Source organism: Sorangiineae bacterium MSr11367 (assembly GCA_037157805.1).
Classification (GTDB): domain Bacteria; phylum Myxococcota_A; class Polyangia; order Polyangiales; family Polyangiaceae; genus Pendulispora; species Pendulispora rubella.
In genome coordinates this window covers 7350172-7465514 of sequence record CP089983.1, presented here as the reverse complement: position 1 = coordinate 7465514, position 115343 = coordinate 7350172, and the positions used below count along the sequence as shown (strand labels likewise).

The 115343-nt window shown below is 64.7% G+C and carries 88 protein-coding genes and 1 pseudogene (2 of these 89 only partly in view); 39 read left to right on the top strand and 50 right to left on the bottom strand.

Features of this window, described 5'->3' with window-relative positions:
- A protein-coding gene (locus tag LVJ94_28895; GenBank protein ID WXB00927.1) for an aminotransferase class III-fold pyridoxal phosphate-dependent enzyme crosses the window boundary here: on the bottom strand, positions 1 to 1136 show its 5' portion. Its footprint begins 202 nt before the window's first position; 1136 of the gene's 1338 nt are visible here — the first part of the coding sequence; its start codon is at positions 1134 to 1136; its stop codon lies beyond the left edge, outside the window.
- 34 nt (positions 1137 to 1170) lie between these two features.
- Between LVJ94_28895 and gcvA the strand changes: the two genes are divergently transcribed.
- Together gcvA and LVJ94_28885 are read left to right on the top strand one after the other, a co-directional pair.
- Positions 1171 to 2163 (top strand): transcriptional regulator GcvA, encoded by a 993-nt coding sequence (gcvA, locus tag LVJ94_28890; protein WXB00926.1) that lies wholly within the window; start codon positions 1171 to 1173, stop codon positions 2161 to 2163.
- Between the two features lie 5 nt (positions 2164 to 2168).
- Positions 2169 to 3161, top strand: a complete 993-nt coding sequence (locus tag LVJ94_28885; protein ID WXB00925.1) for a cyclase family protein — start codon at positions 2169 to 2171, stop codon at positions 3159 to 3161.
- A 1-nt stretch (position 3162) separates the two neighbouring features.
- On the opposite strand, the gene LVJ94_28880 is transcribed toward LVJ94_28885, so the two are convergent.
- The gene (locus LVJ94_28880) at positions 3163 to 4008 is read right to left on the bottom strand and encodes a hypothetical protein (protein WXB00924.1); all 846 of its coding nucleotides are present in this window, start codon (positions 4006 to 4008) and stop codon (positions 3163 to 3165) included.
- Between the two features lie 558 nt (positions 4009 to 4566).
- A pseudogene (locus LVJ94_28875) lies at positions 4567 to 4659 on the bottom strand (TetR family transcriptional regulator).
- Positions 4660 to 4883: 224 nt separating this feature from the next.
- On the opposite strand from LVJ94_28875, the gene LVJ94_28870 reads away from it, so the two are divergent.
- A complete protein-coding gene (locus tag LVJ94_28870; GenBank protein WXB00923.1) occupies positions 4884 to 6071 on the top strand; it encodes an outer membrane protein assembly factor in 1188 nt (395 codons plus the stop codon).
- Positions 6072 to 6199: 128 nt separating this feature from the next.
- Positions 6200 to 6562 (top strand): YciI family protein, encoded by a 363-nt coding sequence (locus LVJ94_28865; GenBank protein WXB00922.1) that lies wholly within the window; start codon positions 6200 to 6202, stop codon positions 6560 to 6562.
- On the opposite strand, the gene LVJ94_28860 is transcribed toward LVJ94_28865, so the two are convergent.
- Complete coding sequence (locus tag LVJ94_28860) at positions 6559 to 9657, bottom strand: DPP IV N-terminal domain-containing protein (protein ID WXB00921.1); 3099 nt, start codon at positions 9655 to 9657, stop codon at positions 6559 to 6561. The two genes, LVJ94_28865 and LVJ94_28860, sit on opposite strands and share 4 nt — an antisense overlap.
- 49 nt (positions 9658 to 9706) lie before the next feature.
- Positions 9707 to 10414, bottom strand: a complete 708-nt coding sequence (locus tag LVJ94_28855; protein ID WXB00920.1) for a TetR family transcriptional regulator — start codon at positions 10412 to 10414, stop codon at positions 9707 to 9709.
- Between the two features lie 104 nt (positions 10415 to 10518).
- Here LVJ94_28855 and LVJ94_28850 point away from each other — a divergent pair, with 104 nt between their 5' ends.
- Both LVJ94_28850 and LVJ94_28845 read left to right on the top strand, forming a co-directional pair.
- The gene (locus LVJ94_28850; GenBank protein ID WXB00919.1) at positions 10519 to 11349 is read left to right on the top strand and encodes a metal-dependent hydrolase; all 831 of its coding nucleotides are present in this window, start codon (positions 10519 to 10521) and stop codon (positions 11347 to 11349) included.
- 234 nt (positions 11350 to 11583) lie between these two features.
- The gene (locus LVJ94_28845) at positions 11584 to 12900 is read left to right on the top strand and encodes an MFS transporter (GenBank protein WXB00918.1); all 1317 of its coding nucleotides are present in this window, start codon (positions 11584 to 11586) and stop codon (positions 12898 to 12900) included.
- Here the strand turns inward: LVJ94_28845 and LVJ94_28840 are convergent, their stop codons facing one another.
- The 3 genes from LVJ94_28840 to LVJ94_28830 form a co-directional block, all read right to left on the bottom strand.
- Positions 12901 to 14361: a sigma-54-dependent Fis family transcriptional regulator gene (locus LVJ94_28840; GenBank protein WXB00917.1), complete on the bottom strand. Its 1461-nt coding sequence runs from the start codon at positions 14359 to 14361 to the stop codon at positions 12901 to 12903.
- Positions 14362 to 14385: 24 nt separating this feature from the next.
- The gene (locus tag LVJ94_28835; GenBank protein ID WXB00916.1) at positions 14386 to 15219 is read right to left on the bottom strand and encodes an MBL fold metallo-hydrolase; all 834 of its coding nucleotides are present in this window, start codon (positions 15217 to 15219) and stop codon (positions 14386 to 14388) included.
- Between the two features lie 123 nt (positions 15220 to 15342).
- Positions 15343 to 16134 carry a hypothetical protein gene (locus LVJ94_28830; protein WXB00915.1) on the bottom strand — a complete coding sequence of 264 codons (792 nt, stop codon included), beginning with the start codon at positions 16132 to 16134 and terminating at the stop codon, positions 15343 to 15345.
- Between the two features lie 232 nt (positions 16135 to 16366).
- On the opposite strand from LVJ94_28830, the gene LVJ94_28825 reads away from it, so the two are divergent.
- Both LVJ94_28825 and LVJ94_28820 read left to right on the top strand, forming a co-directional pair.
- Positions 16367 to 17716, top strand: a complete 1350-nt coding sequence (locus tag LVJ94_28825; protein ID WXB00914.1) for a serine/threonine protein kinase — start codon at positions 16367 to 16369, stop codon at positions 17714 to 17716.
- 70 nt (positions 17717 to 17786) lie between these two features.
- Positions 17787 to 18344, top strand: coding sequence for an OmpA family protein (locus LVJ94_28820; GenBank protein ID WXB00913.1), 558 nt, complete (start codon positions 17787 to 17789; stop codon positions 18342 to 18344).
- 63 nt (positions 18345 to 18407) lie between these two features.
- Here LVJ94_28820 and LVJ94_28815 read toward each other — a convergent pair whose 3' ends face one another.
- The 6 genes from LVJ94_28815 to LVJ94_28790 all read right to left on the bottom strand — a co-directional run bounded on the left by LVJ94_28815 (position 18408) and on the right by LVJ94_28790 (position 22194).
- Positions 18408 to 18878, bottom strand: a complete 471-nt coding sequence (locus LVJ94_28815; protein ID WXB00912.1) for a hypothetical protein — start codon at positions 18876 to 18878, stop codon at positions 18408 to 18410.
- 2 nt (positions 18879 to 18880) lie between these two features.
- A complete protein-coding gene (locus LVJ94_28810; GenBank protein ID WXB00911.1) occupies positions 18881 to 19150 on the bottom strand; it encodes a hypothetical protein in 270 nt (89 codons plus the stop codon).
- Between the two features lie 248 nt (positions 19151 to 19398).
- Positions 19399 to 20220, bottom strand: a complete 822-nt coding sequence (locus tag LVJ94_28805; GenBank protein ID WXB00910.1) for a hypothetical protein — start codon at positions 20218 to 20220, stop codon at positions 19399 to 19401.
- Positions 20186 to 21130 (bottom strand): PAS domain S-box protein, encoded by a 945-nt coding sequence (locus LVJ94_28800; protein WXB00909.1) that lies wholly within the window; start codon positions 21128 to 21130, stop codon positions 20186 to 20188. The genes LVJ94_28805 and LVJ94_28800 overlap by 35 nt, the downstream gene beginning before the upstream one ends.
- Positions 21131 to 21472 carry a hypothetical protein gene (locus LVJ94_28795; GenBank protein ID WXB00908.1) on the bottom strand — a complete coding sequence of 114 codons (342 nt, stop codon included), beginning with the start codon at positions 21470 to 21472 and terminating at the stop codon, positions 21131 to 21133.
- 110 nt (positions 21473 to 21582) lie between these two features.
- On the bottom strand, positions 21583 to 22194 hold the full coding sequence (locus tag LVJ94_28790; protein WXB00907.1) for a dihydrofolate reductase family protein: 612 nt from the start codon (positions 22192 to 22194) through the stop codon (positions 21583 to 21585).
- 169 nt (positions 22195 to 22363) lie between these two features.
- Here LVJ94_28790 and LVJ94_28785 point away from each other — a divergent pair, with 169 nt between their 5' ends.
- Positions 22364 to 22942 (top strand): hypothetical protein, encoded by a 579-nt coding sequence (locus LVJ94_28785; GenBank protein ID WXB00906.1) that lies wholly within the window; start codon positions 22364 to 22366, stop codon positions 22940 to 22942.
- Here the strand turns inward: LVJ94_28785 and LVJ94_28780 are convergent.
- Both LVJ94_28780 and LVJ94_28775 read right to left on the bottom strand, forming a co-directional pair.
- Complete coding sequence (locus LVJ94_28780; GenBank protein WXB00905.1) at positions 22939 to 24168, bottom strand: thioredoxin family protein; 1230 nt, start codon at positions 24166 to 24168, stop codon at positions 22939 to 22941. The two genes, LVJ94_28785 and LVJ94_28780, sit on opposite strands and share 4 nt — an antisense overlap.
- Before the next feature lie 1100 nt (positions 24169 to 25268).
- The gene (locus LVJ94_28775; protein ID WXB00904.1) at positions 25269 to 26063 is read right to left on the bottom strand and encodes an alpha/beta hydrolase; all 795 of its coding nucleotides are present in this window, start codon (positions 26061 to 26063) and stop codon (positions 25269 to 25271) included.
- Between the two features lie 76 nt (positions 26064 to 26139).
- On the opposite strand from LVJ94_28775, the gene LVJ94_28770 reads away from it, so the two are divergent.
- Positions 26140 to 26961 (top strand): fumarylacetoacetate hydrolase family protein, encoded by an 822-nt coding sequence (locus tag LVJ94_28770; GenBank protein ID WXB00903.1) that lies wholly within the window; start codon positions 26140 to 26142, stop codon positions 26959 to 26961.
- 18 nt (positions 26962 to 26979) lie between these two features.
- The gene (locus LVJ94_28765) at positions 26980 to 28029 is read left to right on the top strand and encodes a leucine dehydrogenase (protein WXB00902.1); all 1050 of its coding nucleotides are present in this window, start codon (positions 26980 to 26982) and stop codon (positions 28027 to 28029) included.
- Positions 28030 to 28032: 3 nt separating this feature from the next.
- On the opposite strand, the gene LVJ94_28760 is transcribed toward LVJ94_28765, so the two are convergent.
- The 3 genes from LVJ94_28760 to LVJ94_28750 all read right to left on the bottom strand — a co-directional run bounded on the left by LVJ94_28760 (position 28033) and on the right by LVJ94_28750 (position 32963).
- Complete coding sequence (locus tag LVJ94_28760) at positions 28033 to 30093, bottom strand: sodium-translocating pyrophosphatase (GenBank protein ID WXB00901.1); 2061 nt, start codon at positions 30091 to 30093, stop codon at positions 28033 to 28035.
- A 185-nt stretch (positions 30094 to 30278) separates the two neighbouring features.
- Positions 30279 to 31550: a CmlA/FloR family chloramphenicol efflux MFS transporter gene (gene cml, locus LVJ94_28755; protein ID WXB00900.1), complete on the bottom strand. Its 1272-nt coding sequence runs from the start codon at positions 31548 to 31550 to the stop codon at positions 30279 to 30281.
- Positions 31551 to 31727: 177 nt separating this feature from the next.
- Positions 31728 to 32963, bottom strand: a complete 1236-nt coding sequence (locus LVJ94_28750) for a hypothetical protein (GenBank protein ID WXB00899.1) — start codon at positions 32961 to 32963, stop codon at positions 31728 to 31730.
- 94 nt (positions 32964 to 33057) lie between these two features.
- Between LVJ94_28750 and LVJ94_28745 the strand changes: the two genes are divergently transcribed.
- The 5 genes from LVJ94_28745 to LVJ94_28725 are packed head-to-tail and all read left to right on the top strand — an operon-like array spanning position 33058 to position 36954.
- On the top strand, positions 33058 to 33525 hold the full coding sequence (locus LVJ94_28745) for a DMT family transporter (protein WXB00898.1): 468 nt from the start codon (positions 33058 to 33060) through the stop codon (positions 33523 to 33525).
- Positions 33526 to 33531: 6 nt separating this feature from the next.
- Entirely contained in the window at positions 33532 to 33963 is a 432-nt protein-coding gene (locus LVJ94_28740; GenBank protein WXB00897.1) for a DMT family transporter, read from the top strand.
- A gap of 2 nt (positions 33964 to 33965) precedes the next feature.
- Positions 33966 to 34544 (top strand): HD domain-containing protein, encoded by a 579-nt coding sequence (locus tag LVJ94_28735; protein ID WXB00896.1) that lies wholly within the window; start codon positions 33966 to 33968, stop codon positions 34542 to 34544.
- Positions 34545 to 34599: 55 nt separating this feature from the next.
- Positions 34600 to 35676 carry a DUF5009 domain-containing protein gene (locus LVJ94_28730; protein WXB00895.1) on the top strand — a complete coding sequence of 359 codons (1077 nt, stop codon included), beginning with the start codon at positions 34600 to 34602 and terminating at the stop codon, positions 35674 to 35676.
- A gap of 12 nt (positions 35677 to 35688) precedes the next feature.
- Positions 35689 to 36954 carry a hypothetical protein gene (locus LVJ94_28725; GenBank protein WXB00894.1) on the top strand — a complete coding sequence of 422 codons (1266 nt, stop codon included), beginning with the start codon at positions 35689 to 35691 and terminating at the stop codon, positions 36952 to 36954.
- A gap of 10 nt (positions 36955 to 36964) precedes the next feature.
- Here the strand turns inward: LVJ94_28725 and LVJ94_28720 are convergent, their stop codons facing one another.
- On the bottom strand, positions 36965 to 37870 hold the full coding sequence (locus LVJ94_28720) for a hypothetical protein (protein ID WXB00893.1): 906 nt from the start codon (positions 37868 to 37870) through the stop codon (positions 36965 to 36967).
- On the opposite strand from LVJ94_28720, the gene LVJ94_28715 reads away from it, so the two are divergent.
- From LVJ94_28715 to LVJ94_28705, 3 genes are all read left to right on the top strand, one after another.
- Complete coding sequence (locus LVJ94_28715; GenBank protein WXB00892.1) at positions 37869 to 38711, top strand: hypothetical protein; 843 nt, start codon at positions 37869 to 37871, stop codon at positions 38709 to 38711. The two genes, LVJ94_28720 and LVJ94_28715, sit on opposite strands and share 2 nt — an antisense overlap.
- Positions 38712 to 38726: 15 nt before the next feature.
- Positions 38727 to 39617, top strand: a complete 891-nt coding sequence (locus LVJ94_28710; protein ID WXB00891.1) for a CPBP family intramembrane metalloprotease — start codon at positions 38727 to 38729, stop codon at positions 39615 to 39617.
- A gap of 125 nt (positions 39618 to 39742) precedes the next feature.
- On the top strand, positions 39743 to 41014 hold the full coding sequence (locus tag LVJ94_28705) for a class I SAM-dependent methyltransferase (GenBank protein ID WXB00890.1): 1272 nt from the start codon (positions 39743 to 39745) through the stop codon (positions 41012 to 41014).
- Positions 41015 to 41240: 226 nt separating this feature from the next.
- Here the strand turns inward: LVJ94_28705 and LVJ94_28700 are convergent, their stop codons facing one another.
- Complete coding sequence (locus LVJ94_28700; GenBank protein WXB00889.1) at positions 41241 to 42911, bottom strand: isovaleryl-CoA dehydrogenase; 1671 nt, start codon at positions 42909 to 42911, stop codon at positions 41241 to 41243.
- Positions 42908 to 46945, bottom strand: coding sequence for an AAA family ATPase (locus tag LVJ94_28695; GenBank protein WXB00888.1), 4038 nt, complete (start codon positions 46943 to 46945; stop codon positions 42908 to 42910). The genes LVJ94_28700 and LVJ94_28695 overlap by 4 nt, the downstream gene beginning before the upstream one ends.
- Before the next feature lie 212 nt (positions 46946 to 47157).
- On the opposite strand from LVJ94_28695, the gene LVJ94_28690 reads away from it, so the two are divergent.
- Complete coding sequence (locus LVJ94_28690; protein ID WXB00887.1) at positions 47158 to 47496, top strand: metalloregulator ArsR/SmtB family transcription factor; 339 nt, start codon at positions 47158 to 47160, stop codon at positions 47494 to 47496.
- The gene (locus LVJ94_28685; GenBank protein ID WXB00886.1) at positions 47493 to 47957 is read left to right on the top strand and encodes an SRPBCC family protein; all 465 of its coding nucleotides are present in this window, start codon (positions 47493 to 47495) and stop codon (positions 47955 to 47957) included. The genes LVJ94_28690 and LVJ94_28685 overlap by 4 nt, the downstream gene beginning before the upstream one ends.
- Here the strand turns inward: LVJ94_28685 and LVJ94_28680 are convergent.
- The 11 genes from LVJ94_28680 to LVJ94_28630 form a co-directional block, all read right to left on the bottom strand.
- Positions 47950 to 48186: a hypothetical protein gene (locus tag LVJ94_28680; GenBank protein ID WXB00885.1), complete on the bottom strand. Its 237-nt coding sequence runs from the start codon at positions 48184 to 48186 to the stop codon at positions 47950 to 47952. The genes LVJ94_28685 and LVJ94_28680 overlap by 8 nt on opposite strands.
- Positions 48183 to 48695 (bottom strand): Rieske 2Fe-2S domain-containing protein, encoded by a 513-nt coding sequence (locus LVJ94_28675; GenBank protein WXB00884.1) that lies wholly within the window; start codon positions 48693 to 48695, stop codon positions 48183 to 48185. Before LVJ94_28675 ends, LVJ94_28680 begins: the two co-directional genes overlap by 4 nt.
- Positions 48692 to 49327, bottom strand: a complete 636-nt coding sequence (locus LVJ94_28670; protein ID WXB00883.1) for a 4Fe-4S dicluster domain-containing protein — start codon at positions 49325 to 49327, stop codon at positions 48692 to 48694. Before LVJ94_28670 ends, LVJ94_28675 begins: the two co-directional genes overlap by 4 nt.
- Complete coding sequence (locus LVJ94_28665; protein WXB00882.1) at positions 49324 to 51546, bottom strand: molybdopterin-dependent oxidoreductase; 2223 nt, start codon at positions 51544 to 51546, stop codon at positions 49324 to 49326. The genes LVJ94_28670 and LVJ94_28665 overlap by 4 nt, the downstream gene beginning before the upstream one ends.
- A 3-nt stretch (positions 51547 to 51549) precedes the next feature.
- A complete protein-coding gene (locus tag LVJ94_28660; GenBank protein ID WXB00881.1) occupies positions 51550 to 52590 on the bottom strand; it encodes a hypothetical protein in 1041 nt (346 codons plus the stop codon).
- A 241-nt stretch (positions 52591 to 52831) separates the two neighbouring features.
- Positions 52832 to 53953 (bottom strand): LpqB family beta-propeller domain-containing protein, encoded by a 1122-nt coding sequence (locus tag LVJ94_28655; GenBank protein ID WXB00880.1) that lies wholly within the window; start codon positions 53951 to 53953, stop codon positions 52832 to 52834.
- Positions 53934 to 55508 (bottom strand): N-acetylmuramoyl-L-alanine amidase, encoded by a 1575-nt coding sequence (locus tag LVJ94_28650; protein WXB00879.1) that lies wholly within the window; start codon positions 55506 to 55508, stop codon positions 53934 to 53936. The genes LVJ94_28655 and LVJ94_28650 overlap by 20 nt, the downstream gene beginning before the upstream one ends.
- Before the next feature lie 45 nt (positions 55509 to 55553).
- Positions 55554 to 56942: a hypothetical protein gene (locus tag LVJ94_28645; GenBank protein WXB00878.1), complete on the bottom strand. Its 1389-nt coding sequence runs from the start codon at positions 56940 to 56942 to the stop codon at positions 55554 to 55556.
- Positions 56943 to 57215: 273 nt separating this feature from the next.
- The gene (locus tag LVJ94_28640) at positions 57216 to 61142 is read right to left on the bottom strand and encodes a protein kinase (protein WXB00877.1); all 3927 of its coding nucleotides are present in this window, start codon (positions 61140 to 61142) and stop codon (positions 57216 to 57218) included.
- 36 nt (positions 61143 to 61178) lie between these two features.
- Positions 61179 to 65078, bottom strand: a complete 3900-nt coding sequence (locus LVJ94_28635; GenBank protein ID WXB00876.1) for a protein kinase — start codon at positions 65076 to 65078, stop codon at positions 61179 to 61181.
- Between the two features lie 2 nt (positions 65079 to 65080).
- Complete coding sequence (locus LVJ94_28630; protein ID WXB00875.1) at positions 65081 to 69019, bottom strand: protein kinase; 3939 nt, start codon at positions 69017 to 69019, stop codon at positions 65081 to 65083.
- Positions 69020 to 69447: 428 nt separating this feature from the next.
- Between LVJ94_28630 and LVJ94_28625 the strand changes: the two genes are divergently transcribed.
- Positions 69448 to 71640, top strand: coding sequence for an anthranilate synthase component I (locus LVJ94_28625; GenBank protein WXB00874.1), 2193 nt, complete (start codon positions 69448 to 69450; stop codon positions 71638 to 71640).
- Positions 71641 to 71691: 51 nt separating this feature from the next.
- Entirely contained in the window at positions 71692 to 73707 is a 2016-nt protein-coding gene (locus LVJ94_28620; GenBank protein ID WXB00873.1) for a metallophosphoesterase, read from the top strand.
- Here the strand turns inward: LVJ94_28620 and LVJ94_28615 are convergent.
- The 6 genes from LVJ94_28615 to LVJ94_28590 all read right to left on the bottom strand — a co-directional run bounded on the left by LVJ94_28615 (position 73686) and on the right by LVJ94_28590 (position 77911).
- Positions 73686 to 74624: a HupE/UreJ family protein gene (locus LVJ94_28615; protein WXB00872.1), complete on the bottom strand. Its 939-nt coding sequence runs from the start codon at positions 74622 to 74624 to the stop codon at positions 73686 to 73688. The genes LVJ94_28620 and LVJ94_28615 overlap by 22 nt on opposite strands.
- Complete coding sequence (locus LVJ94_28610; GenBank protein WXB00871.1) at positions 74621 to 75475, bottom strand: peptidyl-prolyl cis-trans isomerase; 855 nt, start codon at positions 75473 to 75475, stop codon at positions 74621 to 74623. The genes LVJ94_28615 and LVJ94_28610 overlap by 4 nt, the downstream gene beginning before the upstream one ends.
- Before the next feature lie 84 nt (positions 75476 to 75559).
- Entirely contained in the window at positions 75560 to 76309 is a 750-nt protein-coding gene (locus LVJ94_28605; protein WXB00870.1) for a fibronectin type III domain-containing protein, read from the bottom strand.
- 5 nt (positions 76310 to 76314) lie between these two features.
- Positions 76315 to 76986 (bottom strand): hypothetical protein, encoded by a 672-nt coding sequence (locus tag LVJ94_28600; GenBank protein WXB00869.1) that lies wholly within the window; start codon positions 76984 to 76986, stop codon positions 76315 to 76317.
- Between the two features lie 104 nt (positions 76987 to 77090).
- Positions 77091 to 77318 (bottom strand): hypothetical protein, encoded by a 228-nt coding sequence (locus LVJ94_28595; protein ID WXB00868.1) that lies wholly within the window; start codon positions 77316 to 77318, stop codon positions 77091 to 77093.
- A gap of 89 nt (positions 77319 to 77407) precedes the next feature.
- Entirely contained in the window at positions 77408 to 77911 is a 504-nt protein-coding gene (locus LVJ94_28590; protein ID WXB00867.1) for a MarR family transcriptional regulator, read from the bottom strand.
- A 111-nt stretch (positions 77912 to 78022) separates the two neighbouring features.
- Between LVJ94_28590 and LVJ94_28585 the strand changes: the two genes are divergently transcribed.
- Together LVJ94_28585 and LVJ94_28580 are read left to right on the top strand one after the other, a co-directional pair.
- On the top strand, positions 78023 to 79102 hold the full coding sequence (locus tag LVJ94_28585; GenBank protein WXB00866.1) for an amidohydrolase: 1080 nt from the start codon (positions 78023 to 78025) through the stop codon (positions 79100 to 79102).
- 11 nt (positions 79103 to 79113) lie between these two features.
- On the top strand, positions 79114 to 80508 hold the full coding sequence (locus tag LVJ94_28580) for an alpha/beta hydrolase (GenBank protein WXB00865.1): 1395 nt from the start codon (positions 79114 to 79116) through the stop codon (positions 80506 to 80508).
- On the opposite strand, the gene LVJ94_28575 is transcribed toward LVJ94_28580, so the two are convergent.
- The 3 genes from LVJ94_28575 to LVJ94_28565 form a co-directional block, all read right to left on the bottom strand.
- The gene (locus LVJ94_28575; protein ID WXB00864.1) at positions 80509 to 81477 is read right to left on the bottom strand and encodes a zinc-dependent alcohol dehydrogenase family protein; all 969 of its coding nucleotides are present in this window, start codon (positions 81475 to 81477) and stop codon (positions 80509 to 80511) included.
- An 84-nt stretch (positions 81478 to 81561) separates the two neighbouring features.
- Positions 81562 to 82860: an ATP-binding protein gene (locus tag LVJ94_28570; protein ID WXB10758.1), complete on the bottom strand. Its 1299-nt coding sequence runs from the start codon at positions 82858 to 82860 to the stop codon at positions 81562 to 81564.
- Positions 82861 to 82865: 5 nt separating this feature from the next.
- On the bottom strand, positions 82866 to 83540 hold the full coding sequence (locus LVJ94_28565) for a response regulator transcription factor (protein WXB00863.1): 675 nt from the start codon (positions 83538 to 83540) through the stop codon (positions 82866 to 82868).
- Positions 83541 to 83676: 136 nt separating this feature from the next.
- Between LVJ94_28565 and LVJ94_28560 the strand changes: the two genes are divergently transcribed.
- From LVJ94_28560 to LVJ94_28540, 5 genes are all read left to right on the top strand, one after another.
- Positions 83677 to 84180 (top strand): hypothetical protein, encoded by a 504-nt coding sequence (locus LVJ94_28560; GenBank protein WXB00862.1) that lies wholly within the window; start codon positions 83677 to 83679, stop codon positions 84178 to 84180.
- 72 nt (positions 84181 to 84252) lie between these two features.
- The gene (locus LVJ94_28555) at positions 84253 to 85080 is read left to right on the top strand and encodes a DUF3050 domain-containing protein (GenBank protein WXB00861.1); all 828 of its coding nucleotides are present in this window, start codon (positions 84253 to 84255) and stop codon (positions 85078 to 85080) included.
- A gap of 226 nt (positions 85081 to 85306) precedes the next feature.
- The gene (locus LVJ94_28550) at positions 85307 to 85612 is read left to right on the top strand and encodes a hypothetical protein (protein WXB00860.1); all 306 of its coding nucleotides are present in this window, start codon (positions 85307 to 85309) and stop codon (positions 85610 to 85612) included.
- Between the two features lie 564 nt (positions 85613 to 86176).
- Entirely contained in the window at positions 86177 to 93493 is a 7317-nt protein-coding gene (locus tag LVJ94_28545; GenBank protein WXB00859.1) for a hypothetical protein, read from the top strand.
- 344 nt (positions 93494 to 93837) lie between these two features.
- A complete protein-coding gene (locus LVJ94_28540; protein ID WXB00858.1) occupies positions 93838 to 94764 on the top strand; it encodes a hypothetical protein in 927 nt (308 codons plus the stop codon).
- A gap of 5 nt (positions 94765 to 94769) precedes the next feature.
- Here the strand turns inward: LVJ94_28540 and LVJ94_28535 are convergent, their stop codons facing one another.
- Positions 94770 to 95651, bottom strand: coding sequence for a glutamate ABC transporter substrate-binding protein (locus tag LVJ94_28535; protein WXB00857.1), 882 nt, complete (start codon positions 95649 to 95651; stop codon positions 94770 to 94772).
- 158 nt (positions 95652 to 95809) lie between these two features.
- On the opposite strand from LVJ94_28535, the gene LVJ94_28530 reads away from it, so the two are divergent.
- On the top strand, positions 95810 to 96463 hold the full coding sequence (locus tag LVJ94_28530) for an FMN-binding negative transcriptional regulator (GenBank protein ID WXB00856.1): 654 nt from the start codon (positions 95810 to 95812) through the stop codon (positions 96461 to 96463).
- Here the strand turns inward: LVJ94_28530 and LVJ94_28525 are convergent.
- Together LVJ94_28525 and LVJ94_28520 are read right to left on the bottom strand one after the other, a co-directional pair.
- Positions 96417 to 97817, bottom strand: coding sequence for an amidase (locus tag LVJ94_28525; GenBank protein WXB00855.1), 1401 nt, complete (start codon positions 97815 to 97817; stop codon positions 96417 to 96419). The two genes, LVJ94_28530 and LVJ94_28525, sit on opposite strands and share 47 nt — an antisense overlap.
- Complete coding sequence (locus LVJ94_28520) at positions 97742 to 99154, bottom strand: MFS transporter (GenBank protein ID WXB00854.1); 1413 nt, start codon at positions 99152 to 99154, stop codon at positions 97742 to 97744. The genes LVJ94_28525 and LVJ94_28520 overlap by 76 nt, the downstream gene beginning before the upstream one ends.
- Positions 99155 to 99225: 71 nt before the next feature.
- On the opposite strand from LVJ94_28520, the gene LVJ94_28515 reads away from it, so the two are divergent.
- Complete coding sequence (locus LVJ94_28515) at positions 99226 to 100194, top strand: helix-turn-helix domain-containing protein (GenBank protein ID WXB00853.1); 969 nt, start codon at positions 99226 to 99228, stop codon at positions 100192 to 100194.
- On the opposite strand, the gene LVJ94_28510 is transcribed toward LVJ94_28515, so the two are convergent.
- Entirely contained in the window at positions 100186 to 102093 is a 1908-nt protein-coding gene (locus tag LVJ94_28510; GenBank protein WXB00852.1) for a beta-propeller domain-containing protein, read from the bottom strand. The genes LVJ94_28515 and LVJ94_28510 overlap by 9 nt on opposite strands.
- A 293-nt stretch (positions 102094 to 102386) precedes the next feature.
- Here LVJ94_28510 and LVJ94_28505 point away from each other — a divergent pair, with 293 nt between their 5' ends.
- The 5 genes from LVJ94_28505 (at position 102387) to LVJ94_28485 (ending at position 109521) form a co-directional block, all read left to right on the top strand.
- Positions 102387 to 104087, top strand: coding sequence for a protein kinase (locus LVJ94_28505; GenBank protein ID WXB00851.1), 1701 nt, complete (start codon positions 102387 to 102389; stop codon positions 104085 to 104087).
- Positions 104088 to 104257: 170 nt separating this feature from the next.
- Complete coding sequence (locus LVJ94_28500) at positions 104258 to 106618, top strand: TonB-dependent receptor plug domain-containing protein (GenBank protein WXB00850.1); 2361 nt, start codon at positions 104258 to 104260, stop codon at positions 106616 to 106618.
- Positions 106619 to 106626: 8 nt separating this feature from the next.
- Positions 106627 to 108159, top strand: coding sequence for a hypothetical protein (locus tag LVJ94_28495; protein ID WXB00849.1), 1533 nt, complete (start codon positions 106627 to 106629; stop codon positions 108157 to 108159).
- Between the two features lie 109 nt (positions 108160 to 108268).
- Entirely contained in the window at positions 108269 to 109048 is a 780-nt protein-coding gene (locus LVJ94_28490) for a hypothetical protein (GenBank protein WXB00848.1), read from the top strand.
- On the top strand, positions 109045 to 109521 hold the full coding sequence (locus LVJ94_28485) for a hypothetical protein (GenBank protein WXB00847.1): 477 nt from the start codon (positions 109045 to 109047) through the stop codon (positions 109519 to 109521). Before LVJ94_28490 ends, LVJ94_28485 begins: the two co-directional genes overlap by 4 nt.
- Here LVJ94_28485 and LVJ94_28480 read toward each other — a convergent pair.
- The 3 genes from LVJ94_28480 to LVJ94_28470 all read right to left on the bottom strand — a co-directional run bounded on the left by LVJ94_28480 (position 109506) and on the right by LVJ94_28470 (position 112810).
- On the bottom strand, positions 109506 to 110975 hold the full coding sequence (locus LVJ94_28480; GenBank protein ID WXB00846.1) for an alpha/beta hydrolase: 1470 nt from the start codon (positions 110973 to 110975) through the stop codon (positions 109506 to 109508). The two genes, LVJ94_28485 and LVJ94_28480, sit on opposite strands and share 16 nt — an antisense overlap.
- Positions 110976 to 111537: 562 nt before the next feature.
- Entirely contained in the window at positions 111538 to 112206 is a 669-nt protein-coding gene (locus LVJ94_28475) for an MBL fold metallo-hydrolase (GenBank protein WXB00845.1), read from the bottom strand.
- Positions 112207 to 112228: 22 nt separating this feature from the next.
- The gene (locus LVJ94_28470; protein WXB10757.1) at positions 112229 to 112810 is read right to left on the bottom strand and encodes a metallophosphatase family protein; all 582 of its coding nucleotides are present in this window, start codon (positions 112808 to 112810) and stop codon (positions 112229 to 112231) included.
- A 158-nt stretch (positions 112811 to 112968) separates the two neighbouring features.
- On the opposite strand from LVJ94_28470, the gene LVJ94_28465 reads away from it, so the two are divergent.
- Positions 112969 to 113775 carry a ferredoxin--NADP reductase gene (locus LVJ94_28465; protein WXB00844.1) on the top strand — a complete coding sequence of 269 codons (807 nt, stop codon included), beginning with the start codon at positions 112969 to 112971 and terminating at the stop codon, positions 113773 to 113775.
- 7 nt (positions 113776 to 113782) lie between these two features.
- Here the strand turns inward: LVJ94_28465 and LVJ94_28460 are convergent, their stop codons facing one another.
- Positions 113783 to 114634 (bottom strand): glycoside hydrolase family 16 protein, encoded by an 852-nt coding sequence (locus LVJ94_28460; GenBank protein ID WXB00843.1) that lies wholly within the window; start codon positions 114632 to 114634, stop codon positions 113783 to 113785.
- A 459-nt stretch (positions 114635 to 115093) separates the two neighbouring features.
- On the opposite strand from LVJ94_28460, the gene LVJ94_28455 reads away from it, so the two are divergent.
- Positions 115094 to 115343 carry the 5' portion of a discoidin domain-containing protein gene (locus LVJ94_28455; GenBank protein WXB00842.1) on the top strand. Its footprint extends 1949 nt past the window's final position, so 250 of the gene's 2199 nt are visible here — the first part of the coding sequence; the start codon lies at positions 115094 to 115096; the stop codon falls past the right edge of the window.

Sequence of the window (115343 nt, the reverse complement as noted above, 5' to 3'; positions counted from 1 at the left end):
GCAACCAGCGGCGTTTTTCCTGCGCCGTCGCGAACCAATTCCATGCCAAAGAGGGCGCCGAGGCCACGGACGTCGCCCACGAGGTTCGGGTGGCGGCCTTGCAGTTCCGTCAGGTCCTGCCGTAGCCAATTTTCGAGAAGGATGGCCCTCTCGAAGAGGCCCTCTTCTTCGTAGACCTCGAGCGTGGCCAGGCCCGTGGCGACCGCCAGAACGTGGCCGGCGTGGGTATGCCCCACATCGAAGTATTCGCGGTCGAAAAACCTTGCCACGCCTTCTCGCACCAGGATTCCGCCGAGCGGTACGTACGAGGAGCTCGCGCCCTTGGCGAAGGAGAACAGATCCGGCGTGACCCCCAGCCGCACCGACGCAAACGACTTGCCGACCCGGCCGAAGCCGGTCATCACCTCGTCGAAGGCCAGCAAGATGCCGTGTTCGTCGCAAAGCCGCCGCAACCCTGCGAGGTATCCCTTTGGATAGACCACGAGTCCACTCGAGCCCGTGACCGGCTCCACAAGGATGGCCGCCACATTGGCGGCGCCCTCGTGCGATAGCACCGTCTCGAGGTGCGCGAGCGCCCGCTCGGTCTCGAGCTCCGGCGTGTCCGCGTAAAACGGCGACCGGTACGGATACGGTGCGAGGAAGCGAACCACGCCTCCTGGTCCACAAGGACCGGAAAAGCGATCCCGCCAGCGATCCACGCCGGAGAGCGCGGCGCTGCCCAGATTGTTGCCATGGTAGGCGCGGTAGGCGCACAGCACTTTGGGCCGCCCCGTGACCATGCGCGCCACCTTGACCAGGTCGTCGTTGGCCTCGGCGCCGCCCGTGGTGAAGTGCACCCGCGCCCCCTCCGCCCATGGCGAAATGCGACTCAACGCCTCGGCGTAGCGGCTGCGCAGGTCGTTGAAAAAGCCCGACGGTGTCCAGCAGAGTCGATCGGCCTGCCGCCGGATGGCCTCCACGACCTTGGGGTGCCCATGCCCGAGGGGCACGCATACCGACCCGCTGGTCCAATCGAGGTAGCGCTTGCCGTCGGCATCGAAGAAGAAGCTGCCCTGGGCACGAACGACCGTGGGCGGATTCAAGCCCGCCTGGACGGACCATGGAACGAGAACGTGCGATCCAATCGAATGAGGCATTCGGGACCTCCTGCGCTATTCATTGAGCAGGAAAATGGCTTTGACAAATCGAGAGACGCGCGCCAAAGCCTCCGAAAAAGTGAGCCTTGCGTCGTCGCGTCGCTTGCCGCCGCTCAATGCGGTGCGTGCATTCGAAGCGGCGGCGCGCCAGGGTGGCTTTCAAGCCGCGGGCGCCGAGTTGCACGTTTCGGCCAACGCCGTCGGGCGCCTGGTGAAAATCCTGGAGGATTGGCTCGGCGTGCCGCTCTTTCGGCGCTTGGCCCGTGGCGTGGCGCTCACCGATGCGGGCCGCGATTACCTCGACCGGGTCACACCGCTCTTGGATCAATTGGCCGAGGCCACCGCCGATCTGCAGCGCGCGGAAAGCTCCAAGGTTCTCACGGTGAGCGCCGTGCCGTCCTTCGCAGCGCGGTGGCTCATGCCCCGCTTCGGCCGATTCACGGCGCGTTACCCCGAGTTGGACGTGCGCGTGCTCGCCTCCGTCCCGCCCACCGACTTTGCACGCGAAGGCGTCGACGTCGCCATCCGTCTCGGCCCGGGCACCTACGAGGGGTTGCGCAGCGATCTCTTGCTGCACGAGGACTTCTTCCCCGTGTGCAGCCCCCGCCTCGCCGCGGGCAAGCCGCGCCTGCGCAAGCCAAAGGATCTCGCCAAGCACGTGCTCTTGCACGAAGAATGGGAGTGGCGCATCCCCCTTCAAATCGACTGGCCCCGATGGCTCGGGGCCATGGGCATCTCCGGCGTCGATGCGCGCCGCGGCCCACGTTTTTCGTATTCGCACATGACCTTGCAGGCGGCCGAGGAAGGTCAGGGCGTTGCCCTTGCGAGCTCCGCGCTGGTCGGCGATGCCCTAGCCTCCCGACGCCTCGTTCGGCCTTTTGGCGATCGCTTCGTGCGCGGGCCCTATGGCTTCTTCATCGTCTCCCCCCTTGGCAGCGCCGCGCGGGACAAAGTCGTTGCGTTCCGCGATTGGGCCCTCGAGGAAGCGACGAGCACCTTCGTCGGGCGTAAGCTCGCCCCTACATGACGCCCATGAAGACCGCCTTTGTCGCCGCCGCCACCAGCGCTTCGCTGGCTCTGCTCGTCGCTTGCCAGAAAAGCCCGCCTCCGCCCGATCCGGTCGCGACACCCGCTCCGCCGCCGAAGCCGGCCGCCCCGCCGACGCTCTGGGAGGCGTACCAGAGCACCTTCAAGCAAGCGAAGTACATCGACCTCACGCACGCGTTCAATCCGAGCATCCCGGTGTGGCCCGGCTTTGGCCCGGCCAAGTTCAAGCCGAGCGTCGCTGGCCATGACGTTCCCGATCTCGTGAAGAAGGGGGCCGAGTTCAAGTACAAGCCGCAAGGCTTCATCGCCACGGCCTACGAGTTCACCACCGATCAATATGGCACCCAGCTCGACCCGCCCGCGCACTGGGACGAATACGGCGCCACCATCAGCGATCTCCCGCCGACCTTCTCCGTGCGCCCGCTGGTGGTCATCGATATCCACGAGCAGGCTGCGCGCGATCCGAATTACCACTGCACGGTGGCCGATATCCAATCGTGGGAGACGCGGCATGGCACCATTCCGGAGGGCTCCGTCGTCATGATTCGCTCCGATTGGTACAAGAAGTGGAACGAGCCGCAGCGCTTTGCCAATGCGCCCTTTCCGGGCATCAAGCTCGACGCGCTCAAGTTTCTTCACCTGGAGCGCAAAATCCTCTTTCACGGCCACGAGGCGCTGGATACGGACACCACGCCTTCCCTCGAGGGGGAGTCCTGGCTGATGCACAATCACTTTGCGCAGGCCGAGGGCGTGGCCAATCTCGATCAAGTTCCCGAGGCTGGTGCCCTCATCTCCATCGGCTTCGCCAAACCGGAGGGCGGCACCGGCGGGTACGCGCGCTACGTGGCCATTGCCCCGCCGGATTGGCCCCACGGCGTCACCATCGCCGAGGCGCCCGGTGCGCCGTTGCCGAAGCAACCATTCCCGCTCAAGCGTGACAAGGATGGTGTGCTCCGGCCGACGAAAGAAACGAAATAGCTCAGCGGCCCAGGATGTCGCGCAGCACGCCGGGGTAGTTCGTGATGATCCCGTCGACGCCCAGCCCGATGTACTGGCGCATCAATTGTCCCGTGTTGGGCGTGTAAACGCTGATGGTCATCCCGAGCTCGTGCACCCGTTGGATGAGGGCCTGGTCGGTCACCGTGTAGCTCGGATTGATCTGCCGGGCCCACGTGCTGGCCTCCACCAGGACCTCCTCGGTCGGGCGCGCGCTGTACAGAATGCCGAGTGGCACCTCGGGCGCGATCTGATGGTAGATGCGCAACGAATCGACGTTGAACGATTGGACCACGAGCTTGCCGAGGCGCAGCGCGACAGGCAAATATCCGGGAATGCTCTGCAGCTCCTTGTGAATCTCCGCCTCGATGCCCGGGTAAAGTTCCGGCGCCTTGACCTCGAGCAGGAGGCCGGCCCGTCCGCGCAGGGCTTCGACGATCTCGCGAAGGGTGGGAACGCGCTCGCCGGCGAAGTCCGGGGAGAACCAGGTGCCCGCATCGAGCTGGCGAATGTCGGCGAAGGTGAAGTCGCGAATGTTCCACGGCGCGCGCGTGGGGAAGACCTCCTTGGCGTTCGTGGTGCGCGCCAAGTTGGTATCGTGCATGACGACCAATTTTCCATCGGCCGAGCGCTGCACGTCGATCTCGACGAACGAGGCGCGATGATCCACGGCGAACTTGATGGCGCCCACGGTGTTCTCGGGAGCCGATCCGGAAGAGCCCCGGTGGGCGATGTCGACGACGTCACGCCTGCCACGGGCGTGCGCGGGGATCACGAAGGCAACCATGAGACAGAGCACGGCGAAGCATGCGGCGAGGCGTTTCGGCATGAGCAAGGTATTGCCAAATGCGCTTCACCTTGTCGACGATGGGCTCGATCTTTCGAGGAGCTAGCCTAGCGCGCCACGCAAAGGGTCGGCTCAGCGACGTCCGCGGCGAGGTTCCTCGTCCTCGTCGGGAAGGATCGTGCGCGCCATCTGAAGGACGAAGGCCTTGCGCACGTCGGCCTGTTCCATGTGAAGCTCTCCCGTGCGCTCGAAGAAGCGGGGGAGGAGCGCCGCGAAGAGCATCACCGACCAAACCTGGGTGATGGAGACGCGAAGCTGCTGTTCACTGCGCGAGGCCTTCTTCGCGCGGATGCGCTCCACGAGGCCATCGACGAAGTCGTGCAGGCGCGACATGGCGCGGCCGTCGTAGCGCTGTTCGTTGATCGCTTCGTGCATGTGCGCGTAGGCGATGCGTGGGTATTGCAACGTATGCTGGATTAATTCATCGAAGATCAGTTCGAGGATGCGACGCGGGCCATGTCCTTCTTGGGCGAACTTGTCGAAGTCTTCGAGCACGTCGGAGAAGGCTTGGTCCAACGTGCCTTCCAAGGTGATGGCGAGCAGGTTGTCTTTGCTGCCGAAGTAGTAGTTGATGGCCGCCCCATTGACCCCGGCCTCCTGCGCGATGTCCCGCACGCCGGTGGCCTCGATGCCATTGCGCTCGATGCAATCGATGGTCGCCTTGATGATGCGCTCACGAATGTCGTCACGTTTGCCGGGGGCTCCGGCAGCTGGTTTCGCCGGTTTTTCCGAGGAGGCGCTCGCCATACCAACATCATGCGTCGCCGGCGCTCACTTGACAAGCATCTGTTTGAGTCTATTGATTCAAACATACGTTTGAAACGACTGTGGCGACGCCGTGAAGGGAACCCGACCTCGTGAGATCCGTAACCTCTTGGTGTGCAACCTTTGCCTTCCTCCTTGCCGCGCCCGCTGTCTTCGGCCAGGAGTCCGCCCCGCCCAAGGCCGAAACGTCCCCGCCCGACGAGCCCGCCCAGGTGCCCGTGAAAGAAGAGAAGGAACAGACGGATCCCGTACCGTTGAAGACGGAGGGGGTGCCCGTCCAAGGCGAGTTCGCCGTGGTTCCGTTCGGGTTCCCGACCTACTCGCCGGAGACGAGCGTCATGGTTGGCGGTGCGGCCATGTTCGTTTACCGCTTCCCAGAGGGGTCCGGCCGGCGCGACTCGCAGGTGCTCACCGCGCTCGCGGCGTCCGTGAAAGGGCAGGTCACCTTTTTGGTGCAGCCGGACATCTACCTGTGGAACGACAACATCCAAATTGGCGCAACGCTCGCCGCCTCGCGTTTTCCGAATAGCTTTTACGGCATCGGCAATTCGCCCGACGGAAAGAAAGAGGAGAAGTACACGCCGGTCACCTTCGAGGCGGCTCTGAGCCCCAAACTGCGCCTCGTCGAAGGATTGTACCTGGGACCGGAAGTGCGCTTTCAGTACGCGAACATCACCGACAAAGAATCGGGCGGCCTTCTGCAATCGGGGGCCGTCCGTGGATCCGACGGCGGCAACATCGTGCAACTCGGTGCGTCTGGGTTTTACGACGCCCGCGACAATACGATTTACCCGCACCGGGGCCACATCGTTCGTGTGAACGCGCGCACGGCCCTCACGGGGTTGGGCTCCGATTTTTCGTACCGCTCGTTGACCGTGGATGCGCGCAAGTACTTCCCCATGCCGTGGGAGAAGCACGTGCTCGCCATGCAAGCCCTCTTCGAAGTGCGCGACGGTGAACCGCCCTTCTACGACCTGGGCCAGCTTGGCGGTGATGCCACGATGCGCGGGTATTTTCAGGGCAAATTCCGCGATCGCAATTACGTGACCGCGCAGGTCGAATACCGCATGCCGCTGTTCTGGCGCCTGGGGGCGGTGGGATTCGTGTCGGCAGGGCAGGTGGCACGCACCCTCGACGACATGCGGTTTTCCGACATCAAGGTTGGCGCCGGAGGTGGTTTGCGCCTTGCCCCGTTCAAGGACGTGCCGGTGAACATTCGAGTCGATATCGCATACGGCGATGAACCGAATTTTTACGTGAACATCGGCGAGGCGTTCTGACACTTTTTTGAGGGGGCCTGGGCAACCTAGCTCAGCCCGAGGAAAAAAAGTTGTCGCCATGTCGATTCGGCGCGGCCTCGATCGACGTAACCCAGGAGGAGACTTCGACCATGCGCTTTACGGTGACCATGAAACGCGACAATCGCGATAACCGCGTCGCCCCGGATCCGAAACTCATGCTCGAGGTGGGTAAGTTCTCGCAAGAGATGATCCGTGCCGGCGTCGTGGTCGCGACCGGAGGGATCGCGTCCAAGGGCACGATCATCAAGGCCATGAACGGCGATCTCTCGACGACCGACGGCCCCTACGCCGAGGCCAAGGAGGTCATCGCCGGCTGGGTCGTGCTGGAGGTGAAATCAAGGGCGGAGGCCGTGGCCATCGCGGCGCGCTTCATGAAGATCCACCAAGACGTGCTCGGCGCCGGCTGGGAAGGCGAGGCGGAGATCCTCCAGGTTTTTGGCCCGGAGGATTTCGGCCCATCCCTCAATTAGAGATGATCCCGTAGAAAGTGCGCTTTGCGGGTCCACGTTGGTCCGGCGATGTCGGCGGCGTCGAGCATGTGGGCCACGCCGACGAGGGGAACGAACTCCACGGGCCTGCCCGCCTTGCCCATCGTGGCGGCGAGTTTCAGCGCATTGGAGAAGTGCACGTTGTCGTCGACGGTACCGTGCACCAGCAAGAAAGGGCGGGCAGGGGAGGCCGGTGAAGGTGGCTGCGCGGCCCATGTGAGCAGCGATGCTGCCTCGTAGGCGGGGCTCGGCGGCATGCCGAGGTAGCGTTCCGTGTAGCACGTGTCGTAATCGGCCCAGTCGACGGCGGGGCTCGCGGCCACAGCGACTTTGTACACGTCGGGCCTGCGAAGGATCGCCAACGCCGACAGATACCCTCCGTACGAACGCCCGTAGATACCCACGCGCGCAGCATCCATTTCCGGGTGCAGCTGGCAGAGCGCGCGCAGGGCGGTCACGTGCCCTTCGAGCGGCGCTTCGCCCACGCGTCCGCGCAGCTTGCGTTCCCAGTCGCGACCGCGCCACATGGTTCCGTGTGCGTCGATGGCAATCACGATGGCCCCCGTGGTGTCCGCGATCCATTGATGCCGCACATACGCCGTCGCATCTGCGGTGACGACGTTGGTGTAAGGGCCGCCGTACACGGCGTCGAGGACGGGGTATCGACGCCGCGGATCGAAATCGCGCGGGCGAACGATGGCCACGTGAAAGCCTTCCTCGCCCACCGTGGTGTACTCCACCTGCGGTGCGCAAGGCAGATTCTCCGCCACCGACGGGATGGTCACGTGCACCGTGCCATCCACGGTGCGTGCACCGAAGCTCCGCTCCGCACGCGCGGTGAACTCGGAATAGGCATACGCCCGCGCGTGGCCGTCGAACTGCGCGTGCACCACGCCGTTCGCGCACGACGCGATGGGATAGGCGGCGCCCTGCAGGGGCACGGCCCAGATCTCCGCACGGATCGGATCCGTGCACGCGTTGACGTACGCGATGCGCCGCGCCGAATCGAGCGCGAGCACCTCCCGGTAGCCAAAGCCCGCCGGAGCCACGATCGCCTGCAGCGTGCCGCTCGCATCGCGGTGCTCGAGCTCCCAGGCACCACGCCGCTCCGTGGACCAGAGAAAGCCGCTGCCATCGGCGAGCCAGCGCGGCACGGAGTGCTCCACGTTGAGCCACGCCGCGTCTTCTTCGGCGACGAGCGTGCGCGTCGTTCCCGTGTGCCGCTCGAAGGCGAGCAGCAGCCCTTGCCGTTGCGAGCGGTCCAGCACGTACATCGTCGGCGGCGCATGTTCCGACCAAGTGACGGTGGCCAAATAGGGATATCGCTCGGTGTCCCAGGCGACGTTGCGCGGAGGGGCGTCGCCCGAGACCGTCGCGATGGCGAGGCGCACGATGGCGTTCGGCGTGCCTGCGCGCGGGTACGCCCGAAGCTCGGGCGCCTTCTCCGGGTGCGTGGGGTCCGAGAGGGTGAGACGTTGCACCGGCGAGAGGTCGGCCTCCTCGTACAGAATTTCGCGCCCGTCGGGTGACCACCAGAAGCCGCGCGAACGCCGGAGCTCCTCCTGCGCGATGAACTCTGCCAGACCGTGCGTGCACGTTTCCGTTCCGCCGAAGGTGACGCGGCGTTCTTCGCCGCCTGCGAGCGGCAGCACGTGTACGTCGTGGTCGCGCACGTACGCGACGAGCGTTCCGTCCGGTGACAGCTGCGGATCGAGCGCGATGCCCTCGCCCGTCTCGAGCTCGCGCACCGCGCCCGTGCCGCGGTCGAAGGCGTAGATGCGGCCCGCCAGTGGAAGCACCACGCACTGCCCGTCGCGCGTCACCTGAAACGAGGTGATCCCCGCGGCTGTGATGCGTTGCCGTTCGCGCCGCGCGCGCTCCTCGTTCGACAGGGTGGCCGGGCCGGCATGCAGTGCCTCCGGCCGCAAAAGCTCGCGCGTCTCGCCCGTGGCGAGATCCATCTCCCAGAGCGATTGGCTCGCATCCCGCGGGCGCGCCCGCAAAAAGAGGAGGCTCTGCCCATCATCCGAGAAAACGAGGTGCTTCGGCAGACCCAAGGTGTAGCCATGCGTCTCCGTCAGCGCCCACGGAGGCCCCTGGGGACGCGGCGTCGCCTTTGGCGCTTTCGGCGAACTCGGTGACTGAGCGGCGACCAAGGTCGGTGAGTCCCCTGGGTGCAGCTGGAAAGGCGCACCCAGTGCGATCTCGAACGCCTCGAGCAACGCATCGCGCATCGCACCGGCATCGGCCCATCGATCCGCCGGATCGAATGCAAGCGCCTTGTCGACGAGCCGTACGATGGATCGGGCGAGCTCCGGTGCGACCTGCGCCAACGAGCGGGCTGGCCGCGTGGCGGTGGCCACGAGTTGGGCACCCGCATGGTCGGAAACGTGCACCATCTCGCCCGACAAGAGCGAAAAGATCGTGGCCCCTGCCGCCCAGCAATCGCTCGGCGGGCCAATGGCGTCGCGGTTGCCGAGGGCCTGCTCGGGCGGCATGAACGCCGGTGTGCCGACCATCGCGCCGGTGAGGGTCGCGGTTCCCTCGGTGTCGGTCCGCCGCGCGATGCCGAAGTCGAGCACGCGCACGTTCCCTTGCGTCGTGATGAAGAGGTTCTCCGGCTTGATGTCGCGGTGGACGATGCCCTTGGTGTGCGCACGGGCCAGCACGTCGAGCACCTCCGCCATGATCAGGCCGACCTCGGCGATGGGCAGGCGCTTGCCCGCGCGCTCCCAACGCGCGCGCAGCGTCTCGCCTTCGAGCAGGGGCATCACGAGAAATGCGCACCCCATGTCGTCGATGCCATCGTCCACCACGGGCACGGCGCCCGGGTGTCCAACCTCGTTGGCCAGGTACGCTTCGCGCTCGAACAGCGCACGGACGTCCGGCTCGTTGTCGAAGTGCTCGTGCAGGAACTTGATGGCCACGCCACTGCCCAGGCGATCCTTGGCCGCGTACACCGCACCCATGCCGCCAACGCCGAGGATCCGATCGATGCGGTACTTCGCCGCCACGGTGGTGCCGATGCGCGCCAGGATGCGCCCGGAGGCCTGCTTGCGCGCGAGGGATTCCGTCATCGGGAGGTCCGAATGATGAGCGGCTCCGCCCGCTGCGTCAATTCTCGATCTACGGCGAAAACTTCGAGCCGACGGCCTGGATGGCGCGGTAGTCCCTCGACGCGATGGCGCCGAAGAAGAGCACCAGGATGAACCGTTCGGCCTGGAGGCGGAGCGCTTCGCGGCGTTCGGGGTGCTCGACGTACTCGAGTGCGAGAAAGCTCATTTGCCGAATGACGATGTGCGAAAGCTCGTGCACCGTTTCCGCATCGAGCAGGTTCTCGGGCAGCAGGTTCAAAATGTCCTCGGCCATCTCCACGGCGAGGGCGTCCATCACTTCCCGCAGGGCGCTGCGCAGCACCGGCGAGCCGCCGTGCAATTCGCGAATGGCCACCACGTAGGCCGCGCCGTATTCGGAGACAAAGTCCAGCACGAGCCCCACCGACGCGTGGACGATCTCCTGCGCCCGCTGCGCCGACACCGACGATGCGCGGCGCCCTCCGACGAGCGTCTGCCGGCGTGCACGAAGCCCCGCCCGCAGCTCGGTGCTGATCTGCTGGATGAGCGCCAGCCCGAGCTCGTCGAAATCCTTGAAGTGCCGGTAGAACGTATTGGGATTCACCCCGGCATGCCGCGCCACCTCGCGCAAACCCACCGAGGCCCAACTGCGCGTGGTGGCCGCAATCTGCAACGCCGCCGCGAGCAACTTGCTCCGACCTCCCAAAACGGGATCGCCGCGTTTGAGTTTTGGCGCGCTTTTTCTGGCCGTGGTCGTCATGGGTTGACAGGGAGGTAGACGTTCGTAGACTTCAAGTAGACGATCGTACACCAAGCTTACGACAAGGCCTACAACGAGATAGAGTCGAGCCCAAGGAGCCGTTCATGAATGCCGTGATGCCCGTGCGCCGCGATGTGAAATTCCACCTGCCCGCCGAACACGTGGGCACCTGGCTGCAGGGCAGCCCGCACGTCGCGCACCTCGCCAACACGTTCTCGCTGTTCTTGCCGACCGGTGAGCGCTTCTTCATCGAGGCGGTGCGCACGTACCGCGATCGCGTCGACGACCCCGAACTGAAGACTGCCGTGAACGCGTTCATCGGGCAAGAAGCCATGCACGGGCGCGAACACCGCGCGCTCAACCAAGTGCTCGTCGAGGCGGTTCCCGCGGCGGCGGGCATCGAGCGCTTCGTCGGGGGGCTGCTCGCGCGTCTGCAAAAATGGCTTCCTCGCTCGTATCGCCTGTCGGCCACCATTGCGCTGGAGCACTTTACCGCGATTCTCGCCGACGGCGTACTGAGCGATCCTCGACTGCTCGCCGATGCGGAGCCTCGGTTCGCCGCGATGTGGCGTTGGCACGCCCTCGAGGAAACGGAACACAAGGCAGTAGCCTTCGACGTATGGACCGCGGTGATGGGGCGCGGTCCGCGTGCGTACGTCATGCGCTGCGGCGGTCTCTTGATCGCCACGGTCATCTTTTGGGGCATTGCGATTCCCTCGTACCTTCGCATCTTGAACGCGGAAGGCCGCCTCTTCGACCGCGCCGGTTGGCGGATGGCCAAGCGGCATTGGTGGACGGAAACGCGTTTTCTGCCCAATCTATGGAAGCCGTGGGCGGCCTATTTTCGCCCCAATTTTCACCCGTGGGATCATGACAATCGCGAGGTGCTGCACCAAATGGACGGCCTCATGGCCGACGCCCAGGCGTGGAGCTGAGGCAGAACAATGCGTTCTATTCGAGTTATAACGTTCGAATACAGTCTGCGCGTGCGTTGCGTCGACCCGCTCGTAGCTTGACGCCAGCTTTCTCTAGCGCGAGCGGACGCTGCGGTCCGTCCAAAGACGACGCGCACGTCTGCGCACCTTAACTCGATGCCATTCGTTCGCGCCGGGGTTTTCTTTGGTGCGGCATTTCCGCAAGTTCGTGGTGCTGCGGATAGAATGCACACCATGAACTCCGACGTCACGACGACCGCCGTACCTTCCGCACCCGCGCGCAAGTTGGGCCGCGCGGACGCGAACACTTTGATGCTGTCGGCGCTCGGAGGCGCCCTCGAGTATTACGACTTCGTCATCTTCGTGTTCTTCACGAAGACCCTGGGGCAATTGTTTTTCCCCAAGGATATGCCCACCTGGCTCGCGCAACTGCAGGTGTACGGCATCTTCGCCGCGGGTTACATGATTCGCCCCTTGGGCGGCATCATCATGGCCCATTATGGCGATCGCAGCGGGCGCAAAGGCATGTTCACCTTGAGCGTGTTCATGATGGCGGTGCCCACCCTCTGCGTTGGCTTTCTGCCGGTGTACGCGCAAATCGGAGCGCTGGCTCCGATCCTCTTGCTGCTCCTGCGCGTCGTGCAGGGCGTGGCCATCGGCGGTGAGGTGCCCGGCGCGTGGACGTTCGTGGCCGAGCATGCGCCGGTGGGGCGCGTCGGCTTCGCCTGTGCGAGCCTCTCCTCGGGGCTCACCTCGGGCATCCTGCTTGGCTCGTTGATGGCCGCCTGGATCAATCGGCACTTTCCCTTGCCGGAAGTGCTCGATTACGCGTGGCGCATTCCGTTCCTGGTCGGCGGCGTGTTCGGGTTTTTCGCGGTGTTCCTGCGCCGCTGGTTGCGTGAGACGCCGGTGTTCACGGCCATGCGCGAGAGCAAGCAGCTCGTGCAAGAGCTCCCCTTGAAGCGCGTCCTCAAGCATCACATGCCCGGGGTGGTGCTCTCCATGATGGTCACCTGGATGCTCACCGGCGCCATCGTGGTGGTGATCCTGATGACGCCGACCTTGGTGCAAGGGAGCTTCCACATCGAGGCGTCCCGCGCCTTCGTCGGCAGCAGCCTCGCCGCGCTCTCGCTCACCTTCGCCGCGCTGGGCGGCGGCATCTTGGTGGACGCCATCGGCCGCGGTCGCGCGTTGCTCATTGGATCGGTGGGGCTCTTTTTGAGCATCTATGCGCTCTATGCCGATCTCCACGCCGGCGGGGAGAACTTCCTCCTCCTATACACCCTTTGCGGGGCCTTCGTCGGCGTGGCCGGCATCATTCCGTCGGTCATGGTCGCGGCCTTTCCTCCGGCGGTGCGCTTCTCGGGATTGTCGTTTTCGTACAATGTTTCGTATGCCATCTTCGGCGGGCTAACGCCGCCGTTCATCGCCTACCTGGCCGCGCGCCTGGGCGGGATGTCGCCCGGCTATTACGTGATGTTCACGGCCCTGATTGGCGTGGCGTGCTCGCTGTACCTCATCACGACCAAGCGCACGTTCCACGAGCGCTGATCATTTGAGAAGCCGCGCGAGGGTATTTCGGCCAACGCCGAGCCTGCGCGCGGCCTCCGCTTTGTTGTTCTCGCACGCATCCAGGGTGGCCACGACGTAGCGACGGCCGGCTTCGTCCAGCGAAAGGCCGAGGGGCACGCTCACGGTGTCCTCGCCTCGTTCGCCCTGTTCGACGGCCCGCGGAGCCGCCGGCCCGAGCGCCTTGGAGAGCACGCCCGACGGCGAAAGGACCACCGCGCTTTCGATCCAATGTTCGAGCTCGCGCACGTTGCCCGGCCACGCATGCTCGCGCAGCCGCGCCAGCGTCGCCGCATCGATCACCGGAGCGGGCCGGCCGTAGCGGGCCGCATACGTATCGGCGAAGTGCAGGGCGAGTGCCTCGATTTCCTCGCCACCGCGCGCGCGAAGCGGCGGTAATTCGATTTCCACGACGCGGATGCGGTAATACAAATCTTCGCGAAAGCGGCCCTCACGCACGGCCTTCTCGAGATCGCGGTGCGTGGCGCACACGACGCGCACGTCCGCCGAGAGCGTCTGCCGCCCGCCGACCCGCTCGAACGAGCGCTCCTGCAGAAAGCGCAGGAACTTGCCCTGGATGTCCAGCGGCAGGTCGCCGATCTCGTCGAGAAAGAGCGTGCCGCCCTCCGCCGTTTCCACCTTGCCGGGCATCCGCCGATCGGCACCGGTGAATGCGCCGCGCTCGTGGCCGAATAGCTCGCTTTCCACCAATTGCGACGGCAACGTCGTGCAATCCACCGTGACGAACGGCCCCGCCTGGCGCTTGCCGTTGACGTGAATGGCCCGCGCAAAGAGCCCTTTCCCGGTTCCCGTCTCGCCGCGAAAGAGCACCGTCGCATCGGTCTCCGCGGCGAGCTGCACGCGCTCGTAGACATCGGCCAGCACTCGGCTGCGGCCCACGATGCGGTTGAACGGCCCGCGCAACGTCACGCCGGGGCGCGATGCATCCGCCGCGCGCAACGTGGTGAGCGACAGCGCGCGCGCCAGCTGCGTGGCCAGCGCGGCGAGGTAGCGCTCGTCCTCCTCGTCGAAGACGCCCTCGTGCCGGTTGAGCACCTGCACCACCCCGCGAATGGGCTCGCCGGCGACCTCGCGCACGGGCACCACGAGCATCGAGCGCGTGTGGTACCCGGTAGTGCGGTCCGCCGTCGGATCGAAGAGCGGATCCTTGGACGCGTCCTCGAGACGCACACTCGTACCGGTGCGCGCCACGTGCCCGGCGATGCCGCGATCGAGCGGCTGCCGCAACGAAGGAAGCTCGGGCAGCAGGGCCACGCGCGTCACCAGGGCGCGCGCCTCGGCGTCGACCAGCCATATCGTGGCCCGATCGGCGTTCAGCGCACGCGCGAGGCGCTCGCACGCGGTGCCGAGCAAGACGTCGAAGTCGACCTCGCGCGTGAGCAGCGAGGCAAGATCCACCAGGAGCGAGAGACGAGAGGACACGCTTTCATCGATGGTATCCACCCGCTACGCCCGGTCGAGCGCGATTTCCATTCCTTCGCGCGCCGCCCGCGAACCCTCGAAGAGCTCGCACGCCCGCGCCTCCAGCTCGAGGACCTGTTCGTCGCTCCGCCTCGGATCGTGATGAAAAAGGATGTACTGTGCAACCCCCGCCGCCTTGGCCAGCTCGGAGCCTGCGACGTAGGTCGAGTGGCCCCATCCCATGCGGGACGTGCGGTATTCGTTCTCGGTGTACTGCGAATCGTAAATGAGAACGTCGGCCCCGCGGGCGAGATCGAGCAGCTGTGGATCGGTGCCGGCGAAGTGCTCGGTGTCGGTAGCATACACCACAGAGCGCCCACCGCACTCGATGCGGTAGGCGAGCACCCCGTTGGGATGGTTCCCTCTGGCCGCACGCACCGTGGCATCGCCCACGCGAAAAGCGTCGCCCGCCTGGACCTCCTCGATGGAGATCGAGGCGCGCAGCTCGTCGTGTCGGACGGGAAACACCGGGTCGGTCATCTGACGCGCCAGCGTTTCCCGCAGTCCGAGTTTGCCATTCTTGCCGCCGACGATGCGGAGCTTCATGTCCGGCGAGTACGCCGGCCCGAAAAAGGGCAAACCCTGAATATGGTCCCAGTGCACGTGCGAAAGAAGCAAGGTGGCCTCCATCGCCGGCGCCCGGTCGTTCGATTGCGCGAGCATGGCATCCCCGAGCCCCCGCAGGCCCGTGCCCGCGTCGAGGATGAATCGCTCGTTTTCACACGACACCTCGACGCAACTCGTATTGCCGCCCACCCCCGCCGTCTCCGGCCCCGGTGAAGCGATGCTTCCGCGAACGCCCCAAAATCGGATTCTCATGCACACTTGGCATAGCGAACGCGATGCCAGGCCGATTTCGGGGCGAAAATAGCTGCAGGCGAGGGCGGCTGCACCAATTTGGAGCACCTGGGTGCTCCGGATCGGAGCGTGTGGGGCACGTCGTCAGTTGTATTTGTTCCAGAGGTTTTTCACATTGGTACGCATACTGGGGTTGGCGCAGTAAAATGCGTACTTGGCGTGGCCTTGGAGACCATTTTTGCAAACGGAATAGTCGAGGACCTGGCGATCGAGCATGGCCTTCATCGGCACGCCCGCGTACACGGCGTGGATGTGGTGCACCTCGTTCGAAGGCCAGCCGTCGTGGCCCGGATCGCGGTACCACGCGGCGAAGCCCACCTTGCCGAGGTAGAAGAGGACGTTCTTCACCGCCTTGGCCGCCATCTGCGGACCACCGGGCTTGGTGCGGGTCGAAATGTCGACGGCCGCGCAGTAGACCTTCGTCTTGCCGTCGAGATCTTTGAAGCTTCCGTCCTTGGCGTGCGAGCCTTTCGAGGCGGGGGCGTTTCCGCACGTCTGCATGATGCGCCAGGCCGGGAGCTTGATGTTGCGCAGGGCCGTCGACGCCCGACGGTGGAGTCCTGATTTGAGCAGCGGTGTGACCGCGGCCGCGGCCTGGACGTCCACGCCGTTGGTCTCGAGGTCGTCGCCGTCTTCGATGCCCACGGCGGGATCGTCCTCCGTCGTCTCGAGCCACGTGAGGAAGTCCTCGTCCTCCTTGGCCACGTAGCTGCCGGTGTCTCCCTCGTCGAGGGAGACGCCGTGGTCTTGCTCGTCCGCGGCGAGCTCTTGATCCGTCTCCACGTTCTCCGCGGCCGATTCGCCCACGTTCCCGTCCGACGATGCGCAACCGACCATGACGAGAGCGGCAGCAATGGATATCGCAATCTGTTTCATCGTAAGTGCCTCCTTTAGGCTTCGCGGGAGGACATTGCAGTGCGTGTGCCGTGGAGGCTCGTGAAGGTGAGACCGCGATTCTCGGGTGAAATGTGCATGCGAAAGCTCGAACGTGGCATGGCCCGTCGGCTCGCCCGCGCGAACATGCGATCCAGAGTGATCTCGCAGCGCATTCCACGACGATCCTGCGCAGCGTGGTAGAATGCTCGGTCCTGCGACGTAATGGATACCGATGCCTGCCCAATTTGATCTCGTCGTAAGCCGGAGACTCGATCGCTACGAGCTTCTGTACGAGGTGGGGCGCGGAGGCATGGGCTCGGTATGGGCCGCCATGCTGCGCGGGAAACACGGCTTCGAGAAGCTCGTGGCCATCAAGACGATCTTGCCCGAGTTCGCCGCCGAGCCGCGCTTTCGGGCCCTGCTGCTCAACGAGGCCCAGCTCACCGCCCGGATCGAGCACCCGAACGTGGTGCAGACGTTCGAGCTCGGCGAGCACAACGGATCCCTGTACGTCGTCATGGAATGGGTCGAGGGGGAATCGCTCTACGTGCTCTGGCGCGACGTGGAACGCTCAGGCCATACCGTCATCCCCATCGGGGTGACGTTGCGCGTGGTGGCCGACGTCTGCGGCGGGCTGCACGCAGCCCACGAGATGCGCGACGCGAACGGCGCGCCTGCCTGCATCGTGCACAACGATATTTCGCCGCACAACATTCTGGTGACGTCGCGAGGGATCTCCAAGCTGGCCGACTTCGGCGTCGCGAAAATCGCGAACCGCGCGGCGGGCGCGGCGAGTGTCGCGGAAATGGCCTCGCTCCGCGGCAAGGTGCGGTACATCGCGCCCGAGCGGCTTTCGGGGTACGAGGATCGCCGCTCCGACATTTGGAGCCTCGGCGTGGTGTTGCGGGAGCTTCTCCCCATGGAGATGCCCGGCCCATGCCAGCGCGTCGTCGATCGTGCCGTGGCATCGGATCGCGAGCGCCGGTTCGGGACGGCGTACGAGCTCGGGCGGGCCATCGAGTCGGTGATGGACGAGTGCCAACTGTCGACGACCTCGGCCGACGTGGCATCGTTCTTCGAGTCCGCCCTTCGCGAACGTTCGGCCATGCGCAGGCGGCGGGTCGATGCGACCTTGGGGATGGGGGAGACGTTGGACGTCGTGCGCGATCTCCGACCGCCGCCCGCGCCGTCGCCGCCGCCCGCGAGCATTGGTGGCGAGACGGTGCCTCTGAGCCGTACGCTCGCCGTCCGAAGCCAGCTCGCCGTGATCGCACCCGAAAAGCCGGCGCGACGCTTCGCCCGTGCGTGGCTCGTCGTGGCCATCGCCGCGTGCGCGGTGGTGCTCGTCGCGGGGCTGGTCCTTTTCGTGATGACCCGCCGGTCACCTGCGCCGACTCCAGAGTCACTTCCCTCCGCTTCGGTGGCGCCCGCAATCCAGCCACCTCCGCCTCCGTCCAGCGCGCCGCCACCGGGTGCCGCGCCCGCGGGGGCCGCTTCGTCCGCGCCGCCTCCTCCTGCCGTGCGAAGGCCGCGGCCACCCGCGTCCAAGGCGTCGCACGATCCCTACGAGGGCCGCTTGTAGATTACGGCGAGTTATGGAGCCTCGGGGAATGCGTGCGCGCGTCCGCCGCTTCCTTTCTACGGAGGCTCACATGAATACTCGTTTCGTTTTGCCGGTGGTTGGGCTCTCTCTCTTCTCGTTGGTTGCATTGGCCGCCGTCGGTTGCGCGCACGAGCCCGTCGCGCCTGCCGTGGCCGCACCCGCTGCGCGTCCTCCTGCGCCCGTCGCGAGCGCGCCGCCGCCGCCGGCCGCACCGTACCATGGGGCGGCGGTCGCCATTTCGGGTGACCTGCTCGCCGCGTGCAACATCGTGCTGGGTAAGGTCGATGCGGCGCCCAAATTCGATTTCGACGACAGCGCCCTTCCCGATCAGGACCGCGGCGTTCTCGATCAGGTTGCCAAATGCGTAACCACCGGGCCGCTTCGCGGTCGGTCGCTTGCCCTCGTCGGTCGCGCCGATCCGCGCGGCGAGGTCGAATACAACTTCGTCCTCGGCGAGCACCGCGCCGACAGTGTGGCCAATTACCTGGGCCAGCTCGGTGTGGCCAAGGACAAGCTGCGCGAAACGTCGCGCGGCAAGCTCGATGCGATCGGCACCGACGACGAGAGCTGGGCCCGCGATCGCCGCGTCGACATCGCGCTGCTCTGAATGGGATCCCAGCGCGCAGCTTCGCGCGCCGGTTCCCGGCGTGTTCCGTCCGCCCCCGATTGGCTAGGACGTTTGGACGTGCTTCAGCGCGGCCTGGGCGAAGGCCCACGCGTCCTTCATGAGATCGCCGGTGACAGCCGGCCCCTCACCGAGGTTCGTATGCGTCCGATTCGTCCACGTGCCCAACAACGTCGCGGGTTCGGGCCCGCCGGCGAAGTCGAGAGCCATTTCCCACGTGAAGTATTGGTAATACGCCGGGCTGTCGGTCTTTCCGACGACGAGCCCCATGTAGGCCTCCGCGATGTCGCGAGGCTCGGGAAAGGTCAGCACGCCCAGTCGGTGAACGCCATAGGTGGTGTGGAAGAAGCGCGGGCGGTAGTGGAACCCGCATTTCGTCCACAGGAACGCGAAGAGCTCCGCGTCGTTGACTTCGATGGCGTCCAGCAAGCGCTTGGGCCCAAGCGACTGCAACAGGGCCGGGAGGGCCATGTGCGCGGCCACGTAGCGCGGAGAGGGAGTGGGCGAAGGCGACACGATCACACTTTCTTGCGAGACACGTGCAGCGGGACGCGCACCCAACGGCGCAGAGCCGAATGCGCATCGGGGCGGTGAAGCGAAGGACGCCGGCGGGTCGTTTGTTTGTCCTGGACGCTGAGCGGACCGCCCGAAGGCTCCGTGGTGGCCACGATCACCGGCAGCTCGGCAACCATGGAAAACGTGACGAAAACCTTCTCTTTCATAAATTCCATTTGTCCCCTTCCCATCGAGGTCGCGTATGCACTCATCAACCCGCGTGCCAGGGTCACGGTGCCGAGAGTCCCGTGGAGTTGCGGCCGTAAATGAACAGAACGGACTAGGCGAGTGGGATCGACCTGGAACCACTGTATCAAAGTTAGGATTCGCGCGCGGTACGGATTAATGGCTTCGATACGGTCGCCGGTACACCTGGCAACCCGCGCGCGCGGCTGGTCGCGCCAGTTACCACTGTTGCTTGCGAAGCAACGGGGAGCGCAGCTGGATGATGACTTTCGTTTTCTCGGTCGCGTCAGTCGCGTCAGTCGCGAAGGGTGCCCAATGGATCGTCGACTTCGACTTTGGGCGCGTATTCGGTAACGAGCTTGGCAAAAATCGTGGGGTGCGGCACCTGGTCGAGGCGAATGTTTCGCCATGGAAACACGGTCTGCCGGCGAAATAACGCGACGCGTCCCGGTAGATATCGAACCAAGCGGAGCTCGCTCCACGTAATTGCCCACGATGTGGTTCGTAGTCCGATTCGATCCAGCGCGACGTTTCCAAATGTGAGTGTCCCGCCATCTCGAACCGTTCGCGACGCATCGGCGCGAAGCGGATGGGAGCAAGCGCGGAGGATCTCTTTGGCGATGGTGAAGCCACCCCTCACATGAAGCGGCACGAGGTGGCTCGATTCATCGTGTTTCACGAGACGGAGTGCGTCCATCAAAGCCACCGTGCCCAACCACGATCGCATCGACTCGAGGATGAACCAGACTTCGTCGACGTCATCAAAAAGGATGACATCCTCCGTGTCCGACTTGTGCGGTGTGCTCACCACCACACCGTGTGCGTGAAGAGTGATACGCAGATGGCGCATCCGAATTGGCGCCCAGGCGAACAAGAAGAAGGCGGCCGCGGCCACGGGAATGGTGACCGCGAAGAGAGTGCCGATCTGACCCTGCTTGGCGAAGAGAAATCCGTTTACGAAGACGATGATGACGACCGACATCGCCACCGGAAGCACGGCGCGCCAAAGGGGAAGCGGCGCATGGGTCGATCGCACCGGCCCGAGTGCGTCGCGCTCGGTGCCGGGCTCGCGTGGCGATGTCTCAGCGCCTCTCTCGCCGCCGGTCGTCGAGCGCATAGGGAATGGCTTGTTGAAAGGCACCGAAGATGACGATGCCGCTCAGATCGGCATCGAGCTGGACCATCGTTTGCGCAACCCGCGGCTGAATACCCGTTATAACCACATCGGCGCCAATGAGTCGTACGGCCCCGATGGCGCGCAAGAGGCCATGGACCGACGCTTGATCGAAGGCGCGCAAACCCGTGAAGTCGACGATGACCACGCGGGCCGCGCGGGAAATCACGCCCTGCAAAAGCGTCTCCGTCATGCGCACGGTGCGATCTTCGTCGAGGGAGCCGATGAGGGGAAGCGCCAACACGTCGTCCGCGATCGGAATGAGCGGCGTGGAAAGCTCCTCCATGAGCGCGGCCTGAAGCTTCATCGCACCGCGCAGCCGCAGTCGTTCCTCTTCGGCGCGTTTGACCTCGGTCAGATCGCGTGCGACGCACACGATGCCCTGCACCTCACCGCGGTCGAGCATGATGGAGGCGGTGACCGACACCGGTGTGGGCTCGCTGTGTTTCGAGGCGAAATAGGTGTCCGGGTGCGTGGCGCGCCCGCTGGCGATGACGTCGTCGGTGTTCAGCTCGGGAAGGAGGGCGATGAAATGTTGCCCAAGCAACTCTTCCCTCGTGAAGCCGGACATGGTGCAGGTGGCCTGATTCACCATGCGAAGGACGCCGCCGCGGTCGGTGACCACGACGGGATCGATCATCGAATGGAGAATGTGTGTGACGTAGCCTTTGGAAACCGTGGAGGCGGCAAGTTCCTCGCCCAGCATGTTGAGACCGACGGCCATGCTGTCGATGGTGTCTCCGTGAGGGCTCACCTGCGCTTTCTTCGAGTAGTTGAACGATGCGAGGGCCACGATGACTTCTTCCAGGTCGCGCAGCCGATCGCCAACGTCGCCGACGTGGTTGGAGCTCATCTATTCGGAAAACCCCTGCAGCCAATCGATGGCTTCGCGCTCCGAGTTGAATAGCTTCGTCGGGACGAGCTCCTTTTCGTGAACGGCGGCGAAAATTTTCGTCATCATGGCGCTGACGGGCGAGTCCATCAGGAACGCGAACGCACTGAACGACTTGATGCGGGCGAAGAAGGCGCGCGCCTCCTGATCGATGGTGACGGGCAGCCGCACGTCGATCAAGATGGGCAGCCGTTTGCCGCCCGACGCGCGTTCTTCCACGGCGAGAATCCGTTTGGCACCCTCGAGGTCGCACACGCCGCCTGCGAAATAGGCGAAACGCACGATGCCGTTCTCGTCATCCAACCAAGCTTCCCCAAGCTCCGTTCGGAATCTTTCCCCTGCCATGTCGTCCACAAGACATACACGACCGGCGGCTGGATGTAGCTTGGGAAGATGGTGAAATATCCGTTCCCTTATCGACGCTGGTAGACGTTGGCGACGCTCCCGGAGGGAAATGCTGTTGTGCTGACCAGCTTCACGTCGAAGGAGGCGGCCCGAGAAAATATCGGTAGGCCGCGTCCTAGGACCACGGGATGAACGAGAAGGCGGTATTCGTCGACCAGGTCATGCTCCACGAGGCTCTGTACGAAGCCGGCCCCGCCGTGTGCCAGAATGATTTTGCCGTCTTGCTGTTTCAATCGGGCAATCTCCTCCACGAGGTCGCGGGCAATCACGGCCTCGGTCCACGTGTTGGCGCTGGGGGAGAGCGGTGCAGGAACGTCGCCCCGCGCGTCGCGGATGCGCGATGCGTCGCGCAATGCCGTGGTCGTCGTCGCCGTGCTGGAGGAAAGGCCCTTTCGCGAAAAGACCACCTTGGGAATTTCGTTCATGGGTGCGGCGAACGGCTCGGTGGACGTTGGCCAGTACGCCGCCATGTCGTGGTACGTGCGGCTGCCCATGATGTGGACGCCCGCTTGCCGGAGTGTGTCCACCACCCAGATGGCCGCGCGGTCGTCCATGTTTCTGATGAGCCAGTCGACTTCGCCGTTCGGTCCGCCGACGAACCCATCGATGGAAACGGACATTTTGAGCACCAATTTTCTCATTTGGCCCAGAGGACGAACGAGCCGGTGCCGCTCCGACAGAGAGGGGCGAAAGGGTGTCTTTTTATTTCGTTAAGGTGAACCGCTGGAGGTCAGGCGGTATAGTCGCATATCATGGCCGACGTCTGGCTCTGCGCAGTGTAGGTGGGGGATGCGGGAGAATCGCTGCAAGGGGACCAACATTCACAACCTGCTGCGCGTGCTGAGGCAGGAGGGCGGGAAGGCTCGCGAGGAAGAGTGCGTCGGCCGTTTGCCGGACGAGTTTCGCACGGCGGTTCAGTATGGCGCGATCGTTCGCGGCGGGTGGTACCCCATTCATTGGTATCGAACTCTTCACGCCACCGCGCAGGCCGTGGGCATGGGCCCCGGCTTCCCCCGCACCTGCGGGAAAATTTCGGCAATGGAGGATCTTTCGGGCGGCATCTACTCCGTCTTTCTGCGGGTGGTGTCGCCGGCGTTCATCATCTCGGGCGCGGCGCGCCTGTTCAATCGCTATTACGAACTCGGCACGATGGACATCGCGGAGTCGCGCTCGGGCTACGTGCAGGCGAGGTTCCACGAATGCTACGGCTTCGACCACAACATTTGGCAGGACATGCTCGGTGGCAGTGAGGGCGCCCTCGTGGCCGCTCGCGCCTTCGACGTGCGCGTGCGCATCGTCGATGGCGGTGCCGACGGGGACGATCACGCGACGTTCGAGGCCTATTACCGCGAAGGCCGTCGCGATTAGCGCGCTTCGATGCCGTCGTCCTGGATGCCGGTATAAGCGTTGGGCGGGACGAGGCCGAGCCACGGATCCGAGGCGGGGGTGTAGAACAATGTACTGTACACGCGTTTGTCGAGCTCGTTCAGATCGTACGGCGCTTCGGCAAACCAGCGGTGCAAGGTCGCATGAAGCGAGAACTCGTTCTTGGCGGTGTCCTCGGCCATGTTGGCTTCGAACTCGGCGATGAGGCCGGCGACGCCACGCGCATCGAGCGGGGCACCTGGCCTCTGGGCATCGGCCCAGTTGCGCGGGCGCTTGGCGCGAAGGAGCTCGACGCTCGAGGCGTCGAGCTGCGCATCCTCGGCGAAGGCCCGGCCGATGTGCCGCCACGGCACGGGATCGCGCGGCGGTGTCCCCCGCTCGATTGCGCGGAGCGGCGGTGTTTCGACGGCGGCTTTGCTGGGGGCGACCGGCATGGCCATGTAGGCCGGCGGCAGCACTTGGTCGTTGCCGACGAGCGCCCCCGAGGCCGAGGCATCACCGGGAAACGGCATCTCCGGCAGGCTCGCCCGTCGAAGTGTGGGGGCCCAATCGCTCACGAGGGCCTGGAGCGCGGCCCGGTGATGCGTCTCCATGGCCTGCCGCCACGCGGACTCCTCGAAGGAGCCTACGCGACGGGCCAGGCTCTCCGCGTTCTCGAGGCCGCGGCGGAAGGCTCCAGGACCGTAAAGGCCGGGAAGGGCATCGACGGGGCGGCCCTGCACGTCGAGCACGTAGTGAATGCTGTTGCCCGTGATGGTGCGCACCACCTTGCGCCCGTCGCGGAAGTCGATGGTGATGACGGGCGCGGGGCGCTCGCTCTGCCAGACGAGGACGAAGTGCTCGCGCAGGTACGCAGAGAGTTCACGGTTCGCGTACAACGCGGTTCGGAAGAAGCGGCTGTTGGCGCAACTCAGCTCTTCATCGAGGTTGCCCAGCATGCGCAGCGCGAGGATGGGACGCCCTTGGCGTCGGGCCGCGCCCATGGCCTCGTTCAAGTCGGTGTACCAATAAAGGCGTGACACGTGCGCGTCGCGCTGTTTGGCCACCGCATCGATCGCGCGCTGCAGGTTGGTGCGTGCGAGAACCTCCGACGCGGGTGTGGCATCGTAGCGCGCCAGCAAGGCGCGCAGGCCGTCCGGCCCTCCGCCGCGAAGCTCGGCATGGACGCGTGGATCACCCTCCGCCGCCCGTTGCGCGAGAGACGCCATGGTTGCGGGAGCCTTGACGTTCGCATCGCGAATGCACCCCGTGCTTGCCGTCAGGAAGACCGCGAGAAGACCGACCGAAAGAAAGCCTCCAGCACCCATCCGGGGATGGACGTGGCGTGGGTCGATTCGGTCCAAATCTTTTTGTCGCTCTCATGCGAAAAGGGATTCCTCGTTTCGAAGAGGGATGAGCAATGCGTCGAAGTTCGAAATCGCACATCGGCCGGCGGCAGGTCCTGAATGGCGCAGCTGGCGCAATTGGGGGCAGCGCTCGGATGTCCGAACCCGTCGCACATGGCCAGCGCCGGATGGTGTCGTCATTTTTGGTGTAGACTGCAAGTGGTTGCTCTTCGCGTTGGTCCGTGACGCTGGCACCTCGGGTGTGACGTCCAAGTGGAAGTCCCTTGGCGGAGGGGGCCGTTCGTCACGGTGCAACTACAAGACGGAGGGGGGAGGGGGAGGGGGAGGGGGAGGGGGAGGGGGACAAACGCGTGCGTGATCGCGCGTTCCGCGCAATCTCAGACGGCCTTCTTCTGGCCTTTCTCTGCCAGATGAAAATGAGGGTAAAAGAAAATCCGGTGGATGCGAGCAGTTGTTGCAGCTTCCCCAACTAGGAATTCCGCCACCGGTCGGCGCCCGCTGCACCTCCCGTCACCGCCCCACGTGTTGTTCCCCCTAGCTGGACGCCGTTGGGCGTTGGTTCCCTGCCTTCGGGGGCACGCGGAGGGCTGTTGCCTCCCACTCGAACCTTGCGGCAACCCATCATCTTGATCTTCGACCTTGCGGGCGCGGGGTCCGGAGCTCCGCGCACGAAAGTCTGACCCGACGCATTGCCAAATGGAGGCCAAGCTCTCATTCGGCAAAATGCGACGAATCCCCGCGCCGCCCCCTGTCCGGGACGCTTCGGGCCTGTCCTAGGACACTTCGTCGCGCGCGCGTGCGTGACGATGGCGCGCCCCAGTACGCGTCACCGCCCCACCTCCCGCGGCGACGAGCTTGACGTTGAAGGTGTTCCCCTCGTGCTGCGACCGAGGACGCGCCTTCGTGAGGACCCGCGTGCGTGACGATGGCGCGCCGCTCTCGAGAAGCGCCTAACCCGCGGATCACCCCGCGCCGAAAGCGAAGACCGCCCGGACGAATTGATCGGTATCGCGGTCGATGGCCAAATGGCCCTGGCCGTGGAGCGGAAGCACGTCGGCTTGGGGGATCTCGTTGGCGATGGCCAATGCGGCGGGACGGAAATACGGAGGGCTCTCCGTTCCGAGCAGGAGCCGAACCGGGATGCGGATGGCCGACAGGCGCGACGAGATATCGAAGTGCTCGACCTGCTCGAGCTCGCGCACGATGGTGAGGGCCGCGGCCAGGCGCGCTTGCCACATGGGCGTGGGCACCATTTCGGCGATGTCCTCCGGCGTGGAGTGGATGACCTCGCGGTAAAACGTCTCCAGCACCAACTGGCGATCGCCGCGTGCGGCGGCGGCGCGCAGTCGCTCGAGGGTGGCGGCGGGCGTCACGGCATGGCCCGGCGTGGCGGCGGGCGGCTCGTAGATGAGCAATCGGCCGATGGCATCGGTGCTCAAAGCCGCTTCGAGCGAGCACAGCGCGCCGTACGAATGCCCCACCAAATAGACATCGCGCCCGGCGGCCTCGACGACGGCGGCCACGTCCTCACCTTCACGTGCGATGTCGTACGGCGCCTTCTCCTTGTCGCTCAAGGCTCGGCCGCGTCGATCGACGATGTGCAGCGTGAACCGCTCGGCGAGCTGCGGAACGGCGGGCAGCCAGCGCCGTCGATCGGCGGTGCCGCCGTGAACGAGGACCATCGCAGGTCCCTGACCGAGCTTCTCGTAACCGATGATGCTGCCGTCGCGCGACACGACCGAATGAAAGTCGGACATACCTTTGGCTATAGCCCGACCTCGGTCGGCCAACAAAGAGGACAGCGCGTCGGCGCGAAGTGCTAACAAATGAGCGATGCCGAACACCGATCCGGGCGCGCTCGCGCGCGAGCTTTTGGCGGCGTACGAAACAGGCGCCGTGGTTCCATCGACACCTTCGGCGCGCGACGACGCGTTCGATCTGCGCGCAGGTTACGCGGTCGAGGCCGAGCTCCTGCGCGCGCGCCAATCGGCCGGGCGAAAAAGCACCGGCCTCAAGGTCGGATATGCCAACAAGGCCGTGTGGCGTGCATTGAAGCTCGACACATTGGTCTGGGCACATATGTACGACGACACGGTTCATTTCACCGACGCCGCCAGCACGTCGTTGACGTTGCCGTATTATCGCTCGCCCAAAATCGAGCCCGAGATTGTCATCAAATTGCGCGAGCCCGTGCCTGCGGGCCTCGAGGCCGCTGCGGACGTACTCCCTCGCGTGGAATGGGTGGCACTGGGGTTCGAAATCATCGATTGCCCATTTCCAGATTGGACCTTCAAGCCGGCCGACTTCGTCGCCGCCTTTGGTTTGCATCTGGCACTGGTCGTCGGCCCGCCCCTTCGCGTAGAGGCCGGCGCCATCCCCGCATTGGTCGAGTCCCTGGCGTCGTTCAAATTGACGTTGTCCAAAGGCGATCAGCTCGTCGAGAAAGGCGCGGGCAAAAATTCCCTTCGTAGCCCCGCGCTCTGCGTCGCCGAACTCGCGTCTGCACTCTCGCGCGCGGGGAGCACCCCGCTCGCCGCGGGAGAGCTCATCAGCACCGGCACGTTGACCACGGGCCAGTCCGTCGCCAAGGGGGAGACGTGGCGGGCCGAGGTCGAAGGGCTCGACCTGCCCAGTTTGAGCTTGCGGTTCGAGTAGAATCGGTCCGAGATTCCAATGGATCGCTACACACAGTCGCTGTGCGCCTGGGCTGGGGAGTTCGTGGCGTCGTGCCATGACAAGGAGACGGGGGCCTCCATGTTCATCTGCGTGCACTCCACCGCACGCGGGCCGGCCGCGGGAGGGCTGCGCATCAAGGCCTACGACGCCCCCCTCTCCGCCATGGAGGATGGCCTACGCCTCTCGAGCGCCATGACCCTGAAGATGGCCATTTGCGATGCGCCGCTCGGCGGTGGCAAGTCGGTCATCTTCGTCGACCCCGCCGTGCTCGCGGCGCAGCGGCCCAAGATCCTCGCGCGCTTCGCCATGCTGCTCGAGTCGTTGCACGGCACGTATTACGGCGCGCCGGACATGAACACCGGCCCCGACGACATGGACTTCATTTACGAGCGAAGCCGCTACGTCTTCTGCCGCACCGCGGAGCGAGGTGGCTCGGGAAGCACGACGCACCACACCGCCCTGGGCACGTTCCACGCAATCCTGGCCAGCGCCGAGTTTGCGCTCGGCCGTCGCGACCTCACGGGACGATCCATCGTGGTGCAGGGCGTCGGTGGCGTCGGCGGTGCCTTGGTCGAGATGCTCGTGCGCGCCGGCGCGCGCGTCACCGTGAGCGACGTCGACGCGTCGCGCGTCGCGAGCCTCGTATCGCGCTTTGGTGTCGCCACCGTCGCCCCCGACGACGCCGTCACGACCGCGTGCGACATTCTCGCGCCCTGCGCCACGGGCGGCATCCTCAATGCGCGCACCATCCCGGAGCTACGCTGCGCGGCCATCGCCGGCGCGGCGAACAACCAGCTCGAGACCCCGGAGGACGACGCGCGCTTGCAGGAGCGGGGCATCCTCTACGCGCCGGACTTCGTGGCCAGCGCCGGCGGCGTCCTTCATGGCGTAGGCTTCGAGCTCTGGAAGTGGAGCGAAGCCCAGGTCGACCAGGCCGTCGAGCGCCTCGGCGGCATTTTGCTCGACGTCTTCGCGGCCGCAAAGGCCGACAAAACAGGAACGCGCGAGGCCGCCGAGCGGCTCGCGCGTTCCAAGTTGCTCAAGTGACGATCAGGCGATGAGCGGGGCGATGAGCAGCGAGACGACGCCCATGACCTTGATGAGGATCGAGATGCCCGGGCCCGAGGTGTCCTTGAATGGATCGCCCACGGTGTCGCCGACGACGGCGGCTTTGTGCGCATCCGAACCCTTGGCGTGACCGTCGAGGCCACCCTTTTCGATGTGCTTCTTCGCGTTGTCCCAAGCGCCGCCGCCGTTCGCCATGAGCAGCGATAGAACGGCGCCGACGGCGAGGGCGCCCGCCAGCATGCCGGCGAGAACCTCGGGACCGGCGATGAAGCCGACGATGACCGGTGCGAGCACCGCGATGGCGCCGGGGGCGATCATCTCGCGGATGGCGGCCGTCGTCGCGATGTCGACGATGACCTTCGGCTGTGGGTCGACACCGGCCTTGCCCTCGAGCAAGCCCGGGATCTCGCGGAACTGGCGGCGAATCTCCTCGACGATGGCGCCGGCGGCGCGACCGACGGCGGTCATGGTCATCGCGCCGACGAGGCACGGGAGCATGGATCCGAAGAGGATGCCCATGAGGACCTTCGCGTCGGTGAGGAACAGCACGAGATCCGCACCGCCCTTGGCCCGACGAACCGCGTTGACCTCCATGTTGAAGGCCGCGAAGAGAGCGACGACCGTGAGCACCGCCGAACCGATGGCGAAGCCCTTGCCGACGGCCGCCGTGGTGTTGCCCACCGCGTCGAGTTCGTCGGTGATGGCGCGCACGTCTTTGCCGAGGCCCGCCATCTCGGAGATGCCGCCGCCGTTGTCGGCGATGGGGCCGTAGGCGTCGACGGTCATGACGATGGCCGTGCCGGCGAGCATGCCGACGGCCGCGAGCGCGATGCCGTAGAGACCGAGCTGCGCGTTCGAGATCCAGCCCACCGCGCAGAGCGTAACGAGCGGGATGGCGCAGCTTTCGAGACCGACCGCGAGGCCGCGGATGACGTTGGTGCCCGGGCCGGTGAGGGAGCTCTGGGCAACCTTGTGAATCGGGCCCATCGACGTGTAGTAGTCGGTGACCAAGCCCACGATGGCCCCGCCGGCGGCGCCCGCCGCGAGCGTGATGACCGCGCCGGCGCTGAAACCCGCCTGGGGAAGAAGGATGGCCGCCACCGCGACGACGAGGAAGGGCGGAAGAATGAGCGCGAGACGCAGAACGCGTGCCGGGGGCAGGTTCTTCAGCATGCGCGTGATGAAGATGCCCACGACCGACATGCCGAGGCCGATGGTCGCAAGCAACAGGGGAAGCGACACCGCCATGGCGCGGAGCGCCTTCTCGTCCGTCACCTGCGGCGCGAGTTTGGACAAGGTGTCGATGGGCAACGTGAGGCCGAGGGCCACCGCGGCGACGACGGCTGCGACGTAGCTCTCGTAGATGTCGGCGCCCATGCCGGCGATGTCACCGACGTTGTCGCCCACGTTGTCGGCGATGACGCCCGGGTTACGGGGGTCGTCCTCGGGGATGTTCGCTTCGACCTTGCCCACGATGTCGGCGCCGACGTCGGCGGCCTTCGTGTAGATGCCGCCGCCGATGCGGGCGAACAACGCGATCGAGCTGGCGCCCGCCGCGAAGGAGTGGACGATCGTGGCCAGGTGGGAGTCATCCCGGAAGAACGCGTAGATGCCGCCCAGGCCGAGGAGGCCGAGGCCAGCGACGCAGAGGCCCATGACCGCGCCGCCATCGAGGGCGGTCACCAGAGCGGTCGGCTTGCCGTGCGCGCGGGCGGCTTCCGCCGTGCGAACGTTGGCGTAGGTCGCTGCCTTCATGCCGAAGAAGCCGGCCACCAAGGACAGAAACGCACCGGTGATGAAGGCGCCGCCCGCCAGAAGACCCAGCGTGCCCGAAAGGAGCGCGAAGACGACCGCGGCGTAGATCGCGAGCACCTTGTATTCGCGCGCCAGGAAGGCCATGGCGCCTTCACGGACGTAACGCGCAATGCGCGCCATCGCCTCGTTGCCTTCGGGCGCCTTCTTAACCTTAACGTAGAACGCGCGAGCGACGATGAGCGCGACGGCGCCCGTTCCTATCGACTGATACGACAAAGCATCCAACACGTTTGAACGTCCTCTCGAAGGCCCCCCAGCCAGCTGAAAGCGGCGTGTCTGTCGCATCGATTCGACCAAAAATCAAGGATGACGGGTGACTTGACACGCTGTTGAAAACGTGTCGCCGGTATGGCGAGCACCCGTCATCGATGCTTGTTCGCGCAATCCTTGCGCGCTTCGCGTCGATCGTCACGTCAACGTGACGTCGTTGGCTCTCGTACGTCCCCGATCGTCTTCGATCGTTCCGGTAGGCGTGCCCGTTCATGCTTGCTCAGGCTGCCTTGAAAAATCAGCGTGAGCACCGACAATAAGGAGGCGTAGGCCACGAGCGGCCAGGCAGTGTCGCCGGGCAAGAGCACGACGGACGCCGTGCCGGCGAGCCCCACGATCAGACTCTCCACACAATAGTACAGGGCCGTCGCCGTCCCCGCGGCGTGCCCGAAGGCCTGGAGGGCGCCGTTGGCGGTCACTGAGCATGCGAGCACGATCCCGACGGCGATGACCCACATCGGTGGGACGAAGGTCCAGAACGAGCCAAACGAGCCAAACCAGCCAGGTGCCACCCGTTGGCCGGCGGTGAGAAGCGCCGCCCCGATGAGGAGCATCGCCATGCCGCGCCGGAGACTGCCCGCGTGCCCCCACCGGGTCACGAAGCCCTTCGCGAAGCGCGTGGTCGCGATCAGCACGAGTGCCACGCTGGCGAAGGCGAGGCTGAAGGCGAGTTGCGAGAAGCCGGCCTTGTCGATCAAGACGCGCGGTGCGGTGGAGAAGAACACGAAGAACGCGCCCATGGCCGCACTGAAGCCGAGGCTGTACGTCCAGAAATGCCGATCGCGAAGGATGGCTCCGAAGGCCAGGTGCGGTCGCGACGTCGGCGCAGGCCGCGTCTCGTGCCACTTGGCCAGCGCCTGCAGCGTCGCGGCGGTGGCGAGGGCTCCGAGCAAGACGAAGATGCTGCGCCAGCCGAAATGCTCCGCCAAGAGCGCACCCGCGATCGGTCCGAGCGCCGGCACGAAGGAGAGCATCGCGCCGAAGAGCGCATAGATGACCGCGCCCTCGGGCCGATCCGCGTAGACATCGCGCACGGTGGCAAAGGTGGCCACGAGCGCCGCGGCCGCCCCCGTGGCTTGAAGAACACGGAGCGCGACGAACGCCGCGGCCGATGCCGCGCCGGCGAGGAGAAACGACGCCACCGCGAACGTGACCGCACCGCCGAGCAGCACCGGCCTGCGACCGATGGCGTCCGACATGGGCCCGAACAGGAGCTGCCCCGCGCCGAGGATGACCATGTACAGGCTCAACGTGAGCTGCACGACCGATGGCGTCGTGCCGAGGATGCGGGGCATCTCCGGCACGACGGGCAGATAGACGTCCATCCCCATCGACGCCAAAAGGTCGAACGGGGACATGAGCAACAACGCCGCAAACAGCGAACGATGGACTACCGAAGATGGAGAACGAGACATGACACGACCTGCGCGCAAATGGAGGAGTGACCATTCGGCGGCGCTCAGCCGTCTCGTCGTGGACGCACGAAGAGTGAACGGAGAGGCCGCAACAACGACTTTTCAGTGGTTGCTGCGGCTCAGCGATCTGCGGATTTCGACGTCTCCATGCCTGTGCCTCGCGAGCTTTGTAGCACGCTAGTGCGGAAGGTCGAGGGAGAGGATGCGGACGTCCTCCGTGGGCTTGCCCTTCAATTCGTGGCTGTGAGGAAGGTAGTTCGCCACGTAGTGGAATTGGTCGCCGTCGAGAACGCCGGTCGTGGGGGCGGCGGTCGCCGGGCGCTGGAAGTCGGGGTTGCCCGATTCGAGGACGTCGACGTGGGTGACATGTTGGCCCGTGGCATCCAAGGTGAGACGCAGGACCCGGCCTCGGCCGGTGCCATTTTGCACGGCGACGAGCCCACCGCGGTAAACATAGAGTCCGTCGACGCCGGCGATGGAGAGCGGCGTGTCGTTTCGAAGCTCGGTGACGGCGCCGGTGGCGACGTCCACCACGGCGATGCCCACGTCGAAGGCGACGAAGAGCTTCTTCTCGTCGGCGGAGAGGGCGACGCCATTGGGGTAGGCGAAGGTCCCTGCGGCGACGAAGGGCTCCAGGGTGCGGCGGCCGGAAAGGCGGTAGACGCCGCCGCCCACGCTGTCGGTCATGAAGACGTCCTCGTTCGAAGCGATGACGACGTCGTTGAAGAGGTGCGGCTTGCCATCGCGCGCCTCGAAGCGCTTCAAAAGCTCGCCGGTGTCCACGTTGAAGAGGAGCAATTCGCTGCGCCCCTTTTCGGGCCCGTGGCCGAGCTCCGAGGCCGCCCAGAGCGTGCGCCGCTCGGCGTCGACCTTCATGCCGACCACCGAGAGCAAGGGAGGCTGGATGTTCCCCGCGGTGAAGTCCTGCAGTTGCCCGCCGCTCCGGCGCACGATCTTCCGCAGGCGGATGCTGCCGATGAAGAACGAGCCCGACTTCGGATCGAAGGCGACGTTCTCGGTCACCAGCTCGCCCGGCGCCGTGAAGGCCAGCCGGCTCCGACTCACCCGCAGCACGCGCTCGTCCGACCGCCGCAGGAGCGGCTCGAACTCGGGCCGTTGGCTGCTCTTTCCAAAGTCCCGTGGGACAATCGACACCGGCCACCCGCGTTTGTCGAGTACCTCGAGGCACGCGAGCGCCTCGTTCACCTTGCCGGCATCGTCGTACGCCGAACAGAGGCAATACCGGATCCCCGCATCCTCCGGTGCCGCCGCAAGCCGCTGCTCCAGCCGCTGGGCATACGCCTCCTCCTTCGACGGCGCCGCCTTCGCGGGCGTCCGCACCGAGGATGTGCACGAAAGCAGCGATGCCAACACGGCGCCTGCCAGCGCCATCTTTCCAACCGAAACCATCATGCCGCGAGCATGCGACGCCGGCCGCACCCGCCGCTATCAAAACCTTGCTCGAGAAAGCCATGTCCGCGGGCGCCCGTGCTAAAACGCCGGCAGGATGAAAGGGCGTTCGACGGATTGGATCTTGGCGGTGGCGGGTGGGGCGCTGCTGGCCGTGATGATCCACTACAACAGCGTTCTGGCCAGGCATAGTACGCCGGCGGTGGCGTCGTGGATGGCGCACGGGATTGGCACGTTGGGCGCGCTCGTTCTCGTCGTGGCGGGGACGCAGCTCTTTCGGTCTTCTCGTTCCCACCCCGAGAAGCGCGGGAAGGTGCCGGGGTGGGCCTACCTTGGCGGCATCCCTGGTGCGTTCACCGTGTGGCTGGCGGCGGTGACGGTGAACAGCAAGCTCGGACTCTCGGGGACTCTGGCCCTCATGTTGGTGGGGCAGGTGACCTTTGGCATTCTCTCCGATCGATTTGGATTCTTCGGGGTACCCAAACGGCGATTTGCCCTTACGGACTTCTTCGTCGTGTTGGCCGTTCTCTCGGGCAGTGCCATTTTGATCTTCTTTCGGTCGTAGGGCGCCATGCTCGGGTACATCCTCCTTGGGGTCTTCAACGGCGCGGTCATCGCGGCGAGTCGCGCCATCAGTGGGCGGTTGGCCATCGACCTCGGTGCCTTCAAAGCGTCGTTTTGGAATCATATCGTCGGATTCGTGTTTCTCAGCGTCGTCATGCTCACCATCGCCAGCATGAAGTTCGAGATTCCGATGAATGCACCGGCGCTCGCCTACATGGGGGGCATTTTCGGCGCGCTCTTCGTGGCGCTCAACAGCTACGTGTTGCCCCGCATCGGCGTCACCAAGACGATGCTCTTCGTCATCGGCGGACAAATGATTGCGGGAGTCCTCCTCGACGTGCGCAACAGCAAAAGCGCGGGCGCGGCCGTGGCCCAGTTCGTCGGTGTGGGGCTGATCTTGCTCGGTGTCTACGTGGCCAGGACATCGAAGAAGGAATGACGATGCAGTCGATCGTGAATTTCGTTTTGGAGCTCGACAAGCTCAAAACGGTGACGCGGAAGACGCGTCCCCTCGGGCTCGATCGCTACGAGAACTCCGCGGAGCATAGTTGGCAGATTGCCATGCTGGCCGCATCCCTCGCGCCCTATGCCGAGACGCCGCTGAACATCGATCGCGTGATCCGCATGCTGCTCGTGCACGACATCGGCGAGATCGATACCGGCGACACCCTCGTTTATGCCGAGGGCGGTTGGGAGGAGCGCAAAGCTGCCGAGCTAGCTGGGGCAAAACGCATCTTTGGTCTGCTGCCCGGACCCCAGGGTGAGGCATTTTTGGAGCTGTGGCAGGAATTCGAGCGCGGCGAGACCCCCGAGGCACGCTTCGCCCACGCTGCCGACCGCGCGATGCCGGTTTTGTTGAACCTGGCGAACGAAGGCCAGAGCTGGCGCGAAAACGGCATAAGCCACGCGCGTGTCGTTGGCCGCATCGCAACTCCGATCCGCGAGGGATGCCCTGCACTCTGGGAATACCTCGAGATCCGCCTCGAGGAGGCGCGCCAAAAGGGTCTCTTCGGCGGCTGAACGCACCCACGTTCGTGGTGAACCTAACATCGAGCAACGCATCGTCGCCCTCGACGTGTTTCGCGGTTTGGCGACCGCGGCCATGTTGCTCGTCACCAACCCCGGCGACAGCGAGCACGTCTATGCCCCGCTGAAACACGCGGGGTGGCAAGGTTGGACGCCGACCGATCTCATCTTTCCATCGTTCCTCTTCATCGTCGGCGCGTCGATGGTCCTCTCGTTCCGCAAACGGCGCGAACTCGGCGACGGCCCCGCCGCGTTGCTCGTGCACGTGATCAAGCGGTGCGTGTTCCTCTATGCGATCAGCCTTTTGATCGTGTGCATTCCGAGCTTGATCGACGGTCAACGACCGCCGTTCGAGACGATTCGCATCCTTGGCGTGCTGCCGCGCATCGCGCTCTGTTACCTCGTCGCCGCACCGGTGGTGATGTTCACGCGGCCGCGCACGTGGGCCGTCGTGACGGGCGCCTTGCTCCTTGGCTATTGGGTCGTGATGACCCGCGTGCCCGTTCCCCATCACGGTGCAGGCCTCCTCGATTCCAAAGAATGGAACCTTGCGGCGTACCTCGATCGAATGATGCTCGGGCAACATCTTGGTGAGGGCGGTGCCAAGGCGTGGGACCCCGAGGGCATCTTGAGCACCGTGCCGGCCATTGGCACCACGCTCCTGGGGGCCTTCACGGGCCACTACCTCCACGCGTGGCGGCCCGCCGTCGAAAAGACGGCAGGCATGTTCGTCGCCGGTGCGGCGCTGATGGTTCTGGGCCTTTGGTGGAACCACCTTTTCCCGATTAACAAGAGCCTATGGAGCAGCTCCTACGTGCTGTTCTGCGCGGGGTTTGCGCTCGAGACCCTGGCCTTCGTGCACTTCGTGATCGACGTGCGGGGGCACCGCGGCTGGGCGCGGCCCTTCGTCATTCTTGGGGCCCGCCCGCTCACGGCGCTCATTCTGTCGGCGGTGGGTGGGGCGTTGCTTCAGGAGTTGCACTTGCACGAACCGATTTATCGGTCACTGTTCGCATCGTGGGCGAGCCCCAACGTTGCGTCGCTCGCCTTTGCCATGGGCATCGTGCTTCTTTGGTTCGCCGTCGTGGCGATTCTACATCGTAAACGTCTCTTCCTTCGTCTGTAACAGGAGGAATTCATGTACTTGGGAATCACGCGCATCGCGCGCACTTGGATCGCATTGTTCGGCGTTACGGCATTTGGGTGCGCCGCCAATGCCCCTGCCAACGAAGGCAACGCGACCAACGAGAATGAGAACGCCGCCGCCCATGACACCGTAGCTTCCGCGGCCTCGCCGGAGGACGACGCATTGTGCGGGTCGAACCCGCCGCCCGATGGCAGCGTCGTGTGGAAGCGCGAACTGGGCCTCGTGGCCGAGGATCTCGGACCGGCAAGCGTCGCGCTCGATCGCTCCGGCCATGTCTTCCAAGCAAGGGCCGACGTGGGGACGGCGAAGCTCGATGCGCAGGGGAATGTCGTGTGGCAAAAGCCCGGCGGTACGGCGATCGCCGTGGACAGTGCCGGCAATCCGTACCTGGCCGACCAGGGCAACGTGTCGAAGCTCGACGAGAACGGGAACGCCATTTGGTCGCACGAGCTCGGAAGCGGCGGGGCGCAGAGCCTCGTCATCGCGCCCGACGGCGCCGTGCTGGTCTCGGGCGCGAAGCTCGGCACCGTGCGGCTCGATGCCGACGGCCACGTCGCGTGGAGCAAGCCGTTCGGCGGCCACGTGGCCTTCGGTGCCGACGGTGCCGTCCTCGTGACGGGGTACTTTCACGAAACCGTGGACTTCGGCGCCGGCCCGGTAACGAGCCGAGGGCGCGCCGACGCGTTCATCGTGAGCCTGACGGCCACCGGTGCGCACCAATGGAGCACCATCGTGGGCGACGCGGACCTGCCCATTGCGCGTCCCAGCGGCGGCTTCGTGACCGACGCCTCGGACCAAGTCGGTGAGGCCATCGCGGCCGCACCGAATGGCGACGTTCTCGTGGCCGGTCTCGCCGTCGATAGCGTGAAGCTCTTTGGCGAGGATACCGCCACGCCCTTCTCGGAGGACGCCGGCGTGCTGCCCCTGGCCTTCGTCGCGAGGCTCGACAAGACGGGCAAACTGCTCTGGGCGAAGCGCGAAGATGCGGTGCGCGACGTGCGCGGCATCGCCTCCGATGCGCGGGGCAACGCGATCCTCAGCGGGGGCCTCGTCGGAAACGCACCGCCCAAGGCCCGCACCTGGATCGAAAAGCTCGATCCGGCCGGCGCGGTCATCTGGCGGCACGAGGAGTCCTTCGGCGTGGGCTTCGGTGACGCCGTCACGACGGACCGCTGCGGAAACATCGTGTTCTCCGTGACCGCCGCCGAGGAGGCGGGCGGCAAGGTTCACTCGGTGCTCTTCAAGCTGCGCCGCTGATCGCGAAGGGTCACGGGGCCGGCTTGGACCTCGCGGTGCAAATCCAATTGGGATCGTTCTTGTCCACGGCTTTGGCCGCGCCGGCACGGGCAGGTGGGCAGTCGTAGCGCCCGAGCACCATCGTCGATTTGTGATCCTCCTTGCCCGGAGCCCACGATTCTTCAGTGAAGGTGCGGCCATCGTCCGAAATGGTGATGGAGCCAACCTGGCCAATTTTGCCATTCGTCTTCATCGTGTACGCGAGTTTGCGCTCGGAGATCCGGCGCACGGAAAGGGTGGTGCCCGGGGGGGCGGTGGCGCCCACCACGGGCAAGTCGGAGCCGTCGAAGCGGCCGGTGATGGTCTGATTGTCCGTGGGAATCGTCCACGTCACCACGCCGGAGGCGTCTTCCTCGAGGACGTAACCGTCGGCCATGTCGTTGGTGTTCATCTCGACGTTGCGCCACGCGCCGGCCAACCCGGTGCCGTCGCCTTCGCGCACGTAATGCTTGTCGTGCCGGTACGGCATCCCATTGGGCAAGGTGCCATTGGCGACGACGTTCATGCTTTTGCCATCGGGCGACGACGTCCATCGCGCCGTTTCGATGACCTTGCCGTCGAACGTGAGCGTCGATTGCCATTGGCCCGGTGCGAGGAGCGTCCACGCGATGGTGCGCTTCTCCCCGCTCCGGTATTCCCTGCCGTCGACCGCGAACTCGTAGCTCGAGGCTCCGGCTGCGGAAAAGCGCATCCGGCCGCCGCCCAGGTCCTCGTAGCGGAGTGGCTCCGTGTGCTGGTGGCTCTTCGCGGGATCGACCTTCCACACGCCCACGAACGGGCTCTTGGGGGCTTGGGCGGCGGTAGGCTGGCATGCCGTGAGCAACACGGCCAGAACGAGGGACCCAATGCGGAGCATGCCGCGGAGTCTATCTTTCATGCGGGATCGACGGGGGCTGTTGTTGCTTTTGTTCGGCTGCAACGGCGTCCTCGGTTGCAACGGCGGGCGCTCGCAAACTCCCGCGCCCGTGGCCGACGCAGCGGTGGCTGCCGTGGTTGCAGAGGAGGCGCGCGAGCGTGAGCTGCCCGAGTCGCCCGAGCCGGGGCTTGCGCCGCTCGCGGCGGAGGGACCCTATGCCGATCTCGAGGTGGAGGGCTTCGGCCCTGCGGTGGTGTCCCTGCCACTCGGCGCCACGGAACCCCGGCCCATCGTGCTCGCGACGCACGGGAACTACGATCGCCCCGAATGGCAATGCGAAGTATGGCACGCCATCGTGGGCGAGTCGGCCTTCGTGCTCTGCCCGCGGGGGATTGCGCGGCGCGATTCGCCGTCGGCCAGGGACGTTCGCTTCACGTATTCCAATGGCAAGGTGCTGGGGCGCGAGATCGCCGCGGGGCTGGCCGCTCTGCGTGCACGTTTTGGCCCTTACGTCGCCGATGCCCCCATCGTCTACACGGGTTTCAGCCTTGGCGCCATCCTCGGCGCATCCTTCGCCATGGCCCCGAAAAACGCGACCCCGTACCAACGCCTCGTGCTCACCGAGGGCGGCCACGACGCGTGGACGCCGGAGACCGCGAAGCGCTACGCCGGCGCAGGCGGGAAAAAGGTGCTCTTCGCCTGCGGCCAGGCCGGCTCCTTTCCCTCGGCGAAAAAGGCCGCCGGCCACCTCGAAGCCGCCGGGGTGCAGACGCGCATCGTCGGCGTGAAGGCCGCCGGGCACACCTACGATGGCCCCGTCGCAAAAGCGGTCCGCGAATCCTGGAAATGGCTCCTCGATTGAGCCTATGTATCTCGTATGGATGGCAAAGCACGGATCAGGGGAAACATCGCCACCTACCTTGGCCTCACCGTCGTCTTTTGCCTGATGCCCTATTATTGGTGCATCCACACGGGGACTCTGGCGGGCGGCTACAGTCCTGCCGGCTTTAGCCTCATGCTGATGTGGGGTCCCGCCTTGGCGGCATTCACCACATGCCGCATCCGAAAGATCCCGCTCGACGAGCTTGGGTGGAATTGGCGGCCCACGAAGTACCAATGGCTCGCGTACGGCGTGCCCATTCTCTACAGCGCCGGGGCCTACATCGTCATTTGGTCGACCGGGCGTGGAGGCTTCTACAAAGAGGAATTCGTCGCGAAGGTGGCCAAAGGATTCGGCTGGTCTTTGCCCGACGGCGTCGTCATCGTGCTGTTTACGCTGTTGGCCGGTACGTTTGGCATGGCCCGGTCCATGTCATCGGCCTTGGGCGAAGAGATTGGCTGGCGCGGATTTCTTACGCCCCAATTGGCGAAACTCCACTCGTACACCGCAACGTCGTTGTGGATGGGGCTCGTCTGGTCGCTTTATCATTATCCGATCTTGCTTTTTTCGAATTACAACCTGGGTGGCTCCAAGTGGTTTGCCATGGCGTGTTTCACCGTGATGGTGTTCGCCATGTGCTTCGTCCTCACCTGGCTGCGCATCAAGTCGGGTAGCTTGTGGACCGGAGCGGTCTTGCATGCGAGCCACAATCTGTTCATTCAAAGCATCTTCACCCCGTTGACCGTCGATACGGGGAGTACCAACTATTACATCGACGAATTCGGTGTCGGCGTGCCCCTCGCCACCGTCATCGTGGCCATCTATTTTTGGCGAAGACGCCACGAGCTCCCCGAGGGGAAGATCCCGGCGCCGACGGCGGTGGTCTGACTGCGGATGACCTTGCCACGTGGGGTCGACGGGCATTTCTTTTCGCGTTTTTTTTCTTACACACAGAGCAAGCCGGAGGGCGTCGCCGGCTGGTATGGTCCCGCCCGTCGAAGGGAGGAGGTCTCATGAATCTGCGCGATACGTTCGAAACGCTCACGACCCCCAGAGTGAACGGCTGGAATCGTTCCGGCGTTCGGGCCGCGGAGTCGAGCATCCTCGATGTGCTTCAACTTCGGCACGACGAGCTCGTGCGGCGGGCGCCGGGCGAGTTCACTCCGTTCGCGGTCCGGTTCCCGAACGGGGAGGGGCGCACCTACGGGTCGGGGGCGGCCACTTCGTCCATCGACGTGGTCAACGACGCAGGCCGCGCCGCCCTGGCCACCCTCGACGATCTGGCGATCACCGAGGCGTACATGAACGGCGATGTCGATTTCGGCGGCGATCTGCTGGAGCTGCTCAAGTACCGGCCGCTCCTGCGCGACCGCCGCGTTCTGCGTTACCTCTGGGCGACGTACCTTCGTGCGGCCGTTCTCGGCCAGGTGCGCGCGGACATCAAGGGAATCGGCAGCCACTACGATATCGATGCGGAGTTTTTCGAGCTCTGGCTCGACAAAGACATCCGCAGCTATTCGCACGGGTTTTTCGAACGCGACGACGAGGCCATCGAGAAGGGCATGGTGCGCAAGTTCCAATATGCCATCGACGCCTGCGGTCTAAAGCCAGGCGACCGCGTATTGGACATCGGCGGCGGGTGGGGCTCTTTTTTGCAATACGCCGGTGAGCAGGGCCTGCACGTCACCTCGGTGACGATTTCCGATTCGTCCCATCGCTACATGACGAACCTGATCGCCCAGAAGGGACTGCATCATTGCAGTGCCCACAAGGTGCATCTCTTCGAATTCGATACCCAGGATCGGTTCGACGGCATCGTGAACCTCGGGGTCACCGAGCACCTTCCCAATTACCGCGCAACCTTGCGCCAATACGCCAATCTGTTGAAGCCCGGCCGCCGCGTCTACCTCGACGCCTATTCGGGCGACCGTTTCGCCATGGGTTCCGTGGTGACCAAGTGGGTTTTCGAAGGCAACACCTCTCCCCTTCATTTGCCCACCTACCTCAAAGAGGTCGCCCACACCGACTTCGAAGTCGCTCTTCTGCAAGACGACACGCACAACTACTATTTGACCTGCAAAAAGTGGGCAGAGAACCTCGACGCCGTTTCCGAAGAAATCGGGCGAAGATGGAGCCCCGCGCTCCACCGGCGATTTCGCTTGTACCTTTATGGTTGTGCGCGGGCCTTTCTCGACGGCCTGCTAGGTGCCCACCGCATGATCTTGCAGCACCGTCCCAGTCTGCGCACGAGCCGCACCCGGTGGGGCTGGCGGTTATCGGTTTAGGGCCTCTGCCTAAAACCTCAAACTCGCACTCGCACTCGCACTCGCACTCGCACTCGCACTCGCACTCGCACTCGCGAGTGTGCGCGTTGGTCAGTATGGCGCTACTCAAAGCGAGGCTTTCTCGTTCGTCCTAAGTGCGAGTGCGGGTGCGGGTGCGAGGCTGAGTTGGAGATCGAGGCTGAGTTAGAGGTTTGAGATCGAGATCGAGATCGAGATCGAGATCGAGTCAGAGGTACGGTGCGGCGCGTTGCACGATCGCTCGCACGTCGACCCCCGCCGGCAATGTGCCAAATGCGCCCGTCCACTTGCCGGCGAGCCGTGAGCCGCAAAACGCGTCTGCCACCGCCCGCGGCGCGAAGCGCACGAGCAACGACCCTGCAAGCGCGAGCACGATCTGCTCGACCAAGGTTCTACCCTGCGCCTCGGCCATGTCGGCGTCGCGCAGCTTGGGTTCGAGCTCGGCGATGGCCCGGTCGAGTCGCGCATCGCTACCGCGGGCCAAACGCAGCTCGGTGACAAGGGCCGTCGCGCTTTCGGGGGAGCGGGCGAGGGCGCGGCGGACGTCGAGGCACATCACATTGCCCGAGCCCTCCCAGATCGAGTTGAGCGGCGCCTCCCGATAAAGGCGCGGCATGATGCATTCTTCGATGTAGCCCACGCCCCCGAACGACTCGAGGGCCTCCGTCACGATGGCCGGGCAGCGCTTCGTCGTCCAATACTTGATCGCGGGCGTGATCAGCCTTCGCAGTGTCGTCTCGTGCTCGTCGTTTTGCCGATCGAATGCGCGCGCTAGGCGTAGAACCAGCGCCGTCGCGACCTCCGACTCGATGGCCAGATCGGCCAGCACCTGCGCCATGAGCGGCTGCTCCACCAGCGCGCGCTGGAACACCTGCCGGTGCGAGGCATAGTGAATCGCTTGCGCGACCGCCTGCCGGATCTGCGCCGCGCTTCCCACCGCGCAATCGAGCCGCGTGTAGTTCACCATCTCCATGATGGTCACCACCCCGCGCCCCTCCTCGCCCACGAGGCGCGCCCAGGCGTCCTGAAACTCCACCTCGCTCGATGCGTTGGCCCGGTTGCCCAGCTTGTCCTTGAGCCGCTGCAGCCGCAGACCATTCACCGCGCCGTCCGGCGTCCAGCGCGGCATCAGGAAGCACGAAAGACCGCCCGGTGCCTGCGCGGTCACCAGGAACGCGTCGCACATCGGAATGGAGAAAAACCACTTGTGCCCGACGATGCGGTACTCGCCGCCGGGCCCTCCGCCGCCGATGGGAACCGCACGCGACGCATTCGTGCGCAGATCCGTGCCGCCCTGCTTTTCCGTCATGCCCATGCTCACGAGCACGCCGGTCTTCTCCTTCGCCGGCCGAAAGCGCGGATCGTAGCGCCGCGGCAGAATCATGGGCTCCCACTCCGCAGCCAGCTCCGGCTGCCGCCGCAGCGCCGGCACCGCCGCGTACGTCGTCGTCGTGGGGCACATCACGCCGGCCTCCACCTGCACCAGCATGAACAACCCCGCCGCCCGCGCCACGTGCGCACCGTCCTTGGGGTCCGACCACGGGCTTGCGTGAAGCCCTTGGCCCACGCTGATGCTCATCAACTCGTGCCACGATGGGTGGTACTCCACCTCGTCGCGCCGCCGGCCGAAGCGATCGTGCGTGTGCAAAATCGGCAGATTCCGGTTCGCGAGAAACCCGAGCTCGATGCTCTCCGCGCGTCCCAGCTTCTCGCCGAAGGCCGTGAGATCGGCCGTCGCCCACCCCGCACCCTCACGCGCCGTCGTCTCGGACAGCACACGATCCGTGGTGAACAGGTTGTAGTCGACGAGCGCCGGCGGCACGTTGGCCACCTCGTGGGTCTGAAAGCGCTCTTGCCCGGAATCCATTTTACGAGTCATCGCATATCCTCGAGATCGTCCACCTTGGCGGTGGCGCCCCACCGTTTGTAAGCACGCCGCGCCTGGTCGAGGGCGCGCGCCGCCTCCGTCCGCCGTCCCTGCGCGAGATGGAACTTGGCCAAGAGCTCGCCGGCCATCGCCTCGTGGTGCACGAAGCCCGCATCTTGCGCCGCAACGATGGCCCGCTCGTAGAGCCTTCGCGCATCCTCGTCGCGCCCCTGGATGCGCGTCATCTCGGCCGCCACCATGAGGTGCTTGTGCCGGAAATTCTCCGGGCACTCCTCGGCATAGAGCTTCAACTTCGCGCCGATCGGCCCGAGCATCGTGCGCTGAAGCTCCCGTTCGTCGTCCGCCGCGGCATCGTGCAGGGCGGTGCACGTCAGCCCGAGGTAGAACGGGAGCTCTGTCGCGAAGTACACACCGCCGGTCCCGATGCGTTTCTGCGCCTCGAGCCCCACGGCGAACGCACCCGCGTAGTCGCCGTGCAGATACAGCAGCTGCAGCTTCACCACGTAGTACCAGCTCGCGGCGAACCCGAGCCCCGAGGCGAGCAGCCGCTCCACGTAGCCGGCCTCTTCGAAGCCCGCATCGCTCAAGGTGTAGCGGCCCTTGGTGAGACCCCGCAGGTTCTTCACCATCTGCAGCATGATCTTCTGCAGCTCGATGGACAGCGTGTGCTTCGTGCGGTGCATCAGCTCGAGGTATTTATCGATCTCCTCGTGCACCATCGCAAGCTCGTCGCCGGCGCCGAGGCGGATGAAGAGCATCTGGTCGCACGCGTACGACAGGTAAACGAAGTCACCCGTTTGCATGCCCGCCGCATAGGCGCGCGACAGCGGCTGATGCCCCGTTCGCAGCGGCATGCCGAAGAAGTTCATGAACGCCGTGAAGAGCACGTTGACCTTGCACGTGAGTTCGGCGTTGGCGAACTTGTCGTTCAGCGCCAACCCGAGCACTCCGAACTGGTACGCTTCGCGGTGGCGTCCGAGTACGCCGGTCAGGAACATCCCATACGCGACGTAGCCGTACGCGGACACGTTGGTGTGCCCGTGGCGCAATGCCAGGTTTACCTGCTTCGCGCCCAGCAACCCGAACAGCGTTGGATTCACGAAGTACGCCGCCGGCGTCACGGTGGACATCAGCGACCCAATCGTCTGCATCCGCGGATCGGTCAGCGCCGGGGCGTCGATCAAGTCCGCGATGGGGCGCCCGTCGAGCGTCGCATCCACCTGGGCCAGCTCCGCATCGAGCGTGGCGCGCAGTTCGTCGGGGTCTTCGGGCAGGTCGATGCCGAACAGCTTCAGCCCCGCACGGCCCGCCGCCACCGCCTCGGCGTACTTGCCCAGGGTGAGGCACAGCACCATGCGCAGATTCTGAACCTGCGCCCGCTCGCGATCCGTCTTCACCCGCGACGAGATGACGTCGAAGAGCCGCTCCGCTTGCCCGAAGCGCCCGGTCAAATGCTCGCATTCGGCGCGTGCCAGGTGCAGTCCGAAGGCCAGCTCGTAGTCGGTGTTCCATCCCCCCGCCTCGGGGGGGGACGTTGGAGAATGTGAGCACGTGGGGGGGGAGCCGTTCGAGGTAGAGGACTTCTCCAGAAGCCACATCCCCGTGCGCAAATAATCCGCCGCGGCATCGTACGCGGTGGCCGCCTTGGCCTTGCGTCCTGCCAGCAAATTGAGGCGCGCCAGGCGAAGGCGCTCGTCGCGGCCGTCGATGCACGAGGCGCCCACGTTCAAGTGGTTCACCACGTCGAACAGTTCCTCGTCGCGCGGAATGCCGCCCGTGGTGCACTTGGCCAGGAGAAGCCGCCCGATGCGCAGGTGCACCTCCTGCTTCTGCGCATCCTCGATGAGCGAGTAGGCCGCCTGCTGCACCCGGTCGTGCAAAAACTTGTACCCTACATGAAATGCCGATCCCGTCGACACCGCGGGATCCGCGTGGCCGCTGTCCGGCGCATGCAGAAAGCGGTAATCCGCGCTGAGGGGCAGCACGAAGCCCTCGCGCAGCGCCTCCCACAGAGCATCCGCCGTATCGCCAATCGATGCCTCGCGGATCACGGACAGGGTGCGCACGTCGAACTGGTGACCGATGCACGCAGCCAACCGCAGAATGGCCTGCGTCTCGGGCGCGAGCTGCCGCAGACGCGCCGCCATGAACTCGACCACGTTGTCGGTGACGCGCGCGCGCTCGATGCCCTCGAGGTCCCACGTCCAGCGGCCGGTCGAGGCATCGCGCGTGAGCAGCTTTTCCTTGCGCAGGCTCCGCAAAAATTGATTCACGAAGAACGGATTCCCGTGCGTCTTCGCAAAAAGATACGCCGCGAGGTTCGCCGTCTCCTTCGAGTCGCTGCTGAGCGCATCGAAGACGAGCTTGCTCACGTTGGCGCGATCGAGCGGCCCGAGGCTCACCTCGGAGACCGCCGCGCCGTGATGCCGCACCTCGCCGATGGCCAGGGCCAGCGGGTGCGTCGGCGGCACCTCGTTGTCGCGGTAGGCCCCGATCAGCAGCAAGTGCCCGCTGCGGGGATCGGTCAGCAGCAGCTGCAAAAGCTTGAGCGACGCCGGATCGACCCACTGCAGGTCGTCCAGAAAGATCACCAGCGGGTGCTTCGCCGCCGCAAAGACGCGGATGAAGTTCTGAAAGACGAGGGTGAAGCGATTCTGCGCCTCGGCTGCGCCCAGCTCCTGCATTGGAGGCTGCGGCCCGATCACCAGGGTCAGCTCGGGGATGAGGTCGGTCAGCACCCCGCCGTTGCCGGCCATCGCGCCTTCGAGTGTCTCTTTCCAGAGCGCCAGCGAGTCGGGATCCTCGGAGAGGATCTGGCGCACCAGCTCGCGCACCGCCTGCGCGACCGGGGCAAACGGCGTGTTTCGCGTGAGCTGGTCGAACTTGCCCGAGATGAAGTGCCCGCGCCGGCGGGTCAGCTCCTTGTGCACCTCGTTCACCAGCGCCGACTTGCCCACGCCCGCTGTGCCGGACACCAGGAGAAGCTGCGCTTTCCCCTCCGAGGCGCGCTCGAACGCCTCGACCAGGGTTCGGATCTCCACTTCGCGCCCGTAGAGCTTCTGCGGGAGCTGCAGCGTATCGGGGTGATCCTTCGTGCCGGGGACGAAGTCGTCGGCGATGCGCCCGCGTTCGCGCAGCTGCCGCCCGCACTCGGCGATGTCCGCGCCCAGACCGACCGCGCTCTGGTAGCGGTCCTCGGGGTTCTTCGCGAGCAGCTTGTCGACGACGATGGAGAGCGCCCGCGGTACGCCGGGGTCGAGTTCGTGCAGCGGCACCGGTGCCGTGGCGATGTGCGCGTGCACGAGCTCCAACGCATCGCGCTGCCGGAAGGGCCGATGGCCGGCGAGCAGCTCGTAAAACGTGATGCCCAGCGAATAGAGATCGGCGCGCTGGTCGATGCCCCGGTTCATGCGGCCCGTCTGTTCCGGGGCCATGTACGGGAGCGTCCCCTCCAGCTCGCGCGCGCTCGTGGGCACGGCGGCGCCCGCGTGCCCTTGGGGGATCACCTCGTTCGACAGAATGGATGCGATGGAGAAGTCGGCGATCTTCACCACCCCCGCGGGGTTGATGAGCATATTGTCCGGCTTCAAATCCTTGTGAATGATGCCGTGCTGGTGGATCTCGACCAGCGCCGTGCAGAGCTGACCGGCAATGTCGAGAAAGACCTCGGGCAACAGCTTGCCGTCCCGATCGAGGTACTCCCGCAGGGAGATGCCGCCGAAGTCCTCGAGCACCAGGGCAACGCGCCCGCTCCATTGCTCCAGCCCGAGCGCGCGCACGATGCCATCGCTCGCCACGCGGTTGGCGACGGCCCGCTCGTGGCGCAATACGGCGAAGGGACGGCAGTCCGGATCGGCGTCGGTCACGATCTTGAGGACCACGCGGCAGTCATCCCGCGCGCGCCGGGCGCGTGCGACGGTGCACTTCGACCCGCGGTGCACCACCTCGTCCAAGGTATAGCCCGGGAACGCCCCGGGTTTGCTTAGGAGCTCGTCCAAAGACCGCGTCAACCCCGCCTCGACCACCAGGTTCTCTCCCTCCCGCCTGTTGCGCGTCCGCTTCCGCTGTCTCTGAAAGGAGACCGGCTTTGGGGCCCGAAGTCAACGAATCCGGGACAGCACAACCGGTGGCTATGGATGTTCCAATTACACCGTACCAGCCGATCAACTGTGCGACTTGACACGGCCGACCCGCGCCCTATTTTCCTTGTGAGCTAATTAGCCAATGAGGAAAATAAATGGACCCGCTTAGCCTCACGTTTGCCGCACTGGCCGATCCTACGCGGCGCGCCATCTTGGCGCGGCTGGCACAGGGGGAGGCCACGGTGAACGAACTCGCGGAGCCATTCGACTTACGGCTCCCCACCATCTCGAAGCACCTCAAGGTTCTGCAGCGCGCGGGACTCGTCGCGCAGACGCGCAAGGCGCAATGGCGCCCGTGTCGCTTGGAGGCTGCGCCGCTCAAAGAGGTGGCCACGTGGGTATGGAACTACCGCGAGCACTGGGAAGAGAGCTTCGATCGGCTCGACGCATTTTTGAGTGACATGAATTCCGCGAACGAGGAGAAACCAAAATGAGCAAGACGATCTTCATCGCCGAACCGGGCAAGCAAGAGATCTCCATGGCGCGCACGTTCGACGCCCCACGCGCCCGCGTGTTTGCGGCGTACATCAATCCGGAAGCGGTTCCGCGGTGGTGGGGGCCGCGGAGCCTCACCACGGTGGTCGACAAGCTGGAGGCCAAGAAAGGTGGCATCTGGCGGTTCGTTCAGCGCGATGGTGCCGGGCACGAATTCGCCTTCAACGGCGTGTACCACGAGGCCCTCTCACCCGAGCGGCTCGTCTACACCTTCGAGTTCGAGGGCATGCCCGGCCACGTGCTCCTCGAAACGGTGCTCTTCGAGGAGATCGAGGGCAAAACGCGCATCACGTCCAAATCGATTTTCCAGTCGCTCGAAGCGCGCGACGGAATGATGCAAAGCGGCGCCGAAGCCGGCGCGGTGGAGACCTGGGACCGGCTCGCCGAGCTTCTCAGCTAGCTTGAGTCGTGTGCCGATCCACCCGGTGCACGAAGGCCAGCAGGCCGGCGTGAACCCCGAAGAGAATCAGCGAGGCGGCGGCCGCCGGGAGCAGGAGATCTCTCTTGCCATCCAATGCGGCCTCCAGCGAGGCGCCGAGCAGCCATAATTGCAATACGACGCCCATGCCCACGAGGCACGCGACGAAGGTGAATACGTGGAGCGCTTGCTTCCTCGATTCGGAACTCATGAGACCACTCCTGTCGCAAAAACGTCGCCCTGACGCACGTCCAAGGTGATGCGCGGGAGGGGACGTTCGGGCGGTCCCTCCAGCGGCTCTGCGCCGGCCGTTCCTTCGTGGCAGGCGAAAACGCCCTCGTGGCAAGGGCAGAACAGACGATCGTCCGCTGGGCGATACACCACGGCGCACGACAAATGCGTGCAAACCTGGGAGAACGCGACCAGGGCGCCCGTCTTCGTGCGCACGAGGATGCACGGATCTTGGGCCGTGGGGTAGCGGAACAAAAGCGATTCCCCCGGCCCGAGCGCGTCCGCCGCGCAAAGGCGTTGCGGAGGATACGCCATGGACGTTCTCGTGCGCCCGGCGGCGACCATGGCGAGGTTCGCACCCACGAGAATGGCAGAGCCCAACGTGAGAAACTTCGCCAGCTGGCGGCGGGTGACGTAATGGTCCTCATCCCAACGAATGGGGAAATCACGACGCCAGAGGGGCAAATGCCGTTTTGCATCCTCGCTCATGGCAAATCCTCCAAAAGAGCGGCGACGTCGTCCTTGGCGACGGGGCGGATGTGCGGGCCATTCTTTCCCGCACGAAGCGCACCGAGGCCGACGTCGACCCGGGTGGTGGCGGGCGGGACGAGAACGAAGACTTTGGTGCGCACCACCTCGTCCCCGAACCGCCACTCGTTGATGGGCCGCCCGCGCCGCGTTCGTTCGATTTCTTCGCGCGTGGTGAAGGTCAGCGCTTGCGACGGGCAGACGGTCGCACACATGGGCTTTTTGCCGACGCTGGTGCGATCGAAGCAATAGTCGCACTTCATCATTTGGTCGATGTGTGCTTCGTATTTGGGTACGCCGAAGGGGCAGGCCATCACGCAATTCGCGCAACCGATGCAGCGCGGCTTGAGCGACGATTGCGTCACCCCCTCGGGGGTCTGTTTGATGGCGTCGGCCGGGCATACGCGTGCACACACGGGATCTTCGCAGTGCATGCACATTTGCGGTGCCGTCTGCACGGTATCGCGCCGCTCGATGGTTTCCAGATGGATCATCGACTGGCCGCGGTGCGTGTCGCACTCTTCGCACGCTTGAACGCAGGCACGGCACCCGATGCACCGGGAATAGTCGATGAAAAAGGCCAACTCGCTCATCGTAGACCTCCCGCTTCGGGGGCGAGCTTCACATGATCGTCCTCGGGCGCCGCCGACTTGGCGACGCGCACGGCGCATATTTTGAATTCGGGAATCTTCGACACCGGGTCGATGGCGCGGATGGTGCAGTTGTTGACCGAGCGCTCCAGCGGCCAATGGTACGGAACGAAGACGTGGTCGGGGCGGATGGTCTTGACGATCAAGGCACGCAGGGTCGTCGAACCACGGCGGCTTTCGATGCGGACGAAATCGCCTTCCGTCACGGAGAGCTTCTCCGCGAGACGCGGGTGCATTTCGCAGTACGGTTGCGGCGTCTGTTTGACCAGCGCCCCGATGCGGCGTGTCTGGTTGCCCGAAAGGTAGTGGGCCACCACGCGCCCGGAGGTCAACGTAATGGGATATTCCTCGTCCGGCTCCTCCGCGGCGGGGCGCCACTCCACGGGTTGGAAATGCGCTTTGCCATCGGGGTGTGCGAAGCGACCGCCCTCGTAGAGGCGAGGCGTCCCTGGATGATCGAGCTCTGGGCAAGGCCAGAATACCCCATTCTGCTCGTCGATCTTCTCCCAGGTGATGCCGTAATAGTCGGAGGCGCCGCCCCGCGAGGCTTGGCGCAGCTCGTCGAAGATCTCCTTGGGGGAGGAGAACGCGAATTTGTCTTTGGGGCCGACCCGTGCGGCGAGATCGCAAATGATCTTCCAATCTTGCCGCGCCTCGCCGGGCGGGTCGACGACCTGGCGATGGTGGATGACGCGCCCCTCCGCACTGGTGGTGGTGCCCTCGTCTTCCTCCATGAGCGAGCCCGGAAACACGATGTCGGCGAAGCGCGCCGTTTCGGACAGGAAGAAGTCGATGACCGCGAAAAACTCGAGCCGTTCGATCGCTTCGCGGATGAAGCGCTGATCCGGCAGCGAAACCATGGGGTTGAACGACAGGAGAACCATGCCGCGGATTTTGCGCGCGTGCGCCGCTTCGAAGAGCTCCAGGGCGCTCAGCCCTTTGCGCGGAATGGATGACTCCAGCACACCCCACACGTTGGCCATGTGCTCGCGATGTTCGGGATTCTCGATGTCGCGATGACCGGGGAGCTGATCGCACTTCTGCCCTTGCTCGCGCGCGCCCTGGCCATTGCCCTGACCCGTGATCATCGCGTAACCGGAGCCTTCGCGGCCGATGCGGCCGGTGGCCACCACCAGGTTGATGGCGGCCATGCAATTCTCGACACCCTTGGTGTGGTGCTCGATGCCGCGCGAGTGAAGGAGGAAACTCGACTCCGCCGGTCCCCACATCTCGGCGGCGCGCACAATCATGGAGGCCGGAACGCCCGCGATCTTGGAAGCATACTCAGGCGTATACTTTTTGACGGTTCGTTCGACCTCTTCGAAGCCGGTGGTGTGCTTGGCGATGAAGTCGCGGTCGATCCAACCGCGTTCGATCATCACGTGAAGCATGCCATTGAAGATGCCGATATCTCCGCCCGAACGAACGGGAATGTACAAATCGACGGTGCGCGCGATGGGGGTCATGCGCGGGTCGAGCACGATGATTTTCGCGCCGGCTTCTCGGGCGGACCAGAGATATTCCGTGGTGATCGGTGCGCACTCGGCGATGTTGGCGCCGGCGACGAGGATGCACTTGGATTTGCGGATATCGCTCCACGGATTGGCCGCGCGGTCGTAGCCGAGGATCTTCTTGGATGCGGCCGCCGCGGAGACCATGCAGAGCCGCCCGTTGTAATCGATGTTCGCCGTGCGCAGGGCGACACGGGCGAACTTGCCCATGAGGTAGGCTTTCTCGTTGGTCAGCGAGGCGCCGGTGAGCACGGCGAAGGCGTCGTGCCCGTGCTCCTTCTGGATGCGGCGAATGGCCTCCGCCGTGCGGTCGAGCGCCGTATTCCAATCGGTGCGGCGAAACCCTTCGCCTTCGACCCGTTCGAGCGGTGTGAGCAAGCGATCCGGGTGGTCGCCTTGCAAATAGCGCTTAACGCCTTTGGGGCAGAGCTTTCCCAAGTTGAAGGGAAAATCTTGCCAAGGTTCGAATCCGACGACTTTGTTGTCTTTGACTTTGAGCTGGATACCGCATTGCTGGCCGCAAAAGCAACAATGGGTTTTGACGGTTCTGTCGGGAACTTCGGCGGAGGTCCAACCGCCGGGGGGAACGGTATGCGTGTGCGGGCCGAACCGGTCGATGAGTAATGGGACCGATGTTGGGAGTTTGGCCATGAATCATTGCCTCCAGAGCGAATCTTGGGCGAGGGCCAGCATTTTTCGGCGACACGCCGGGCAGACGTCTTGGTAGTGCCCGTCGGCCGTGTCGTAGCGAATGCCGAGTGTTGCCTCGACGCTCTTGAGGTCGTCCACGTGCAGTTGGCTCGTGTACGCGCCATTGCAGCGCACACAATGTGCATCACCGCCACGTGCGCCAGCCTCTTTGTAGAACTTGATCGAGAGCTGTGCTGGTCTTTGGAAAATATGAAAGAATTTGCCGAACGGCAGATAGAGCAGGGTGAAGATCACCGTAATGGCGTGAACTTCGGACAAGAAGGCATAGTGCACGCCGCGCAAAAGATGCGTCGATAATGTGAGGAAGAGCCCCGTGAGGGATACTGCGAAAAGTAGTACCAGCGGTAATAGGTCGTTGACCGGCTGCTGGAGCGCGAGGGCCCCGCGATCGCCGGTGCGCCGCCACAAGGCGATGGCGACGCCCGCGAGGACCATGACCGCGGCGATGTCGAGCACGTTGAAAACGAGGGGCGCCAGAGGCCCGTTGCTGTCGAAACGCAACACTTTGATCCCGAAGACCAATGCGTCGTACGTGAGTTGTGCCGACGGTTCGCTTTCGAAACGCACCCAGCCGAAGGTGAGCGGTAGTGTTACCGCCGCGGCAAGCATGCATCCCCAAGCGATGAGCATGTGCGCGAGCCATCGTTTGCGCGAGCGCCTCGCGATGAAGCGCTGTGCGATGATGTCGTTCCATACGATGGTCGCGAGCTTTATCGTATTGGCGGGCAGACGGCGCAGGAAGATCTGCCAGCCTCGCCTCCAATAGAGGTTGGTCGGGGGACGGCGGATCCACATGCTATAGCGATAACCGATGCCGAATGCGGCAAACACGGTAGCGCCCGCGTAGGGCACCAGCGCCGCGTCGAAATCGCGAAGGCGCCGGCTACCGACGTAAATCGCAGCGGTGAGTACGCTTGCAGCGGCCAGCCCCCAAAAGGTCGCATGCCGGCCATCCGAGATGTGTGCCACCGGCTTGGTTGCCATCGCCGGTGGAGCATAGAATTAAAATTCCGTATATCAATGACTTAATCGGACGAACTCGGCAATCTCAGCGTCGTTCATGGGCGTACATACTATTAATAGTCGAGCATGATGATTGGATGTCGAAGCAGCATCGATATGACGTGAACCGAAAGCGGGAATATCGTTGCTTGGGTAATGTATTTGATATCTTAACGCGATGTAAGATTGTGCCGCGAGATTTGAAATCCGCGGTTGGATCGCATCACCGTGTCGATGCCGCGACCCAACGGGGAGACCAGTCCGCGCCTTTGGAGTGCGTGAGGCGCGTTTGCCCCGTTCCGTCTTTTCGCATCACATAGAGATCGACGTCGTTTTGGCGCTCCGAGACGAAGACGATGTGCTTTCCATCCGGGCTCCACGCGGGGGCGTCGTCGCGAAAGGCTCCATCGGTGAGGGCGACGGGGCCATCGCCTTCGACGGGCGCGACCCAGATGCGGCTCTTCCCGTCGGCGGCGCGGCTCACGTAGGCGACGTGCTTGCCGTCAGGGGCGAAGGCGAGCTCGCGCTCGTCGCCCGCGAATGCGGAGCCCGAGGCTGGGTGCACGTTCGACCCGTCGGGGCGAACGACGTAGACGCGGTCGCGGTTTTCGCGATTGCTCAGAAAGGCGAGCCACGCTCCGTCGGGGCTCCACTTCGGCGACCAGTCTTCGCGATGAAAGGCGGTGATGCGCCGCTCGTTCGTGCCGTCGGCGTCCATCACGTAGATCTCGGGATCGCCCTCCTTGCTCGAGACGAAGGCGATGTGCTTTCCGTCGGGCGAGACCTCCGGCTCGAAGCAGCCCTCGCGCGCGGCGGTGAGGCGCTCCTCGCGGTGCGATTGCGTGTCCGTGCGGACCAAGTCGCTGAAGCCCAATTCGTCCGATTCGGCCACGAACCAGCGGCCATCGGGCGAGAAGCTCGGATGCCGTGCCCTGCCGCGCAGCGCGGTCAGCGGCTGTCCGGGGGAAGGGGCACTGTCTTTCGGCGGGGTCGCTGGGTTCGTCGGATGCAGGCGGAGCTCTTCGCGTCGCGCACCGTTTTCCATGCGCCACGAGACAACGAGCAGACCCAGGCCATCGGGGGTCGGCGCGGCGGGGAACTCGTCCTCGGGGCCCTGGGTGACCCGGCCTTCCTGGCCCCGGCCATCGATCCACCACACGTCCTTTTGGCCCGCGCGCTCGGAGACGAAGTAGATGCGCCCCGGCATCGCGGCACGCTCTTTGGTGCCGATTTCCCCCGAGCCGGATGCACCACCACACGAGGAGGTGGTGCATCCCGTCAGGAGAAGGAGCCCCAAAAGGGGCACCCCACGCAGCGCGTGGGCGCTAGCGAATGCGAACCGCATCGGCGATGACCACGCTTCCCTCGGCGGCCGAGCGCCGGAGTTCGATTTTGTTCCATCCCGCCGGGAACGACCACGACCCCAGCGTGTTCCACTTACCGCCATTGGCTTGCTGATTGGCATTTACCGTCGCGACCGTGTTGCCATTGGCGTCAATCGCCACGAAGGGGGCGGTGGTCGTCCGGTTCGTGCCGGCGACCCACCAGGCATCGACGGTCTTGGTGGCGGCGGCGGGCAGGTAGAACGAGAACGTGGCCTTGTCGGCGGTGTCCGTCGTGGAGGCATAGAGGTAGCCGCTGCCGTAGTAACCACTGGTCGCGGAGCCCGTAGCCCACTCGCTGGACACTTCGATTTTGCCCTTGGTCGTGTCGTTGTTGGCATTGTCGCTGTCGACGATGATTTCGCCGCCGGCGCTTCCGCAAAAGGCGTTGATCTTGCTGATGTAGCTGGTCCACGGCCAGTTCGGCCCCGGATCGACTCGGTTTTCTGGCTGCAATTGGCCGTGGGCGATGATGTGGAAGCGATCGCGCGGGATGGCTTGGTCGCGTGAGATGTCGCACGACAATTTCGCCGAGGCGTCGATCTGGCCGGCCGGGAACGAGGACTGGCTCGCGAAGCCGCCGTGCTCGATGCCCACCGAGAAGTGATTCACGGAATAGCCATTGCGCCAGCATTCCACGCTGCTGTTGAGCGAGCATTTGTAGGTGGCGGCGACGTGCCAGGCGCGGTTCGATTCGCGAACCAACTGGGATACCTCGCTGCCGCTTTCGTTGACCACGTAGTGCGCGCTCACCTGCGATTCCGAGTTGGTGAGCCAACTCCAGCAGCCGGAATAGCCTCCTTCGCAGGTGTGGATGACGATCATCCCCGGGTCGCCGATGTCGCCCGAGGGGCGGGAGCCGTAGTTGGGGGACGGGCGCCAGATCGAAGCGGGATAGTCGGGCCCTGCGGCCTCCACGGCGCTGCGAATCTCGGCAAACTGCGGACGCACGCCCTCGGTGGGGGCGATGCCCGCCGCCGGCTCCCCGCGGCGGATTAGCTCGTAGACCTCGCGATGGATGTAATGCGATTGCGCCTCCGCGTTGGTGATGTCCCCGAGCTTCACCGCCAAGGGAGCCCACGCGCCCACGTCGGCGCGATCGGCGAGGCCCGCTTCGTCGGCGAGCGAGGCCAGTACTGCGGCGCCGGCGCGGATGTTCGCGCGCGGATCCGACTGCGCTTTTTCCGGGGTGACACCGGCGAGCTTCGCGCCGCGCGCAAGGTTGTCGCCGCGCAGGGCCATGACGCCGAACGCGGGGGGGCGACCCTCGAATTCCTGTTCGCCGCGCACCATTTCCATGCGCGTCTCCGTGTAAGCGATGGCCTTGAGCAGGTTCGCGGGAACGTTGAATTCGCGGGCCGCATCCTCGAACATCGCATCGAAGGATTTGCGGCTATCTTGGAGCGCCTGCGGCGTGACCTCGCCCGTATTCGCGTCCTCCGGGGCGGTACAAGCCGTGGCACAGGCCGAGGCAACGAGCAGCGTGACCAATAGGAACGACCGTGACGACATCCGCATGGGAATCCTCCTCCTGGTGCCCAAATGAAGTTGTATGAGGAAATATCAACGGCGAACCAATTTGACCGCGTCGGCGATGACGTAGCCGGTGGTGGTCGTCCAGCGGCTCACGCCGACGACGTCGTGGTCACCGGCTGCGATGGGGAAGACACCCAGGCTGACCCACTGGCCGCCGCCCTGGCGCTGATCGACTTTGACGGTGCGCACGCCGTCGGTGGCCTGCACCAGGAAGGGCGTTTGGGAATTGTAGCCCGGGTCGGCAGGGTAGTAGACGAAGGCCTCGTAATTGCCGGCTGCGGGAACATCGACGGCGAACCACGCAGGATCGCTCACCGCCTCGGGCGTCGCAAAGCGATAGCCGGTGCCGTATCGCTGGGAAGAATACGTGGATGTGCCCCAGTTGGCGCTGGCGTGGAATCGTCCCGCGGTGGCATCGTCCACGATGGCCTCCCAGGTCGAGCCGCCGCCGCTCGTCCAGTTGTAGGTGACGTCGACCCAATCGTTGTCGGACATGCCGAGGGAGTCCCAAAAGGTGCCATCCGCGAGGTCGATCCCGGCGGGATTGGCCACCGTTCGTCCGAATTGGTCTTTGCCGCCATTGTAGCCATTTTGGTAGGCGGCCTGCGATTCGGGCTTGCCCTGCGGGAGGTCGCGCCACATCTCGCGCGTCGCCGAAGGATTCCAATAATCGTCCTTGGTATTCCACGGCCCGACGTCCCATACGGGCTCGGTGACCGTGTGGCCATTGTATCGGAGCGTCACCGTGTATTCTCTTCCGCCGTTGCTGGCGAGCGCGCGCCGCGTGGGGAGGGCTACGAAGTGATCGCGCGATTTGATGACGTGCCCATTGGCCGTGGTTCCGCCGACCAAGCCTTCGCGCGTCGCGTAAACGCGATACGTCAACGGGGCCAGCGGGGCCTCGCTCATCGGTGCGGATGCGGCGGAAGGGCTGGCGCGGAGAGATAGCGTGCGAAGAACCGGCGATTGCTTATTTGGATTCGCCGTGAGCACGGCTCGAACCTGAACCTCGGAGCCGGCCGCCGGAAATACCGCGGGTTCCTGGGAAGTCGCGACTCGCCACTCCGACCAACCGCCGCCGACGGAGCGATTGCGCACTTCAATGGCCATTTCGGATTGGTCCGGGATGTCGCCCGAAGCCGTAGCCCATACGCGATCGACGGGTTGAGCCAATCGGCGCGTGGCGAAGGTAAATAAGCCGCGCTCGGAAAGCGTACGCCATCCGCCATTTTCGGCCTGAATACCCACGACATCGCCGCCCACCGAGTCGAGGTTTTCCTTCCATTGCAGCTCGCTGCCGCCATTTTGCGTCAACGCAGCATGGCTCGAATCACTATCTTCGATATCCGAAGCGCACCCTTGAAGCGCGGATAGCGATAGCAGCAGAAACAACCCGACGGGTAGGGAACGTCGCATGTTGACCTCCTGTTGTGCTCAGAGATTCCGCTTGGAACTCGCCGCGGCTCGCCGATATGGAGCTCGCGGATCGATGGCACTACTTAACGGGGGCGAACATAGTAGGTCCTCCACCAGACGCCACAGTGAATGATCGCCGTCTTCGGAAAATGAGTTTCCGAACTGCAATCATGAATGCATGTTGGAATATCCAACTTTAATATGGCGCCAATGGCGTTAAATGACATTTGGTCGGCCGCTGGGTTGCGAACCTTGCACCCGAGCCGGGGCGCGCTAGCCCTTCCCCCCTCGTCGAGCAAAATGCAGCGCCGAAGGAGGGAGGAGCTTTTCTGCCTCGTCGAGCACGCGCCTGTTCATCGCGTTTTTCGTGAGGAAGCCCATTCGGAAGTCCGCACCTGAAATGTGCTCGGCGCGAACGCGTATCCGTTCGACGGCCCTCTCGAGCGCCGCTGTGGCGGCAGCAGGCGTCTTTGCGGCGGCGCGCGCTTCGAAGGTGACCCACCAGAGTCGTACCTCCATGAACCCACAGCAATCTCCGGAGTGCGAACGGATCGCGGCGTCGATGTGGTTGCGTGCTTCGAGCCGTCGCCCGCTGCACTCCAGGATTCTCGTCAGCACGATGCTGGCGTAAACCCTGTAGATGGCAAACTGGTTGCTCATGCCGAGGCCGAGTCGAGCATGTTTCTCCGCGGCTGCGAGCTCTCCGCGCGCGGCGAGAATCTCGGCAAGAACCAAGTTCGAGACCCCCTGGAGGGATGGATCACCACGCTCGTCCAAGAAGGAGCGAAGAAGTCGTTCGGCTTCGTCGAGAGAGGCATCGTCCCCTTTGTCGAGGAGCAGCATGGCCAGATAGGGCGTCGCCGTGGAGATGAGCCATGCTTCCCGAGAACGGTGGGCTTCGGCCAAGGCGGCTCGCAATTTTTGCTCGCCTGCATCGATGTTGCCCAGGTGAGCGAGCGAAATGCCTCGGTAGATTCGCGCGAGTGCGACCATGCGGTGGCTGCCGCATGCTTCGAACATCGCTTCCGCGTCCGCCGCGGCCGTCGACGTTTCCCAGAGCTCCGGCTGGGCGTACCACGTGTAATGCGCACGGGCGAGCTTCCACAGGCCCCTTGCAAAGACACTGGTCATGGGCGCGATGCATTCGTCCATCTTGGCGAGATGCCGTTCGGCCTGCGCTCGCTGGCCGGAACGCGAACAGTAACCCACCGTGAGGAACGCGGCCTCCATCCGCATCACGGCGCCTTTCGGCTCGCACGAGGCCGCCCAAAGCGCGTCCGCCCAAGATGACATTTCGTCCGGGCGGGAGACCATTCCCGCGGCGACAATCATCATCCCCACGGCCATGTACCATGCCCTACCGCCACGGCGCAGCAGGGGCAGCGCCCGAGCGAAGAGCGGATACGCTTCCTCCCACTCGCAATCCAGAACGTGAACCCGGCCGCGCACCGCCAGCAAGGTCCCGAGCAGGTGGCCTTCGGCTCCGCACGCGATGGCCCGTTGGGTCAGGGGAGCGATGGCACGGATATCGCTATGATCGAAGGCATCGATCGCCGCTCTCGTGTAATGTCCCGCGGCGAGCGACATCATGTTCCCGAGCGCGAAGTGCTCCGCGAGAACACGTGGATCGCGCTCGCCCATCGATTCGAGAAAAGCCGCAGCGGCGCGATGTCCGGCGACGCGATCCGAGTCGGTCAGCATGCCGTGCGTCGCCTCGCGTAGGAGCTCGTGGCGGAACGAGTACTGGACATCGCCGAGGAAACGGCACCCATCGTCGCGCGAGACGAGCTCCTGGTTGACGAGCATGCGGAGCCAATCGTCCACGCGCTCCGATGATTCGCGTTCTCCGAGGAGCGCCAGGATGCCACCGCGCCAGAAGGTGCCGCCGAAAACACTGGCCGCCCGCAGCACGCGCCGCAAGTCGGGTTCCAGGCGCTTGAGTCGCGCTTGCAGCATCGCGAGCACCGTGGCGGGCATGGCCGCAGACTCGCCCTCGGCCACGAAGCGAATCAATTCTTCCAAGAAGAGAGCATTGCCCGCAGCCTGATCGACGATGCGAGCCACGACGTCCGGTGCGACTCGCTCACCAAGGACCTGTGCCGCGAGCTGTGTGCTCGCTTTTTTCGTAAGACCATCGAGGCGAAAATCCTGGCGTGTTCGCTCCGACCAAAGCCTTGGAAAGAGCTCATCGACCTCGGGTCGGGCCAATGCAAGCACCATGATCGGTTTGTCGCTGCACTCGCGGAGCAGCGTGTCGACCGCACGCACGGTGAGAACGTCACCCCATTGCAGATCTTCCACGACCAGCAGAACGGGGTGCACGTCGCTTTCGGCGCGGAAGAACGAGACCAGGGCGGAACTCACCTGACTGAACATCGATTGGGGCTCGTTCCGCGCGTCGCGAAGTCGCGGACTCGTCTCCGATGGAAACGGAATTCCGCATAGTTCACCGAGCAACTCGCTGACGAACTGCGCTTCGTTCTCGGGCATGTGACGCCGGACGCGCTCGCGAAGCTTGTCTTGCTGGACCGACAGTTCTTCCCCATCGCGAACGTTCACCAGATTGCGAAAGGCATCCCAGAGAAGGCTATACGGAGCTCCGGCCCGTGTCGGATCGCTCTGTCCGATCAACGTTTCGGTCGTCATCGTCTGGTCGCTGGCAACTTGCCGCAGGAACTCGCGACGGAGTCTGGTCTTGCCAATTCCTGGCGGGGCGATGACCACCGCGAGCCGGGCCACCGATTCGTCGTTGCACTCCGCGAGCAGCATGCGAAGCAGGGAGAGCTCGCGCTCGCGGCCGACGCAGCGTGTGGGTTTGCCGAGCAGCGGCCGCGCCTCGTCGGCGTGGAGCTCCGCTTCCACGATGGAGACCCCGGTGGGAGTGCGCACCACTTGAAAGCGTGCGTCGAGGAGCTGCGCCGTCACGTCATCGACCCACACGCCACTCGGCGCCCACGTCGACTCCAAGCTCGAGAATGCACGAAGGAGCGCGCTGGCACGGTCGATGGCTTCCCCGCTCGGCAGACGCGCACCGACGACGCCTCGGCCGGTCGTCACCGCGACCCGGAACGAGGGCTCGACCTCGCGGATGAAGAGCGCGCACCGGGCCGCCTGCACCGCTTGCTCGGTCGCCGTCATCCGCTCTGTTTGGGCAAGAATCGCAATCATCGATCCGTCCACGAGAAGCTCGACTTGAGCACCGAAACGCCCTCGCACGGCGTGGGCAAGCGTTGCCCGGGGCGCTGCCATGACGCACGGGCGCGTGTTCTCGTCGACGGACACGATAACGCTCACCAGCTGTTGCTCTTCGATGAGCGGCCGAACGGGCGCGGGAAGGCCATGCGCCTTCGGAACGTCGGGGGCAGGTACGTCCGAAAATGGCCCCAGGGTGAGGAGCTCGCTCAGCAGGGCACCCGCGTCTCGAGGGCGACACGTTGGATCCTTGGCGAGCATTCGCGCGAGCAGGTCCTCCACCGCTTCCGGCATGGCCGGTTGCACGGTTCGGAGCCGCGGGGCCTCTTGAAAAAGGATGTTCGCCATGATGAGTGACGCGTGGCCTCCCGAAAAGGGCAATTGCCCCGTCAGGCACTCGAACATCACGCATCCGAGGGTGAACACGTCGGCGGTCGGACCGACATGCCGCTCGCCGCGTGCTTGTTCCGGCGCCATGTACGAAGGGGTTCCGACGGCCAGCCCCGTTGCGGTGAGCTCGGATGAAATCAGCCGCGCTACGCCGAAATCGAGCAGCGACACCTTGTCCAGGCGGCCACCGATCAAGAAGATGTTCTCGGGCTTGAGGTCGCGGTGCACGATCCCCGCCCGATGCGCGACCGAAAGCGCGTCCGCGATCTGGCGGAACAAGGTCATGGTTTCAGGGAGCGAGAGATTTTGGCGGGCCAAGCGTTGCTCGAGGTCTTCGCCGTCGAGCCACTCCATGACGAGGTAGGCCTCGCCTTGCGGTGTGATCCCGTGGTCGACGTACGAAACGATGCCAGGATGACTCAGCTTCGACAGGACCTCGGCCTCGCGCGTGAATCGCTCGCGAAAATGATGGAGATACGCGGCGGAATTCAGCACCTTGAGCGCCACCGTCGCCCCGTTGCGCTGCTGATCGCGCGCGCGATAAACCACGCCCATGGCGCCGGAACCCGCCAGCTCTTCGACGATGAACCGCTCCGCAAAGACGGTCTTGAGGGCCATCTGCTTTTCTCCCCCGCTCAGGTTCGTCAGGTCTCGTCAGTATCCCGTGAAACCAACGCGATCGGCAAACGACGCGAGGAGCGAAGCGGGCAGCAATCTTCGCGCTTCCTCGAGCACGCGCCGATTGGTCGGATCCCGCGAGAGAAAGCGATCGCGAAGGCGCGGATCGGGGATCCCTTCGGCGCGAAGGCGGATCTGCTCGAGGGCACCCTCCAGAACGTGTGCGGCAGCCGGGCTGCCTGCCGCAGCGTGCGCCTCGAACGCGGCAAGTCGAAGTCGCACCTCGAAGACACCACACCCGCCGACCGATTCGACCCACGCGAGCGTCGCGTCGGCGTGCGCGCAGGCCTCGGCAGGACGACCGGCCTGCCGCAGGACATTCGTCAGCACGGTGTCGGCGAACGGCCGGAACAGCGCGTATTCCGAGATCATGCCAATCGCGCGTCGAGCGAGTGGTTCCGCGGGCTCGAGCTCGCCGTACCGGAGGTGAATATCGGCCAAGATGGCGTGCCCAACTCCTTGCAGGCTGCGATCGCCCACACCTTCCAGGAGTTCACGAAGGATGCACCGCGCTTCGTCCATCGAGGCGGCATCCCCTTTGTCGACCAGGCTAATCGCAAGAAACGGCGTCGAGGCGGAGAGGAGATAGGGATCGCGCTTGCGGCGCGCCGTCTCCAAGGCGGCACGCAACTTCGGCTCGCCCGCGTCGATACTCCCGAGGTGTACGAGCGCACAACCTCGAAAGACCCTTGTGAGCGCGAGCAGGTGCAAATACTCGGATTGCTCGAGCACGGCCTCGGCGCGAGAGGCGGCCATCGAGGCGCCCCATGGATCCGGCTTGGACCACAAGGACTCGGTCAAGTGGGCCAACTCCCACCATACCCTTCCACGAGCCTCATCGAGGGAGCCGACCAAGTCATCCAGCCGCGCGAGATAAGGCGCAGTCTGCGCGCGCCGCCCCCCCCAAATCAGCTTCATGACCAAGTAGCACAGGGCGCGCATGCGCAGTGGGGCGGCCCCGGGATCGCACGAAGCGGTCAGCATTTTTCCCCCGAGCTCCAGGATTTCGCCCCAGCGAAGGAGGCCCGCCATCACCAGGACGAGTGTGCCCGCCGCGAGCCACCAGTGATCGCTCCCGGGGCGGAGCACCGACAGCGCTTCTTGAAGGGTCGAGTACGCGTTCGCGTGGTCGTAGCGAAAGAAGCTCACGCGTCCGCGCGTGGTCAGGAGTGCGGCGAGGGTGTTGCCTTTCGGCGCACATGCGATGCCTCGCTCGGCGAGTGTCCCAGCAATCACGAGCTCGTTGTGGTAATCGATCGCCTCGGTCGCTGCCCGCGCGTAGTACTCCGCCGCTCGCTCCTCGTCGCCGCCGAGGACCAAATGCTCTGCGAGAACGCCGGAATCGTGTTCCCCCTTTGATTCCAGAAACGCCGCAGCCGCGCGATGGCCCTGCAAGCGATCCGTGTCCGTCAGCGTGCTGTGGGCCGCCTCCCGTACGAGCACGTGCCGAAACGAATACTGCGCGTCTCCGAGAAAGCGGCTCGTGCCATTTCGCACGACGAGCTCCTGGTCGAGCAGCGCTTCGAGCCGCTGGTCGAGGGTCGCGACCGAGTCGCGCTCTCCGAGCAGCGCCATCAACCCGCCTCGCCAAAACGTCGCACCGTAAACGCTGGCCGCACGAAGCACGCGGCGCAGGTCGGGCTCGAGGCGTTGCAACCGTGCTTGCAACATCGCAATCACGGTATCCGGCATCGCATCCGACGCATTTTGGGCGACGAAGCGAATCAGCTCCTCCAAGAAGAGCGCGTTGCCTGCTGCCTGGTCGGCGATGCGCTCGACGACGTCGGATGCGACCTGTGTGCCGAGTACTTGCGTGACAAGCTCCGAGCTGGCCTTCTTCGTCAGTCCGCCGAGCCGCAGATCCTCGCGTTTGCGCTCGGCCCACAGCTTCGGATAAAGCGTCTCCACGTCGGGCCGGGCGAGAGCCATGACCATGATGGGGCGGTTGCTGCAATCGCGCAGCATGTCGTCGACGAGACGCACCGTGAGACCGTCGCCCCAATGCAGATCCTCGAGCACGATCAGCACCGGGTGCGCGCCTGATTCGGCGCGCACGAAGGCGGTAAAGGCCACACTCACCTGGTCGACCAGGTTGCCTAACGCCAGGCGCGCGCTCCGCAGTTTCGGGCTCGTCTCCGATGGAAAGGGGATTTTGCAAATCTCGCCCATGAATTCCGTGACGAATTGCACTTCGCTCTCGGGCACATGGCGCCGCACCCGCTCGCGGAGCCTGCTTTGCTGCGCCGAGATCTCCTCGCCATCGTGAAGGCCGATGAGCCTTTGCAAGGCATCCCAGAGCAGGCCATAGGGTGCTCCCGCGCGCGTCGGGTCGCTGCGTCCGAGCCATACCTCGACGCTCCTGGTCGCATCATGCTGCACTTGTCGAACGAACTCGCGGCGCAGGTGCGACTTGCCGATCCCGGGCGGTGCGATCACCAGGGAGAGGCGAGCAATCGAGTCCTCGCAGCACTCCGCGAGCAGCATCTGCAGCTGCGCGAGCTCCCGACGGCGTCCGACGCATGGTGTCGGTTTGCCGAGCAGAAGTCGGGGTTCCTCCGTGTCGACTTCCGCCGTCAAAATGCAGAGCCCCGATTCCGTTCGACTCATTCGAAAGCGTGCATCGAGCAGTTGTGCCGTCACGTCGTCGACCCAGATGCCCGGCGTCTGCGAAGTCTGCGAAGCGTGCACCAACTTGCCCGCGCGATCCATGACCTCGCCGCCCGGCAGACGCTCGCCGACGACACCGCGCCCCATCGTGAGCACGATGCGCTGCACGGGGGACTCTTCGAGAAGGAAGAGCGCACACCGCGCTGCCTGCACGGCTTGGTCGGTCGCGGTCATGCTTTCCGTCTGCGCGAGCGTCGCGATCATCGAGCCATCCGCGAGGTGCTCGACGCGCGCACCGAAGCGGCTGCGCAGCGTATCGGCAAGGGGCAAGCGAACCGCCACGGGCGTTGGCACGACGGCCAAGATGACGCTCACGAGCTGTTGCTCGTCGGACAGCGGGACGGTACGCGCCATGGCATGCTCGGGCGCGGGTTCGTCCGAAAGCACCGCGAGCTGGTTCAGTGCGTCGAGGAGCGCGTCCGCGTCCCTGGGACGATGCTGCGGATTCTTCTCGAGCATCCGTGCAAGCAGCGTCTCCAGGGGCTTTGGCATCGAGGGTCGCAACGCCCGCAACGCCGGGGCCTCGTGGAGCAAAATGCCCGCCATGATGACCGTGGGGTGGCTCCCATCGAAGAGCACACGCCCGGTCAGGCACCGGAACATCACGCATCCCAGCGAGAACACGTCGGCACTTGGGCCGATCGTCTCTCCGCGTGCCTGCTCGGGCGCCATGTAGATTGGAGTCCCGAGCGCCAGACCGGTCGACGTGAGCTCGGACGAGATCAGCCGCGCCACGCCGAAGTCGAGCAGCGACACACGATCCGGTCTGCCCTCCCGGAGGAAGATGTTTTCGGGCTTCAGATCGCGGTGCACGATTCCGCGGCGGTGCGCGACCGAAAGGGCATCGACGATGCCCCGGAACAAGGTCACCGTTTCGACGAGGGAAAGTCCATCCCGGTCCAGACGTTTGCCGAGGCTTTCCCCTTCGAGCCATTCCATAACGAGAAATGCGTCGCCTTGCGGTGTGATCCCGTGATCGATGTACGACACGATTCCGGGGTGCTGCAATTGGGCCAAGACAGACGCCTCGCGCGCGAATCTCTCGTGAACGTGGGGCACGTCCCCGAGCCGGCGAAGCACCTTGAGCGCCACCGGTGCGTTGCCACGCTTTTGGTCGCGCGCGCGGTAAACAATGGCCATCCCGCCCGTGCCCGCCACGGCTTCGAGCAGGAATCGCCCGGCGAAAATCGAGTTGAGCTCGAGATCCATCGCTACATCACCCTCCCTGTCGCAAAGTTCGGATGCGTTTCCGCCTCTTCGAGAACGCGCCGGTTCACAGCGTTCTTCGTGAGGTAGCGCATCCGGACATCCGCGTCCGAAATGTGCTCGGCGCGATCGCGTACCCGTTTCACGGCGCCCTCCAGAGCGCGCATGGCCGCGAGATTCTTTGCTGCCGCGTAGGCGTCGAAGGCCTCGAGCCAGAGGCGCACCTCCATGAAACCGCAACCCTCGTCCGCACACGCCTCGAGCGCAGCGTCGATGTGTTTGCACGCCTCGACCAGGCGATGGCTATGCTGCAGGACTTTCGTCAGAACCGCGTTGGCGTGCGCCCTGTAGATGACGAACGCCGTGATCATACCGACGCCGAGTCGAGCATGTTTTTCCGCAGATGCGAGGTCTCCGCGCAAGAGAAGGATCTCCGCGAGAACGGCGTTCGCCAGGCCGCGGTAGCTCTTTTCGCCGGGCTGGTCCAAGAACGCGCGAAGGAGCCGTTCGGCTTCGTCGACGGACGCGGCGTTCCCTTTCTCGAGGAGAACCATGGCCAGATAGGGCGTTGCATTGGAGATGAGCCACAGCTCCCGTGAGCGGCGCGCCTCGGCCAAGGCGGCCCGTAATTTTTGCTCGCCCGCATCGATGTTGCCCAGGTGAGCCAGCGAGATGCCGCGATAGATTTGCGCAAACGCCATGAGCCGGTGATGTCCTCCCGCCTCGAACAGCCCCTCGGCCTCCGCAGCCGCCATCGACGCGGTCCAGGGCTCCGGGCGCAGATACCAAGCGTATTCTGCACGGGCGAGCTTCCATAGCCCCTTGCCAAAGAGGCTCGTGATGGATGCGGCGTGTTCATCCATCTTCGCGAGGTGGCGTTCGGCCTGGGATCGCGCTCCGGCGCGCGCCGAGTACCCCACCGCAAGCCAGCCGGCCTCCAACCGCGCCACCGCGCTCTTCGACTCGCAAGGGGCGGCCCAAAGCTCCTCTCCCCAGCGCGACACCTCGTCCGGGTGAACGAGGACTCCCGCTCCGAGGAGCATCATCCCCGCGGCCATGTACCACGCCCGACTTCCGCGGCTCAGGAGAGGAAGAGCCCGAGCGAGGAGCGGAGGTGCCTCGTCCCACTCGCAATCCAGAGCGTGAGCTCGCCCGCGGACCGCGAGGGATATCCCCAGGAGCTCGCCCTCGGCTCCGCATGCGATGGCGCTTTCGGTCAGAGGAATGACGGCGCGGATATCTCCGTGATCGAAGGCATCGATTGCCGCCTTCGTGTAGCACTTCGAGGCCCGAGCCATCATGTCGCCGAGAGCGAAGTGCTCGGCGAGAACACGCGGATTGCGTTCGCCCATCGATTCGAGAAAGCGCGCAGCTGCGCGATGGCCGGCGACGCGATCGGCGTCGGTGAGCATGCTGTGCGCGGCCTCGCGTACCAGCTCATGGCGAAACGAGTACTGAATGTCGCCGAGGAAGCGGCCGCTCGAATCGAGCACGATGAGTTCCTGATCGACGAGGGCGCGAAGCCATCCGTCCATACTTCCGGGTGAGTCGTCTCCACCAAGAAGTGCGACGATGCCGCCGCGCCAGAACCTGCCTCCGAAGATACTTGCCGCCCGCAGCACGCGCCGCAGATCGGGGTCGAGGCGTTTGAGGCGCGCTTGCAGCATGGCGAGCACCGTGGCGGGCATGGCCGCAGCCCCGCCGCTGGCCACGAAGCGAATCAATTCTTCCAAGAAGAGAGCATTGCCCGCAGCCTGATCGACGATTCGCGGCACGGCCGCCGGCTCGACGTCTTCGCCGAGTACGGTGGCCACGAGCTGCGTGCTCGCCTTTTTCGTGAGGCCATCGAGGCGAAAGTCCTGACGTTTGCGCTCCGACCAGAGCTTTGGAAAGAGCTCGTCCACCTCGGGCCGAGCCAAGGCCAGAACCATGATGGGTTCGTCGCCGCAGTCGCGGAGCAGCATGTCGATCGCACGCACCGTGAGAACGTCACTCCATTGCAGATCTTCGAGGACCAGCACAACGGGGTGTGCATGGCTTTCGGCACGGAAGAACGTGATCAAGGCCTCGCTCACATGACTGAACATCGAGTGGGGCTGGCTCCGCGCATCCTGAAGGCGCGGACTGGCCTCCGATGGAAAGTGAATCCCACAAAGCTCACCGATGAATTCACTGGCGAATTGCACTTTGCCCGCGGGCACGTGACGGCCAACACGCTCGCGAAGTTTGTTTTGCTGCAGCGAAACGTCTTCACCGTCGCGCACGCCGATGAGCCTGCGGAATGCGTCCCACAAAATGCCGTACGGCGCCCCGGCGCGCGTCGGATCGCTGTGCCCGACCAAGGTCTCGACCTTCATGCGATCATCGGAATGGACTTGGCGCAGAAACTCGCGCCGCAACCTGGACTTGCCGATTCCGGCGGCGGCGGTGACCACGGCCAGCCGCGCCACCGGCTCTTCGCAACACTCCGAGAGCAGCATGCGTAGCAGGGCGAGCTCCCGATCGCGCCCCACGCAGGGTGTCGGTTTGCCGAGCAGGGGCCGTGCTTCGTCGGTGAGGATCTCCTCCTCCACGACACGGAAGCCAGAGGCGGCTCGCCCTGTTTGGAAGCGCGCATCGAGGAGCTGCGCCGTGACGTCGTCGATCCACACGCCGCTCGGCGCCGTTTCGATCCGCGCGACCGTTCGAAGGAACGTGCGCGCTCGGTCGAGGGCCTCCCCGCTTGGCATGTGCGCGCGCACGACCGCTCGCCCGGTGGTCACCGCAACCTGAAACGAGGACTCGATTTCGCGAACGAAGAGTGCGCACCGCGCGGCCTGCACGGCTTGCTCGGTCGCGGTCATCCGCTCGGTTTTGGCGAGAATGGCCGTCATCGTTCCGTCGAGGAGCAGGTCGACGCGGGCACCGAAACGCCCACGCACGGCGTCGGCAAGCGTTGCCCGGGGAGACGGCGATGTCAGCTCTTCGTCTCCCACCCTGAAGGGACGGCGGCGCGCGTTCGGATTGACGGACATGACGACGCTCACGAGCTGCTGCTCCTCGAGCAGCGGGCGCGACGCCGGTGCGGCGAGCGTGGTGGGAGGAGGCTCCGCACTCCCGAGGGCGTCGGGCACGTCCGGGATCGGCCCGAGCGCGAGGAGATCGCACAGGAGCGCGCATGCATCCTTCGGACGCTGCGTTGGATCCTTCGAGAGCATCCGTGCGAGCAGGTCCTCCACGTCTTTCGGCATCGCCGGTCGCAGCGTTCGCAGGCGCGGAGCTTCTCGACGCATGATGTTCGCCATGACGAGCGGCGTATTCTCTCCCGAGAAAGGTGATCTCCCGGTCAAGCACTCGAACATCACGGATCCCAGGGTGAACACGTCGGCGCTTGGACCGACATTGCGGTCGCCACGCGCTTGTTCCGGCGCCATGTACAATGGAGTGCCCACGGCCAGACCGTGTGCCGTGAGTTCGGACGACACCAGCCGCGCCACGCCGAAGTCGAGCAGCGATACCTGGTCCAAGTTGCCGCCGACCAGGAAGATGTTTCTCGGCTTGAGATCGCGGTGCACGATCCCATGTCGATGCGCCGCCGAGAGAGCATCCGCGATCTGCCGGAACAAATTCACGGTCTCCGGCAGCGAGAGATCTCGTCGGGCCAAGCGTTGGTCCAAGTCTTCACCTTCGAGCCACTCCATGACGAGGTAGGCCTCGCCGTGCGGCGTGGTTCCATGGTCGACGTACGAGACGATCCCCGGATGGTGCAGCTGCGCGAGGACGTTGGCCTCGCGCGTGAATCGCTCATGAAGATGGCGCTCGTACGCAGAAGAAGCGAGCACCTTGAGCGCTACCGTGGCTCCGTCGCGCTGCCGATCGCGCGCTCGGTACACCACACCCATGCCGCCGGTGCCCGCGAGCTCTTCGATGACGAACCGCCCTGCGAAGACGGGCTCGAGTTCCATTGGCTTTCTCCCGACTCAGGGCAGCTGCCGCCGTAAACCTCGACGGAGTATTCCCCGAAACCGATCGAATCTGCAAACGACCCCAAGACGGAAGCCGATGCGCAAGATGCATGTGGCCTGCATCGAGCTCCTCTACGAGAGGTTAGGCTCGGTGAAGCGGGAAGGGGCGATGCGTCATCGGAGACAAATCCCCGCGGGTTTGTGCCAGGCGGAGCGGTTTCGCAAAAATGTTACGGACGAAGCGAAAAAGTTTGCTATCCCAGGGACGTGAGCTCGTTGTCGAACCTTTCTCGCTGGTGGTGGACCGCTTAATCCGGGCGGCCCAGCAGCGCGTTGACATAGGCCGTCTCGGAATCGAGGCGGCCTTCGTTGTTTCAAGGGCACGCCAACCGACTCCGAGACCGGCATCCTTACGAGGAGCAGGTCTCATGTACCATGACGATTATCGAACCAAAGGCGGGATCACCGTTCACCGTGAACGGGAAGACATCTCGTACCCCAATGACATCCAGCTGCTCGCGGCCCGCCTCGACAAGCGCCGCGGCGTGCTCCTCTCCTCGAGCTTCGAGTTTCCCGGCCGCTACGCGCGATGGGATACGGGGTTTGCCGATCCGCCGCTGGTCGTCACCGCGCGCGGTCGCAGCTTCACCATCGAGGCCCTGAACGCCCGCGGCGCCGTGCTGCTGCCCACCATCGCGGTGGCCCTGTACGAGCTCGATGTCTTTACGACGCTGCACGCGAACCAGGAGCGCATCCAGGGCGAGGTCCACGCGCCCAGCAAGCCCTTCCCGGAGGAAATGCGCAGCCGCCAGCCCAGCATCTTCACCGTGCTGCGCACCCTGACCGAGCTCTTTCAATCGAACGAGGACCACCTACTCGGGCTCTACGGGGCTTTCGGCTACGATCTCGTTTTCCAGTTCGAGCCCATGCCTTTGCGCCTCACGCGCCCGGCCGAGCAGCGCGATCTCGTGTTGTACCTGCCCGACGAGGTCCTCGTGGTGGACCACATGCAGCGTTCGGCCTCGGTCGTGCGCTACGACTTCGTCGTGTCGGGCCGCTCCACCCTCGGCGTTGCGCGGCGCACGACCGATGCGCCGTACCACCGCGACCCCATGGGGCCCGTCCCGCCCGAGAGCGATCACGCGCCCGGCGAATACGCCGCCGGCGTCGAGCGCGCGCGCGAGGCCTTCGCGCGCGGCGACTTGTTCGAGGCCGTGCTCGCGCAGACCCTCACCGCCACCTGCGCCGAGGCACCGAGCGAGATTTTCCACCGGCTGCGGGCCAAGAACCCGGCGCCCTACGGCGCCATGATGAACCTCGGCGGCGGCGAGTTCCTCGTATGCGCGTCGCCCGAGATGTTCGTCCGCGTCGAAGGAAAGCGCATCGAAACGTGCCCCATCGCCGGCACCATCCAGCGTGGCGTCGACGCCCTCGAGGACGCCGACCGCATCCGCGAATTGCTCAACTCGAGCAAAGACGAAGCGGAGCTCACCATGTGCACCGACGTCGACCGAAACGACAAATCGCGCGTCTGCGAGGCCGGCAGCGTGCGGGTCATCGGGCGGCGGCAGATCGAGCAGTATTCGCGCTTGATCCACACCGTGGACCATGTCGAGGGCATGCTCCGTCCCGAGTTCGACGCCTTCGACGGCTTTTTGAGCCACGCCTGGGCGGTGACGGTGACCGGCGCGCCGAAGCGTTGGGCCATCCGCTTCATCGAGCAGGAAGAGAAGAGCCCGCGCCGTTGGTACGGAGGCGCCATCGGACGCGTCACGTTCGACGGCAACATGAACACCGGCTTGACCTTGCGCACGATCCGCATGAAAGACGGCATCGCCGAGGTGCGCGTGGGCGCCACCTTGCTGCACGACAGCGAGCCCGCCGCCGAGGAAGCCGAAACGCGCCTCAAGGCCTCCGCGATGTTCGCGGCCATCCGCGCCGACGGCATTCCCCGCTCCAGTGCACCCGTGCGCGCCGCAAGCGCCACCGGTGCCCACGTGTTGCTCATCGACCACGAAGACAGCTTCGTGCACACGCTTGCCAGCTACTTCCGCGTCGCGGGCGCCGAGGTCACCACCATGCGCCCGGAGCTTGCCCGCGAAGAGCTGCGCGCGGGCCGCGATCCCGATCTCGTGGTGCTTTCGCCGGGCCCGGGGCGCCCGAGCGACTTCGACATGAATGCGACCTTGGCGCTGGCCCTCGAACGGCGCCTGCCGATCTTCGGCGTTTGCCTGGGCTTACAAGGCATGGTCGAGCACTTCGGCGGCACCCTCGCCATGCTCAATTTGCCCATGCATGGCAAATGCTCCGACGTGCGCATCCTCGGCGGTCGCGTGCTCGCGGATTTGCCGAAGCACTTCGTCGTCGGTCGTTACCATTCGATCCATGCGAGCCGCATCCTCGTGCCGCCGGAGCTGGTGGTGACCGCCGAAACCTCCGATGGCGTGGTGATGGCCATCGAACACGCGACGCTGCCTTTGGCTGCGGTGCAATTTCACCCCGAATCGGTCATGACCTCACCCGATATTGGACATCGACTCATCGACCGCGCCATCAATGTGCTTTTGGCCGAGCGTCGTGCGTCGACCGATAGTTCGATGACAGCTTCCGTATCGCTTTAGGCAGAGGATTGTCACATCACGGTTGGGCACGCTCGGGTAGCGTGCCCGCCCATGGGGAAATACCGATTTGGCCAATGGGTCATTCTCTCGGCGTGTTCGCTGTCGCTCGTTGCGTGCAGCGCGGATGGCGATGAGGGGCCGGGGGCGGCCCCTTCGAACGACGACCACCGCGTCACCGACAAAGTACCGGCGACGCCGCCCGCGGTCCCGGCCGTGGCTTGCCCCACGGGCCGGGTAGCGATCGATGCGACGTCGCTCGCCTTCGACGGCGAGGGCGGATATGTGACCATGGGGAATGCGGCGAGCCTGGCGCTCGAGCAATTCACCCTCGAGGCATGGGTGCGCCGCGATGGATTCGGCATGCCGCACGCGGCAGGGGAGGGCGGGCCCGATCTCGTGCCGATTGCCGGGCGGGGCGGGGGAAACTACGTGCTCGGTTTCGCCGAGGACGGAGAGCTTGCGGCCGACCTCGAAAACGAAGAAGGCGTGCACCATACGGTGCGCGGAAAGAGCGATATTTCGCTGGGACAGTGGCATCACCTGGCAGCTTCGTACGACGGTACGACGTGGCGCCTCTTCGTCGACGGGCGGCTCGATGCCGAGCTGGTCGCGAAGACCACGCCGCGCACGTCGGGCCATCCGTCGTTCGCCGTTGGCAGCATGCTCGACGAGAGCGGAAAGCCGGCTGGCTTTCTGAAGGGCGCAGTCGACGAGGTCCGCCTCTGGAATCACGCCCGGAGCGCGTCGGAGATCGCGGACTCGATGTTCCGGCGGGCAACCCAGGGGACCGGGTTGGTGGGGCGCTGGGCTTTCGACGAAAAGGACAGCGGTGCTCCGGATAGCGTCGGCACGAGCCACGGTACGTTGAGCAAAGGAGCGGCGTTCGTGCGTGACGGCGCCATCTTGGATGTGGGGCTCCCGCCTGCGCTGCGCGGGAACCCGTCGGTGGACGGACGCAACGTAACGTTGGACGTCAAGGTGGACGATCCGGACAGCGCGGCCTTCAGCGCATCGTTTTACCTGCGCGAGGTGACCGCGGGCGAAGATTTCACCATCGTGGTCCTTCCCGATACGCAATATTATTCGCGGTATCCGGAATATTCGAAATACTACTACGACCAAACCAAGTGGATCATGGACAATGCGGCGGCGTACAACATCGTCGGCGTCATCCACAATGGCGACGTGGTCGACCAGGTGAACGTGGAAGCCCAGTGGGTGGTCGCCGACAAGGCGATGAAGACATTGGAGACGAAGTCTGCGCGTTTCCCCGAGGGAATGCCCTACGGCGTCGGCGCGGGCAATCACGATCAAGATCCGTTCGGCACCGCGGGCGGCACGGTGAAATACAATCAGTACTTCGGCACCAGCCGATTTCAGGGACGGTCCTATTTCGGTGGCACCTACTCGGCGAACAAGACGGACGAAAACTGGGTGACCTTCTCGGGCGGGGGATTGGACTTCGTGCTCGTCGATCTCCAATATAGCTCGAAAGCGCGCGAAGCCGCCGTGCTCAATTGGACGAAGAACGTCTTTGCCCAGCACCCGAACGCGTTCGGCATCGTCAACTCGCACCATATTTTGAATGCCGACGCGAGCTTTGGCGCAGCCGGGAAATCCATTTACGATGCCGTCAAGACCACCAGCAACGTGCAGCTGCTCACGTGCGGGCATATCAGCGCGGAGAGCAAACGCAGCGACCAGTTCGGTGGCCGGACGGTTCATTCGATGTTGGCGGATTACCAATCGCGGGCCAACGGCGGCGGTGGGTACCTGCGCATCTGGGAATTTTCCCCGGCGAATGGCGAACTGACCGTGCGCACGTATTCACCGACGGCGAAGAAGTTCGAGACCGATGCGAACAGCCAGTTCACGCTGAAGGTGGACCTCTCGGGCGCGGGGAATGCCGCGTTCAAGGCTGCGGCTACCGTCGATTTGGCGGATGCGTCCAGCGTGCGCGCCACCGTGGACGGGCTCGCACCGGGGAAGAATTACGAGTGGTACGCCACGGTGACGGACTGCGCGCACGTCGTCAGCAGCCCGGTTTATCGGTTTAGTACCAAATAAGCGCGATCGAAGAACCAATAGGCCCCGAAGGCACCGAGGACGAGTGACACCGCTCTCGTGGCCATCGCCTGGCGGACGTCGCTGAGGCGCGTTCGTGCGAGCCATGCGAGCACGAGCAGCGCGCCCACGATGGCGAGTTGGGCGAGCTCCACGCCGACGTTGAACGAGGCGAGGGCCACGCCAAAGGCGCCTCGGGGCAAGCTCAGCTCCCCGAGTGCGCCGGCGAAACCCAGTCCGTGCACGAGCCCGAAGCCAAAGGCGACCGCCCATGGGTAGCGGCGGGTGAACGTCGGTCCGTCGTGGGTCGACTCGTAGGCCACGAGCACCACGCTGGCCGCGATGGCCGCCTCCACCGGCGCGCGCGGGAGCTCCAAGATGCGCATCGCGGCGAGGGCCAAGGTGAACGAGTGCGCGACGGTGAAGGCGGTGATGGTCCCCAGGAGCCTGCGCCGGGCGCCCGTGATCAGAAAGAGGCCCACGACGAAGGCGACGTGATCGAGCCCGGTAAAGACGTGCTCCGCCCCAAGGCGGATCCATTGCGATGCGATCTCGGAGTGGGGCGCTTTGTCGAGGCGGACGCGCGGCTCGTCCGAGGTGACCACGGCGTCGAAGGCCTCGCCATCGAGGTAGCGCACGCTGACGACGATCTTCGTGCGCCGCGTGTGCAGGCCCTCGAAGGTGAGATCGCCGCGCAGACCCTCGCGCCCGCAGGCGAGGTGATCGCCCTCGCGGTTGCACTGCGGCGGGTAGCCAATGCGAATGTGGCCGCTGCCCAAGCTGTCGACGGGTTCGGTCCACGCGACGTCGAAGCGGCCCTCGCGCACCTCGACCAAGGTGAGCACTCCAGGGTTGAAGTCGTGCGCACGGGCCGGCGAGACCACCAGCAACGCGGCGAGGAGGAGCAGCCACTTCATCATGGCGTCCACCGCTTGCGCATCTCGGCGATGGCGCCCTCGCGTGCGGCGGCGCGCTTGGCCTCGCGGTAGTCGAGGAGCACGTCTTCGCGCACCTGCGCCAGCGCGGGGCGTTCGGCCGGCGTGCGGCGATCCACCCGAACCAGGTGAACGCCGAAGCGCGATTGCCGAAGCGACCAGGTGCCCTCTTTTTGTTCGGCGAGGCCCGCGGAAAAATCTGGCCCGAAGCTCTCGCCCAAGTCCGCGAGGCTGCGCCGACGGTAGCGCCGGCCTCCGGAAAATGTGTCGCCCATGCCCGCGGGATCCGTACCCGTTTCGAGCTGGCCGAGCAGCCCACGCGCGCGTGCCCGGACAGCGTCGTCGTTGCCCTGGACGAAGACGTGCGTGAAGTCCACCAGCTCCGAGGTGGCCCACTTGTTCGGGTGCGCGTCGAACCACGCAGCGAGCTCCGCGTCGCTCGGTGCGGGCGGTTCGAGGCGCTGGTCCAGGACGAAGGACATCTTCTCCACGACGCGCTGGCGGATGCGCGGATCGTCCTTCTCGAGGCCGCGCGCGAGACCCTCCCGATAGAGCACCTCTTCGTTCACCCAGCCCGCGACGAGCGTGTCCATTTCGGCCGGCGTGGGCGGGCGTCCGTGAACGCGCTGGTGCTCCTCCGAAAGCGTTTGCCTCAGTTCGTCGGTGACCACGATGCGTCCGCCCCCTGCACCCGTAACGGTGGTCTCGGGCGCGCACTCCGCGCTGGGCTTCTTCGGAGGCTCTTCGCGCCGTCGCACCCGATCGGCGCCGAACAGCACGGCCCCGGCGAGGAGGAACTGAACGACGGGTTCACGCAAGAGCCGGGGAAAATGCATCGGGAGGCCCATACGGGTGCCAGCAGCCGCCTTAGCACACCGTGAACACACCGTGCCATTCTCGTGACGCGCACGAGAAACCCGTCACCGGAGCGATGCCGTGGCCACGTTGGAGGGCAATCCCAGGAAATAAGCGCGCGCCCGGAACCGCATTTTCGTATTGGGCGGTAACTTCACCTTGCGAAAGGACGTCGCATTCGGCGGCAGCAAGGCGCAAATCTGGAATGCCGACGAATCGGCCGGCGCCATTTCGAGCAAATAGCCATCTTCGTCGCGGGCGCGGTCCTTCCACCGCAGGACGGCGGTGGTCGGCGACCCGAGCACAGCGGAAAGTTCGGCCGGCGCCGCCTCCGCCATCGCGTTGGCATCGCGGATCGACACGCCCGCAGCGTCGTTTCGTGAAGGCTCCGTGAGCGGGCCCTCTTCCTCGGGCGGACCCGCATCGACGGCCGCCCCCGTGGCGACGTCCACGGTCGGGGAAGCGGCCCCGAAAAAGGGACGAACGCGGTACGAGAAAGGTGTGTCCCGCGCGACGTCCTCGTGCACGAAGGTGTGCGCGTCGGCCCAGACGGCATCGATCATGGTGAACGTGTCGTTCGCATCCGTGCGAAACTCGACGAAGTAGCCGCCCGGCGCGCTGGCATGGTTCTCCCATCGAAGAAGCATGTTCCCGCCCGAGGGCGACGGTGAAAGCGCCTCGGGCGCGGCAAACGCGTCACGCGGCTTCTCCTGCTTCTCTTGCGTTTCGTGCTTCTCCTGCAGTGGCTCCGGTGGCCTGGAGCACGCGGCCGCTGCCAGCAGCGCGAGCCACCCCGCGACGGACGCGTATCGCATGAGGTTCACCGCGTGAACGTCTGCACGGCGCGCCATGTGACGGTCACCGCCCCGGTGCGCAGGGTGCCGTAGACGCCGTACTTCCAATAATTGGTGACTTCCTCCGCCTCGGAGAAGCGCGCTTTGCGCGATCCATTCACGTAGAATTCAACGTAGTCATCTTGCTTGTGGATGACATTGACGCGTTGCTCTTTGCCATACACGCCCGTGGCGAGCACTCCGCCCCCGCCGACCGTTCGCAACGTACCGCCGGAGTCGGAATACCCGCGCATCATCGTGAGCGTCGCGCCGCTGGTGCTTCCAAAGATTTGAAACAGCGACTCATCGTTCAGCGGTGAGGAGAAGGTGACATAACCCTGAAATTGCCGCTCCCCGCTGCTGTATTCGTTGTAGAGGCGTATTTCCGAGCGGTTGGACCGATTGTCCAAGATGCGGAATATCTCTGCATTGCCCGATGCGCGGTAATCGGCGCATATCGGATTACAGACCGACTTGTACGAGGTCCAATTGAAGGTTTGCAGGCCGTCTTCGTCGTCGAGATGAATCTTCTTGGTGTACGTGGCCGATTTCCACCCCGAGCCAATCTGCGCCTGGGCCGTGCCGGCAACCGTCGCAACGAACGATACGGAAAGGATGCTGCAAGCCAATCCCGCTCGGATCCATCGATTCGTGCACATGATTCCTCCCCAGGCCTCCCCCTTTCTGGGGCGCCCGTTCCCGTGGGTGACACCGGTGACAGTAGGTTCGGGAGGATAGCGCTCGAATCGAGATTGTCACGCCACTACTTCACCCAGAGATCCCAGTGATCGGGGACTTCACGGCAGAAGTATCGGTACCACTCGCCTGCCCGGCGTCCTGCCACGGCTGCATCGTGGCACTCGTCGTAGGTCGGATAGGACGCGTAATACGTACCACCATCAGCATTGGCATTGGGGGCCAACGAAATACCGGCCAAGGTCACACCAATGGCCAACAGTCCAAGCTTGCGAATGCCTGATGCACGCTTCATTCAACCCTCCTCGTGGTGTTCCGGATCGCGGGACACGGATCGCGGACGGTGGGCACCTTGGCGTGCAACGCATGTATGCGTCAATCCTGCTACGGAGCTACGGCTTTGCGCGCCACGCGGCGTTTGGCCATGCCGCGAACGCGCTCCGCGTGCGACTCCAACAGGCGCGTCGAGCCCTCGAGGAAGTGAACGATGGTCTGGAGGTCTTCCTTCGAAACGTGCTCGAGCCGCCCGTTCGATTCCACGGCGAGAGGGCCCCAGATGGTGGCGGCGATGCGCAACGTCTTCTTGGTCAACTCGACGATGATGCTTCGCCGGTCCGCCTCCGCCGCAGTGCGGCGCACGTAGCCGGCTTTCTCGAGTCGATCGAGGGACGTGGTCATCGCGCCCCGACTGAGGCCTGTCGCCTCGGCCAGGGCGCTCGCGCTCATGGGCCCTGAGTAGGCGAGCACGCTGCAGGCGCGAAAGTCGGTGCGGTTGATGCGCAGAACCGAGGCTGCCGCCTCGTCCATGGTGTCCGAAGCGGCCTGCATCCGCTGCACGGCGACGGCAACCTGAGCCCGAAGTTCGCTGGAAATTTTGTGGTTAGACATTCTGATAGTTCGAAAATCAAAATATTTTTTGAACGGACGGGCCCCTTCCGGGAGCCCAGGAGTATGAAGAACGATACATCAAGGCTTGGGCGGCGCGGCATGCTGCGCGCCATGATGGCAGGGGCAACCATGGCGGCGGCCGGAACGGCGCTGGGATCTACGGTGGGCTGCAACGACGATGACGTGGATCCCAACCCGCCGCCGCCCGAACCGACCAAGGGGAAACGCATCGACACGCACCACCACGCGCTGCCGCCCGAGATGAAGCAATGGATGAAGGACAATCACAAATTGCCTCCCCAGGCCACCGAACCCTGGATGACGTGGGACGAGGCCGCCGCCCTCGGTGTGATGGACCGACTGGGCATCCAGGCCGGGGTGACCTCCATGCCGGCGCCGAGTGAAATCTTTTTCGACGCCAACGCCGCCGATCACGGCCTTGCCATGGCGCGCGAGGGGGTTCGGATTCTAAACGACTCGCTGGCGAGTATGGCGCGGCGGCATCCCACGCGGTGGGGCTTCTTTGCCTATTTGCCGCTGGCCCATGTCGATTTCGCGCTGGAGGAGCTCGCGCGTGCGGCGGATCTCGGGGCCGATGGCTTTCAATTGATGAACCATTTCGGACATCGGTATCTAGGTGATCCGACCTTCGAGCCCATCTTCGCGGCGCTGAACGCGCGGCGTGCGGTGGTGATGACCCATCCCGATGCCTTGCCGGGAGATAGCAAAATATCGCCGGACATCGAGGTTTCGCTGGCCGACTTCATGCTCGACACCACGCGCGGTGCGCTTGGAATGATGGTATCCGGCACGTTGGATCGTCATCCGGATCTTTCCATCATTCTTCCGCACGGTGGCGGTTTCTTGCCATACATCGTAGACCGCACGTCGCACGGATACCGCATCGGGGAGGGAATCGATCCGGAAAAGGTGCGCACGTATTTGCGCCGCTTCTATTTCGATACGGCCGGGCCGATGTCCTCCCATATGACGCCCACCTTGCTCGCCAGTGCGGATCCGAGCCACATCCTCTTTGGGACGGATTACCATCAGGTCGTCGAGGAGGTCGTGCAGGACGATCTCGCGCGCTTCTTGGCGGATCCAGGGCTCGATGCCGCGGCGCGTGCGGCCATCGAGCAACGAAACGCGCTGCGCCTTTTTCCGAACCTCGCGCGCAAAATCGGAGTGTAATATGTGGCACCATGCGGCTTTATCGCTTCGTGGTGCAATGGATCGCTTTGGTCTCTTTTGGCTGCACGGGGGCCTCGGCGACTTCCGGACCGCCGGCAACGCCGATGGCGCCGCAGGATGGCGGGAAACATCCAGGGGTGCTTTTCCAGCAGCGGCCTTCTCAGGTCGAGACCGAGGCCTTGGCCAAGTTGGGAATCGTCTCGAAGACGCTCGATGAGGGGGACGCGGCCTCGAAGGGGCTCGACAAGCTGGCTTCGCAGCCCAACGTCGACGCGGATCGCCTGGCCTACGTGGGCGATCGCCATGGTGCCGCCGTGCTGGCACGGGTCAAGGCGGCGGTGTTCGTGGCGCCCCAATTCGGAAATGAGGACGAGCGCTTTCTCAAGGAGAGCCATATTCCCATTTTCGAACAATTCGGCGCACATGATTCGGCGGCGAGTGAAGACGTTTTCGACAAGACGCCCGATCCGAAGGTGCGGCGCGTGTACGAGTCGCTGACCATCGACGTGGCCCTCCGCGATCGAAGGGAATTCCTCCAATTGGTCTTTTCGCCGCCGGAGCAAGCCAAGATTCCCGGCTTCTACATGACGAGGCTGCCGGTGGCGTATCCGTTGCCGCCGGCGTCGTCCTTCCAGCGCTTGCCCGAGCGCACGTACCGCACGGTGGCGGGGCAGGATTTCAAGCTCGATGTGTACCGCCCCGCGCAAAGCACGGCGCCGCGGCCCGCCGTCGTGTTCGTGCATGGTCAGATGCACCCGGCGCTCGTACGCGAGGCAAAAAACTGGCGCGGCTACCAAGAGATGGCCGAGATCCTCGCGGCGAAAGGCTATGTGGCGGTGATGCCCAACCTCGGGGCAAGCGCCACCGGCTTCGGACCGAACAAGCTTTTCAGCGAGGTCGTGCCCGTGGCCGACAACCTCGAGGAGGCGGTGCGCTACGTGCGCGCCCATGCGCCGGAGCTCGGCGTGGACCCTGCGCGCATGGCACTTTGGGTAGCCTCGGCCGGCGGCGCGTATGGCCTGGGCAGCGCACTCGGGAACCTCGAGCCCTTCACGCGCGCCGTGGTGGCGTACTATCCGCTGGTCACGGAGTCATCGCTCACGGGAACGGAGCCACCGCTGCCAGCGGCGGCGATCGACCGGCTTTCGGCCATGCGGCAGCTTCGCCGGCCTCGTCGCGATGGAGCGAAAATGCCGCCCGTGCTGCTGGTGCGCGCGGGTTACGACTGGGACGTGCTCAATCGCGGCATCGACGACTTTGCAAAGCTTGCCGCAGACACGAAGGCGCCCGTCACCGTGGTGCGCCACGATCATGCGCACCACGCATTCGAAGTCCTCGATGCAACGGACGAGACGCGCGCGGTGCTCGAGCGCACCTTTGCGTTTCTGGATGCGAATCTGCGGTGATTATCCCTGCAGCTGCAGCAGCACCTTGCCCCCGCGTTCGGCGTGGGCCACCGCTTCCTTGATGGCGGACAGCGGGTAAACTCCGGCGATGGGGACTTGGATCTGGCCCGCGATGATCAACTCCGCACCCTCCCGCATGGCCGCCGGCAGCTTGGCCGCGAACTCGGGCGCACCCTGCCAGAAACCGCGCACGGTGATGCGGCGGAAGATCAGATCGCGGCCATCGAGTGCCGCGGGCTCGCGACTCAGTTGCGAATACAGCACCGCCGTGCCGCCCGGGCCGAGCAGGCGTATCAGCGATTGCGTGGACGGGCCGGCAATGGCATCGAGCCCGAGCCGAGGCGATGCTGCTCCAATTGCGCCTTTGACGTACGCCGGCGCGTCGGGACCGTCCACGAGAACGACGTCGCCACCGGCGGCCTGGAGCTCGGGCACCAGTTCCGGACGGCGAACCAGGTTGATGGTGTGCAAACCACGCTTCTTGGCAAATGCGATCACCGAGCGGCCCACGCCCGAGTTGGCGGCATTCTGAACGACCCAATCGCCCGGCTTCAAATCGACGTATTCGCTCAGAAGAAGTGCTGCAGTCGGCGGGTTGATCCCGGCCATGGCCAATTGTCGCGCGTCCCCACCGACCGGCAGTGCAAACAGACGATCGGCTGGATAGAGCGCGCGTTCCGCCCACGTGAGGCCGTGAAGCGGCGCCAGCACACGATCTCCGGCTTTGACGTGGGTCACGCCCCGGCCGACGGCCATCACACGCCCGACACCCTCGTTGCCAATGACGCTCGGCAAGGTGAGGGGGACCGGATAGATGCCGCGTGCCACCAAGAGATCGCTGAAGTCGAGCGGCGCAAAGAGCATGGCGACCAAGACTTCGCCCGGTCCGGGCGGCGGCGGCTCGGGGACTTCGGTGAATTTCAACGTGTCGATGGGGTTGCCAAATGCGGTGAGAAGAACAGCTCGCATGGTCTTGGCCTTTCGCTTCGATGACACCCATCATGTTTGGGAACGGGCTCGGAACCGTGAAGGCCGGACGTGCTTATTTCGAGATCAGGTCGCCGGAAGGGACACCGCGACGCGCGCCCCGCCCAGGGGACTCTTGGCGATGCGCACCGCGCCCCCGTGAAGTTCGACGATGCGGCGAACCATGGCGAGCCCGAGGCCCGCGCCGCCGCCATCGCGGCTGCGTCCCTCCTCGAGGCGCGTGAAGCGCTCGAAGACGCGTGTGCGGTGTGCGCGCGGGATGCCCTCTCCGTCGTCGTCCACGGTGAGGCGGATGGCATCGCCGTCGGTGGCGGTGGCCACTTCCACACGGCCTTTGGCATGGCGCACGGCATTTTCGATGAGGTTGCGCGCAACGCACGCGAGCTGCTGCCGGTCCCCCGTGAGGCGCGCGGCCTGAACGCCGTGCACCTGCACCGGCAGCCGCCAGGTGCGTGTGGCCTGCTCCAGCACGAGGTCGTCGAGATCGACCTCGTCGCGCGCCACCGCATTCGATTCGTCGAGTCGTGCGAGCAGCAGCAGATCGGCGACGAGCTTCTCCATGCGGGCGTCTTCCGCGAGCACATCGTGCGCGATGGCGGGCCAGCGCGCGGGATCGGGGTGGGCGAGGGCGACTTCCAGCTGCGTGCGGATGCTCGCCACGGGGCTGCGCAGCTCGTGCGAGGCATCCGAGACGAACTCGCGTTGCCTCTGCGCCGCGCGCTCGAGCCGGTCGAGCATCGAGTTCATCGTCCGGGCGAGCTCCGCGATCTCGTCGCCGGAGGAGGAGACGTGCAGGCGCTCGTGCAGCGTGCTGCCCGTGATGGATGCGACCCGCCGGGTCATCACGCGCACGGGCGAAAGGGCTCGGCCGGTCACCCACCACGCCCCGAGTGCGATGGCCACGACCAGCGCGGGGATGGCCGCCCAGAGCACGTGCTTCAAGGCATCGACGCTGTTTCGAACGTCGTCGAGCGGGCTCGTGGCCACGAGCATCAAGCGCCCTTCGCGCGGCGAGATCGTGGCCAGTTGCGTGGTGGACGTGTCATTCTCGGGCAGTCTGCGCTGCGCAATGAAGTACCGAGGACCGACGCCCAGCACGCGCGCGGGCGCCGAGTCGGTTGCCGGCGTGCGAACCTCGAACTGCGTGATCGGCGGGCCGGGCGGAAGCTGCAGGGCATCGAGCGGCACGCCGTGCTCCACCTGCGCGCGCAACGCTTCGAGGTGCACGGTCTGCCGTTGTTCGACGGTGCGCAACACGGTTTGCTCGACGGCGCGCACCAGGAGCCATGCCCCGAGCACCAGCGCGAGCCCGAACAGGGCGGTGACCGCAAACGTCACCCGCACGCGCACGCTGGCCGCCGGCATCGCCTTCACGGGTCGGCCACCATGCGGTAGCCGACCCCGCGCACCGTTTGCAGCGTGCGCCGGCCGAACGGCTCATCGACCTTGCGCCGCACGTAGCGCACGTACACCTCGACGAGGTTGGGATCGCCACCGAACTCCTCGCCCCACACGTCGGCCAGCAGTTGCTGCTTCGTGATGACGTGGCCGCCGCGCCGCATGAGCGCCTCCACCAGCGCGAACTCGCGCGGGGTGAGCGTGATGGGATCGTTGCCGCGGCGAACCTCGCGCGTGGCCGGATCGAGCGTCAGGTCTCCGACGGAGAGCTTGGCCGGGCGGGCCACGGAGCCGCGGCGGATGAGCGCCCGCAAGCGTGCCACCAGGACGACGTAGGAGAACGGCTTCGAGAGAAAATCGTCCGCGCCGGTGTCGAGGGCCTCGGCCTCGTCGTACTCTCCGTCTTTGGCGGTGAGCATGAGGATGGGCGTCCAGATCTGCTCCGCGCGGAGCGCTTCACAAATTTCGTATCCGTTTTTCTCGGGCAAGAGAAGGTCCAGCACGATGGCGGCGTACGAGCCATCGCGCGCGCGTTCGAGGCCGTCGGCACCATCGCGCGCGACCTCGACGGAGAAGCCCTCGGCGCGAAGGCCGGTGGCCAGCGCATCGGCCAGCCGCGTTTCGTCTTCGACGATGAGGATTCGCATGGTGGAACGTCCATCTTGCCAGTGTCGACCTGAAAGCTCGCTGAGAGCCCGAGATCCAGGCTGAGAACAGTCTCAGGGGCGCTCAGCTTCCCGTAAGGTTCGACGAAGTACGGTCCCAGGCAAAGGAGACCAACCCATGCAACTTCGTATCGTTTCGTTTGCCGCATTTGCCACTTTGGCAGGCCTCGCCGGTTGTTCGAATGGCTCCGGTGGCTCCAATGACCCATCGGGGGAATCGAACGCCTCGACCACACAGACCCTCACCACGGTGGATGCTACGGCGGGGGATGCCGCAGCCTGGGATCAGATCCACGCGAAAATGGTGAAGCATGCACAGTGCATGCGTGCCCACGGCGCCACCGATTGGCCCGATCCTCCGGAGGCAAAGGGCGATGGCGGCCGTCGCATGATCGTGGCCCGACGCATCGACGATGGTGGCTTCATGCAGGCGATGCCCGGGCAGCCGATCGACAGCGTCGAGGCCATGCCACGCATCCCCGGCGACGCCGGTCACGGGCCGCGTTTGTTCATTCATCATCGGGCCGGCGAGGATGGCGGCCCCGTGCAGGCCGCGCTCGACGCGTGCGCCAGCGAGCTTCCGGGGGAACTCATGGTGACGACCGAGCCTGCGGCGCGATAATCACCGTGCGGTGGCGCTCGCCTCGGGGGAATGCGCTTGCCCCGCGCCGGGCGCCCATCTATACGCTCCGGCGTGGCCGAGCCGGATGACGCGTACGATACCCTGATTGCAGCCTTGTCGGAGGAGCGGCGCGCATTGCTATCGCATCCGATTTACGAAGCCGTGCGCGATCGCACCGCCCTGCAGCGCTTCATGGAGGCGCACGTCTTCGCGGTGTGGGACTTCATGGCGCTTCTCAAGTCGCTGCAGCGGCGCCTCACGTGCGTCGAGGTTGCGTGGGCACCCCCGCGGTCGCGCGTCGCTGCGAGGCTCGTCAACGAGATCGTGCTCGGCGAGGAGAGTGACACGCTCGATGGCGGGCGCACGATGAGTCACTTCGAGCTGTACGTCGAGGCCATGCGCGAAGTGGGGGCGCGCACGGCCGCCGTCGAAAGCTACATCCAAGAGATCGTGAAGGGTACGCCGCCCGTGCAGGCGCTGGACCGCGTCGCCATTTCGTCCACGGTTCGTTCCTTCGTCGAAGGGACATTGACCCTCGCGTTGACCGGCGAGGTAGAGGAAGTGGCCGCGTCCTTCTTGCTCGGCCGCGAGGACCTCGTCCCCGCGATGTTCCGACGCCTCGTCCCCTCCGTGCTGGAGACACACGAAGCCCAGTCGCTGCGCCTCTATTTGGCACGCCACATCGAATTGGACGAGCAGGAACACGGCCCGATGGCGCGTCGCCTGCTGTGCGATCTGTGCGGCACGGACGCGAGTCGCTGGCGCCGCGCGGAATCCGCCGCGCGAAACGCGCTCGTCGCACGCCGCCGCCTGTGGGACGGCGTTCTCCATGCCGTGCAGGTGCTGCGTCATCCGCCGAGCACCCGCCGCATGGCGACGGCCGAACCTGTGACTCGCTGACAACGCGCGCGCAGACGAAGAAATCGAGCAACTTCTCGGGGCCATTGCCGACGCACGGGAATTGTGTGACCACTCCGCAATTCCCGTTGACCCTCTTCTGGGCGCGTGAGACAGAAGCGAACGCGCGACCTGCGCCTTATCTTCCCCGTCGCTTATTTCTCCGGTGGTCCGTTGATGTCATTCCAAAGCGGGCCTGATGTGCGGAATTCCATCATTCGAGGGGTCGATGCAGCATCTTTTAGTCATTGTGGCTCACGCGCGCTCCATTGCGCTGCTGGGAGTCGCGTTCTTTCTCACGGCGTGTAGTTCATCAGTCGCAGACGAGAATACGGGTATCGCCGAGTGTGATTCCTATGTTCACGCCCTATCTCGCTGTGCAAGCGTTGCCGGATCGACCGTCGCGTCCGAGCGAACCGCGATGGCCCGCCAGACCTTCGTCACGGCTTCAAAAGACAAAGACGACGCGGCGCGCGAGAAACTTGCTGCGCAGTGCCGCGCCGCAGAAGCACAACTTTCCCGCGCCTGCCGCTGAACGAGCGGACGGGCGCCAGCTCCTATTTTCGATACTTCTGGATGTGAGAATCCGATGAAAAAGACGCGTCGCCTTGCAACGTCGAAGGCTGCAGCCCGCCGATCCTTCACCTGGGAGCGTAGCCTCAAGGCGTTCATCTCCCTTGCATTGATTCCGATGCTCGTCCTCGGGCCAATGCCCCTGCGTGCCTTCGCCGAAGAGCGGTCCGCAAACTCAGAGGCGTCCGACGCGACGGAACCTCAGAGCACCAGCGCCGCATTGGCTGCAGATCCAGCGGCAGGTGGTGTGTCCGGTAACCCTCCTTTTCAGGGCCCGACCTCGGTGGATTCGGCCGAGGGAAGCGCCGGTCAGGCAAGCGTCGACCCATCAACGGGTGCGTCGAGTGCATCGATTACGTTTCATCTGCCTAGGGCGCGCGGTCAAGCGCAGCCCAGTCTCGGTGTTGCCTACAGTTCTTCAGGAGGAAACACCGAGGTAGGTTATTCATGGTCCCTCAATGTTCCGCGCATTGAGCGCGAGAATCGAGGTGGTGGGCCGCGGTACGATGATAGTGACCGCCTTCGCATGAACGGGGCGGAGCTCGTCAAAATTTGTACGGTCGGAGAATGCTCTGGGCTCCTCGACGGTGAGCGGCTACCCGACAGCATCGAGAGTGGCAGTAGCTATTTCCGTACCCGCGTCGACAACGGGACGCGATATTTTCTCTCCAAGAACGGCCGGACCTTTTTCGCCTTCGAGAAGTCCGGGGTGGTGGCCGAATTCGGCGTGCCAACAGATGATTCGGCCGATTTGGGCGGAGTGGATCTTGGCCCCGGTGGCGACCCGCAAACCGCCCCCGTGTTTCGTTGGAACTTAACGAGGCTGTGGAGCCACGGCCACGCGAACGTGGTCGTCTATCGGTGGCGGAAGTTCGACGACAGTGTCGATCATCGAAATTACCTGGTCGACATCTTCGACACGCCGCGCGCCGCGTCCGGGACGGCCGCCGGGCCGATTGGGCCGGACCAATTCGCGCACCATACCCGCCTCCACTACGATCGGGTTGCCGAGGATAGGTTCCCTGGTGCAGTCATCTGGCACGCTCGCCCTGGCTACCACCTCGCAAGGGTGGATGTCTCGAGCGCCGACTACACGGGTTCGGGCGGCCCACGCCATTTGGTCCGTCGTTACGCCTTGGAATACTACACGCCGGGCACCTACGCGCAACAAGCGCGGAGGCTGCTGAAGCGCGTGCATCTCATTGGAGCGTGCCCCAACACCTACGAAGATGGCAATTATGACCTCCCTGAATCGGGACTCTGTGCCACCCAGGAGCGCGACATCGCCGGGATGACGTACACGGGAGTGGGGGCGTTCGATACGCATCCGAGTGCGAACGGCAAGACGGTGCGATTCGATCATTCGTTCTATCCGGAAAAAACGAAGATTGGCTTCATTGATGTCGGCGGCACGAACAGCGCCAGTGTGTATTCATACGGACTCCAAGTCGAGCCCGTCGTCGAGTATGGGTTTCCGGGCGGTCCTTCTCGGTACAAGCAAGGAGGCGCGGTCCATTTGGAAAATGGCAACCTCGGAGCGACGCCCTCTCGTATTTTGGATAGAGGCGTGCAAGGCGGCTGGAACAACGACGGCATAATGAATTTTCTGTGGTTGGGCACGGGAGATGATGCTCGCCGCTATATGTTCTACTCGTGGAAGTTCGATTTCGCGACCAACGAGTTTCGCTTTGTCGGGGGGCCGGTTCAAACACTGACGAACTCTGCTTGGCCCGTTCCTTTGCCTCCACCGCTCGAAGATCGGGGATACATCCGTGAGGACCGGACGGCTCCCGTCGACATCGATGCGGACGGCAATCCGGATTATCGCTCGACCATCATTCTTCAGGCATCGGAGTTCGACCATAGCAAGAAGGCTAAGAGTCAGGACTGTTACTTCTTTTCGACGCGAGATGCCGCCGGCAACATCGTGCCGTATTCTCGTCAGTTGGATAATGCCAAATGTATTCCTGACGGAGATTCTGACGTCCACGAACCTCAGCGCTACGATGCAAATTACGATGCAGACTTCAATGGTGACGGGATCCCTGACCGAATCCGAGTTCGCTGGAAAAATCGTGTTCCAGATATAGAGCACCCTATCTTTGATCAACACTGGACCGTCGAATTCGGGGTCGGCAACGGTGCGTACGAGGCGGCTCGCCCGATCGACGGCGGGCTCACCGACACCTATCCAGGGAACATCACGAACTTCATCGCAGATCTGAACTCGGACGGTATTGCCGATCGTGTCGATCTGCGAAACGCAAACTACGGTGGTGCGGCAGATCCAAATCCGGGCATCGATATTTTCTTGGGGGATGGCTGGCGGTGGAATCCAGTCGCCCACCTGAGCCCCGGAGATCCCGACATCCCCAACTGGGCGACCATCTATCCGACTCCGGGTGGCGTGCAGGCGTACCATCAGCCGATGCAGCTCCACTTCACCAGCCAACTTCTCAATGGCTTGGTGAGAATGCAGGTTACGACGCAAACTTCGGAGCAATATCAAAATATCGCCCCCGTAGATTTTATAGATACCGCTCCCGACAATGGAGCACGCCCTGGGTTGCTCGCCACAATCACCAATGGGCTCGGGGCGACGACTTGGCTGCGATACGAGGTCGTTTCAAATGTACCCGGCGCAGTTCATCGCGTGAAGAACATCAGGGTTACCGCTGGGGCGACGAAAGAATCGGGCGGACCCTACGTCACCAGTTACGAGTACGACGAGCCCGTTTACGACTACGTGGAGCATCAGCTTCGCGGTTTCCGCAAGGTTCGCACGACGTCAGGTGACGCGGCGGATCCCAAGCGTGTGATCACGGACACGCGTTACTTGATTGGAAGCTGCCAGAACCAGGGCCGAGAGATTCCATGCGCCCCCGCCGTGGACAATCCGAGCATGGTCGTGCGCAATCTCCCGGTCTTGGTCGATCGACTGGACGCGAATGGCGTGCATTTGTCGACGAGCCATCAGCAGTACCAGATGAATAAGCTCTACGATGGCGTCGATGGCCGCAAGGTGCGGCAGCTTTACGTCAGCCAGAGCGACACGTGGACCTTCAACACGGCGAACTTCGTTGCGGACGGTGGTCCCACGGACTTCGTGGATCTGGTGTCGGACGACGGATTGGCACTTTTTGGACACGACACAATCGCCTCACACTCCAACGCAGTTCATACGCGCACGACGCAGGAAATGGATCGCTTCGGCAATCCGACGATTCAGACGGATTACGGCGTATTGGAATCCTTCGATCCAATCATCGCAAAGGATTCCACCATTGTTAGTGACAAGGTGTGGACACTGCAGCCTGGCGACACAAGCCATTGGATCTGGCGCCCGAAGGATACTTACGTCCGGGAGTCCATTGGCGCGCCAAGTTTGAGGCACTCGAGCTTCGAGTACGACAATTTCGGCCAAGTGCTGAAGACGTACGCGGACCTGAGCGGAACGTTGCCCCTGCAGCGGTTTCACGAGGAGCCTGACGGGGTTGTTGCGCCGCCACCTGCGGACGCCTCTCAAAATGGCGACCATCAGCTCCACTCCGAAGTCGTGTATGACGACTTCGGCAACCCCGTCCGCGTGAAGAACGCAAAGGGAACGCGCTGCGCGGACACGATTTTCGATGCGCCATTCGCGCAGCTCTCCGTGGCGCACAAGGCGTACAAACACGGCTGCGGAGGCGACGCGCTGACAACGTCGACCATGTACGACCGCGGTTTGGAGGTGTCGACATCGACGACGACCCCGACGGGGGCCACGTCGACCGTAGAATATGATGGCTTCGGGCGTCCTCTCCGGATCTACAAGGCCAACGTAACCCTTGGGTCATTGCCGCAGAGCGTGCCGTCGTCGCGGTTTACCTACGTCGATGCGCCAAGCGGCCCGTACCAGCTTGTCCGGGCGGAGGTCCGGGACGACGATGACGACAAGGGCGGTTCGCCGCGGTATCGAAGTGCCTGGACGTTTACGGATGCCTATGGCCAGATCATCGCGACATTCTCGGAGGCCGATACTTCGGCAGGCGATGAGCAGCCCTACATCATCCGCGGCAGAGTCGAACGCGACGGCCGTGGGTTCGTGGTGCGCGCCTACCAGCCCTACTTCAGCAGCGAATCGCCCACGGTCGGCGTTCCGCCTGCAGTGCCGGCTTCGGTCGCGTCCCGGGTTGCCGTCCATGACGCCTTCGGCCGGGTGACGGACACTTTTGGGTTGGAAGGAGAGCCGACCAGCAAAACGCTCTACTTCGCGCTATCGGAGGACACGTTCGACGCGGGGGATCTGGCGCAAGGGGCCACATCCTATCCCGCGCGAACGATTCGAGATGGGCATGGACGTTCAACTGCTTCGGTACAAACTACGAATCAAAACGGGACGACGGATTCCATCTCGACGCGCGTGACCTATGCGGCCACGGGCGACGTGAAGAAGGTTCAGCGCACGCACAGCGCGGGTAGCGATGTCTATACGCGCGAAATGGCCTACGACTCGTGGGGTCGCCTCGTGCAAACCGCCGAACCAAACACCTCGACGGGCTTCGGGACAACCAGCTTGAAGACGTGGCGTTACGCGTACAACGATTCGAACGAGATCGTTGGTACGAGTGATGCTCGGGGTTGCGGCAAGAACGTCCAATGGGACGGTCTCGGTCGAATGCTTTCGGAGACCTACTCTCCGTGCCTATCGAGCCAGCACCCGTACGACGAGCACGCGACGAATCTGTACGTGTATGACGCGCCAGAGCAGGGCCAAGAAGGTGCGGGGAAGCCCGCCTTGTGGGCCGGCAAGCTCGCGGCGATCTACGATCGTGCGCAGCACTCACGGTTTACGTACGATGGGAGAGGGCGCACGATGGTGATCCAGCGCCAGCTCGCCGTTCCCGACCCCGATGGTCTCGTCTACGGCGGAGGGGGAGGCGTACCGTCCACGCCAGGAGGGGAGTACGCCCCGCACTGGTATCGGACAGCATTTTCGTACGACGAAGCGGACCGCGTGAGGGGGCATGCGGTCGGCGCGCGATCCGCGGAGGTGCCCGAACTTTACGGTGACCCGGTGGAGCGTGGGTGGCTCGTAAGCGCCGACATGATTGTGACCACGTACACCGCGCGCGGGCTCACGAAGACGGTCGGGACCAGCTACGGAGACCTGATTCTGGGCAAGAAGGTAGAACCTGACGGCTTCGTGCGCAGCGTCAAGTTTGGGGACACCTTGGGGGTTGTCCAGACGGAGGCGACCTTCGACCCGGATCCGCGACGGCGCCTTCAGCACACGGCGGTGAAGAACCAGAAGTCGACGCCAAAGGTCATTCAAGATTGGACGTTCGAGTACGACGCGATCGGCAATCCAACGCGAGTGACGGATGGCCGTAACGCTGCGGAGTGGCCTGACGGCGCAAAACCGGTGAGTCGCCAGTTGGGCTACGACGATTTGAGTCAGCTTCGACGCGTGGATTACAGTTACGCGACGTCCACGACGGACGACAAGCAGGTTTCCTCGTTCGAAGCGGAGAAGACGGGCGGGGACACTCGGCCGATTCCGGATGGGAACCAAGACAAACGCGTGAGGTGGCAAACCTACGACTTCGACTGGCAAGGCAACTTGACGAAGTCGGACGACGACGCGCACGCCTTTCACGACCGATCCATGGGAACCGCGACCTACGGGGGCGCGACGAACGGACCGAATCGTATCGCGTCGGCGGAGGGCGCGCGCGGGCGCGCGAACGCGAGCTATGATGGCGCGGGGAATTTGACGAAGCTTACGGTCACGAAACCGGGGCCGACCGGTGCGGCGTTGAACATCGCGTTTTCGTACCAATGGGACGAAGTTGGGCGCCTGGTTCGCGCGAAACGCGACCCCATCGTGGGCGTGAACGGCGACCGCGGCGCAGATTTTCACTACACGTACGACGCAGGCGGCGAACGGATCACGAAGTCCGTCGAGGACCCCGTCACCCGCGAGCGCACGTACACGAGCGAAATCTTCGCCACACTTCGACTGGAACACGCTCGCTTCCAAAATGGCGACTACGAACGCACGAAGGATACCGTCTCGGTGTATCTGATTGCCCGCGGCAATCCCCTTGCGCGCGTGATCTACGACGAGCGGTTGCCTCGAGGTCAGGTTGGTGGCGCTCAGCATGTCTTCTTCATGGTGACCGATCCAATGGGGTCAACGAGCGCGGTCATCGACAAGCGGACGGGCGAGCTCGTCGAGCGCACGACGTATCAGGCCTTCGGCCAAACCGAGAGCGATTACCGCCCAGAGCGATGGAAGGCTTATCGAGAGCACTACCGCTTTAGCGGCAAAGAGGATGACGTTGGCGTTGGGCTTACGTATTTCGGTTTCCGCTATTACGTGCCGGCTCTCGGTCAGTGGGCCAGCGCAGATCCGCTGACGGTGCATGCGCTCAAGAGCGACCTGAATCCGTATGCGTACGTTTTTGGCTCACCGCAGCGTCTTACAGATCTCGCCGGCTTGCTTGCACCGAACGACATCACGGTCACGAATGCGGGTACGGAGGGCGTGAGCTATTCGAGTGGTAGTGGATGGAGTGCGGGCTACGACCATGGCTCCTTCGTGTATTGCGGGGCGACTCCCGAGGACGGATGCGGAGAAGTCACCACGGTAAAAAATCCTGGGTTGTCGCCCGCAGCTACGACGCCGGAGGAACGCTCGCCGACGGCGATGGTCGAGCTCGGGGTTGCCTGGGCGAACTTTGCCCTCGAGGCCGAGCGGAGGTCCAATCTCGAGCCCAAGGGGTGGGGCGATACCGCAGTCCTCCTGGGCAAGGGAGCTTGGAACAGTGTCGCGAGCACCCCCTTCAACGCGATGAAGAACGATCCGATACTAGGGCGGGTGGCCGGCGACGCCATCAATGCTGTCCAGTCCGCGGTCACGTTCACGCCGCCCACCACGCCTTACGCGCAGTCCGACTTCGAGGCGGGAGAGTTCATTCCTACGGCGGTCGCTATCGTGGCGGGCGGACTCGGTGCGATCGCGGAAGCAGGGGCGGCAGGCGACGGGTTATCACTGATCGCTCGCGACGGGTGCTTCACTGAGGGGACGCTCGTGACAACATGCGATGGGAGCAAGCAGCCCATCGAGACGATTCGTCCGGGGGACTCGGTGCTCTCTTGGAACGAGACGACGGGATACACCGAATGCCGAGCCGTGGTGCGGACGACGGTGCGCGCCTCGCACGAGCTCGTTGATGTGCATCTCGAGAGCGCGAACGGCAGCCAGCGTGGACAAGTCGTGCACACGACGGCTGAGCATCCCTTTTTCGTGGAAGGGCGAGGGTGGACCGCAGCGGGGATGCTCGCAACCGGAGACGAAGTGCGCTCGAACGGCGGCGAGCCTCTTTTCGTAAAGCGTCCGGAGCGACCGGTGGGTACCGCGACTGTGTACAACTTCGAGGTAGCTGGCAACCACTCGTACTTCGTTGGCAGTGTGCAAGCTCTGGTGCATAACGTTTCTTGTGGAGCCGCGACAGAAGCACTAGATTGGTCGATCGTCAGCAGGTCGGGAGAGACTCGTGAAGCACACGTGGGTCTTCATGAGACAAACAATCTGCAGAAGGCGAGTCATGGCGTATTCCATGGCGATGCCGTTGCGGCCGTCAATGACGCCTGGAGCATCGGCCAAGAAATGGGGATTCAACCGGTCACGGTGAACGGAGCGGATATTCGGGTGATCCCGCGTCCAAATTCCGGTTGGTCTGGAGGTTTCTCCGGACAAGGGCAGAATCTCGATTCCGTCACGATCGTCACTAGGGCAGGTACCAACAAGATCATCACCGGCTTCCCCGGAAATGGGCTACCTGGACCACAGTTATGAACGACTACGCTGCCATAGGGACCTGCCCGATCTGTAGCCAGGGCAGATTGATCATCGCTCGGGAGAACGGGTCGCAGGCGTTGTATGTCCTGTGCGAGGAGTGCGAATCGGAGTGGGATTCGCCCGAGTCATCAAGAGCAATTGACGCAGCCACTCGCGACATGCATGGTGCATCAACGCTTCTGTTGCGGGAAGAATTGATGGACCATCCGTGGGAGAAGTTCCTCTGGTGACCGGGGGAAGTGAACGACACTCGAACAACCTATTCACCCACGATGGTCCACAACATCCTTACCGTTTGCCTATCAAAGGCACGCTTAGGCCGCACTGCATCGGCTACCCTTGTGACTCTCGCAGCGCTTGCAGCCACATTGCAGGGTTGCTCGAGTTCCGACGGTGCTGATGGATCGGGCGACGCCGACACCGCGATGTACACCATGGAGGAAGTCATCGCGGCGCTCCGTCCGGCCTATTGCGAGCCGTTGCGCGATTGTTGTCAGGTGGCAAACCACGAATACGATGCATCGCGGTGCCGCGCCCCGATAGCGTGGTGGTGGCCCGGAGCTCAGTCGGCGATTCCAGGCCTTTGGTACAAGGGCTCGGTCGTGCGCAAGTGCGTCGATGCGGTGCGGGCGCGCATGGCCCTATGCACGGACACCTTGGCATCGCCGGATGCGGCGGCGCATGCCGATTTGGCTGTTGCACTCGCGTGCACCAATTTGAACTATGGGCGTGCTACTCCGGGGCAATCGTGTGAGCACGACGACGACTGTGCCGATTCGGGGCCCGGAACGCACGCCCGCTGTCTAAGCCTGGAGGCCTCGCCGAGTCCGCAGAACCTCAAGTGCTACCTCACGAGGTGGGATCTCGCTCTGGGCGAGACGTGCGAGGGGCTTTCGAAGGACAAGGTCGACCGTCGTGTATGTGATCCTCTGGTCGGGTACTGCGCGCGGCCGGGGAATGCACCGACGGGGACCTGCAAGCCATTTTACGCTCTCGGTGAACCTTGCGACGGGGATCACTGCGCGTACGGTGGGTATTGCCATCCGCAAACGAAGGTGTGCACACGTCTGCCAGGCATCGGGGAAGCCTGTGACTATCGACACGCTTCGTGCAATGCAGATCTCACCTGCATCGACGCGGCGACGAATCGGTCGTGCGACGAGCTCGCGGGTGATTGCAAAGGCACGTGCAAGCGCACCTCCGATGTGGCACTCCACTTCGAGGTGTCGCGTGCGACGTGTACGTATGGTCCGGCTGGAGTCCCGTGAAATGGCTAATACCGCTCCACCGCAGGCGCCACGGCCGTCGAGCCCGAGAGCCCCAAGGTGCCATCGTAGATCTTTTTCCAACTGCCGTCCTTGATCGCCGCCTCCAGGATGTCGTTCACCGCATTACGAAAAGCGACGTCTTCCTTGCGGACGCCGACGCCGTATTTCTCTTGGCTGAAAGGCTGGCCGACGACCTTCATCTTGGCGGGCATTTGTGCGGCGAAGCCCTTGAGGATGGCGTCGTCGGTGGTCACCGCGTCGGTTTTCTGATCGAGCAATTGCGATACGCACTCGGAGGGGGCCTTGAACTCGGTGATGTTCGCATCGTCGGTCAACTTGAGGGACCGCACGCGCTGCAGCGGGGTGGAGCCCGTGGAGGCGCATACCCGCTTGCCCTGGAGGGAATCTTTCCCGGTGATGGACGACTCGCTCTTTCGGACCAAGAGATCTTGCCCTGCAATGAAGTACGGCCCGGCGAAGCCGACTTCGTTTTTGCGCTTGTCGGTAATCGAATAGGTGCCGATGTAATAATCGATTTCGCCGCCTTTGAGGGCTGTCTCGCGGTTCGTGGTGGGGATTTCGCGGTATTCGATTTTCGACGGCTCGATGCCCAGGCGGGCGGCGATGAGTTGGGCCATTTCCACGTCGAAGCCGCAGCGCTTTCCGTCGGCGTCTTTGTAGCCGAGGTTCGGCTCGTCGGCTTTCACGCCGACGATGACTTTGCCCGCCTGTCGAATCTTCTCGAAGGTGGGGCTGCCCTCCACCTTGACGCCGCTCGCTGCGGTCAGCTCGATGCCCGAGGTGACGCATTTGTCGCCGGTTCCGCCGGCGGTTCCGCCTTTGCTACAGGCGACGGTGACGAGTGCAACGGCCATAACCCATTTCATCGTGGTCCCCTCTTCGATAAATCGAGCGCCCGCTGGTGCTCGAGAACGTCGTCCCAAAGGCATCGGGCACATCCTACGAGCTTTGACCTACGGCCATTCGCACAAATGCACATGTACGCTCGCCCGCCGCCACCCTAAATGCGCGTCCACTCATGTACATGCCCGGCCATTTTCGCGAGGAGCGCACTCATGTGCTGCACGACACCATCGTGCGCATCGGCTTTGGCACGTTGGTGACGTACGGGTCGGACGGGCTCGTGGCGACGCACCTGCCGATTCACCTCGAGCCGAACGAGGGGCCGCTCGGGACCCTGTACGGTCACATCGCGCGCGCCAATACGCAGTGGAAGACGTCGGCGAAGGACATCGAGTCGCTGCTCTCCTTCACGGGGCCGCACGCCTACATTTCACCGTCGTTTTATCCGAGCAAGCGTGAAAACGGGCGCAAGGTACCAACCTGGAACTACATCGCGGTCCAGGCCTATGGCGCCATCGAGACCATCGAGGCGCCGGCGCCGCTCCTGGGCATCGTTACGCGGCTCACCGACAAGCACGAGGCCGGGCGGCCACACCCCTGGCGCGTCGATGACGCGCCACCGAAGTACATCGAGGGGCTCTTGCGTGCCATCGTGGGCATTCGCATGCCCATCGCGCGCATCGAGGGGAAGTGGAAGCTCGGGCAAAACTTGTCGCCGGCGGACTTCGAGGGGGCGGCGGCGGGGCTCGAGGCTTCCGACACCGAGCGCGAACGCGAGCTCGCCCGGATCATGCGCTCGCTGGCAGCTCCGGATGCCGGCGGTGCCAGGTCGTGACCCCCTGAAAGGCCACGCCGGCGCGGATCAGGGTCGACTCGTCCATCGCCCGACCCACCAGCTGAAAGGCGAGGGGCATCCCACCCGCGGTGAAGCCGCCGGGCAAGGTCAAGGCGGGGTGCCCGGTCATGTCGAACGGGCACGTGTAGCGAAGCATGCGCCGCACGAGGTCGGGTTGCTCTCCGAGCGCGCGCATCGTGGCCAACGTCGGCGGCGCGAGGGGATGCACGGGTAGGAGCAGCAGATCGAGCGCGTCGAAGGTCGCGTCGACGAGGCCGCGGAAGCGCATCCGGCGCAGCAGAATCTTTTGGTACTCGGTGCCGGACAGCGCGCGGCCGTCCTCGAGGACCTGCGCGAGCACGGGGCCGTACTCGCTCTTGCGCGCAGGGTAACTGGCCTCGTGGGCGACCGCGGCCTCCACCGCGCAGAGCGGGAACCAGTCAGCGATGGCTTGCGTCACATCGGGAAAGCGCACGCGAACGATGTCCGCGCCCAGCGCGCCGAAGGCCTCCATGGCACCCACCAGCATGGCCCTCGTCTCGGGGGCGACGTCGTCGGTCCAGGCTTCGTCGATGCCGATGCGCAGGCCCTGCACACCGCGCGAGGCGCCCTCGAGGTAGTCCGGTACCGGTTCGCGGCGCGCGGTGGGATCCTTCGGATCATTGCCCGCGATCGCTTGGAGCATCACGCCCGCATCGGCGGCGCTGCGGGCGATCGGTCCGATGTGGTCCAGCGAAGCGGCCAGCTCCATCACGCCGTATCGGCTCACGCGACCCCATGTCGGCTTCAAACCGGTCACGCCGTTGGCGGCGCACGGAAAGCGGATCGACCCGCCCGTGTCGGAGCCGAGTGCGCCATGACAGAGCCCCGCCGCCGTGGCCACGCCCGAGCCGCTGGAGGACATGCCGGGCCACGCCTCGGCATCCCAGGGATTCTTCGGCGGCGCGATCGACGCGTGATGATCCGAGTACGCGCCCTCGGTGAGCTGCAGCTTGCCCAGGAGCACGGCGCCGCCCTCTTTGAGACGCCGCACCACGGTCGCGTCTTCCGTGGGACGGTGGCCGGCGTGGATGGCCATGCCCCCCGCGGTGGGGATGCCCTCGGTCCAACAGAGGTCTTTCACGGCGATGGGCACCCCGTGCAGCGGTCCGCGGTATCGGCCTGCGGCGATTTCCGCATCGGCCGCCCTGGCCTGGGCCAGCGCCATGTCCGCCGTCACGTGCGCGTAGCTGCAGAGCGCTCCGTCCAACGCGGCGATGCGCTCCAGTTGCGCACGCGTTACATCGAGCGACGAGACTTCGCGGGCGCGGAGGTGGGACGCGAGCTCCATGAGCTCGAGAAAGTGCGTATCCATGATCGATCTCCTTGTGAGAATGCCGTGAGTACCGCTGTAAAAAGGACCACCACCCAGGCGCGCCGAAGCCCGCCCAAGCCCGCACCGGGGTCGGTGCCCAGCACCGAGACGAGAACGGCCACGCCGAAGGCCGACCCGAGCTGCCGCGCCATCGTCAACACCGCCGAGGCCGACGCGAGCTCCTCGCGGGGCACGGCATCGGCGGTGGCGAAGAGCGTCGGCTGAAGGAGCCCGTTGGCGATGCCCCAGAGGAGCAGGCTCGGAAGAAGCACGAGCGTGTACGCCGGTGAGGTGCGCGCCATGGCCAGCGGCCACGCGGCGGCCATGGCGAAGATGAGCGCGCCGGTGAAGACGACGTTGCGCGGGCCGAGGCGCCCGGCAATGCGCCCGGCGAACGGCGACACGATGCTTGCGGTCATGGGGCCCGGTGCAATCGCGAGCGCGGCGCGAAGCACCGAGAAATGCCAGGCATCGGTGAGCAGCAACGTGGAGCCTAGGAGCATCCCGGAGAAGCCCACGTAGTATGCGAAGATGCCGCACGCCCCGCTGCGGAAGCGTTGCACGCCGAAGAGCGCGGGGGAGACGATGGGCTCGGGGTGCCGTCGAACGTGCACCACGAAGCCCACCGCGAGAAGGAGCCCCGCACCCAGCGCAGACCACGTGCGCCACGGGGGCCACTCCCGAGCCTCGACCAAGGCCGTGCAACCGAGCCCCATCGCGAGGGAGATCAGGATCGCGCCGAACCCATCGATGCGCCGCCGGACGCGCGCATCGCCGCCGGGCAAGCAAAGCGCCCCGAGGATGGCCGCCACGACGACGAGCGGGACGTTGATTAGGAAGATCCAGCGCCAGCTCAGGGTCATGAGCAAGCCCCCGAGCACCGGACCGCTGCTCGCCGCGACCGCGCCCACGGCGGCCCAGATGCCCACGGCCATGCTGCGCTGCTGCGAGGGGAAGGCCGACAGCACGAACCCGAGCGACGTGGGCATGAGCATGGCCGCCGCCATCGCCTTGACGGCGCGCGCGGCAATGAGCACGGAGAGCGCAGGCGCGAGCGCACACCCCAGCGATGCGACACCGAAGAGCACCAGGCCCGCGAGAAAGCAGGTGCGCCGGCCGATGCCATCGGCGAGGCGCCCCGCGGGGATGAGGAATGCCGCCAGCAGGATGGCGTACACGTTCAGGATCCACGACACATCCGAGAGCGTGGTTGGCGCGAAGGCCCGTTCGAGCTCCGGGTAGGCGATGCTCACCACCCAAAGGTCGAGAACGGTGAGGAAGTTCGCCCCCGAGGCGACCGCCAGCACCAACCAAGGCTTGCCTTGGAGTCGATTCATGGTGGGGACGATGTGGCGGGGCGGCATCGTTCACCAGTGGCAAGAATGACAATGTGCGCTAAATAAATGACATGCCTTCTCGACGCGTCCTCCTCGCGGTCAGCGACGACGTGCCCATCTTCGAAGTGGCCATTCCGTGCGAAGTCTTCGGGCGGCCGCGGCTCGACATCATGAATCCGTGGTACGAGCTGCGCGTCTGCGCGCGCGTTCCGGGGCGCACGCGCACGGGCGCAGGCTTCGTCGCCGGCACCACGTACGGCCTTGGCGAAGTGGCCAAGGCCCGCAAGACCGACACGCTCATCGTCCCGGCCTGCGCCGACGTGCTCGAGTCATCGCCACCCGATCTCGTCGATGCCGTGCGCAAGGCGCACGCACGCGGTGCGCGCATCGTGTCGCTCTGCACCGGCGCGTTCGTTCTGGCCGAGGCGGGGCTGCTCGATGGGCGCCGGGCCACCGTGCACTGGCTCTACGCGGACATTCTCGCCAAGCGCTACCCCAAGGTGAGCGTCGATCCATCGGTCCTCTACGTCGACGACGGCGATGTGCTCACCAGCGCCGGTGTCGCCGCAGGGCTCGATCTCTGCCTGCACTTGGTGCGTTTGGACTTCGGCGCGCGCATCGCGAACGTTCTCGCGCGCCGGCTGGTCATCTCGCCGCATCGGCCGGGCGGGCAAGCGCAGTACCTGCAAACGCCGCTGCCCAAGACCGACGACGAGGGCCTGGCGCCTTTGCTCCACTGGACGCTCCGGCACCTCGATCGGCCGCTCACCATTGCGGATCTGGCCAAGCGGCAGCACCTCACGCCGCGCACCTTGATCCGGCACTTTCGCGCAGCGACAGGCATGCCGCCGCTCAAGTGGCTCCTCGCCCAGCGCGTTCAGAAGGCGTGCTCCCTGCTCGAGTCGACGCGCGAGACCCCCGCGCGCATCGCGGAGTTGTGCGGCCTAGGGGGCGAGGCCAACCTGCGCCATCACTTCGCGCGCATCATGGGCGTGCCCCCCACCGAATACCGCCGCACCTTCGAACGCGCGTCAGCGTGAGCGGCGGCGGCGCACGATCCACAGAGGGAGCAAGCCCGCCAGAACGATCCAGCCCTGGCTGCGTGCCCCCGGGGTCGCAGAGCATCCAAAGTAGCCGCCGCCGTGGGTGTCGTCTCCCTCGTTGTAGTAGTAATCGTAGGGGTGCTCGTAGCCATCGGCGTACGGGCAGGACTCGATCTGGAGATCGGCCGTTTGCACGGCTTCGTCGCGGCTCGCGAGGGAGAAGGCGCGCACGTTCGACTCGCTGATGGTGAGCAGCTCCTCGCCGTTGGCGAAGGCGCGGCGAGGGTGACCGCGCAAGGGAAGCAAGGCCCGCATCGTCAGCGGGCGACTGCTCGTGTGGGACCAGTCGACGAGCTGCACACCGCCCGTGGCCGAGGCGCAGGCGTCGCGGCGGGTACCCACGGAGTACGCGCCATCGCCGTTTGCATAGGGAACGACCACGAGGTCCGTGCGCTGGCCGCCGCCGATCACGCGGAAGGCCTTTTGAATGCGATCCTGATCTTCCGGGAGCAGAAACTGCCCGCCAAAGCGGGACCCTTGCGCGGGCGGCCCGAACGCGAGGCGCTGCACCAACGTCGGATGGTCGAGGTCCTGCACGTCGAGGAGCGAGACATTGAGCGGCCCCGCCGGGTCCGTCGAATCGATGCCAAGTCCGAGCACCTGATTGCCCCGCGGCTCCATGTGAAAAATGTAGCCGGGCATGTGGACCTCGCCGCGCTGGCGCGGGGCCGCCGGATTGGACAAATCGATGACGAAGAGGGGATCCGTCGTTCGGAATGTGATGGCGTACGCCCGCTCTTTGTCGAACCGAACCGCGCGCAGTCCCTCCTGCATGGGCAGCTGAAGTTGCCCGTACCCGAGGCGCGTGAACGTGCGCGGGGTCTCGATCTTGAAGGTCTCGATCACGGGCATGCCCGTGCCATTGGCCGAGACACCGGCCCCGCGTTGGGTGACCACCCGCAGAACGCCGTCCGTCTCGTCGACCTGCCAGCGGCTCAATACGGGGCCGACCAGCGGAAGCGTGGCGCTGCGAACCAGCGCGCCTTTGGGATCCGTCACATCGACGACCTCGAGGAGGCCTTCACCGATGCCCGTGTCATTGGGGTAGTCGGGGTAGGGCGAGTCGGCCATGCCTCCGATGTAAAGCCGGTCCTTCGTGGCCACGATGCTTCGCTTCCACGGCATCTGCGTGAACGAGTTTTGCCCCAAGGGGCCGCTGGCGAAGGCGAGTTGATCGACCATGCGGAGCTGCGACCGCGTCGAAAGATCGAAGCTGGTGAGCAACGTTCGCGGCATGGGTCCGCATTGCCAGCACTGGCCGTTGTCGTAGGTGGCCAGATAGAGAACGTCGCCCACCATGCGCGAATCGGCGATGTCCCCGGGAACGGGGAAGGTGTCCACCACCCGCGGATGCGCCGGATCGACGATATCGATCACGACGACGGCGGCACCCGAATCGGTGGGGCGAGGCCGATAGGTCGACCCCATCGCGGTGCACGGCGTGCCGTCTCGCATGTACGCGCCATTGACCATGGCGACGAGTTGATCGCCCCGCCGGTACATCTCGAACGGCTCGCCGGCGATGCGCAGCTGCCCCAGGAGGGTGAGCTGCCCCGGATGCGAGATGTCCACCACGGACACGCTGCCCAGACGCGACATCGCATAGAGGCGCCCGCCGGCGGCTTGAACGATGTCTGCCTCGGCAATGGCCCGCGCTGCGTCGTCCTGCACCGGCGTTTCATCACCGGGCGGAGCCTCGGACGCGGGGGGAGGAGCATTGGCCCCTCCTTGATGATCCGACGCCGATTCGGAAGACGAGGAGCAGGCGGCGGCGAGCCACGGAAGGGAGGCGAGAAGGAATGCCCCGAGCTGGCGATTCAAGCCAAGAAAGTTCATGAGTGGCGTTTGCGCAAGCGGCGGGCCACCGTTGCGCACGCTAAAAATCCCGCCGCGAACGATCTTGCGCGCCCGCGGGGCATGACCGTGCTGTCACTGAGGCGCGGCGCTGGGCTATGCTGGGCCAAACACGGTGGTCGCGACCCCCAATGGGTGGGCGCGTTTACTACATCAGGGGGCCAGGATAGCGTTCACGAGTAGATCGATTCTTTGTTTCGGATTTGACATCGGGAATCGGTCTCAGCAAACTCTTGCGATCTAGCTGAACAACCGAGTCGAAGCACCGTGAAGCCATGTCCGATAGGCGTCAAGGAGGAGGGGCCAACGCCGAGAATCCGATGAATGCACGAGGTCCTCAGCATTCCTCAGGTGGGGCCGGTGGAACGGGCGGCGTCGTGGGCGCGGCTCGCCAGTCGGGGCCCGATCCGCTCATTGGTCGCACCATCAATGGCCGTTACCGCATCGACGCGGTGATTGCGCGCGGTGGTATGGGCAAAGTCTATCGCGCGGAGCAGGCGCCGCTCGGGCGTGTGTGCGCGCTGAAAATTCTGAGCCCGCGCTACGACGGCGAGGACGATCCGGAGTTCCGCAGGCGCTTCTTCCTCGAAGCCTCCACGGCCGCGAAGCTCACGCACTCCAATACGGTCACCATCTTCGACTACGGCAAGTCCGAGAACGAAGAGATCTATTACATCGCCATGGAGTACATCGAGGGGCGCACCCTCTCGATCGCGCTGCGCGACGATGGGCCGCTTCCCGAGGAGCGCGTGCGGCATATTGCGGCGCAGATCTGTCGCTCTTTGCGCGAGGCGCATGGCCTCGGCGTGGTGCACCGGGATCTCAAGCCCGGCAACATCATGCTGACGAACAAGGGCGACGAGCGCGACAACGTCAAGGTGCTCGACTTCGGTCTCGTCAAAGACGTGACCACGGACGCGCAGGATCACACGCAAGAAGGCGTGTTCATGGGGTCGCCCAAGTACATGGCGCCCGAGCAGATCCTCGGTCTGGCCCTTACGCCCCGCGCGGACGTTTATTCGCTGGGCATCATGCTCTTCGAGATGCTCACCGGGAAGGTGCCGTACGACCGCGGTGGCGCGAACATCGCCACGCTGATGGCCCACGTGAACGACCCGCTCCCGAACATGCACTCGATGGCGCCCTCGCTGGCATTTTCGCCGCAGATGGAAGCCATCGTGTACCGCTGTCTGGAGAAAGATCCAGCGCGCCGGTTCGCCTCGATGAGCGCCCTCTTGCTCGCCATCAAGGGCCTCTCGGAAGATGGTTCCATCGATGTGAGCGGGCCCTTTGCCTCGCCGCGCCATCCGTTCCTATCTCCCGATCAACCGTCAGGACCACACGGGGCAGCAGCACACGGGTTGGGGCCCGGTGTGCGGCCGCACATTCCGGTGCCGCCGTCGAGCGAGAAGACGGTGCTCGTGCGACGGCCCGATGACCCGCCGGTGCTGGTGGGGTCGACGGGGCGGAAGGCGCTGATTGGCGTGCTCCTCGGGGGCACCTTGCTCGTGGGCGCAGGTGCCGTTGCCGCCGTCGTGCATTTGATGTCGCAACAGCGTGAGTCGGCCGCGGCCATGGCCGCAACGCCGCCGGCGCACAAGGCGCCAAATGCCAGCGCGCAAGAAGTCGCCGCGCCAGCGCCCGTTGCACCGTCGGCCAGTGCCGCCCCGCGTGTCATCCACGTGGAGAGCGATCCCCCAGGCGCCATTGTGTCGGAAGATGGACAAGAACTTTGCGCGAGCACCCCATGTGATGTGATGCTCTCCGGCCAGAAGGCCACGAGAGAGCATCGGTTCACGATGGAGAAAAAAGGTTTCAAACCGTCTCCTCTTTCCGTCGATCCCAGGGCGGAAAGCATCAGCGTCACGCTCGTTCCGGTGGCCGTCCCGCAGTCTCCTCGCAAGAGGCCGGATGTCCCCAAGGGAGATCCGGGTAGCTCGTTCAAGCCCGATCCCTACAAGCCAGATCCCTACTAGTGAGCAATTTCAAAATTGCAGTGCGCCAAGAGCGGCCCTCCAAGCCGGGGCTGCGGGCATATGCCTCGAGAAGGTGCGCCTCCGGGTTCGCCTTTTTGCTGAGCATTCTCGTTTCCTCGAGCGCCCTGGCGGACGCCCGAACGGAAGCTCGCCGGCATTTCAAGAATGGAATGCAATTGGTCCAGCAAAAGCGATATGCCGAGGGCATCGCGGAACTGGAAAAGGCGAACGAGATACTCCCGCACCCCAATGTCGTGTTCAACATCGCCCGCGCGCGCGCCGAGGCGGGAGAGCTCGATACGGCGGTCGCGGGCTACAAAGAATACATTGCCACCAATCCGCCCGATCGGGTCGAGGTCGAATTGGTGCTCGCGCAATTGGAGGACCGGCTCGCGGCGCAAAAGGTCGCCGAAACGAAGCCGCCGGCGCCCGAGCCCGCGGGGCCTACGCCCATTGCCCCGGGCGAGGTGCCGACTCCCCCCAAGCCGGCGGAGGCAAAGTCCACCGAGCCGCAAAAACCCGCCGCGCCCATCCCCCAGGCCATCGTCGGCGAGGCGCGCACGGAAGACGTCTACGAAGAGACGATCATTACCGCCTCGCGCGGCAAGCAAAGCCCGCTCGATGCGCCCAGCTCGACGACGGTCATCACGCAGCAGGACATTCGCCTGTCCGGCATCACGCGCATCCCCGAGCTGCTCCGCCGCGTCGCTGGGATGGACGTCATGGAGATCACCGGGGGCGACAGCAACGTCTCGATGCGCGGCTTCAATAGCCGCCTGGCGAACAAAGTCCTCGTTTTGGTCAACGGGCGTTCGGTCTACAACGACATTCTCGGCTCCACCTTCTGGGAGCTGCTGTCCATCGACGTCGACCAAATCGAGCGCATCGAAATCATTCGCGGGCCGGGATCGGCGCTTTACGGTGCCAATGCCTTCGCCGGCGTCATCAACATCATTCCCATTGCCCCGGGCGAGGGGAAACCCGGTTTGCGCGTGGGCTATGGTGATCAGCAACAGGCCTATGGCTCGGCATGGGCCACCGGCCGCCAGGGCGACATTGGATACCGCATTTCCGCCGGCTACACGCGCTACCCCAAATGGACGCGTGAGATCGACGGCGGGCGCTCCGACGTGCTCTTCGCGCCGGTCAATCAATTCACCGGCGCCGAGTCGCAGCGCATCGACATTCGCACGTCGAAGCGCTTCGGCAAGGACATGTCCTTGGACGTCGGCGGCGGCTACGCGAACAGCAAGCTCGATGTGTACGGCATCGGCCCGCTGAACGAGTACAACTTCGACGCGGCGAACGGCGACATCACCGTCGACTTCAAGAGCAAGAACTTCAACGCCCGCACGTACTTCACCCGCCTGTCGGGCACCGGCCAGGCCGCGTACGATTACATCGGCCATACGCTCTATACGTCGCATCCTCGCCAGAACGTGTTCAACACCGAGGCGGAGTTCGTCGGTACCTTCGGCGAGAACATCACGCACGACGTTCACTTCGGGCTGGGCTATCGCCTCAAAGACGTCAGCTGGGAGTACCTGCGCGGCAACGACATCGAGCACCACGGCTCGACGTACGTTCAAGATTCGATTCACTTCGGCAAGCAATTCAACATCGTGGGCTCGGGGCGTCTCGACTACGTCCCGTACCTGAAGAAGATCGTCCCCTCGGCGCGTGCCTCGGTCATCTACAAGCCCACGGATCGGCAGGCGTTTCGCCTGGTGGGGGCTTCCGCCTTCCGCTCGCCGAGCTTCCTCGAGGCGTACGTCGGATTGCCGATCATGCTCAGCGTGCCCGGCGCCCTCTATTATTCGGGCAATGGTCGCGAAGATGGCAGCCGGCTGCAGCCGGAGCAAATCATCTCGGCGGAAATTGGCTATCTCAATCAGCAGAGCGATTTGTTCGAGTTCGACGTGACCGCGTATTACCAGCGGGTCACCGATCTCATTGCGGTGCAGGACAACCGCAACGTCACCCTTTCCGACCGCCTGCGCGGCGCGGGCGGCTTCGATCCGAGCGCGGGGCGCTACATTGCGACGTTCGGCGGTTTTACCAATCAGTGCGATACGCACAACGTCGGCGGCGGTGAGCTCGGCGCGCGCGTGTATCCGGTGGAAGGGCTCGACGTCTTCGCCAATTACGCCTTGAACGTGTCGACGCAGGACAAGCCGTCGTCGTGCGCCATCCCCGAGGACAAGCGCACCAGCCGGCACAAGGTCAACGCGGGTGTCCAGGTTCGTACCAAAATGGGCCTGAACGGTGAGGTCAGCTGGCACTACCAATCGGCCCAAGTCTGGCAGGAGAAGATCGCCACGGCCGACGGCGTCGTGTACCAGCAATTCGACGTGCGCGCCTACATGCTGCTCAATGCCCGGTTGGGGTATCGATTTTACAAAGACAAGGCGGAAATCTCCGGAACCGTCTTCAACCTGTTGGGGGATTCGGACAGCGATCCATTGCAGATGCATCCCTATGGAAATCGAATCGGGCGCCGTTTCATGGCTTTCTTCACGTACTCGCTATGAGCTTGGAAATGATTTCCCACAAGTCGACAATTGGCCGGGCGCTCGCAGTGGTTCTGGGGTCGCTCGCCTTCGGGGCGTGCGGCGATCCGGACATCTTTCTCGCATCGGATCAATACGGGCAGGCGTCGGGGGCGCTCGAGGGGACGGTGACGTACACGGGCGCGTTGCCGTGCACGGAGAACGGCCGTGTGCTCGGCGCGGCGAATCTCCTGGTGCTGGACGTGCGTCTGCTGCCGCCGCCCGAGGGCGTGGGGCGCTCGGCGGCCAGCTTCAACGTCGTGGCGGGTGAGACGTTGTTTGCCAGTGTTCGTGGTTCGCTGACGTTCCATTCCAATGGCTCGCGCTGGTGTCCCGAGGCGTCGACGCCCCCGGTGACGGTGAGCGCCACGTGGTCCGTGGGGCCGCTCGCGGGCGGGGTGTACCAAGTGCGAGGCTTCTACGATCGCGATGGGAACTTCGATCCATCGTTTTCGATATCGAATTTGCCGACGCGCGGGGACGTTGCCGGTGGCGCCATCGAAAACGCTGCCGAGGTGGCAACGGGCAAAGCGCCGCGCTATCGCCAGCTTGCGCTGGGTACGCAGCGGTCGCCCGGCGTTTGGCAAATAGGCCCCGATGGCGCGAAGATCGGTGAAGTCGCGGTAACCCTGGGGCTGCCGCTGCCGACGGAGCGGCCGATCTTCCATTCGAGGGAGGTTCTCAATCCCAAGCCGGTGCCGAATGACAATCCACTTCAGGTGGTCATGCCGGCGGACTTCCAATTGGCGAAGGTCGATCCGGCGGATCCTGCCGCGCTGGAGCAGTCGTTCGTTCGGGTGCGCCTCGGGGCAGGGGTGCCTGCGACGGAGGTGGACGAGGCGTCCAATCGGCCTTTCTCGTTTCCCGTGCGGAACGGGACGGCGCTGATTTATACGCGCGAGGACGTCGATGGCAATGGAACCATCGACGCGGCGGATCACGTTCCCGATTCGACGTTGCCGTCGCTCTATCCGATGGTGGTGTTCGCGAAGATCCCGAAGACGCCGTCGCGCGTGGTGTCGGGCCCCGTCGTGATTTCGCAGGGCCTGACCATCTACAAAGATATCGCCAGCACGGCGACCGCGCCGACAGATCTGCGGGATCCTTTGGGAGAGGCCATCGTGGCCGTGCGCCCCTCGGTGATCTGCCTGGATCCGCTCGACGTGACCAAGCCCGGCGTGGTGGTGATTACGCACGACACCGACAAGGCGGGCAACCGCATCGTGGCCGACGAGGCCGCGTTCAAAGCGGCATTGACGGCCAAGTTCCGTCGGCCGATGGACTTGGCGTACGGCTGCTTGCCGACGGGCGCCTACGCGATGAACGTGGTGTACCCCACCGGCCAAGCATGGACGACGCCGAACGAGGCGGGTGTTTGCGCGGCGTCGGAGCAGCCAGCCACCGCCGACACCTGCGGCGCGCGCCCGCGCCTCGTATCGCAAACTGCGGTGCTGGCGATCTCGCCACCAAGCGATGCGAGTTACTGCAGCGCGCATCCCGCGCCAAGCCTCTGCGGCCAGTAGCGCATGACAATGCGATCGCGTCAGGTGTCGACGCGATTGCACACCCATTCGTTCTCGTTCGCGGATCGTTCCTTTCTCTGCGCGGCCCGTATCGTGCTTTTCCGCGAGCATGAACAAGCCCGTGTCGCCTTGGCGCATTCGGATCGGTTTGACCGCAGCGGCGTTTGCGTCACTGGCGACGTCGGCTCCGGAGGGATGGCGTCTCGACGCGACGCTGCCTCCCGAAACGTCGCCGCCGCAGGGACAAGCCTATCGTTACAAAGTGGAGTCGAACTCCAAGGTCATCGTTACGTTGAATCGGGGTATCACGGGGCGTCCCTGGAAATGGAAGACGGACAAACCCGAAGACGCGGTGGGGCAGGGGTTCGTCGTTTTTCCGGGCGAGCGCATCGAGCGGATCACTGCAACGGGCGATTGTGACGGGTGCCAGGACGACACATGCGATCCGCCTGGCGGCGCATCCGTCCAGCTTCTCAACCCCACGCCTCTGTTCGTGTCGTCCGCCCGGGACGAGGTCGAGATCACGGTCGATCAACGCGGCAGGGCGGAGGGTAAGGTCGATTTTTTTGCGACGATCGAGTCGCTCGACTGGGTGACTGTGGATGCCGTGGTGCCTGAGGGCCCGGGCACACTGCGGTTCGAAGCGTATCCGGAATCGGCCAACGATGTTTCACGCATCGAGTCCGTGTCGGTTGGAGATAGCAGCGACAACTTTTTCGACGTCTCGATCCATGCCACGAAGGGGCAGTCCTTCGAGAGTCAGCGCTGGAAGGTGGCCGTCATTCTCGAGAGGCTCTGCGAAGGCACGCCTTGTCCCGCTCCCGCGGTCCGACCGAACTTCTTCTCCATTTACGGGCCCTCCGTCGAGGAAGCGGAGAGAACCCCGTGACACCTTCGTCGGATCGCACGGCGCCGCTGTACATCGTGCTCATCGCCCATCCGCTGATGATGGCGTCGGTGGCCGTGTTGATCCTCAACGACCACGTGCTCAAAGCGCACTGGCCCGGGTTTCTCACGGGCAAGCTATCCGATGCTGCGGGGCTCGTGTTTTTTCCCGTGCTGCTTGCGGCGCTGAGCGGCGTTGTGTTGCGGCGGGCCAAGGGAGTGGCTTTGCTGGTCGCGTGCGCGCTCATCACGGCGGTGGTGTTCGCATGGATCAAAATCGACCCCACGGGCACGGCGTTCTATCGGCACGCGCTCGCGGTTCTTCAATGGCCGTGGCGGGCTGCCATGGCTTTTGTGCATGGTCACGGCTTGCCCGGGGTGCGGCCGGTGGTGGCGGTGACCGATCCCACCGATGCGTGGATGTTGCCGTTTGCGACGCTGTCGCCGTGGCTCGGGTGGCGCTATTCGGGAAACTGAGACCAGCCGGGGACGCCGTCGAACCACGGTTTCCAGGATCTGCGGAGGGCCCTTTGCATCGGAAGATTCAAATTGTGGCCCGAGGACGCGTCGCCCCCGACGAAGACCGTGAGGCCCGCCCGCTCCAACACCGGGCGCGCGCGGCGGGCGTTTTCGAAGCAGTGGCCCGTGCCGCAGACCAGCACGACGCGCTGGACCCCGCCGCGGGCGAGACGGCGGGCGAAGTCCGGGGAGGCTGTGGAGGCGTAGGCGCCTTCGGCGAGAAGGATCGTGGGAAACTCGGAGGCGCGGCGCACGAGGAAGGGCGCCGCGGCGGTGGCGCCCTGGGAGAAGCCGGCGTAGGTGACAGGGGTCGTGGCGACGTAGGAGCCGTAGCGGCGGCGCACCTCCTCGATGGCCTGCAACCCGAGTCGCTCGATTTGCTCCGCGCTGCTCCAGGCGTAGACGTTGCCGCCCATGGGCGTCCCGCGCGGGCACACGATGAACGGGTAGGCATCGTTTCCCAGGCGCCATCCGCCGCAGGCCCAATCATGGCGATCGCCGGCACCGTGCATCGCGAGCATGAGCGGACGCGGCTCGGTGGCGCCCATCGGGACGGACACGACGGCTTGGTCGCCGTTTCCTAGGTCCAGCGTCTCGAGCCAATTGGCGCGCAGTGGCTCCAGCTTTTCCGGCTTTTCCCGCGCCGTCGCCTCGTTGCCCGTCGCGCCCTTCGCGTGGGTCTGCAGCCACGTGAACGCCTCGTCCATGATGCGCTCCCCTTCGAGCAGCGCCCCGTGGCGGGCGTTGGGGATCTCGATGAACGTTGCGGGCACGTTCGTACGCGTTAGCGCGGCCACGCCCTCCTTCATCACGGCGCGGTTGTCGAATGTGCCCGCCATGAGCACCGCGCCCTCCAGCTTCGTGAGCGATCGCGCATCCGCGGTGCGCGGCGCGCCCATGAGAATGATGCGTCGGTACTTCGATGGATACTTGGCCGCCAGTTTCTCCGCGACCAGCGCGCCCTGCGAATAGCCGATGGCCACGATGGGGCCGGCTCTCTCGTCACGGGCGGCGCGGAATCCTGCGTCGATGCGCGCGTCGAGCTTCTCGAGATCCCACGACCAGCTTCGCATGCCGCGGCCGCAATCGTGCTCACCTTGAAGCGCCATCAGCGAGCCGCGCGTTCGTGCGGTGGTCTGGAAGGCCTGGATGTAGCCGAGGCCATGTGTGCACGCACCGTGGAGGAAGACCATGCGCTCGGTGGTGTTGCGGCGTCCAGCAACGTAGAAAACCGGGAGATCTCCCGGCACATCCACAGTGCGCGCTTCGGCGTACGGAGCATCGTCCGGCGACGGGGCGGACACGTCCGCGGCCGTCGTCGTTTCCGCGGCAGGCGCCGGGGCCGGCGCATTGCGGCATCCCACGGCGAGTGTGAGCGCCGCCGATAGGCTTAGGCGTCGAAGCCGCGGCATGCGTGTTCCCATTCAAGATTGGGGCCTCGCAAGGTAACGCGCGCTCGACCGTTCCTGTTGCGGCCTCGCCGTTTCTTCGACCTCCACGGGGGCGGCGTACAAACGAGTGCGTGATCGCGCGCTCCGCGCAACCTCAGACGATCTTCTTCTGGCCTTCTCTCTGCCAGACAAAAATGAGGGTAGAAGAGTTCCGGTGGATGCGAGCAGTTGTGTGCTGCTTCCCCAACGAGGTTTCTGGCCACCGGTCCACGCCCGCAGCGTTTCCCGTCACCGCTCTACGTGTGGCTCCCGCTGGCGAGGCTCCCGGAGGAGTGGCTCCTCGCTATCAACGGGCACGTGGAGGGCTGTTGCCTCCCGCTCGTACCTTGTGGCAACCCATCATCTCAGTCTGCGACCTTGGGGCGCGGAGTCCGGAGCACCGCGCATCAACGTCTGACCCCCGCCAGTGCCAATTCGGGGCCAACGCCACCCACCGCAAAAATAGCCGTCCGCGCGGGCGCTCGCCCTGTCCGGGACGCTTTTGCGCCTGTCCCGGACACCCTCGGCGGGCACGCGCTATGCGCTAGCGGAAGACCGGATTAATCTTTCGCACTTCGGACAGCGGCGCATGCTCCCCGCCGTAGGCATGGCCCGGATAGAGCACCATCTCGTCGGGAAGGCGCGCCAGGCGTTGCTGCAGGGTGCGGCGCATCTCCTCGGGATCGCCGCCCGGAAGGTCCACGCGCCCGCAGCCCTGCAGGAAGAGCGTGTCGCCCGAGACCAGCGCATCGCCCACGCGGAAGCACTGCGAGCCCGGCGTATGCCCGGGGGTGTGCAGCAGTTCCACCTCGACCGCGCCCACCTTCACGCGATCGTTGCCCTCGTGCGACACGAGATCCGTCGCGGACAGGCCGGTGACCTTGCGCACCCCCTCCGCCTCGTTCTTGTGCACGTGGACCGGGCACGGTGCCACCTCGAGCAGGCGCGAAAGGCCCTCGATGCTATGCCCGAAGAGCGAGCCCCCGACGTGATCGGGGTGATAGTGCGTCACCAACGCCCCGGTGATCTTCATGCCGTCTTCCGTGGCGCGAGCTGCAATGCCCTCGACGTCCCACGCCGGATCGACCACCAGGCATTCGCCAGCGTCCCGATCTCCAATCAAGTAAACGAAGTTTCGCATCTGCGTACCGGCGATGTTTCCCTGTCCGATATCGCGACCGACCAGCAATTGGCGTAGGTAGAACGAGCTCACGGCTGTTTCCGTAGCACAGGTTTCAAGGTCGCCACACGTTGCCCGATTCGCAGTCGATGTGGCGCATCTCCACGCGATCGCGCTGGATGTGAATCACGCCGAAAAGGATCGGCAGTTGAAAACGCCGCGGGCCAATCGAACCTGGGTTGAACATCACCAGCCCGCGGTCTCGGCCCAGGAAGGGCACGTGGGAGTGCCCGCAGACCACCACGGAGGCATCCTCGGCCGTGGCCAGCCTCACCGCGTCCGCGCGAAGCTTGGGCCCGTTCACCGCGATGTGGAGCAAGAGCAGCTTCCACAGGCTCGTCTCGCCGTCGCGCACGTCGAGGATGCGGACGTCGGGGATGTCATCACCCTGGCCATCGATGTTCCCGCGCACGGCCGAGAGCGGCGCGATGGTAGCGAACTGATCCAAAACGGAAAAATCGCCGATGTCACCCGCGTGGAGGATACGGTGCGGCCGCTCTTTCATGATGAGCTCGTTCGCACGCGGATGCGGCTTGCTATGCGTGTCCGCAACGACCACCAGCCGCAGCTCCCCTTCTTGAAGAGCGACCTGCTCGTGCACGGTAAGCAACCTCGACGGTTTCTGGGCTCTGGACATCACGTCGAAGAAACCTTAGCTGGTGGTTGCGTCACGCGCTGCATCTAGAAATGTCTTCGTTATACTAGACACGATTTTGACTTTCCTTTTCAACATGCCATAGTGCGCCCATCGGAAGCCGGCCTGGCACTCACCCTTCGGCTCCGCCTGACTCGTCCATGCAAATCTCCCAGCCCTCCCTCGTCGATCGCGTCCCCCCCAATTACTACGTCGAGCGCGTGTTATCCGTACGGCACTGGACGGACAGCCTCTTTAGCTTTCAGTGCACGCGCAACGGCGCGTTCCGATTCGAGGCGGGCCAGTTCACCATGATTGGCCTGATGTCGAATGGGAAGCCGCTGGTGCGGGCCTATTCGGTGGTGAGTGCGCCGTACGAGGAGCAGCTCGAATTTCTCTCCATCAAGGTGGAGAACGGGCCTTTGACGAGCCAGCTCCAACATATCAAGGCGGGCGATTCGGTCCTCATCGGCAAGCGCCCCGTGGGCACGTTGGTGATCGGCAACCTGGAACCGGGCGGCACCCTCTGGTTGCTCGGCACGGGCACCGGGCTCGCCCCGTTCATGAGCATTTTGCGCACGCCCGACGTGTACGAGCGTTTCGATCGCATCATCGTGAGCCATACCGTCCGCCGCGTCGCGGAGCTGGCCTACCACGACGACATCCGCGCCCTCGCGACGCACGAGCTCCTCGGGGAGCTCATCGGCGACAAATTGATCTACCACCCCGCCGTCACGCGCGAGCCGTACCCCGTGAACGAGCGCATCACGACGATGATCTCCAGCGGCCGTGTCTTCCGCGATCTCGGCGTGCCGGAGCTTCATCCCAGCCGCGACCGCGTCATGCTCTGCGGGAGCGAAGCCATGAACCACGACTGCAAAACCCTGCTCGAAGAACGCGGTTTCACCGAAGGAAACAGCGGCGAGCGCGGCACGTTCCTGCTCGAAAAAGCGTTCGTCACCAAGTAGGCATCGTTCACGATTTGACGTAGGCGCGCACCCAGTCGACCTGCATGGTCTGCGGAAAGTGCGTCGCCTCGTCGGGATCGCCGGGCCAGGTGCCGCCCACGGCCACGTTGAGCAAGATGTAAAAGGGGTGGTCGAACGCCCATGCACGGCCTGGCGGGACATCCGCCGGGGTGCGCGTACTGTAAAGTACGTCGTCGACGTAAAAGCGTATCGCGCCCGCTTCCCATTCGACCGCGTAACGGTGATAGGCCTCCGAGAGGGGCGCGCCCGGCACCGTGTAGCCCGTGATCAATCCGTTTTCGTTCGAGTAGCCGTCGCCGTGGAGGCTTCCGTACACCTCGTGGGGCTCGTGGCCGACGTTCTCCATGACGTCGATCTCCCCGCACTGGGGCCAGCCCACGTTATCCATGTTGGCACCGAGCAACCAGAACGCCGGCCACATGCCTTTGCCGGCGGGCACGCGGATCCGCGCCTCGATGCGCCCGTATCGTGGCTCGAACTTGCCTTTGGTGACGAGCCGCGCACTCGTATACCGACACGCGCCATACCAGCATGAATGGGTCGACGCCCCGCTCTTGGCGGTCATGACCAATGCACCGCCGCGGATCACGGCATTGTCGGTGCCGTCCGTATAATACTGAAGCTCCTCGTTCCCCCAGCCGTCGCCGCCCAGTTCGTGCGTCCACGTTGCGGGGTCGACCGGCGAGCCATCGGGAAGTTCGAATTCATCGGACCACGCGAGTTGCCACCCTGCCAATCGGGTCGTCGACGTGTCGGGACCCGGCGCTCCCGTCGGGCGCGAAGACGCCGTGCAGCCGCATACCGTCGCCAAGACGAGGCCGTGAAGTAGGTATTTCATGAGGCCACACTAGCTTCGAATTTTCGTCGAAATTAATTAATTAGGAAGCTTTCCTAATTTTTGTACGAGGCTGTATGGTCGGACCTTTGGGCCATTCATCCCCGTGAAAGCCCGAGGCCACACCAACGCGATATACGAGTAGACCGCTGAAGGTCATCGGTTCCCCGGGCATGGGCGTGGTCGTTCTCGGCACCGGGGCCCGCGAAGCCGTGGGGGCCACCGCCGGCGGCTCGGTGGGCGGCGGTGGTTGCCATTTCTCCCGGTGCGTGTGCATGCATGCAACGAGCGCTAGAGCCACGACGGCGCACACCAACGTTTTCGACGACGGAACCTGCATGGGCAAATTCGGCCGACACGCGCCCGCGGCCCGAAGTTCCTTGCTTGCGCTATGTTCTCGTTGCGAACGGCGCCTCCTTCTACAATGATGCGCGACATCAATGTAGCCCCTGCGAGGTGCCCATGCGATCTGCCTTCGTATTTCCCAAGCGTGACGTGTTGCTCGTGGCCATGGCCGCAGCAGCCGTGGTGGAGTTGGTTCCGTCCGTTGCCTCGGCAGCATGCGGCGCCGCCAATATCGCGGCCAATCGGCCAGCCACAGCATCTTCGACCGAATCGGCCACGTTTCCCGCCTCCGCCGCCGTCGATGGTAACGGCGGCACGCGCTGGTCGAGTCAATTTTCCGACCCGCAATGGCTCCAAATCGATTTGG

Bases quoted from the DNA above. Each gene is read 5' to 3' on its own strand.
- LVJ94_28860 (WXB00921.1), bottom strand. From the start codon at position 9,657: ATGACGGAATCCCTCGCGCGCAAGCAGGCCTCCGGGCGCATCCTGGCG.
- LVJ94_28640 (WXB00877.1), bottom strand. From the start codon at position 61,142: ATGGCCCTCAAGACCGTCTTTGCGGAGCGGTTCATCGTCGAAGAGCTG.
- LVJ94_28480 (WXB00846.1), bottom strand. From the start codon at position 110,975: ATGCCGCGGCTTCGACGCCTAAGCCTATCGGCGGCGCTCACACTCGCC.
- LVJ94_28845 (WXB00918.1), top strand. From the start codon at position 11,584: ATGAACTCCGACGTCACGACGACCGCCGTACCTTCCGCACCCGCGCGC.
- LVJ94_28800 (WXB00909.1), bottom strand. From the start codon at position 21,130: ATGAGCTCCAACCACGTCGGCGACGTTGGCGATCGGCTGCGCGACCTG.
- cml (WXB00900.1), bottom strand. From the start codon at position 31,550: ATGTCTCGTTCTCCATCTTCGGTAGTCCATCGTTCGCTGTTTGCGGCG.
- LVJ94_28735 (WXB00896.1), top strand. From the start codon at position 33,966: ATGCAGTCGATCGTGAATTTCGTTTTGGAGCTCGACAAGCTCAAAACG.
- LVJ94_28835 (WXB00916.1), bottom strand. From the start codon at position 15,219: ATGAGAATCCGATTTTGGGGCGTTCGCGGAAGCATCGCTTCACCGGGG.
- LVJ94_28535 (WXB00857.1), bottom strand. From the start codon at position 95,651: ATGAAATGGGTTATGGCCGTTGCACTCGTCACCGTCGCCTGTAGCAAA.
- LVJ94_28510 (WXB00852.1), bottom strand. From the start codon at position 102,093: ATGAACTTTCTTGGCTTGAATCGCCAGCTCGGGGCATTCCTTCTCGCC.
- LVJ94_28610 (WXB00871.1), bottom strand. From the start codon at position 75,475: ATGCATTTTCCCCGGCTCTTGCGTGAACCCGTCGTTCAGTTCCTCCTC.
- LVJ94_28750 (WXB00899.1), bottom strand. From the start codon at position 32,963: ATGATGGTTTCGGTTGGAAAGATGGCGCTGGCAGGCGCCGTGTTGGCA.
- LVJ94_28705 (WXB00890.1), top strand. From the start codon at position 39,743: ATGAATCTGCGCGATACGTTCGAAACGCTCACGACCCCCAGAGTGAAC.
- LVJ94_28465 (WXB00844.1), top strand. From the start codon at position 112,969: ATGCAAATCTCCCAGCCCTCCCTCGTCGATCGCGTCCCCCCCAATTAC.
- LVJ94_28700 (WXB00889.1), bottom strand. From the start codon at position 42,911: ATGACTCGTAAAATGGATTCCGGGCAAGAGCGCTTTCAGACCCACGAG.
- LVJ94_28665 (WXB00882.1), bottom strand. From the start codon at position 51,546: ATGGCCAAACTCCCAACATCGGTCCCATTACTCATCGACCGGTTCGGC.
- LVJ94_28595 (WXB00868.1), bottom strand. From the start codon at position 77,318: ATGAAGCGTGCATCAGGCATTCGCAAGCTTGGACTGTTGGCCATTGGT.
- LVJ94_28740 (WXB00897.1), top strand. From the start codon at position 33,532: ATGCTCGGGTACATCCTCCTTGGGGTCTTCAACGGCGCGGTCATCGCG.
- LVJ94_28645 (WXB00878.1), bottom strand. From the start codon at position 56,942: ATGCGACGTTCCCTACCCGTCGGGTTGTTTCTGCTGCTATCGCTATCC.
- LVJ94_28500 (WXB00850.1), top strand. From the start codon at position 104,258: ATGCAATTGGTCCAGCAAAAGCGATATGCCGAGGGCATCGCGGAACTG.
- LVJ94_28545 (WXB00859.1), top strand. From the start codon at position 86,177: ATGAACGGGGCGGAGCTCGTCAAAATTTGTACGGTCGGAGAATGCTCT.
- LVJ94_28825 (WXB00914.1), top strand. From the start codon at position 16,367: ATGCCTGCCCAATTTGATCTCGTCGTAAGCCGGAGACTCGATCGCTAC.
- LVJ94_28525 (WXB00855.1), bottom strand. From the start codon at position 97,817: ATGGATACGCACTTTCTCGAGCTCATGGAGCTCGCGTCCCACCTCCGC.
- LVJ94_28775 (WXB00904.1), bottom strand. From the start codon at position 26,063: ATGTCCGACTTTCATTCGGTCGTGTCGCGCGACGGCAGCATCATCGGT.
- LVJ94_28655 (WXB00880.1), bottom strand. From the start codon at position 53,953: ATGCGGTTCGCATTCGCTAGCGCCCACGCGCTGCGTGGGGTGCCCCTT.
- LVJ94_28520 (WXB00854.1), bottom strand. From the start codon at position 99,154: ATGAATCGACTCCAAGGCAAGCCTTGGTTGGTGCTGGCGGTCGCCTCG.
- LVJ94_28770 (WXB00903.1), top strand. From the start codon at position 26,140: ATGCCGAACACCGATCCGGGCGCGCTCGCGCGCGAGCTTTTGGCGGCG.
- LVJ94_28620 (WXB00873.1), top strand. From the start codon at position 71,692: ATGGGGAAATACCGATTTGGCCAATGGGTCATTCTCTCGGCGTGTTCG.
- LVJ94_28530 (WXB00856.1), top strand. From the start codon at position 95,810: ATGCCCGGCCATTTTCGCGAGGAGCGCACTCATGTGCTGCACGACACC.
- LVJ94_28600 (WXB00869.1), bottom strand. From the start codon at position 76,986: ATGTGCACGAATCGATGGATCCGAGCGGGATTGGCTTGCAGCATCCTT.
- LVJ94_28490 (WXB00848.1), top strand. From the start codon at position 108,269: ATGAACAAGCCCGTGTCGCCTTGGCGCATTCGGATCGGTTTGACCGCA.
- LVJ94_28470 (WXB10757.1), bottom strand. From the start codon at position 112,810: ATGTCCAGAGCCCAGAAACCGTCGAGGTTGCTTACCGTGCACGAGCAG.
- LVJ94_28820 (WXB00913.1), top strand. From the start codon at position 17,787: ATGAATACTCGTTTCGTTTTGCCGGTGGTTGGGCTCTCTCTCTTCTCG.
- gcvA (WXB00926.1), top strand. From the start codon at position 1,171: ATGGCTTTGACAAATCGAGAGACGCGCGCCAAAGCCTCCGAAAAAGTG.
- LVJ94_28550 (WXB00860.1), top strand. From the start codon at position 85,307: ATGCAGCATCTTTTAGTCATTGTGGCTCACGCGCGCTCCATTGCGCTG.
- LVJ94_28670 (WXB00883.1), bottom strand. From the start codon at position 49,327: ATGAGCGAGTTGGCCTTTTTCATCGACTATTCCCGGTGCATCGGGTGC.
- LVJ94_28745 (WXB00898.1), top strand. From the start codon at position 33,058: ATGAAAGGGCGTTCGACGGATTGGATCTTGGCGGTGGCGGGTGGGGCG.
- LVJ94_28785 (WXB00906.1), top strand. From the start codon at position 22,364: ATGCGGGAGAATCGCTGCAAGGGGACCAACATTCACAACCTGCTGCGC.
- LVJ94_28685 (WXB00886.1), top strand. From the start codon at position 47,493: ATGAGCAAGACGATCTTCATCGCCGAACCGGGCAAGCAAGAGATCTCC.
- LVJ94_28515 (WXB00853.1), top strand. From the start codon at position 99,226: ATGCCTTCTCGACGCGTCCTCCTCGCGGTCAGCGACGACGTGCCCATC.
- LVJ94_28720 (WXB00893.1), bottom strand. From the start codon at position 37,870: ATGAAAGATAGACTCCGCGGCATGCTCCGCATTGGGTCCCTCGTTCTG.
- LVJ94_28580 (WXB00865.1), top strand. From the start codon at position 79,114: ATGCGGCTTTATCGCTTCGTGGTGCAATGGATCGCTTTGGTCTCTTTT.
- LVJ94_28560 (WXB00862.1), top strand. From the start codon at position 83,677: ATGCAACTTCGTATCGTTTCGTTTGCCGCATTTGCCACTTTGGCAGGC.
- LVJ94_28635 (WXB00876.1), bottom strand. From the start codon at position 65,078: ATGGATCTCGAGCTCAACTCGATTTTCGCCGGGCGATTCCTGCTCGAA.
- LVJ94_28780 (WXB00905.1), bottom strand. From the start codon at position 24,168: ATGGCGTCTCTCGCGCAACGGGCGGCGGAGGGTGATCCACGCGTCCAT.
- LVJ94_28505 (WXB00851.1), top strand. From the start codon at position 102,387: ATGTCCGATAGGCGTCAAGGAGGAGGGGCCAACGCCGAGAATCCGATG.
- LVJ94_28790 (WXB00907.1), bottom strand. From the start codon at position 22,194: ATGTCCGTTTCCATCGATGGGTTCGTCGGCGGACCGAACGGCGAAGTC.
- LVJ94_28675 (WXB00884.1), bottom strand. From the start codon at position 48,695: ATGAGCGAGGATGCAAAACGGCATTTGCCCCTCTGGCGTCGTGATTTC.
- LVJ94_28650 (WXB00879.1), bottom strand. From the start codon at position 55,508: ATGCGGATGTCGTCACGGTCGTTCCTATTGGTCACGCTGCTCGTTGCC.
- LVJ94_28605 (WXB00870.1), bottom strand. From the start codon at position 76,309: ATGCGATACGCGTCCGTCGCGGGGTGGCTCGCGCTGCTGGCAGCGGCC.
- LVJ94_28885 (WXB00925.1), top strand. From the start codon at position 2,169: ATGAAGACCGCCTTTGTCGCCGCCGCCACCAGCGCTTCGCTGGCTCTG.
- LVJ94_28630 (WXB00875.1), bottom strand. From the start codon at position 69,019: ATGGAACTCGAGCCCGTCTTCGCAGGGCGGTTCGTCATCGAAGAGCTC.
- LVJ94_28660 (WXB00881.1), bottom strand. From the start codon at position 52,590: ATGGCAACCAAGCCGGTGGCACACATCTCGGATGGCCGGCATGCGACC.
- LVJ94_28690 (WXB00887.1), top strand. From the start codon at position 47,158: ATGGACCCGCTTAGCCTCACGTTTGCCGCACTGGCCGATCCTACGCGG.
- LVJ94_28865 (WXB00922.1), top strand. From the start codon at position 6,200: ATGAAACGCGACAATCGCGATAACCGCGTCGCCCCGGATCCGAAACTC.
- LVJ94_28590 (WXB00867.1), bottom strand. From the start codon at position 77,911: ATGTCTAACCACAAAATTTCCAGCGAACTTCGGGCTCAGGTTGCCGTC.
- LVJ94_28625 (WXB00874.1), top strand. From the start codon at position 69,448: ATGTACCATGACGATTATCGAACCAAAGGCGGGATCACCGTTCACCGT.
- LVJ94_28725 (WXB00894.1), top strand. From the start codon at position 35,689: ATGTACTTGGGAATCACGCGCATCGCGCGCACTTGGATCGCATTGTTC.
- LVJ94_28565 (WXB00863.1), bottom strand. From the start codon at position 83,540: ATGCGAATCCTCATCGTCGAAGACGAAACGCGGCTGGCCGATGCGCTG.
- LVJ94_28805 (WXB00910.1), bottom strand. From the start codon at position 20,220: ATGCGCTCGACGACCGGCGGCGAGAGAGGCGCTGAGACATCGCCACGC.
- LVJ94_28710 (WXB00891.1), top strand. From the start codon at position 38,727: ATGGATGGCAAAGCACGGATCAGGGGAAACATCGCCACCTACCTTGGC.
- LVJ94_28460 (WXB00843.1), bottom strand. From the start codon at position 114,634: ATGAAATACCTACTTCACGGCCTCGTCTTGGCGACGGTATGCGGCTGC.
- LVJ94_28855 (WXB00920.1), bottom strand. From the start codon at position 10,414: ATGACGACCACGGCCAGAAAAAGCGCGCCAAAACTCAAACGCGGCGAT.
- LVJ94_28495 (WXB00849.1), top strand. From the start codon at position 106,627: ATGATTTCCCACAAGTCGACAATTGGCCGGGCGCTCGCAGTGGTTCTG.
- LVJ94_28850 (WXB00919.1), top strand. From the start codon at position 10,519: ATGAATGCCGTGATGCCCGTGCGCCGCGATGTGAAATTCCACCTGCCC.
- LVJ94_28680 (WXB00885.1), bottom strand. From the start codon at position 48,186: ATGAGTTCCGAATCGAGGAAGCAAGCGCTCCACGTATTCACCTTCGTC.
- LVJ94_28570 (WXB10758.1), bottom strand. From the start codon at position 82,860: ATGCCGGCGGCCAGCGTGCGCGTGCGGGTGACGTTTGCGGTCACCGCC.
- LVJ94_28830 (WXB00915.1), bottom strand. From the start codon at position 16,134: ATGAAACAGATTGCGATATCCATTGCTGCCGCTCTCGTCATGGTCGGT.
- LVJ94_28585 (WXB00866.1), top strand. From the start codon at position 78,023: ATGATGGCAGGGGCAACCATGGCGGCGGCCGGAACGGCGCTGGGATCT.
- LVJ94_28715 (WXB00892.1), top strand. From the start codon at position 37,869: ATGCGGGATCGACGGGGGCTGTTGTTGCTTTTGTTCGGCTGCAACGGC.
- LVJ94_28615 (WXB00872.1), bottom strand. From the start codon at position 74,624: ATGATGAAGTGGCTGCTCCTCCTCGCCGCGTTGCTGGTGGTCTCGCCG.
- LVJ94_28880 (WXB00924.1), bottom strand. From the start codon at position 4,008: ATGCCGAAACGCCTCGCCGCATGCTTCGCCGTGCTCTGTCTCATGGTT.
- LVJ94_28575 (WXB00864.1), bottom strand. From the start codon at position 81,477: ATGCGAGCTGTTCTTCTCACCGCATTTGGCAACCCCATCGACACGTTG.
- LVJ94_28765 (WXB00902.1), top strand. From the start codon at position 26,980: ATGGATCGCTACACACAGTCGCTGTGCGCCTGGGCTGGGGAGTTCGTG.